Origin of the sequence: Sphingobium jiangsuense, assembly GCF_014196495.1 — a bacterium.
GTDB classification, from domain to species: Bacteria; Pseudomonadota; Alphaproteobacteria; order Sphingomonadales; family Sphingomonadaceae; genus Sphingobium; species Sphingobium jiangsuense.
In genome coordinates this window covers 55423-169584 of sequence record NZ_JACIDT010000008.1, presented here as the reverse complement: position 1 = coordinate 169584, position 114162 = coordinate 55423, and the positions used below count along the sequence as shown (strand labels likewise).

101 protein-coding genes (2 of these 101 cut by a window edge) are annotated in these 114162 nt (G+C 66.6%); 51 read left to right on the top strand and 50 right to left on the bottom strand.

What is annotated here, in order from left to right; all coding sequences use genetic code 11:
• Positions 1–2124 carry the 5' portion of a TonB-dependent receptor gene (locus tag GGR43_RS12725; RefSeq protein WP_188072344.1) on the bottom strand. It extends 168 nt beyond the left edge of the window, so only the first 2124 of its 2292 coding nucleotides appear in the window; it begins with the start codon at positions 2122–2124; its stop codon lies beyond the left edge, outside the window.
• Between the two features lie 225 nt (positions 2125–2349).
• On the opposite strand from GGR43_RS12725, the gene GGR43_RS12720 reads away from it, so the two are divergent.
• Entirely contained in the window at positions 2350–3030 is a 681-nt protein-coding gene (locus GGR43_RS12720; protein ID WP_188072343.1) for a TetR/AcrR family transcriptional regulator, read from the top strand.
• Between the two features lie 168 nt (positions 3031–3198).
• On the opposite strand, the gene GGR43_RS12715 is transcribed toward GGR43_RS12720, so the two are convergent.
• The 3 genes from GGR43_RS12715 to GGR43_RS12705 all read right to left on the bottom strand — a co-directional run bounded on the left by GGR43_RS12715 (position 3199) and on the right by GGR43_RS12705 (position 7191).
• Positions 3199–4824 (bottom strand): GMC family oxidoreductase, encoded by a 1626-nt coding sequence (locus GGR43_RS12715; protein WP_188072342.1) that lies wholly within the window; start codon positions 4822–4824, stop codon positions 3199–3201.
• Between the two features lie 108 nt (positions 4825–4932).
• Positions 4933–6093, bottom strand: coding sequence for an acyl-CoA dehydrogenase family protein (locus tag GGR43_RS12710; protein ID WP_188072341.1), 1161 nt, complete (start codon positions 6091–6093; stop codon positions 4933–4935).
• A 42-nt stretch (positions 6094–6135) separates the two neighbouring features.
• Positions 6136–7191, bottom strand: a complete 1056-nt coding sequence (locus GGR43_RS12705; RefSeq protein ID WP_284276727.1) for a phosphotransferase family protein — start codon at positions 7189–7191, stop codon at positions 6136–6138.
• A gap of 258 nt (positions 7192–7449) precedes the next feature.
• Between GGR43_RS12705 and GGR43_RS12700 the strand changes: the two genes are divergently transcribed.
• Positions 7450–9741, top strand: a complete 2292-nt coding sequence (locus tag GGR43_RS12700; protein ID WP_188072340.1) for a TonB-dependent receptor — start codon at positions 7450–7452, stop codon at positions 9739–9741.
• Positions 9742–9963: 222 nt separating this feature from the next.
• Here the strand turns inward: GGR43_RS12700 and GGR43_RS12695 are convergent, their stop codons facing one another.
• On the bottom strand, positions 9964–12330 hold the full coding sequence (locus GGR43_RS12695; RefSeq protein WP_188072339.1) for an arylsulfatase: 2367 nt from the start codon (positions 12328–12330) through the stop codon (positions 9964–9966).
• A gap of 75 nt (positions 12331–12405) precedes the next feature.
• Entirely contained in the window at positions 12406–14907 is a 2502-nt protein-coding gene (locus GGR43_RS12690; RefSeq protein ID WP_188072338.1) for a TonB-dependent receptor, read from the bottom strand.
• Positions 14908–15135: 228 nt separating this feature from the next.
• Between GGR43_RS12690 and GGR43_RS12685 the strand changes: the two genes are divergently transcribed.
• Together GGR43_RS12685 and GGR43_RS12680 are read left to right on the top strand one after the other, a co-directional pair.
• Positions 15136–15855 (top strand): TetR/AcrR family transcriptional regulator, encoded by a 720-nt coding sequence (locus GGR43_RS12685; RefSeq protein WP_188072337.1) that lies wholly within the window; start codon positions 15136–15138, stop codon positions 15853–15855.
• A 71-nt stretch (positions 15856–15926) separates the two neighbouring features.
• Positions 15927–17084 (top strand): MFS transporter, encoded by a 1158-nt coding sequence (locus GGR43_RS12680; RefSeq protein WP_188072336.1) that lies wholly within the window; start codon positions 15927–15929, stop codon positions 17082–17084.
• A 314-nt stretch (positions 17085–17398) separates the two neighbouring features.
• On the opposite strand, the gene GGR43_RS12675 is transcribed toward GGR43_RS12680, so the two are convergent.
• Together GGR43_RS12675 and GGR43_RS12670 are read right to left on the bottom strand one after the other, a co-directional pair.
• Entirely contained in the window at positions 17399–18811 is a 1413-nt protein-coding gene (locus GGR43_RS12675; RefSeq protein ID WP_188072335.1) for an aromatic ring-hydroxylating oxygenase subunit alpha, read from the bottom strand.
• Between the two features lie 94 nt (positions 18812–18905).
• A complete protein-coding gene (locus tag GGR43_RS12670) occupies positions 18906–19673 on the bottom strand; it encodes an SDR family NAD(P)-dependent oxidoreductase (RefSeq protein WP_425502219.1) in 768 nt (255 codons plus the stop codon).
• Positions 19674–19873: 200 nt separating this feature from the next.
• On the opposite strand from GGR43_RS12670, the gene GGR43_RS12665 reads away from it, so the two are divergent.
• The gene (locus GGR43_RS12665) at positions 19874–21052 is read left to right on the top strand and encodes an aromatic ring-hydroxylating oxygenase subunit alpha (protein WP_188072334.1); all 1179 of its coding nucleotides are present in this window, start codon (positions 19874–19876) and stop codon (positions 21050–21052) included.
• Positions 21053–21297: 245 nt separating this feature from the next.
• Here GGR43_RS12665 and GGR43_RS23885 read toward each other — a convergent pair whose 3' ends face one another.
• Both GGR43_RS23885 and GGR43_RS12655 read right to left on the bottom strand, forming a co-directional pair.
• Positions 21298–22329 (bottom strand): NADP-dependent oxidoreductase, encoded by a 1032-nt coding sequence (locus GGR43_RS23885; RefSeq protein WP_188072333.1) that lies wholly within the window; start codon positions 22327–22329, stop codon positions 21298–21300.
• A 112-nt stretch (positions 22330–22441) separates the two neighbouring features.
• Positions 22442–23221, bottom strand: a complete 780-nt coding sequence (locus GGR43_RS12655) for an SDR family oxidoreductase (protein WP_188072332.1) — start codon at positions 23219–23221, stop codon at positions 22442–22444.
• A 165-nt stretch (positions 23222–23386) separates the two neighbouring features.
• Here GGR43_RS12655 and GGR43_RS12650 point away from each other — a divergent pair, with 165 nt between their 5' ends.
• The gene (locus tag GGR43_RS12650; RefSeq protein WP_188072331.1) at positions 23387–24727 is read left to right on the top strand and encodes an aromatic ring-hydroxylating oxygenase subunit alpha; all 1341 of its coding nucleotides are present in this window, start codon (positions 23387–23389) and stop codon (positions 24725–24727) included.
• A gap of 215 nt (positions 24728–24942) precedes the next feature.
• Here GGR43_RS12650 and GGR43_RS12645 read toward each other — a convergent pair whose 3' ends face one another.
• From GGR43_RS12645 to GGR43_RS12635, 3 genes are all read right to left on the bottom strand, one after another.
• A complete protein-coding gene (locus GGR43_RS12645; protein WP_188072330.1) occupies positions 24943–25722 on the bottom strand; it encodes an SDR family NAD(P)-dependent oxidoreductase in 780 nt (259 codons plus the stop codon).
• A 23-nt stretch (positions 25723–25745) separates the two neighbouring features.
• The gene (locus tag GGR43_RS12640; protein WP_188072329.1) at positions 25746–26156 is read right to left on the bottom strand and encodes a nuclear transport factor 2 family protein; all 411 of its coding nucleotides are present in this window, start codon (positions 26154–26156) and stop codon (positions 25746–25748) included.
• A gap of 66 nt (positions 26157–26222) precedes the next feature.
• Positions 26223–28706, bottom strand: coding sequence for a TonB-dependent receptor (locus GGR43_RS12635; RefSeq protein WP_188072328.1), 2484 nt, complete (start codon positions 28704–28706; stop codon positions 26223–26225).
• A 213-nt stretch (positions 28707–28919) separates the two neighbouring features.
• Between GGR43_RS12635 and GGR43_RS12630 the strand changes: the two genes are divergently transcribed.
• Positions 28920–29723 carry an SDR family NAD(P)-dependent oxidoreductase gene (locus GGR43_RS12630; protein WP_188072409.1) on the top strand — a complete coding sequence of 268 codons (804 nt, stop codon included), beginning with the start codon at positions 28920–28922 and terminating at the stop codon, positions 29721–29723.
• A gap of 173 nt (positions 29724–29896) precedes the next feature.
• Complete coding sequence (locus GGR43_RS12625; protein ID WP_188072327.1) at positions 29897–30679, top strand: SDR family NAD(P)-dependent oxidoreductase; 783 nt, start codon at positions 29897–29899, stop codon at positions 30677–30679.
• A 300-nt stretch (positions 30680–30979) separates the two neighbouring features.
• On the opposite strand, the gene GGR43_RS12620 is transcribed toward GGR43_RS12625, so the two are convergent.
• The 3 genes from GGR43_RS12620 to GGR43_RS12610 form a co-directional block, all read right to left on the bottom strand.
• Complete coding sequence (locus tag GGR43_RS12620) at positions 30980–31273, bottom strand: putative quinol monooxygenase (RefSeq protein WP_188072326.1); 294 nt, start codon at positions 31271–31273, stop codon at positions 30980–30982.
• Positions 31274–31327: 54 nt separating this feature from the next.
• Complete coding sequence (locus GGR43_RS12615) at positions 31328–31756, bottom strand: nuclear transport factor 2 family protein (protein ID WP_284276716.1); 429 nt, start codon at positions 31754–31756, stop codon at positions 31328–31330.
• An 87-nt stretch (positions 31757–31843) separates the two neighbouring features.
• Positions 31844–33376 (bottom strand): fatty acid--CoA ligase, encoded by a 1533-nt coding sequence (locus tag GGR43_RS12610; protein WP_188072324.1) that lies wholly within the window; start codon positions 33374–33376, stop codon positions 31844–31846.
• A 212-nt stretch (positions 33377–33588) separates the two neighbouring features.
• Here GGR43_RS12610 and GGR43_RS12605 point away from each other — a divergent pair, with 212 nt between their 5' ends.
• Together GGR43_RS12605 and GGR43_RS12600 are read left to right on the top strand one after the other, a co-directional pair.
• On the top strand, positions 33589–34350 hold the full coding sequence (locus GGR43_RS12605; RefSeq protein ID WP_188072323.1) for an SDR family NAD(P)-dependent oxidoreductase: 762 nt from the start codon (positions 33589–33591) through the stop codon (positions 34348–34350).
• 37 nt (positions 34351–34387) lie between these two features.
• Positions 34388–35146, top strand: coding sequence for a ThuA domain-containing protein (locus tag GGR43_RS12600; protein ID WP_188072322.1), 759 nt, complete (start codon positions 34388–34390; stop codon positions 35144–35146).
• Positions 35147–35398: 252 nt separating this feature from the next.
• Here the strand turns inward: GGR43_RS12600 and GGR43_RS12595 are convergent, their stop codons facing one another.
• Genes GGR43_RS12595 through GGR43_RS12585 form a run of 3 tightly spaced genes read right to left on the bottom strand, consistent with a single transcriptional unit; the run spans position 35399 to position 37279 of the window.
• Positions 35399–35764 (bottom strand): Rieske (2Fe-2S) protein, encoded by a 366-nt coding sequence (locus tag GGR43_RS12595; protein ID WP_188072321.1) that lies wholly within the window; start codon positions 35762–35764, stop codon positions 35399–35401.
• Positions 35765–35813: 49 nt separating this feature from the next.
• Complete coding sequence (locus GGR43_RS12590; RefSeq protein WP_188072320.1) at positions 35814–36158, bottom strand: EthD domain-containing protein; 345 nt, start codon at positions 36156–36158, stop codon at positions 35814–35816.
• Positions 36159–36175: 17 nt separating this feature from the next.
• Entirely contained in the window at positions 36176–37279 is a 1104-nt protein-coding gene (locus tag GGR43_RS12585; protein ID WP_188072319.1) for an acyl-CoA dehydrogenase family protein, read from the bottom strand.
• A 205-nt stretch (positions 37280–37484) separates the two neighbouring features.
• On the opposite strand from GGR43_RS12585, the gene GGR43_RS12580 reads away from it, so the two are divergent.
• The 8 genes from GGR43_RS12580 to GGR43_RS12545 all read left to right on the top strand — a co-directional run bounded on the left by GGR43_RS12580 (position 37485) and on the right by GGR43_RS12545 (position 45674).
• Positions 37485–38372, top strand: a complete 888-nt coding sequence (locus tag GGR43_RS12580; RefSeq protein ID WP_188072318.1) for a helix-turn-helix transcriptional regulator — start codon at positions 37485–37487, stop codon at positions 38370–38372.
• A 395-nt stretch (positions 38373–38767) separates the two neighbouring features.
• On the top strand, positions 38768–39178 hold the full coding sequence (locus tag GGR43_RS12575; protein WP_188072317.1) for a Zn-ribbon domain-containing OB-fold protein: 411 nt from the start codon (positions 38768–38770) through the stop codon (positions 39176–39178).
• 4 nt (positions 39179–39182) lie between these two features.
• Entirely contained in the window at positions 39183–40328 is a 1146-nt protein-coding gene (locus GGR43_RS12570; RefSeq protein ID WP_188072316.1) for a thiolase family protein, read from the top strand.
• A 1-nt stretch (position 40329) separates the two neighbouring features.
• A complete protein-coding gene (locus tag GGR43_RS12565; RefSeq protein WP_188072315.1) occupies positions 40330–41538 on the top strand; it encodes an acyl-CoA dehydrogenase family protein in 1209 nt (402 codons plus the stop codon).
• 32 nt (positions 41539–41570) lie between these two features.
• Positions 41571–42533, top strand: coding sequence for a thiamine pyrophosphate-dependent dehydrogenase E1 component subunit alpha (locus tag GGR43_RS12560; protein WP_188072314.1), 963 nt, complete (start codon positions 41571–41573; stop codon positions 42531–42533).
• 18 nt (positions 42534–42551) lie between these two features.
• Positions 42552–43568 carry an alpha-ketoacid dehydrogenase subunit beta gene (locus tag GGR43_RS12555; RefSeq protein ID WP_188072313.1) on the top strand — a complete coding sequence of 339 codons (1017 nt, stop codon included), beginning with the start codon at positions 42552–42554 and terminating at the stop codon, positions 43566–43568.
• Between the two features lie 5 nt (positions 43569–43573).
• Positions 43574–45034: a 2-oxo acid dehydrogenase subunit E2 gene (locus GGR43_RS12550; RefSeq protein WP_188072312.1), complete on the top strand. Its 1461-nt coding sequence runs from the start codon at positions 43574–43576 to the stop codon at positions 45032–45034.
• Between the two features lie 4 nt (positions 45035–45038).
• The gene (locus GGR43_RS12545; protein ID WP_188072311.1) at positions 45039–45674 is read left to right on the top strand and encodes an EthD domain-containing protein; all 636 of its coding nucleotides are present in this window, start codon (positions 45039–45041) and stop codon (positions 45672–45674) included.
• Between the two features lie 345 nt (positions 45675–46019).
• Here GGR43_RS12545 and GGR43_RS12540 read toward each other — a convergent pair whose 3' ends face one another.
• The 5 genes from GGR43_RS12540 to GGR43_RS12520 form a co-directional block, all read right to left on the bottom strand.
• Positions 46020–46865, bottom strand: a complete 846-nt coding sequence (locus tag GGR43_RS12540; RefSeq protein WP_188072310.1) for a sugar phosphate isomerase/epimerase family protein — start codon at positions 46863–46865, stop codon at positions 46020–46022.
• The gene (locus GGR43_RS12535) at positions 46862–47701 is read right to left on the bottom strand and encodes an SDR family NAD(P)-dependent oxidoreductase (protein ID WP_246343716.1); all 840 of its coding nucleotides are present in this window, start codon (positions 47699–47701) and stop codon (positions 46862–46864) included. The genes GGR43_RS12540 and GGR43_RS12535 overlap by 4 nt, the downstream gene beginning before the upstream one ends.
• On the bottom strand, positions 47698–48486 hold the full coding sequence (locus tag GGR43_RS12530) for an SDR family NAD(P)-dependent oxidoreductase (protein ID WP_188072309.1): 789 nt from the start codon (positions 48484–48486) through the stop codon (positions 47698–47700). Before GGR43_RS12530 ends, GGR43_RS12535 begins: the two co-directional genes overlap by 4 nt.
• Entirely contained in the window at positions 48483–48890 is a 408-nt protein-coding gene (locus GGR43_RS12525; protein WP_188072308.1) for a nuclear transport factor 2 family protein, read from the bottom strand. The genes GGR43_RS12530 and GGR43_RS12525 overlap by 4 nt, the downstream gene beginning before the upstream one ends.
• Before the next feature lie 80 nt (positions 48891–48970).
• The gene (locus GGR43_RS12520) at positions 48971–49666 is read right to left on the bottom strand and encodes a TetR/AcrR family transcriptional regulator (RefSeq protein WP_188072307.1); all 696 of its coding nucleotides are present in this window, start codon (positions 49664–49666) and stop codon (positions 48971–48973) included.
• 121 nt (positions 49667–49787) lie between these two features.
• On the opposite strand from GGR43_RS12520, the gene GGR43_RS12515 reads away from it, so the two are divergent.
• The 8 genes from GGR43_RS12515 (at position 49788) to GGR43_RS12480 (ending at position 58537) form a co-directional block, all read left to right on the top strand.
• Complete coding sequence (locus tag GGR43_RS12515) at positions 49788–51101, top strand: aromatic ring-hydroxylating oxygenase subunit alpha (protein WP_188072306.1); 1314 nt, start codon at positions 49788–49790, stop codon at positions 51099–51101.
• Between the two features lie 193 nt (positions 51102–51294).
• Positions 51295–53028 carry an FAD-dependent oxidoreductase gene (locus tag GGR43_RS12510; protein WP_188072305.1) on the top strand — a complete coding sequence of 578 codons (1734 nt, stop codon included), beginning with the start codon at positions 51295–51297 and terminating at the stop codon, positions 53026–53028.
• Positions 53028–53468, top strand: coding sequence for a hypothetical protein (locus GGR43_RS12505; RefSeq protein WP_188072304.1), 441 nt, complete (start codon positions 53028–53030; stop codon positions 53466–53468). Before GGR43_RS12510 ends, GGR43_RS12505 begins: the two co-directional genes overlap by 1 nt.
• On the top strand, positions 53465–54241 hold the full coding sequence (locus GGR43_RS12500) for an SDR family NAD(P)-dependent oxidoreductase (RefSeq protein ID WP_188072303.1): 777 nt from the start codon (positions 53465–53467) through the stop codon (positions 54239–54241). The genes GGR43_RS12505 and GGR43_RS12500 overlap by 4 nt, the downstream gene beginning before the upstream one ends.
• Positions 54242–54362: 121 nt before the next feature.
• On the top strand, positions 54363–55838 hold the full coding sequence (locus tag GGR43_RS12495; RefSeq protein WP_188072302.1) for an FAD-binding protein: 1476 nt from the start codon (positions 54363–54365) through the stop codon (positions 55836–55838).
• Positions 55839–55841: 3 nt separating this feature from the next.
• Complete coding sequence (locus GGR43_RS12490) at positions 55842–56939, top strand: nuclear transport factor 2 family protein (protein ID WP_188072301.1); 1098 nt, start codon at positions 55842–55844, stop codon at positions 56937–56939.
• A 34-nt stretch (positions 56940–56973) separates the two neighbouring features.
• On the top strand, positions 56974–57510 hold the full coding sequence (locus tag GGR43_RS12485; protein ID WP_188072300.1) for a nuclear transport factor 2 family protein: 537 nt from the start codon (positions 56974–56976) through the stop codon (positions 57508–57510).
• A gap of 4 nt (positions 57511–57514) precedes the next feature.
• A complete protein-coding gene (locus GGR43_RS12480; protein WP_188072299.1) occupies positions 57515–58537 on the top strand; it encodes an NADP-dependent oxidoreductase in 1023 nt (340 codons plus the stop codon).
• A 23-nt stretch (positions 58538–58560) separates the two neighbouring features.
• Here the strand turns inward: GGR43_RS12480 and GGR43_RS12475 are convergent, their stop codons facing one another.
• Positions 58561–59706, bottom strand: a complete 1146-nt coding sequence (locus tag GGR43_RS12475) for an LLM class flavin-dependent oxidoreductase (protein WP_188072298.1) — start codon at positions 59704–59706, stop codon at positions 58561–58563.
• 228 nt (positions 59707–59934) lie between these two features.
• Between GGR43_RS12475 and GGR43_RS12470 the strand changes: the two genes are divergently transcribed.
• The 8 genes from GGR43_RS12470 to pcaD all read left to right on the top strand — a co-directional run bounded on the left by GGR43_RS12470 (position 59935) and on the right by pcaD (position 66453).
• Entirely contained in the window at positions 59935–60582 is a 648-nt protein-coding gene (locus GGR43_RS12470) for an FABP family protein (protein WP_223177431.1), read from the top strand.
• Between the two features lie 123 nt (positions 60583–60705).
• Positions 60706–61863, top strand: coding sequence for a muconate cycloisomerase family protein (locus GGR43_RS12465; RefSeq protein ID WP_188072297.1), 1158 nt, complete (start codon positions 60706–60708; stop codon positions 61861–61863).
• Positions 61864–61866: 3 nt separating this feature from the next.
• A complete protein-coding gene (gene catC, locus GGR43_RS12460; RefSeq protein WP_188072296.1) occupies positions 61867–62157 on the top strand; it encodes a muconolactone Delta-isomerase in 291 nt (96 codons plus the stop codon).
• A gap of 31 nt (positions 62158–62188) precedes the next feature.
• Positions 62189–63079 carry a dioxygenase family protein gene (locus tag GGR43_RS12455; protein ID WP_188072295.1) on the top strand — a complete coding sequence of 297 codons (891 nt, stop codon included), beginning with the start codon at positions 62189–62191 and terminating at the stop codon, positions 63077–63079.
• A 20-nt stretch (positions 63080–63099) separates the two neighbouring features.
• Positions 63100–63810, top strand: a complete 711-nt coding sequence (locus tag GGR43_RS12450; RefSeq protein WP_188072294.1) for a CoA transferase subunit A — start codon at positions 63100–63102, stop codon at positions 63808–63810.
• Positions 63807–64469: a 3-oxoacid CoA-transferase subunit B gene (locus GGR43_RS12445; protein ID WP_188072293.1), complete on the top strand. Its 663-nt coding sequence runs from the start codon at positions 63807–63809 to the stop codon at positions 64467–64469. Before GGR43_RS12450 ends, GGR43_RS12445 begins: the two co-directional genes overlap by 4 nt.
• The gene (pcaF, locus tag GGR43_RS12440; protein WP_188072292.1) at positions 64466–65665 is read left to right on the top strand and encodes a 3-oxoadipyl-CoA thiolase; all 1200 of its coding nucleotides are present in this window, start codon (positions 64466–64468) and stop codon (positions 65663–65665) included. Before GGR43_RS12445 ends, pcaF (GGR43_RS12440) begins: the two co-directional genes overlap by 4 nt.
• The gene (gene pcaD / locus GGR43_RS12435) at positions 65665–66453 is read left to right on the top strand and encodes a 3-oxoadipate enol-lactonase (RefSeq protein ID WP_188072291.1); all 789 of its coding nucleotides are present in this window, start codon (positions 65665–65667) and stop codon (positions 66451–66453) included. Before pcaF (GGR43_RS12440) ends, pcaD begins: the two co-directional genes overlap by 1 nt.
• 1 nt (position 66454) lies before the next feature.
• Here pcaD and GGR43_RS12430 read toward each other — a convergent pair whose 3' ends face one another.
• From GGR43_RS12430 to GGR43_RS12415, 4 genes are all read right to left on the bottom strand, one after another.
• Complete coding sequence (locus GGR43_RS12430) at positions 66455–66808, bottom strand: hypothetical protein (protein ID WP_188072290.1); 354 nt, start codon at positions 66806–66808, stop codon at positions 66455–66457.
• Positions 66805–68043, bottom strand: a complete 1239-nt coding sequence (locus GGR43_RS12425) for an aromatic ring-hydroxylating oxygenase subunit alpha (RefSeq protein WP_188072289.1) — start codon at positions 68041–68043, stop codon at positions 66805–66807. Before GGR43_RS12425 ends, GGR43_RS12430 begins: the two co-directional genes overlap by 4 nt.
• Positions 68044–68084: 41 nt before the next feature.
• Positions 68085–68570, bottom strand: a complete 486-nt coding sequence (locus tag GGR43_RS12420) for a nuclear transport factor 2 family protein (protein WP_188072288.1) — start codon at positions 68568–68570, stop codon at positions 68085–68087.
• A 63-nt stretch (positions 68571–68633) separates the two neighbouring features.
• On the bottom strand, positions 68634–71042 hold the full coding sequence (locus GGR43_RS12415; RefSeq protein ID WP_246343713.1) for a TonB-dependent receptor: 2409 nt from the start codon (positions 71040–71042) through the stop codon (positions 68634–68636).
• A gap of 361 nt (positions 71043–71403) precedes the next feature.
• Here GGR43_RS12415 and GGR43_RS12410 point away from each other — a divergent pair, with 361 nt between their 5' ends.
• From GGR43_RS12410 to GGR43_RS12395, 4 genes are read left to right on the top strand one after another with little or no spacing between them, the layout of a single operon-like run.
• Positions 71404–72600, top strand: a complete 1197-nt coding sequence (locus tag GGR43_RS12410; protein WP_188072286.1) for an aromatic ring-hydroxylating oxygenase subunit alpha — start codon at positions 71404–71406, stop codon at positions 72598–72600.
• 14 nt (positions 72601–72614) lie between these two features.
• A complete protein-coding gene (locus tag GGR43_RS12405) occupies positions 72615–72989 on the top strand; it encodes a hypothetical protein (RefSeq protein WP_188072285.1) in 375 nt (124 codons plus the stop codon).
• Between the two features lie 20 nt (positions 72990–73009).
• On the top strand, positions 73010–73501 hold the full coding sequence (locus GGR43_RS12400; protein ID WP_188072284.1) for a nuclear transport factor 2 family protein: 492 nt from the start codon (positions 73010–73012) through the stop codon (positions 73499–73501).
• Complete coding sequence (locus GGR43_RS12395) at positions 73501–73803, top strand: non-heme iron oxygenase ferredoxin subunit (RefSeq protein ID WP_246343712.1); 303 nt, start codon at positions 73501–73503, stop codon at positions 73801–73803. The genes GGR43_RS12400 and GGR43_RS12395 overlap by 1 nt, the downstream gene beginning before the upstream one ends.
• Positions 73804–74047: 244 nt before the next feature.
• Here GGR43_RS12395 and GGR43_RS12390 read toward each other — a convergent pair whose 3' ends face one another.
• Positions 74048–75076: an AraC family transcriptional regulator gene (locus GGR43_RS12390; RefSeq protein ID WP_188072282.1), complete on the bottom strand. Its 1029-nt coding sequence runs from the start codon at positions 75074–75076 to the stop codon at positions 74048–74050.
• Between the two features lie 29 nt (positions 75077–75105).
• Positions 75106–75834, bottom strand: coding sequence for an aspartate/glutamate racemase family protein (locus GGR43_RS12385; protein WP_188072281.1), 729 nt, complete (start codon positions 75832–75834; stop codon positions 75106–75108).
• Between the two features lie 353 nt (positions 75835–76187).
• Here GGR43_RS12385 and GGR43_RS12380 point away from each other — a divergent pair, with 353 nt between their 5' ends.
• Positions 76188–77423, top strand: a complete 1236-nt coding sequence (locus GGR43_RS12380; protein ID WP_188072280.1) for an NAD(P)/FAD-dependent oxidoreductase — start codon at positions 76188–76190, stop codon at positions 77421–77423.
• On the opposite strand, the gene GGR43_RS12375 is transcribed toward GGR43_RS12380, so the two are convergent.
• The 4 genes from GGR43_RS12375 to GGR43_RS12360 form a co-directional block, all read right to left on the bottom strand.
• Positions 77416–78336, bottom strand: a complete 921-nt coding sequence (locus GGR43_RS12375; RefSeq protein ID WP_188072279.1) for a LysR family transcriptional regulator — start codon at positions 78334–78336, stop codon at positions 77416–77418. The genes GGR43_RS12380 and GGR43_RS12375 overlap by 8 nt on opposite strands.
• A 47-nt stretch (positions 78337–78383) precedes the next feature.
• Complete coding sequence (locus GGR43_RS12370; RefSeq protein ID WP_246343711.1) at positions 78384–79421, bottom strand: AraC family transcriptional regulator; 1038 nt, start codon at positions 79419–79421, stop codon at positions 78384–78386.
• Between the two features lie 146 nt (positions 79422–79567).
• The gene (locus tag GGR43_RS12365; RefSeq protein WP_284277054.1) at positions 79568–80374 is read right to left on the bottom strand and encodes an SDR family oxidoreductase; all 807 of its coding nucleotides are present in this window, start codon (positions 80372–80374) and stop codon (positions 79568–79570) included.
• Positions 80362–82779: a TonB-dependent receptor gene (locus GGR43_RS12360; RefSeq protein ID WP_188072277.1), complete on the bottom strand. Its 2418-nt coding sequence runs from the start codon at positions 82777–82779 to the stop codon at positions 80362–80364. Before GGR43_RS12360 ends, GGR43_RS12365 begins: the two co-directional genes overlap by 13 nt.
• A gap of 289 nt (positions 82780–83068) precedes the next feature.
• On the opposite strand from GGR43_RS12360, the gene GGR43_RS12355 reads away from it, so the two are divergent.
• Positions 83069–84601 (top strand): flavin-containing monooxygenase, encoded by a 1533-nt coding sequence (locus tag GGR43_RS12355; RefSeq protein WP_284277057.1) that lies wholly within the window; start codon positions 83069–83071, stop codon positions 84599–84601.
• 119 nt (positions 84602–84720) lie between these two features.
• Here the strand turns inward: GGR43_RS12355 and GGR43_RS12350 are convergent, their stop codons facing one another.
• From GGR43_RS12350 to paaG, 3 genes are all read right to left on the bottom strand, one after another.
• Positions 84721–86034 carry an acetamidase/formamidase family protein gene (locus tag GGR43_RS12350; RefSeq protein WP_188072275.1) on the bottom strand — a complete coding sequence of 438 codons (1314 nt, stop codon included), beginning with the start codon at positions 86032–86034 and terminating at the stop codon, positions 84721–84723.
• Between the two features lie 189 nt (positions 86035–86223).
• Positions 86224–88251, bottom strand: a complete 2028-nt coding sequence (gene paaZ / locus GGR43_RS12345; RefSeq protein WP_188072274.1) for a phenylacetic acid degradation bifunctional protein PaaZ — start codon at positions 88249–88251, stop codon at positions 86224–86226.
• A 31-nt stretch (positions 88252–88282) separates the two neighbouring features.
• Positions 88283–89074, bottom strand: a complete 792-nt coding sequence (gene paaG, locus GGR43_RS12340; RefSeq protein ID WP_188072273.1) for a 2-(1,2-epoxy-1,2-dihydrophenyl)acetyl-CoA isomerase PaaG — start codon at positions 89072–89074, stop codon at positions 88283–88285.
• 83 nt (positions 89075–89157) lie between these two features.
• Between paaG and GGR43_RS12335 the strand changes: the two genes are divergently transcribed.
• The 9 genes from GGR43_RS12335 (at position 89158) to GGR43_RS12295 (ending at position 96862) form a co-directional block, all read left to right on the top strand.
• The gene (locus tag GGR43_RS12335) at positions 89158–90627 is read left to right on the top strand and encodes a 3-hydroxyacyl-CoA dehydrogenase NAD-binding domain-containing protein (protein ID WP_188072272.1); all 1470 of its coding nucleotides are present in this window, start codon (positions 89158–89160) and stop codon (positions 90625–90627) included.
• Positions 90624–91082, top strand: coding sequence for a hydroxyphenylacetyl-CoA thioesterase PaaI (paaI, locus tag GGR43_RS12330; RefSeq protein ID WP_188072405.1), 459 nt, complete (start codon positions 90624–90626; stop codon positions 91080–91082). Before GGR43_RS12335 ends, paaI begins: the two co-directional genes overlap by 4 nt.
• Complete coding sequence (gene pcaF / locus GGR43_RS12325; RefSeq protein ID WP_188072271.1) at positions 91075–92274, top strand: 3-oxoadipyl-CoA thiolase; 1200 nt, start codon at positions 91075–91077, stop codon at positions 92272–92274. The genes paaI and pcaF (GGR43_RS12325) overlap by 8 nt, the downstream gene beginning before the upstream one ends.
• 89 nt (positions 92275–92363) lie before the next feature.
• Complete coding sequence (gene paaA, locus GGR43_RS12320; RefSeq protein ID WP_188072270.1) at positions 92364–93362, top strand: 1,2-phenylacetyl-CoA epoxidase subunit PaaA; 999 nt, start codon at positions 92364–92366, stop codon at positions 93360–93362.
• Positions 93363–93382: 20 nt separating this feature from the next.
• The gene (gene paaB, locus GGR43_RS12315; RefSeq protein ID WP_188072269.1) at positions 93383–93667 is read left to right on the top strand and encodes a 1,2-phenylacetyl-CoA epoxidase subunit PaaB; all 285 of its coding nucleotides are present in this window, start codon (positions 93383–93385) and stop codon (positions 93665–93667) included.
• A gap of 8 nt (positions 93668–93675) precedes the next feature.
• On the top strand, positions 93676–94428 hold the full coding sequence (gene paaC, locus GGR43_RS12310; RefSeq protein ID WP_188072268.1) for a 1,2-phenylacetyl-CoA epoxidase subunit PaaC: 753 nt from the start codon (positions 93676–93678) through the stop codon (positions 94426–94428).
• Between the two features lie 13 nt (positions 94429–94441).
• Positions 94442–94951, top strand: coding sequence for a 1,2-phenylacetyl-CoA epoxidase subunit PaaD (gene paaD, locus GGR43_RS12305; RefSeq protein WP_188072267.1), 510 nt, complete (start codon positions 94442–94444; stop codon positions 94949–94951).
• A gap of 47 nt (positions 94952–94998) precedes the next feature.
• Positions 94999–96075, top strand: a complete 1077-nt coding sequence (gene paaE, locus GGR43_RS12300; protein WP_188072266.1) for a 1,2-phenylacetyl-CoA epoxidase subunit PaaE — start codon at positions 94999–95001, stop codon at positions 96073–96075.
• The gene (locus GGR43_RS12295) at positions 96068–96862 is read left to right on the top strand and encodes an enoyl-CoA hydratase-related protein (protein WP_188072265.1); all 795 of its coding nucleotides are present in this window, start codon (positions 96068–96070) and stop codon (positions 96860–96862) included. The genes paaE and GGR43_RS12295 overlap by 8 nt, the downstream gene beginning before the upstream one ends.
• A gap of 1 nt (position 96863) precedes the next feature.
• On the opposite strand, the gene GGR43_RS12290 is transcribed toward GGR43_RS12295, so the two are convergent.
• The 9 genes from GGR43_RS12290 to glpD all read right to left on the bottom strand — a co-directional run bounded on the left by GGR43_RS12290 (position 96864) and on the right by glpD (position 107747).
• Positions 96864–97454 (bottom strand): TetR/AcrR family transcriptional regulator, encoded by a 591-nt coding sequence (locus GGR43_RS12290; protein WP_188072264.1) that lies wholly within the window; start codon positions 97452–97454, stop codon positions 96864–96866.
• 181 nt (positions 97455–97635) lie between these two features.
• Positions 97636–97938, bottom strand: coding sequence for an EthD family reductase (locus GGR43_RS12285; protein ID WP_188072263.1), 303 nt, complete (start codon positions 97936–97938; stop codon positions 97636–97638).
• 7 nt (positions 97939–97945) lie between these two features.
• Positions 97946–99154, bottom strand: a complete 1209-nt coding sequence (locus tag GGR43_RS12280) for a dihydrolipoamide acetyltransferase family protein (RefSeq protein WP_188072262.1) — start codon at positions 99152–99154, stop codon at positions 97946–97948.
• An 11-nt stretch (positions 99155–99165) separates the two neighbouring features.
• Positions 99166–101244 carry an alpha-ketoacid dehydrogenase subunit alpha/beta gene (locus tag GGR43_RS12275; protein ID WP_188072261.1) on the bottom strand — a complete coding sequence of 693 codons (2079 nt, stop codon included), beginning with the start codon at positions 101242–101244 and terminating at the stop codon, positions 99166–99168.
• Between the two features lie 68 nt (positions 101245–101312).
• The gene (locus tag GGR43_RS12270; protein WP_246343710.1) at positions 101313–102242 is read right to left on the bottom strand and encodes an SMP-30/gluconolactonase/LRE family protein; all 930 of its coding nucleotides are present in this window, start codon (positions 102240–102242) and stop codon (positions 101313–101315) included.
• A 78-nt stretch (positions 102243–102320) separates the two neighbouring features.
• Positions 102321–103820, bottom strand: a complete 1500-nt coding sequence (locus GGR43_RS12265; RefSeq protein WP_188072260.1) for an aldehyde dehydrogenase family protein — start codon at positions 103818–103820, stop codon at positions 102321–102323.
• Between the two features lie 45 nt (positions 103821–103865).
• A complete protein-coding gene (locus GGR43_RS12260) occupies positions 103866–105536 on the bottom strand; it encodes a carboxylesterase/lipase family protein (protein WP_188072259.1) in 1671 nt (556 codons plus the stop codon).
• 139 nt (positions 105537–105675) lie between these two features.
• Positions 105676–106050 carry a nuclear transport factor 2 family protein gene (locus GGR43_RS12255; RefSeq protein WP_188072258.1) on the bottom strand — a complete coding sequence of 125 codons (375 nt, stop codon included), beginning with the start codon at positions 106048–106050 and terminating at the stop codon, positions 105676–105678.
• Positions 106051–106223: 173 nt separating this feature from the next.
• The gene (glpD, locus tag GGR43_RS12250; RefSeq protein ID WP_188072257.1) at positions 106224–107747 is read right to left on the bottom strand and encodes a glycerol-3-phosphate dehydrogenase; all 1524 of its coding nucleotides are present in this window, start codon (positions 107745–107747) and stop codon (positions 106224–106226) included.
• Between the two features lie 179 nt (positions 107748–107926).
• On the opposite strand from glpD, the gene GGR43_RS12245 reads away from it, so the two are divergent.
• Positions 107927–108769: an MIP/aquaporin family protein gene (locus tag GGR43_RS12245; RefSeq protein ID WP_188072256.1), complete on the top strand. Its 843-nt coding sequence runs from the start codon at positions 107927–107929 to the stop codon at positions 108767–108769.
• A 114-nt stretch (positions 108770–108883) separates the two neighbouring features.
• The gene (gene glpK, locus GGR43_RS12240; RefSeq protein ID WP_188072255.1) at positions 108884–110404 is read left to right on the top strand and encodes a glycerol kinase GlpK; all 1521 of its coding nucleotides are present in this window, start codon (positions 108884–108886) and stop codon (positions 110402–110404) included.
• Between the two features lie 158 nt (positions 110405–110562).
• Here the strand turns inward: glpK and GGR43_RS12235 are convergent, their stop codons facing one another.
• The 3 genes in view from GGR43_RS12235 to GGR43_RS12225 are tightly spaced (at most 45 nt apart) and all read right to left on the bottom strand, a layout consistent with a single transcriptional unit that may run on beyond the window.
• Positions 110563–112893, bottom strand: a complete 2331-nt coding sequence (locus tag GGR43_RS12235; protein ID WP_284277060.1) for a TonB-dependent receptor — start codon at positions 112891–112893, stop codon at positions 110563–110565.
• 45 nt (positions 112894–112938) lie between these two features.
• A complete protein-coding gene (locus tag GGR43_RS12230) occupies positions 112939–114111 on the bottom strand; it encodes an alpha-hydroxy acid oxidase (protein WP_188072254.1) in 1173 nt (390 codons plus the stop codon).
• Between the two features lie 36 nt (positions 114112–114147).
• Positions 114148–114162, bottom strand: partial view of an alpha/beta fold hydrolase gene (locus GGR43_RS12225; RefSeq protein WP_246343709.1) — the 3' portion only. 933 nt of this gene lie beyond the right edge of the window; 15 of the gene's 948 nt are visible here — the last part of the coding sequence; the start codon falls outside the window, past its right edge; it ends in the stop codon at positions 114148–114150.

Below are 114162 nucleotides of genomic sequence, written 5' to 3'. Positions count from 1 at the left end.
GGTGTCGACCAGATAGGTCGGCTGGACGGTCGAGCGCGGCGTGTTCAGGATCGCGGTATAATATTTCTTCGCCGTGTAGCGCCAGCTGACGTCGAATATCGCGCGCGACCCGTCGCCCATTTCCATGTCGTAATTGGCGCCCAGCGACGTCGCCCATTTGGGCGCGTTCTGAAGCGGCTTGCCCTTCAGGTCGTGAATGGCCAGCGACACCGGGTCGAAATAGAAGAATTCCTTATATTTGGTGTCGAGATAGCCGAGCGAACCCCTGAGCGTCAGGCCGGTCGCCGGCATTGCGGTCAGTTCCAGCTCGAAGCCCTTGATTTCCGACTTGGCGGCGTTGAGGATGCGGTTGCCCTGCACCTGCGTATCCGGGTCGTAATAGATCTGCGCGACCTGCATATTGCGGTAATTGGTGTAGAAGGCTGCGAAATTGGCGCGCAGGCGCCGGTCGAACAGATCGAGCTTCATGCCGGCTTCGAAGGTGTCGACCTTTTCCGGGTTGAACGGCTCGTTGCCGTCCTCCAGCACGCCGATGCGCCCGGTGAAGCCGCCCGATTTGAAGCCGCGCGCCCAGCTGGCGTAGAGCAGCTTGTTGGTGTCGACCTGATAATCGAGGCCCAGCTTCCAGCCGACATTGTTCCAGCTGCGCTTGCCGCCGGTGTCGATCTGGTGGACGGTCGCGGGGTCGTTGAGGCCGCCGTCCCAGCCCGGCGCGGTCAGCGCGGGCAGGTTCATCGCATTGTCGAGCGTGGCGCGTGCGTCGATCTTGTCATGGGTGTAGCGGATGCCCGCCTGGAAGGTCAGCTTGTCGGTCAGTCTGGTATAGCTCTGCGCGAAGGCGGAGAAGGATTCGGTGTCCTGATCCTGCGTGTTGAACTGGGCAAGACCGGGCAGTGCGAAGTCGAGATGATACATCTGATAGTGATCATAATGCGTCTTCATGTAGAAGCCGCCGAGGATCATGTTGAAGCGGTCGCCGATATCGATGTTCGTGCGCAGCTCCTGGCTGAACTGCCAGGCTTCGGTGCGGCGGCGGGTCGCGTTGTTGGTCTTCGACGTGCCGTCCTGATCGGTATATTCGAACAGCTTGAACTTCTTGTATCCGCTGATCGAGGTGATGTCGCCGAGCGGCGTATTCTTCGCCTCGACCGTCAGCACGGTGAAATAGGTGTCCATATCCGACTGGTCGGGCACTTCGTTATTGCCGGAATAATATTTCTTCGGCGCGACGCAGCGCTCGCCCGGCACCGCGCAGGGCGAGGCGTACATCGGCAGCACCGCGCCGTTCCAGAAGGTTCCGGCGGGCACATGATTGGCCTCGCCCGCCTGGCCGCCGTTGATGACGATCGGCGCGCCGTTGCGGGCGGCGACATATTCGCCCTGCAGGGTGATGCTGAGGTCCGGCGTGGGCGTCGCATGAAGAATGCCGCGCACGGCATCGATATTCTTGCTGCCCATGTCCTCGCCGTTCCAGATATTCGTGGTCCAGCCGTTGCGCTCGGTATGGATGCCCGCGACCTTCAGCGAGAGTTTGTCGGTGACGATCGGCATCTCGATCGAGCCGGACGCGTCGAACCGGCCCCAATTGCCGACATTGACCTTCGCATAGCCGCCGAATTCGCCGGTCGGCCGCGCGGTCGCGACATTGACCACGCCGCCGGTGGTGTTGGCGCCGAACAGCGTGCCCTGCGGCCCGCGCAGGATTTCGACGCGCTCCACGTCATACATGTCGAGCAGCGCGCCCATGCTGAAGAATTGCGGCACGCCGTCGACGACGATCGACACGGTGTTGCCCGCATAGGGATCGGGCTCGATCACGCCGATGCCGCGAATGGTGAACACCGCCGTATTGGGCGCGTTGGAGAAGTTTTCGATCTGGGCGTTGGGGACGGAGCCTTGCAGCGCCTGAAGCGTCGTCACCTGCATCGAACCGAGCGTCTGGGCGCTGACCGCCGACACCGCGATCGGCACGTCCTGAAGGTTCTGCGCCCTTTTCTGCGCGGTCACGACGATGTCCTGAATGCCGCCCGCAGGCGCATCGGCCGCTGCATCCTGCGCATGGGCCGGCAGGGCGGCCGCCATCGCGGCGGCGCTACAGAACGACAGGAAACGATATTTGTCCATATATACCCCTCTTCCGTTTATGGTTTTCGATCTTCTTTGAAATTCCAAAGACTTGCCTGTGCCGCGCCAGATCCTGACAATCCGCTCTGTTCCGACGGGCGCGCACTATAACGGGAAATCCTTCCTGTTTTTCTACGGAAGGCGGCCCGCGGGAAAAACTGACATTTTGCATAGGAGGCGCGGCGGCATTGACAGAAGGGCCCGATCCGCCCGAGATGCGGGGCGATGGACCAGATGAGAGAAAGGCTGCTGAACCGGATTCGCCCGGCCAGCATCGCGGCGGAGGATGCGGGCTGGCAGCAGCGCAAGAGCAGCCAGACCCGGCAGAAGCTGTTCGAGGCGGCGATCGATTGCCTGGTGGAAATCGGCTATTCGGGCCTGTCCATCCCGGCCATCTGCACCCGATCGGGCGTGTCGCGCGGCGCGCTGCACCATCATTTCGCGGAGAAGATCCAGCTCGTCGCGGCGCTGACCGAATATCTGTTCTACAAGCGGATGGGCCGCTTCATCACCGATTATTTCGACATCATGGACAAGGACAGCGATTTCGTTACCACGGCGACCCAGCTGCACTGGGAAAGCCTTCAGGATCGCGAATATACCGCCTATTTCGAGATCGCGATCGCCGCGCGGACGGACAAGGCGCTGGCGGAATTCTTCTTCCCCATCGCCAAGCGGTTCGACCAGATCTGGCTCAACGAGATGGTGCAGCATTTCCCGCAGTGGAAGAGCAATCTGGCAAAGCTGCAACTGGTCAGCGATTTCGCGATGTCCGCCCATATGGGCCTGCTGCTGAACCGCGACGCCTTTTCCGAAGAGCGCATGGAGCAGGTGCAGGCGCTGATCATCCGCACGGTGGATGCCGTCTATCAGGAGGTGCGGGGGACCGGAGAGGATGGGGCGTGAGGCCCCGTTTTGCGATCTAATCTGACACAATAGAACCGTTCGCCCCAGAGCTTGTCGACCCGCAGGGCGGGCGAAGCCCAACGGCTGTACTTCCTTCTTGCCTCTCAAAGAAAAGGACAGGGCTTCGACAGGCTCAGCCCGAACGGGGGGTGACAGTTCCCCAATCCCTCACCCCGCCAATACTATATCCGCCGCGCGCCAGCCCAGCGCCATGGCGGGTGCGTTGGTGTTGCCGGTGATCAGTCCCGGCATCGCCGAGCAATCGGCGACGCGCAGCCCGCCGACGCCCCGGACGCGCAGCGCCGGGTCGAGCACGCTCTCCCCTTCCCGACCCATGCGGCAGGTGCCGACGCCGTGCAGGCCGCTGGTCGACAGCTGGCGGAAATTATCGAGGATCGCCTCGTCGCTCTGCACCGCCGCGCCGGGCAGCAGCTCCTCGCCGATATCCTCCGCGATCGCCGGTTGCCGGACATAGTCGCGCATCGCCCGGATCGAGGCGATGGCGCCGCGCCGGTCCTCCTCCGTCGCCAGCCAGTTGGGGAGAATCGCGACGCCGTCCCCCGCCTCCGGCCCGCGCGCGTCGATGCTGCCCTCGCTGGTCTGGCGCAGCAGCGTGCCGGAAGCGGTCATGCCCGGCCGCTTGTCGATATTGCCGAGCGGCACCGGTTCGTTGCTGTCGCCCAGCGCGAACATATAGCCGCTGAGATACAGCTGGAAATCGGTGCGCGGCCCCTGCACGCCGGTGCTGAGGAAGGCGCCGACCTCGAACGGCCCGGTCGCCATCGGCCCGTCATGCCGCAGATAATAGCGCGCCACCGCCTTCAGCAGGCCGGGGCCGTAATAATGTTGGCCGATGCCGACATCGCGCTTCAGCCGGAACGGCATGGAGTAGGAGAGATGTTCCAGCATGTGCCGCCCGACATGCGGATTGTGATGCCGCACCGCGATGCCCGCCGCCTTCAGCGCCTCGCCGTCGCCGATGCCGGAGCGTTGCAGCAGCGCCGGGCTTTCCAGCGTCCCGGCGCAGACGATCACCTCGCCCGCACAGGCGATGCTGAGGCGGCCCAGCACCGCGCTGGTCAGATCGACGCCGGTCGCGCGTCCTTCGGACAGCAGGATGCGGTTCGCCATGGTATCGGTCAGCAGGTGGAAGTTGGACCGCGCGCGGGCGCGGCTCAGGAACACTTTCGCGCCGCTTTCCCGCCGCCCGTTGCGGATATTGTGGCAATAATAGCCGACCCGCCCGCCGACCACGCTGTTGAGGTCGTCGGTGCGGACGAGGCCCATCTGCTCGCCCGCCGCGATCAGCCGCTCGGCCAGCGGATAGCGCCAGGTCTCCGCCGTGATGTGCACCGGCCCGCCGGTGCCGCGCAGTTCACTGCCGCCCAGATCATGATCCTCCAGCGCGCGCCAGGCCGCGATCATCGCGTCGGCGCCCCAGCCGGTCGCGCCCGCCGCCTCCCAATCGGCATAATCCTGGGGTTCGCCCCGGCTCCAGATCATGCCGTTGATCGCGGAGGAGCCGCCCAGCCCCTTGCCCCGGATCCACACCTCTTTCGCCTCATTGCCGGGATGGCGCGGCTGGCTCACCACATAGGGCCAGATATAGCGCGGGTCGGACACCACCCTGGCGATACCCTTGGGCATGGAGATCAGCGCGCTGTTGTTCGGCCCGCCCGCCTCGACCAGCAGCACCTGATGCCGCCCGTCGGCGGAGAGGCGGTCGGCCAGCACGCAACCGGCCGAACCCGCCCCGATGATGATATAGTCGAACCGTTCCGGCAGCGCGGCCATGGCGTTCCTCTCCCCTTCCCTTTTCCGTTGTCGGGCGGGGATGTTCCGGCAGGACCGGCCATCTGCCTACTGGCAGTTACGCCAGTCCCCGACGTGCGCGCGGGTGGCTCACGCGTGCTTGTGGTCGCGCTTGATCTTCTTGGCGAGGCTCCATTTGTGCACTTCGGTCGGGCCGTCATAGATGCGGAAGGCACGTACCTCGCGGAAGATCTGCTCGACGATGGTGTCCTGCGTGACGCCGGTGCCGCCCATCACCTGCACGCATTTGTCGGCGATGCGCATCAGCGCCTCCGACACCGCGACCTTCGCCATCGAGCTTTCCACCGTGCCGAGAGAGCCGGTGTCGAGCACCGAGGCCGCCCAGTCGATCATCAGCTCGCATTGCCGGATGTCGATCATGTTCTCGGCCAGCATGAAGCCGACGCCCTCATGATCGACCAGCGGCTTGCCGAAGGCCATGCGCTTGCAGGCATAGGCCGACGCGATCTCCTGCGCGCGGATGCAGCCGCCCAGCCAGCGCATGCAGTGCGAGAGGCGCGCGGGGCTGAGGCGCACCTGCGCATATTTGAAGCCCTCGCCGCTCGCGCCGAGCATCTGGCTGGCGGGCACGCGCAAATTGTCGATGCGGACGACCGCATGGCCGCCGGGCATGGAGCTGTCGATGGTGTCGAGCACCCGCTCGATGCGGATCGCCGGATCGGGCAGGTCGACGAGGAACATGCAGGCGCCGTCGTCGCTCTTCGCCATGACGATGCCGACCTTCGCGCCTTCCGCGCCGGTGATGAACGCCTTGCGGCCGTTGATCACCCAGTGATTGCCGTCCTGCCGGCACACCGTCTTCATCATCGACGGGTCCGACCCCGCGCCGCCGTCCTCGGCCGGTTCGGTCATGAAGAAGGCGGAGCGCGCGCGCCCTTCGACCAGGGGCTTGAGGAACTGCGCCTTCTGCTCCTCGTTGGCGACATGGCCCAGCAGATACATATTGCCTTCGTCCGGGGCCATGGTGTTGCAGGCGAGCGGCCCCAGCGGGGAGAGGCCGGAGCGGATGAGCACGGTCGCCGTCTCGCGCTGGGTCAGGTGGCTGCCGTCGGGCAGGATATGCGGCGTCAGCACGCCCGCCGCCCGCGCCTTTTCGCGCATTTCCATCACCATCTCGTCGCTCGGTCCGTGAAAGCCGCAGCGCGGGTCCTTCTCATAGGGGATGACGGTTTCGCGGACGAAGGCTTCCACCTTGTCGGCAATCGCCTGCGCGCGGTCGGTGCTGAACATCGTATTTCCTCTCGATTGTGCGAAAAAGCGCGGGGGGCGGGGTCAGCCCTGCGCGGTGCGGCGGCCGATGGCGGCGAGTTCGGGCAGCGTGTCGACCAGCGACTGCGCCTCCGGCGAGGCCGCCGTGCCGCGCGCGATCCGCCCCTTGATGCCGTGGATGATCGCGGCGAAGCGGAACATGTTGAAGGCGAGGTAGAAGGACAGGTTCGCGATGCCGTCCCGCCCGGTGCGGCGGCAATAGGCGGCCACATAGTCCTCCTGCGGCGGGATGGAGAGCGCGGCGAGGTCCGCGCCCTTGAAGCCGCCGATGATGTGCGGGGGCAGATGGTACATCATCAGATGATAGGTGAAATCGGCGAGCGGATGGCCGAGCGTCGACAGCTCCCAGTCCAGCACCGCGAGGATGCGCGGCTCGGTCGGGTGCCAGATCATGTTGTCGGCGCGGAAATCGCCATGGACGATGCTGGTCTCGTCGCCTTCCGGTATATGCGCCTCCAGCCAGCCGGAGAGCCAGTCCATGTCGTCGAGCCGCCCGGCGTCGACATCCTCGCGATACTGGCGCGACCAGCGGGAAATCTGCCGCGCGAAATAATTGCCGGGCTTGCCGTAGTCGCCAAGGCCGATCGCCTGATAGTCCACGCCGTGCAATTGCGCGATCGCCGCGTTCATCGCGTCGAAATAGGCCGGGCGCTCCTGCGCCGTCAGCGCGGGCAGGGTCGAATCCCAGAAGATGCGCCCGTCCACCATGTCCATCACATAGAAGGGCGTGCCGATGACCCCGGCATCCTCGCACAGCCCATGGACCGGCGCGACCGGGAAGCCCGCCCGCCCCAGCGCGGAGAGCACGCGATATTCGCGCTCCACCGCATGCGCGCCCGGCAGCAGCTTGCCCGGCGGCTTGCGGCGCAGCACATAGGATCGGGCGGGCGTCACCAGCTTGTAGGTGGGGTTGGACTGGCCGCCCTTGAACTGCTCCACCTCGACCGGCCCTGTGAAACCCGGCACCTGCGCGCGCATCCATGCCTCCAGCGCGGCGACATCGAAGCCCTGCCCCGCCCGGACGGCTCCCGTCCCGCCGAAATTGCTCTGGCGATCCACGCCCCCGGTCCTCCACCTTTCCGATCCTGTACCTGCCGATCCATGCACGGCTCCTGTCCTCCTGTCGCCTGTGTTTTGTTTCAGGTAAAAGGAAAACAGCACGCGCCCGCCGCCAAGTATCGCGCCCTACCTCCTGAAAATCACAGTTCGCAATTCCCTTTGGATTTAGCATGAAAAGGGCTGCGATTAGTGCAGCCATACATAAGGCGGGGACCGGCCACGGGCCGAAAAACGCCAAACAAAGGGAGAGGTGAGGTTATGTCCAAGGCCATTGTCACGAGGCCGGTGCTGCTGGCACTGGGAAGCGCGCTGCTCTGGGCCGCGCCCGCCCATGCGCAGGAAGCCGCCGAGGAGCCGTCGATCGGCGTCGCCGACATCATCGTTTCCGCCCGTCGCCGCTCGGAACGGCTGCAGGACACCCCGGTCGCCGTCACCGCCATCTCCCCCTCGCAGCTGGAAGGCGCGGCGGCGCTGACCATCGGCGATCTTCAGGGCGCGTCGCCCAACGTCATCATCACCAGCGGCGGCACCGGCGCGGCGGCGGCCAATATCTCGATTCGCGGCATCGCCTTCGCCGATATCGAGAAATCCTTCGACCCGGCGGTCGGCGTCAATATCGACGGCGTCTATATCGGCACCTCCACCGGGCAGATGCTGGACTTTTTCGACATCGAATCGATCGAGGTGCTGCGCGGCCCGCAGGGCACGCTGTTCGGCCGCAACACCATCGCGGGCGTGATCAACGTGAAGCGCACCCGCCCGACCGGCGAATGGGGCGGCAAGTTCGAGGCCAGCATCGGCAATTACGACCAGATCAGCGCCAAGGGCGTGCTCAACGCGCCGATCGCGCCCGATCTGCTCGCCGCCAAGCTGTTCTACATGCACACCGACGGCAGCGGCTATTATCGCGACCTCACCCGCCCCGGCAAGCATCGCGGCGGCACCAATAACGAGAATTTCGGCGCCAGCCTGCTGTTCACCCCGTCGGCCAGCTTCGACGCGCTCGTCACCTTCGACCGGCAGGTGCAGGATTTCGACCCGGTGCTGGGCCCGCTGACTGCACCGAACGATTTCTTCGCCGCCTTTCTGCCGCCCGCGCTGGTCAACCAGGATGTGCGCGAGGGCGTCTATAATGTGATCGCGGGCCAGGATCTCTACGGCAAATACCGATCCTCCGGCATTACCGGAGAGATGAACTGGCGTCTCGACGGCGCGACGCTGACCTCCGTCACCGCCTATCGCGAGAGCAAGGACGACATTCTTCAGGATTATTCGACCGCGGGCCTCTACCTCGCCAATCGCGATCAGAAATATTGGCAGTTCAGCCAGGAACTGCGCGCGTCGGGCGACCTGTTCAGCGGCTTCGACTATGTGGTCGGCCTCTATTATTTCAAGAGCCGCTATCATCTCGACCAGTATACCGCCGTTTTCGGCGCCGCGCCGACCCATCAGGACACGACCGGCTGGTCGGAATCCTATGCCGGCTTCGTCGATTTCAACTGGGAGATTTTCGACAAGGTGCGCCTGTCGGGCGGCGGGCGCTGGACGCATGACGAAAAGCAGCTGGCGACCGCCTTCACCGATCCGGGCAACAGCGCCGCCAACTTCACCGGCGCGCGCAACAGCAAGACGTGGAAGAAGTTCACGCCCAAGATCGGCGTCGACTATCGCCCCGGCAGCGACCTGATGGTCTATGCCAGCTGGTCGCGCGGCTATCGCTCCGGCGGGTTCAACGGACGCGGGCTGACGCCCTATTCCTCCGCCCTGCCCTATGACCCGGAAACGGTCGATGCCTATGAAGTCGGCTTCAAGAGCGAATTCCTCGACCGCCGGGCGAGCTTCAACGTCGCCGCCTTCTATTCGGACTATAGCGACATCCAGCAGACCAGCACCGTCTCCGTGCCGGGCGTCGCGCTGCCGCAGACGGTGGTGATCAACGCGGCCGCGGCGAAGATCAAGGGGCTGGAGGCCGACCTGACGCTGCGCCTTGTCGAAGGGCTGACGCTGCGCGGGTCGATGGGCTATACCAACAGCAAGTTCAAGGGCTTCCTCGTCGCCCAGCCGGTTACGACCACCACCGGCGCGATCACGCGCACCTTCGATTTCTCGGGTGTCGACATGATCTACGCGCCGAAGATCACCGCGTCGGTCAACGCCGAATATGCCGCGCCGCTCAATATGGGCCGCTTCGACGGCACGCTGAAGTTCAATGTCGGCTATCGCTATCTCTCGCCCTACGACCAGCAGGTGTCGGCGGACCCGGCGATCTACCCGACCGCGATCACCGCGCCCGCGGGTGCCGTCGTCACCGTGCCGCGCAACGACCCGCGCCTGCGGTCCGACGCGCAGAACCTGATGGACGCCAGCGTCTCGCTGATCTTCAACATCAACGACCGGGCGAAATATCGCGTGACCGGCTTCGTGCGCAACCTGCTGGACGATCGGGGCACGCAGACGGCGTTCACCGCCTCGGCCTTCCCGGTCTACTGGGGCTTCGCCACCGCCCGCGAACCGCGCGTCTACGGCGTGCAGCTGGGCTTCGAATTCTGATGGAAGCGGCGGCGCCGGGGCGATGCTTCCGGCGCCGTGGCTTGGAAAATACCTTGCAAAAAGGCGAGGTGGGAAGAGGACGTCAAGCCCTCCCCTTCAGGGGAGGGGTTGGGGGTGGGGTCTATCCACAAAATCCAGCGTTTGTATCCAGCGGCGCCACCCCACCCCTCGGTCCCCTCCCCTGAAGGGGAGGGGAGGATAAGGATATGACCACCCCCCTTTTCATTTGATCGTCACCCGCACTTCCTTCAGCGTGCCGGTGAAGGCGCTGGCGGCGCTGGCATAATCCGGGCTGACCGGGGTGATCCGGTCGATGCCGATATCCAGCCCCTCGGTGTGCGACATCCAGCCCGCCACGGTCTGCGCGATGCGTCCTTGCGCGACCGCCTTGCCGTCGACGCGGAGCGTCAGCGTGCCGCCGGTGCGGAGCGCCTGCGCGTCGGCCTGGAACTCGGCGGACAGCAGATGCGCGCCCGGCGGCAGCGGCGTGTCCGCGGCGATGGAATATTGATCCGTCCCCACCGCATTATAATGGAACACCGGCCGCCCGTCCTTCAGATAGAAGCTGTAGCCGCCATAGCGCCCGCCCTGCGCGATCATCACGCCGCTCGCGCCGGGCGAGGACAGCGCGACATCGGCCTCGATCGTGAAGCTGCGCCCGATCGTGTGCGGCGCGGCATCCTCGTTGATCGTCCCGATCCCGGCCGGATAGACGAAATGCGTCCGCTCCCGTCCCAGCGAGGGCCGCCCTTCGGTGCCCTGGCTGTAATCGTGGATCGGCAGGATGTTGCTCCGCGCCGCCTCGGCCCAGAACAGATCCTGCATCTCCTTCAGCTTGGCCGGGTTGGACCTGGCGAGATCGCGCGCGGTGGCGAAATCCCTGTCGAGGTGGAACAGGCTCCATACCCGGTCCTCCGGTCCCATCGTCGCCTTGCGGTCCTCGCCCACGCCCACTTCCCATGCCGTGCGCTTGGGCAGCGTGCCGGCGACCCAGCCGTCCTTGTAGATGCCGAAATTCTCCATCATCTCGAACACCTGCTGGCGGCGCGCGGACGGCGCGTCGGGCCTGTCGAAGCTGTAGGTCAGGCTGATGCCGTCGATCGGCTGCTGCCTCACCCCGCCCAGCGTTTCCGGCGGCGTCACCCCGGCGGCTTCCAGCACCGTCGGCATGATGTCGCTGACATGCGCATATTGCGAGCGCAGCCCGCCCTTGTCGGTGATGCGCTTGGGCCAGGACAGCACCATGCCGTTGCGCACGCCGCCCGCCTGAGAGGCGACCTGCTTCCACCACGGGAAAGGCGCGTTCATCGCCCAGCCCCAGGCGGCGGGGAAATGATTGTAGAGCGCCGGGCCGCCGATCTCGTCGATGCGCCCCGCCAGTTCCGCGAAATTCTCCTTGCGGCCGGTGATGGCGGACTGCTCATAGGCGAGGCCGTCCAGCCCCCCTTCGGCGCTGGCGCCGTTGTCGCCCTCGATATAGATGATCAGCGTGTTGTCGAACTGGCCGCTCTGCCGGATCGCGTCGATCAGGCGGCCGGTCTGGTGATCGGAATAGGCGACCGTCGCCGCGAACGCCTCCATCAGCCGCGCATAGACCTTCTTCTGCTCCGCCGTCAGCGACGCCCATGCCGGAAGCGAGGCGGGGCGCGGCGTCAACTGGGCATCGGCCGGGATCACGCCCAGCCGCTTCTGCCGGGCGAAGCTTTCCTCGCGCAATTTGTCCCAGCCCTGATCGAACTTGCCGCGGAACCGCTCCAGCCACTCCTTCGGCGCATGATGCGGCGTGTGCGACAGGCCCGGCGCATAATAGATGAAGAAGGGCTTGTCCGGCGCGGCGGCCTTTTGCGTGCGCATCCAGTTGATCGCGCGGTCGGCCATGTCCTTTTCGAAGAAATAGCCGGGGTCGCCGTGCGGCGGCTCGACTGGCACGGTGTTCTCGACGATCGCGGGCGCCCACATCGACGTGTCGGCCGACAGGAAGCCGTAGAAATATTCGAAGCCCAGCCCGGTGGGCCAGCGGTCGAAGGGACCTGCGGGGCTCATTTCCCAGTCCGGGGTCAGGTGGCTCTTGCCGAACATCGCGGTGTTGTAGCCGTTTTCCTTGAGGATTCCGGCCATGGTGCCTGCGGATTTGGGGATGACCGTGGTATATCCGTCATAGCCGCTGGGCAGGTTGGTGACGTTGCCCATGTTCACATTATGCGGCATCCGCCCGGTCAGCAGCGACGCGCGGGTGGGCGAGCAGAGCGCGGTGGTGTTGAAGCGGTTGTAGCGCAGCCCCTGCTTCGACAGCGCGTCGAAGGTCGGCGTGGCGATCGGCCCGCCGAAGGTGCTGGTCGCGCCGAAGCCGACATCGTCGGTCAGGATCACGAGCACATTGGGTGCGCCCCTGGGCGCGGCCGGATTGGACGGCCAGACCGGCGCATGGGTTTCCGCGACGCTGCGGCCGACCTTTCCGGCGAGAGGATCGCTGCCCGCCCCCTGCGCAAGGGCGAGGGCGGGCGCGGCAAGCAGGCCGCACAGTGCGGTGAAGCCGGCCAGATAAGCCTTCAGGTCTTGCGCGCGCCTGGGCTGCGGGATGTGCGACATGTCGGGAACTCCGGAGAATCTGGGAAAAAACGGGCCGGACGGTCCCGAAGGAACCGCCCGGCCGAGGCGAGGTATTCAGTAGCGGAAGGTCGCCTGCACCTGCACGGTGCGCGGCTGCGAGGCGAAGCCGATCTGGTCGGCGATCGTGCCGCTGAGCGTGCCCGTGCCCCCGCCGGTATTGGGCGCGTCGGTCCCGCCGGTGGCGTACCAGCGGTTGGTCAGGTTCTTGCCGATGACCGCCAGCTCCCAGCGCTCGTCCTCGCTGGAGAGGCGCAGCGACGCGTCGAGGCTGACATATCGGTGCTGCCGCGTATACGGGTTGCCGAAGGCGCTGGCGAGATAGGAGGCGCTGTAGCGGCCATCGGCCGACAGGCCGAGCGTCCAGCCCGCCGATATCGGGGTTTCGTAATTGACGCCCAGCGATGCGGTCCATTCCGGCGCGTTGGCGGTCGGGCTGCCCTTCAGATTCTGCCGGTTCGCCGCCGCGTCGGTGGCGGGGTTGAACGGGCGGGCGGTGCCGTTCGCGCTGCCGTCGTCGACATAGACGAGGTTGCAGCCACGGTCGCGGGTCTGGCCGGCATAGCAGGGCGCGCCGATCGCATCGCCATAGCGCGCCCGGTTATAGTTGAGCGTGCCATGGATATCGAGGCCGTCGATCGACCGGGGCGCATATTCGAATTCCAGCTCCACGCCCCTGGTCCGCGCCGATCCGGCGTTGATCGTGGTGAAGGCGAAGGTGTCCGACCGGAAGAAATCGAGCTGAAGGTTGGAATATTTATAGCTGTAGGCGATGACGTTGAAGCGCAGCTGGCGATCGAACAGCATCGTCTTGACGCCGACCTCGAACCCCTTCGCCTTTTCGGGATCGAATTCGAAATCGGCGAGGCCCGCGCTGGGGCTGAGGATGCCCGAGTTCGAGAAGCCGCCGGATTTGTAGGCCGTCTTGTACGCGCCATAGAGGGTGATGTCGCGCACGGGCTTGAAGCTGATCGTCGCTTCGGGCGACCAGTTGTCGAAGCTCAGGTTCGAATCGATCCTCGTATTGGGCAGGAAAATGCCCTGCGCGACGCGGATCGGATGCGAATAGGGCTGAAGGAAATAGCTGTCCTTGGTTTCATGCGTATAGCGCACGCCGCCGGTAAGCTCGATCCGGTCCGACGGATTGACGATGACCTGACCGAAAGCGGCGATGGTTTCGCCCTTGGTCTGGCTGTCCTTGCTGTTGGCGAGATAGCGCTGCCAGCTTTGCGGCGCGCCGCTGTTCTCCAGCCCGCCCGAGGCGGTCCAGGCGAGATAGTCGCGTTTGGTCTTCTGATAATAGCCGCCCAGCATCGCGTTGACCGGGCCGTCATAGCTGGTCAGCGCGCGCAGCTCCTCCGAAAAGGCGTGATAGGTCGACCATTCGGTCGCGAACACGCCCGGCGCGCCTGCCCGCGACACGCTGTCGCCGTCGAACTGGAAGATGTTGCGGTTCCAGTTGTAATTGGTGACGGAGGACAGCGAGAGGGCATCGAGCTGCCAGTTCAGGTTCGCGTTGACCGCCCAGCTGCGATAGGAATTGCCGGTCTGGCCGCTGGCGTTGGCATAGGGCACCGATGCGGCGATGGCGGCGGGAAAGCGATTGGCCGAGGACCGGAAGCTGCGCCCGCAGGCAATGGCCGGATTGCCCGCCGACGCGCCGGTCGGGCAATAATAGAGCACCGAGGCGGCGGACGGGTTGTCGATTTCGTTGGTGCCGAAATTGGCCTTGACTGTCGCGGTGAAATCGCTCGTCGGCTCCCACTTCACCGTGCCGCGGACATAGAATTCCTTGCCGCGGTCGTCCCCCGCCGGGCCGGAGACATGGTTGGTCGGCGTCACCACCTGCGCGGTGGAGATGCGGTCGGACGTCGGATAGATCTGGTCGGTGCCGATCTGGTCGAAATAGCCGCGCCCCATCTTGCTCGCCCGCATCGCGAGGCGGACGCCGAGCGTGTCGCTGACCGGGGTGGACAGGATCGCCTCCCCCACCATCTGCTGCGCCTTGAACTCGTACCCGGCGCGGGCGATCACCTCCAGCCGGTCGCCGGGATCGGCGGTGGTGATGGACACCACGCCCGCCGTCGCGTTCTTGCCGAAGAACAGCGCCTGCGGTCCCTTCAATATTTCGAGCCGGCCGAGATCGAAAAAGCCCTCGTTGATCGTGCGGCCCTGGCCATAATAGGCGCCGTCGACGATCACCGCGACCGACTGCTCGAGGCCGATCGACGTGGTGTTGGAACCGATGCCGCGCAGCACCAGCGTCGCGCCCGATCCCGAAGGGGAACGCCCGATCACGAAGGACGGCGTCTGGGCGGCCACGCGCTCCAGATTGCTGAGGTCGTAGTTCAGGATTTTCTCGGCGGAGATTGCCGTCACCGCGACCGGCACGTCCTGCGTGGTTTCCGCGCGCTTGCGGGCGGTCACGACGACATCCTGAATCCCGCCCGTGTCGGCGGCCTGCTCCTGCGCGAGGACATCCCCGGCACAGGTCGCGCTCGCCAGCAGCGCGGCGGTCAGCAGCTTCAGATTCCGTCCTTTTCGGTGCACAGCACTCATATCCCCTCCCTGTTTCTTGTTCGCCGCGACTCACGCGTCCGGGATATCTCCAACAAACCCTATCCGAATGAATAACGCACCTGACTTTTTATATAGCCTATAAACTTGCGATAATATTCCCGAAAATCCGATTTTTTCCAGAAAACCGCCGATATATCTAACTCATATGAGTTATATGAAGCATAACATTATTGACTGATTAACGCATATGTTTTAACGATCATGGCCATGGATGACATGGCTTCGGCGTCGGATGGCGCGGGTGAACGGCTCGAAAATCCCGCTGCGGACAGCCCCACGGACAGCAAGGTGCAACTGATCCTCGCGGGCGAGCGCCTGTTCGCGCGGCGCGGCATGGAGGGGGCTTCGCTGCGTGAGATCGCGGTGGCCGCCGGGCACGGCAACAACAATGCGGTGCGCTATCATTTCGGCTCGAAAGAGGGGCTGGTTCAGGCGATCTTCCTTCATCGCGTCGCGCAACTGGAACCGTTGCGCCACCGGCTGATCGGCCGAGTGGACGAGCGGAAGCTGACCGGCGACGTCCGCTCGCTGATGGAGGTCATCGTGCTGCCCTATCTGACGCTGCGCGACAGCGAGGGCCGCTTCTCCTACCCGTCCTTCCTGCTGCAATATCTGCTGCATTACCGGCCCAAGGGCATGATGCATGCGGCGGACGATGCCTCGGCGGTCTCGCCCAGCCTGCACCGGACGATGGACCTGCTGCGCAGGCGGCTCTTCTATCTGGCGCCCGAAGCGGTGGAACGGCGCATCATGGTCGCGACCTCGACCTTCCTTGCGGTGCTGATCAATACCGAGAACCTGCTGCTCCAGCCGGACCGGAACGAGTTCCGCTCGATCATCGACGACACGCTCTGCCAGATGGTCGCCTCGCTCACCGCTCCGGCAAGCCGCGTGGCGGATTTCATCGACGACAGCTTTACCGGCTGAGATCGGCCCGGAACCATGATAGGCTGACGACCGCCCGGAAAAAGGGCGGGAACGGCTCAGGAGGGGGAAGCATGCGGGCGCAACGGGCGGCAGGTGCCCATAAGACGGCGCAGCGGATCGCGCTGATCCTGCTCGCCGCAAGCGCCGGGTCGATGCCGTCGCTGCAACCGCTCATCGTCGGCAGCCTGCTCGATGCAGGCCATGTCAGCCTGCACCAATTGGGCCATGTCGCCGCGATCGAGGCGCTGAGCATGGCGGCGGCGGTGCTGCTCGCCCCGTCCCTGCCGCTGCTGCGCGACTTCGGACGGACCGCTGCCATGGCGCTGCTGGTCATGATCGCCGCCAATGTCGCGACCGGCTTCAGCCATGGCGGGGCGGTCATCGCCTGCCGCGCCGTCGCGGGCCTCGGCGAGGGGCTGCTGCTGTGGATTTTCGTCGGCGCCATCACCCGCGAGCCGGACCCCGGCCGCATCTTCGCCGTCTATGTCACGGTCCTCGCCGCATGGGGTTTTCTCCTCTCCTCGCTGATCTCGCACTGGCTGGCGCCGGCGCTCGGCCCGCGCGGCCCCTATCTAGCTTTCGCCGCGATCAATATCGCGTTGCTGCCCTTCTGCCGCTTCGTCCCGGCCCCGGCCCCGCCCTTGCCCTCGCCCTCGCCGCCGGACGGCCCGCGCGGCGCGCTGCCGCCGGCCGGTCTTGTGGGCCTTGGCGGCGTCGCGCTGTTCCTGTGCGGAATCATGGCCTTCTGGTCCTATGCCGTGCCGCTGATCCGGGAAACGACGAGCACCGGCCTGGCGATGGAGACGGTCGTGCCGTTCGTGATCGGTGTGCACATCCTCGGCGGTCTGGTCGCGGCGCTGACGAGCCGGTTCCCCCCGGTGCTCGCCTGCACGCTCGGCCCGCTGGCGCTGACGCTGTGCATGGCCGCCGTCGTGCTGGTGGACTCGCTTGCCGTCCAATATCTCGCGCTGCTGCTGTTTTCCTTCCTGTGGATGTTCGTGCCGCCGTTCCAGTTGCCCCTGCTGCTGGCGATCGATCCCACCGCGCGCGCCGCCGCCTCCATCGCCGGCGGCCATCTGATCGGCCTTGCCGCAGGGCCCTTTCTCGCCTCGCTGGCGGTGACGCGGGCAAGCGCGCAGGGCGTATTGATCGTGGCGGCGGCCTGCCTCATCGCCGCCGCGTCGATGCCGCTGCTGGCGCTGGCGCTGGCCCGCCGTCGCCCTTTTTGAAGGGTGACGTAAAAACGCAGACAGATTCGAGTGGACAGCGGCTTTCGGCCAGAAGCGGACAAATCCTCCCCGGTACGGGGAGGCGGACCGCCCACAGGGCGGTGGAGGGGCACCATCCATCAAGCGTAACGTCCAGCGGCCTGTGCCCCTCCACCATGCTCCGCATGGTCCCCCTCCCCCAAGGGGGAGGAGTGGCGGTTAACCACCCAAACCCGGTTTTCAAGACCTCCGTTTGCAAGGGATATCATCGCCAAAAAGAAAGGCCGGGAACATCGCCCCGGCCCTTCCCTTATCCCGTCACCGGGCCGCTCGCCTCAGAGCTTGCCCTCGACGAATTTGGCCAGCGTGTTCTGGAACTGGCGGATCTGGATTTCCTGATAATTGGCCAGCTCCACACGGTCGTTCATCGTCGCCTTCAGGCCCGTCTGCACATAGGGCAGATTCTCCATGTCCTGCTCGAACACATCGCCCAATATGCCCAGTTCCGGCGCCTCGGTCCATTTCTGGTCCAGGCCGAGGAGCTTCATCTCCGGCGCCCTCGGCCGTTCCTGCCCCGGCGGCACGCGGGTGAGGATGCGGACTTCCATCAGGCAATGGTCGACATCGTGCCAGGGGCGCCAGCGATAGACGATATTGGGCTGGAACCCGGCCCAGGGGCTGAAGTTCGGGAACACATTGTAGAGGATCGCGTCCATCATCTCCGCATCTGAGGCGAAGCTGACGTCATGGCCGAACATCCGCGTCGTCGTTTCCCGCAGCGACGCGCCCAGCGCCGCGCGCGCGGTCATGCCCTCCGGCACCTTCACGTTGAAGCCGCCCGCGTCCTGATCCTCGTAATTGTCGGACGAACGGCCGTTATATTTGACGAACTCGTCGACGATCCACTGCTGCGGCCTGCCCTTGGGGTCGAGATGCGGCGACATGGTGCCGAACGGCGTCACCGTCATGTTCACATAGTCGCCATAGATGTTGTAGAGCGAATTGGCGTCGCCGGTGAACGGCAGCAGCTGCGGATGGGTGACGACGGTGTGCCAGCTTTCCATGAAAGCCTCCATCACCACCTTCCAGTTGGCGGGCACCACCTTGCCGACCCACAGGGCGGTCGCGCATTCCTCATGCTTCCAGCGCTGGAAATGCTCCGGCATCGGCGCGAGATAGTCTTCGAGGCTCGGCCCCTCGGCCGCCTCGCGCAGGAAGATATAGCCGCCCCAGCGCCCGACGCTGATCTCCGGCAGCTTCATCGCCTCGTCGCTGAGGTGCGAGAAGTCCCAGCGGCAGGGTATCTGCTTGAGCGTGCCGTCATTGTTCCAGGTGAAGCCGTGGAACGGGCATTGCAGCTCGCCGGTCCAGCCGTCCCCGGTCTTGAGCTTGCGCCCGCGATGCAGGCAGACATTGGCGAAGGCGCGGACGGAGCCGTCCTCCTGCCGGATGACGATGAAGGATCTGCCGACATTCTCATAGACGATATAGTCGCCCGGTTCGGGCAGTTCCTCCTCGCGCGCGGCGAATTGCCAGACGCGCGGCCACATCTTCTGCCTTTCCAGCTCGAAAAAGGCCGGGTCGGTGTAGCGGCTCGCCGGAATCGGCGCGGAGCCGAGATTTTCATATTCGTCGGTATAGAGGAACTCCGGCACCGGGTTGGTGTCGGCCAGCGCCAGATCGCGCACCGATTCGCCGGGGCAGCGCGCCAGCGGCGCTCCCTTTATGCGAGGATCGCTCTCAGCCATTCAATCTTCTCCCAATCTCCTGTGACGTCATGGGCGTCTTTCCGCAACCGGATGCGCAGCCCTGCATCTTTGTTGAACGGTTGTTCAACCTTTTTTACTGCGCAACCATTCCTCCGTCCACGGTGAATTCGGCCCCCGTAATATATTTTGCATCGTCGGAGGCGAGGAAGGCGACCATCGCGCCGATATCCTCCGGCTCGCCCATGCGGCCCATCGGCACGGCGGCGGTGATCTGGTCGAACACTTCCTTGTTGTCCGCGATCGCCACCTTCTGCATGTCGGTCCAGATCATGCCGGGGTGGACGGTGTTGACGCGGATATTCTCCTTCGCGGTTTCCAGCGCGACGCTCTTGGAAAAGAGGCGCACGCCGCCCTTGCTGGCGGCATAGGCGGCGGTGCCTTCGACGCCGACGAGGCCCGCGACCGACGACATGTTGACGATCGATCCGCCGCCGCCCTGCCGGCGCATCTGGTCGACGCCCGCCTTGGTGCCGAGGTAGACGCTGTCGAGGTTGACGCTGATCTGCCGGTCCCAGTCGGCCTTGGTCATCGCGCTCATCGGCCGCAGCACGGCGATGCCCGCATTGTTGACGAGGATGTCGAGCCGCCCATAGGCGCCGACCACCGCCTCGATGACCGCGGCCCAGCCCGCTTCGTCGGTCACGTCCTGCGCCATCGCGCTCGCCTGATGGCCCTCGCGGCGCAAGTCCTCCGCGCGGGCGGCGACGGCGTCTGCGTCCAGGTCGGTGAGGAAGAGGCTGGCCCCCTGCCGCGCCATCAGCCGCGCCGCCGCGAAGCCGAGCCCGCCCGCCGACGCCGCGCCCGTCACCAGCGCGGTCTTGCCCCGAAGGTCGATCATCATAGGCCGCAATCCTCTCCTGCTTTCGCCTTTTGCCGAATTTCGGGGAATAAGGAGGCAAAAGGCGCGCGGGTGCAACTAGCGCTAGTCAGAGTGCAGCCCCGCGCGCGATGCGGTATCTATGATAGTCGGGTGACTCGAACCCGATGGTTCGCGCGCGCAAGACGAGGCCGAAGAGGCCCGCCAAGGATTGAGAGGTCAAGATGGGCTATCAGGATACTATCGGCCGCGAGGCCGGCAAGATGCTCGAATATGTGGAAACCGGCACGACGGACAGCGCCGAAACCACGCTGGAGGTCCCCGCCACCGCCTATACCGACCCCGCCTATTTCGAGCGGGAGAAGGCGGAGATCTTCATGAAGCTGCCCCTGCTGGCCGCGCTGAGCGCCGAGATTCCCAATCCGGGCGATTACAAGGCGATGGAATTGCTGGGCAAGCCGCTGCTGATCACGCGCAAGCCGGACGGCACGGTCGCGGCGATGCTGAACGTGTGCACCCATCGCGGCATGATCCTGAAGCCGGAGGGTCATGGCAATGCCCGGCGCTTTTCCTGCCCCTATCATGCGTGGACCTTCGGCAATGACGGCAAGCTTCTGGGCGTGGCCGACCCGCAGAAATTCGGGCCGATCTGCAAGGAGGAGCGCAACCTCACCGCGCTGCCGGTGGCGGAGGCGGGCGGCATCATCTGGGTGTGCCTGACGCCGGGGCGGGAATTCGACATCCGCAAGCATCTGGGCGGCATGCTCGACGATCTCGAATTTTACGGCCTCGACAAATGGCATTATTGCGGCACCCGGCGCATCTACGGCCCCAATTGGAAGATCGCCTATGACGGCTATCTGGAGGGCTATCATTTCGCCGCCGCGCACCCGACCACCATCCATCCGCGCAGCTTCAGCAACATCATGCACTTCACCGCCTTCGGCCCGCACATGCGCGTCGGCTATCCGCAGACGCGGATCAAGGAGGCGCTGGGCGCGCTTCCCCCCGACAAATGGGGCGAGCATGAGAATGACGGCTATGATTTCGTGCGCACCATCTTCCCCAATGTCAGCATCTTCTTCGCGCCGGAAATCACGCAGGTCGCGCAGCTGATCCCCGGCGACACGCCGGACAGCAACGTCACCAACCTGATGTTCATCCGCCGCGATCCCCCGCGCGACGCCGAGGACGCCGCCGCGATCGAGGGCATGATGGACTGGCTGCGCGACGTGGTGAACGAGGAGGATTACGGCGTCGGCCTGCAAGTGCAGAAGGGGCTGGCATCGGGCGCGCTCCAATCGGTGATCTTCGGCAGGAACGAGCGCGGCAACCATTATTTCCACAATTATGTGGACTATCTGCTCCGCGCCGATCCCGATGAGGAACCGCCGGTGCTGTAAGCGGGATCGGGCCGCGCCGTGCGGAAAAGGGGAGCTGCGAGGCTCCCCTTTTTCGTGAGCGGTCAGCCATTCCTCCCCCTTGGGGGAGGGGGACCATGCGAAGCATGGTGGAGGGGTACAGGCCGCCGGACGTGACGCTCGATCAACCGGGCATTGCGCTTGACCGATGGTGCCCCTCCACCACCCTGCGGGCGGTCCCCCTCCCCGTACCGGGGAGGATCAGGCTATAATCGCAACCGGTCCGCTCAAAGCGTCGTCACGCCCTCGTTCAGCCGCACGATGGTCTTGCCGGTGGTCTTGCCCGACATCAGGTTGATGAAGGCGGACGGAGTGTTTTCTATGCCGGTCGTCACATTTTCCAGCGCGATGAGGTCGCCCGCCTTGATCCACGCCGCCAGCTGCGATTCCGCTTCCTCCAGCATGTCGAGATGCTCATAGGCGAGGAAGCCGCGCATGGTGATGCGGTGGACCAGCACCTGCCAGAGGTTGAGGATCGGCACGGGCTGGTCGTGGTTGTTATAGTTGGCCATCATGCCGCACACGACGATACGGCCGAAATCCCGCATATTGGGCAGCATGGTATCGAGGACGGTGCCGCCGACATTGTCGAAATAGACGTCCGCGCCATCCGGACAGGCCGCCTTGATCGCGGCCCCCAGATCCGCTTCCGCGCGATAGTTGACCGCCGCGTCGAGGCCGAAGGTGCCCGTCACCAGATCGGCCTTGTCCTGCCCGCCGACGATGCCGACCGTGCGGCATCCGCTCAGCCGCGCGATCTGGCCGCCGACGCTGCCGACCGCGCCCGCCGCCGCGCTCATCACCACCGTCTCGCCCGCCTTCATCTCGCCGATGCGCTTCAGGCCGACATAGGCGGTGATGCCCGACCAGCCGAGCGCGCCCATATAGGCGGTCAGCGGCACCGACGGGTCGACATGGACATTCTCGATCGCGAAATTATTCGGGTTGAGGATCGAATATTCCTCCCAGCCGACGAAGCCGCGGCCGTAATCGCCTTCCTTGAACGCCGGGTTGCGCGAGCGGACGACACGGCCCAGCACCATGGTCGGGATGAGGCCGCCGATCGGCACGGCGGGCAGATAGCTGTCGTCCCGGTCGTCCAACATGCCGCGCACGGCGGGATCGATGGCGAAGACCTGATTTTCCAGCAGCACCTCGCCCTCTTGCAGCTCCCGCACCGGGCTTTCGGCCAGGCGGAAATTTTCGGGCGCCGGCACGCCATCGGGCCGGGAAGCGAGAACGATCTGACGATTGAGCACCTGTCTCTCCCTATTTCTGGTTCCGCCCCTTATGTCATCATTGAAAAAAGAGGCGCACTGGCGGAAAAGCCAGCACGCCCCATTTTCGTCGCCATCGGGTGGACCAGAGCGCTCAGCGCGGCGCCATGCGCAGCGCGCCGTCGAGGCGCACCGACGCCCCGTTCATATAGCTGTTGCGGATGAGGAACAGCGCCGTTTCCGCATATTCCGAAGGCTTGCCCAGCCGCTTCGGGAAGGGCACCGTCGCACCGAGCGAATCCTGCACATTCTGCGGCAGGCCCAGCAGCATCGGCGTGCCCAAAATGCCGGGCAGGATGACGTTGCAGCGTATCCCCTCGCCCATCAGGTCGCGGGCGATCGGCAGGGTCATGCCCTTCACCCCGGCCTTGGAGGCGGCATAGGCGGCCTGGCCGATCTGCCCGTCCTCCGCCGCGACCGAGGCGGTGTTGATGATGACGCCGCGCTCGCCATCCTCCAGCGGATCGAGCGTCAGCATGCCCGCCGCCGATTTGGCGGTGCAGGCGAAGGTGCCGATCAGGTTGATGGTCACCGTGCGCGCGAAGGCGGCGATGCGGTGCGCGGTCGGCGCGCCCGTTTCCCGGTCGCGGCTGGCGGTCTTTTCCCCGGTGGCGATGCCGGCGCAGTTGACCAGCACCCGCTCCTGCCCATGGACCGCGCGCGCCCTGGCGAAGCCCGCGTCGAGCGATGCCTCGTCGGTGACGTCGACCGCGCAGAAGGCGCCGCCGATCGCCGCCGCCACCGCTTCCCCGCGTTCGGCGTTGAGGTCGAAGATCGCGACCTTTGCCCCTGCCGCCGCGAGCGCGCGCGCGGTCGCTTCCCCCAGTCCCGATGCGCCACCGGTGACGATGGCGGCCACGCCGCTTACATCCATTGTGCTTCCTTTCCGACAACAGCCCTATGGGGCACGCTACTGCCACAGACCTTGGGCCCCATCGTCCTCTCCCAAATGATAGTTCTCCGCCCGTGCGCCCGCGCGGTAGCATGGCGGGTAAGGATAAGGACTCGCCCCTGGGGCGACTATATGAGGAGACGCGCCATGGGGCACCCGACCCCGCATCCACTCACCATCGACGGGCGCGACCCGTCCTGCCTGCGCGGCGACCCGATCACCGGCGACCGCTACACCTCCCGCGAGTTCATGCGGAAGGAATGGGACCATATGTGGACCCGCATCTGGCATGTCGCGGGCCGCACCGCCGAGCTGGAGGAGCCGGGCGATTATGTCGTCCACGATTTCATGCACGAATCGGTCATCTGCATCCGGCAGGAGGACGGATCGATCCGCGCCTTCTACAATAACTGCCAGCATCGCGGCATGCGCCTCACTGAAAGCAGCGCCAGCACCGACGCCTTCACCTGCCCCTATCATGGCTGGAAATGGGGCAAGGACGGCGCGCTGCTGTTCGCGCAGGATGCGGAGATCGACTTTCCGCAGGGCAACCCCTGCGGCAAGCTGCGCCTGAAGGAACTGCGCTGCGACATATGGGGCGGCTTCGTCTGGTATACGATGGACGAGAACGCGCCGCCGCTGCTCGACTATCTCTCCCCGATCCCGGAACTCTATCGCAACTATCCGATGGATACGGCGGTGCGCGTGTTCTGGATGAAGATCAACCTCAACACCAACTGGAAGTTCGCGACCGACAATTTCTCGGAAAGCTATCACACCCGCACCGCCCATCCACAGGTGCCGCCGTGGATCGATCAGGATGTCGACACCGCCCGGCATGAAGTGTTCCCCAATGGCCATGGCCGCACGGTGCAGCCGATGCGCCCGTCGCTCAGCGACCGGCTGCCCGAAGGCGTGCCGCATCCGTTCGACTATATATTGCGCCAGTGGGACATCGATCCCGACGCCTATCCCGATTATGAGACCAAGGCGATGCAGGGCTGGCTCGACCTCAAGGCGGCGAAGCGGCGGCTGTGGAAGGAGCGAGGCTATGTCCATTACGAGCATATGGACGACGAGCAGATCACCGACAGCCCGCATACGGTGATCTTCCCCAATGTCACCATATCCTTCCTGCCGGACAATCTCGTCTTTTTCCGCACCGAGCCGCATGCCGACGACCCCAATAAATGCACCTTCGACCTGTGGTGCATGGCCTTTCCAGTGGAAGGACAGACGGTGGTGGAATCCATCATGGCCGGGCCGCAGCCGCTGCGCGAGGCGGAATTGCAGATACGCGATTTCGACGATGGCCGGGGCGTGCCGGAAATAGAGGGGCAGATCGTCTATCAGGACATGATGCTGGCCGAGGGCATGCAGCGCGGCATGCATTCGCGCGGCTATGCCGACGCCTATCTCTCCGCACAGGAAACGCGCGTCCGCTTCTTCCACGAGGTGCTGAACGATTATATCGAGGGGCGGCGCTGAGAGCGGCGCTGCCTTTCTTTATGGGGCGGGAAGTGAGAATGTCCTTCCCCCCGTTCGCCCTGAGCTTGTCAAAGGGCTGCTTTTCTCTTGGGGAAAGAAGAAGGACAGGGCTTCGACAGGCTCAGCCCGAACGGTTCCTTGATGCCTGAAATTGGCCGAAAACAGTGATCCGATTGTCCGGGGAGAGGCCCTGCACCAGCCTCTCCCCGAACGGTTCAAACCCCGGTCATGCCGGCGGTCGAAGCCCCGTCGATCGCATATTCCGCGCCGGAGATGAACGCCGCGTCGTCCGAGCCGAGAAAGGCGACAAGCGCCGCGATCTCGTCCACCGTGCCCATCCGGCCCATCGGCGACATCGAGCAATAGGCGGCGCGCGCGGCTTCGGGCGCGCCCGATTTCTCGATGATCGCGGTGATCATCTCCGTTTCCACCACGCCGGGCAGGATCGCGTTGCAGCGGATCGGCAGCTTTTCCGTCGCGCAATGGATCGCGATGGATTTCGCCATCGCCAGCACCGCCGCCTTGGTGACGGAATAGGCCATGTAATTGCCCATCACCTTGTGCGCGGACATCGAGGAATTGAGGATGATCGACCCGCCCGGCCCGCCGGGATTGGCGCGCATCAGCTTCACCGCCGTTTTCGCGGTCAGCATCACGCCGGTCTGGTTGACGGCGATGATCGCGTTCCAGTTCTCGACTGAGATCGATTCGACGCTGCCGTCGCCCGCCTCCGTCCCGGCATTGGCGAAGGCGATGTCGAGGCGGCCGAACTCGGCGGAGACGATCGCGGCCAGCGCGTCCCAGTCGCCCTCGTCCTGCACCCGCGCCCTGACGAAGCGCGCGCCGGTTTCCTCGCAGAGGGAGCGCGCGGCCTCCTCCTTCGACCCGGTGAACACCACCCGCGCCCCGTCCCGCGCCAGGCGGCGCACGGCCGCCCGCCCGATGCCCGACGTGCCGCCGGTGACCAGCGCTACCTTGCCCGAAAGATCAGCCATAGTCCTCAACCCTGTCCTCTATCCTAGAGCGTGCCCGTCGCCCGCGCGATCTCGACGGTATCGAAATAATAGGGCGTGATCCCGCAGAATTTGTCGCCGCGCAGGTGGAACACCTCGCACAGCGGCATGGCGAGCCGCTGGCCGTTGTGGCGCGAGGTCGCATGGATGGTCAGCAGCACGATGACGGTATTCTCGGCAATGCAGATATCGCTGGTTTCGAGCGAGGCATCGTCCCAGAAGGCGAACACCTTGGTATAGAGTTCCCGCAACGCGCCCTTGCCTTTATATTCCCCGGCATAGGGCAGGCTGTCGGCCTCAATGATGCGGAAATCGTCGGTCATCTGGGCCTCCACCTCGTCCCAGCGCCCTTCCGCCGTCAGCCGGTAGAGATTTTCGACCCTTGCCTTGATCGCGGCATAACGTTCGGCATCCATCGTGCATTTCTCCTGATGACCGGGGCGGCGGCGTGACCGGCCGCCGCTCCGAAAAGGCTGGTTATGTCAGAACTGGGTCGAGAGTTGCAGCATCACCGTGCGCGGCAGCGCGCCGAAGCCGAGCTGGTCGGCATGGACGCCCGTCGGCGTGCCGGTGCCGCTGCCGGTGCTCGGCCCATCGACCCCGCCGTTGATATATTGGCGGTTGGTCAGGTTCTTGCCGATCAGCGCGACCTGCCAGCGGTCGTCCTCGGCCCCCACGCGGATGCCCGCGTCCAGCGTCGCATAGGCGCTCTGGTGCGAATAGGGGTTGCCGAAGCCGGAGACGAGATAGGAGTCGCTGTAGCGGACATCGGCGTTCACCCCGACCTTGAGGCCGTTGCCGAGCGCGGTGTCGTAGGACACGCCGAACGCCCCGGTCCAGTCGGGCGCGACCGACAGCGGCTTGCCGCCCAGATCCTGCCGCGTATAGGCGCCGATCGCGCTGTTGAACGCCAGGTTGCACCCTTGCGCCGGGGTCTGCCCGGCATAGCAGGGCGCGAGCGGGAAGCTAGTATAGCGGGCGCGGGTATAGTTGAGCGAGCCGTGGATGTTGAGGCCCGGCACCGCATGTGGCGCGAACTCGAACTCCACCTCGACGCCCTTGGTGCGCGCATCGGCGGTCAGCGTCTGGAAGGCGAAGATCGGCGAGTTGAAGAAGTCGACCTGCAAATCCTTGTACGCATAGGAATAGACGCCGAGGTTCAGGCGCAGCTGGCGGTCGGCCAGCGTGGTCTTGATGCCGCCTTCGAAGCCGCGCGCCTTTTCCGGATCGAAGGTGAGGTCGCTCAGCGGATCGGCCGAGAGCGCCGAATCGATGCCGCCATTGGAAAAGCCGCCCGACTTGTACGCCGTCTTGTACGCGCCGTAGACGAGGATATCCTCGACCGGCTTCCACGTCAGCGACACTTCCGGCGACCAGTTGTTGAAGCTCTGCTTCGCCTCGATCCGGCGGCCTTCGACGAAAATGCCCTGGAAGGCGGCGTTGACATAGGGCTGGCTGAAGAAGCTGTCCTTGGTCTCATGGGTATAGCGCACGCCCGCCGCCAGCTCGACGGTCGGCACGACCTTCCACGTCACCTGCCCGAAACCGGCGATCGTCTCGCCATCGGTGATGGACGCCTTGGTCGAGGCGACATAGCGGTTGGCCCCCGCCGCCGGATTGTCCGGCCCGGCGACGATGCCGCCGGCCATCGGCACCGCCGCGAAGGTCACGAACTGGTCGAACTTGCGCTTGGTCTTCTGGTAGAGCACGCCCGCCATCAGGTTGATCGGGCTGTCGAACTGGGTCAGCACGCGGAATTCGTTCGAAAAGGCGTGCCAGCTGCTGTTCTCGGTCGCGAAGGTGCCGACGTCGCTCGACTGGAAATCGCAGGCGCAGGCCCAGCGGTTGTTGTTCCAGTTGTAATTGGTGACGTTGGTGACGCTGAGGTCGTCGAGATCATAGACCAGCGTGTTGGTCGCCTGCCAGGATTTGTAGCGGTTGTAGAGCGCGCCGTTCTTGCCCGCGAACGGGAAGGTCGCGGCGATGTCGGCCGGGAAGTTGTTCTGGTGCGAGGTGAAGCCGTTGCCGCAGGCGATGCTGCCGTTGAGCGAGCTGACGCCATTGGCGCACTCGTACATCACATAATTCCACGAACTGTTGTTCGTCTTGCTGTAGTCGCCGGAAACCTTCAGCGTGTTGGTGATGCCCTCGCCGCCGTCCCATTTCAGCGTCAGGCGGCCGAGCAGCTCCTTCTCGCCCGGCTGCTCGTCGGCGGCGGGCAAGGCGGTGTGCTGCGTCGCGGTCGCGAAGTCGGCGGTGGTGTAATAATTGCGCGCGGGCGAATCGTTGCGATAATAGCCGCCCCACATCTTCGACCCGCGCACCGCGAGGCGGACGCCCAGCGTGTCGGACAGCGGCAGCGAGCCGATCAGCTCCACCTGCGCCTGCTCCGACTTGAATTCATAGCTGACGCGGCCCTTATATTCCGGCGTGTCGCCCGGATCGGCGGTGGTCAGCGAGATCACGCCGGCGGTCGCGTTCTTGCCGAAGAACAGCGCCTGCGGACCTTTCAATATTTCCACCCGCGCCAGATCGAAAAAGCCCTCGTTGATGATGCGGCCCTGCCCGTAATAGACGCCGTCGACCACCACGGCGACCGACTGCTCGATGCCGATCGAGGTGGAGGAGGAGCCGATGCCGCGCATCGTCAGCTGCGCGCCCGAGCCGTTGGACGAGCGGCCGACATTGAGGTTGGGCGTGCGCGCGGCGACCTTTTCGATCGAGGTCAGATCCTGCCGCTGGATCAGCGCCTCGGACAGGGCGGTGACGGCGACCGGAATATTCTGCACGCTTTCCGCCCGCTTGCGCGCGGTCACGACGATGTCCTCCAGGCCGCCCTGCGTCACGGCCTCGGCGGCGGGCTGGGGCTGGTTGTCCTGCGCATGGGCCGGCTGCGCCAGCGCGACCGACAGGCTCGCGGCGCTCGCCGCCGCGCACAGAAGCCGTTTATCGAAGGGCCTTTTCATATCCTCACCTCATTGCCTGTTCTGTTTTCACGGGGCGCCACGATGGCCGGGGCAGACCGCTGCCCGCCCCCGATCCCGACGCAACCAAAATGCGCCTTCCGGCGAAAATCCGAACCTGTAAAAAGCAGCAGGTGATGCCGGATCGCCGCAGGCCGAATAGTCGGCGCGGAAATCGCCCCGCCACAGGGCGCGATCATCGGGATGAGGATCATTATGTCGACCAGACTGAAAGGGCGGGTTGCGCTGGTTTCCGGCGCCTTGAGGGGCATTGGCAGGGCGATAGCGGAGTGCCTCGCCGCCGACGGCGCGACGGTGATCGTCACCGATCTGGACGCGGAGGACAGCCCCGACGCGACGGCTGCCCTAGCGGAAATCACAGGGTCGGCCTATATCCGGCTCGACGCCACCGAGGAGAGCGCCTGGCAGGCCGCGCGCGACCGGGTGGAGCGCGACCATGGCCGACTCGACATCCTGGTCAACAATGTCGGCGCGGACCTGACCGGCAAGGTGCAGGATCTGGAGCTGGCGGCGTGGCGCAGGCTGATGGCGCTGAACCTCGACAGCGTGTTCCTCGGCACCAAGACCTTCCAGCCGCTGCTGGCGCGCACCGGCGCGGGCACGCCCTATGGGTCCAGCATCGTCAACATCAGCTCGATCATGGGGCTGGTCGGCATGGGCGAGGTGTCGGCCTATAATGCGTCCAAGGGGGCGGTGCGGCTGTTCACCAAGTCCAACGCGCTGGAATTCGCCGATGCGGGCGTGCCGATCCGCGTCAACAGCGTGCATCCCGGTTTCGTCGAAACCCCGCTGCTGTGGCAGGGCATGGAACGCTGGGCGCAGCGCGACGGCACGCTGACCGCGCAGCAGCTGGTCGATGCGATGGCGCAGAGCACGCCGGTCAAGCGGCTCGCCCAGCCGGTCGAGATCGGCAAGGTCGTCGCCTTCCTCGCCAGCGACGACGCCAGCTACATGACCGGCAGCGAGGTGGTTGTCGACGGCGGCTGGACGGCAAGATAGGACGGGCGGAGGTTCAGCCCATGCGGGCCTGCGAACCGCGATATCCTGCGCTTCGGTGCTCACGGACCTTGAAGTCCGCTGCGCTCCGATGCTCGGATATCACGCTTCTCGGCTCCACCTGAACTGAACCTCCACCCGTCCTGGTCCTTCAAGATATGGGAGAGAAACAGGATATGAGCATATTCGATCTGACCGGCGCCGTCGCGCTGGTGACGGGCGCGCAGGGCGGCATCGGGTCCGCCACGGTGCGGGCGCTGGCGCAGGCCGGGGCGCGCGTTATCGCCACCGACATGGCGGACGAGGCGCAGGTGGCGGGCGCGGACGGCTATCGCCGGCTCGACGTGACCGACGAGGCGGCATGGGCCGATCTCGCCGCCCATATCGACGACCGTTATGGCAGGCTCGACATAGTGGTGAACAATGCGGGCATTTCCGTCACCAACAGCATCGCGGGCACGCCGCTGGCCGAGTTCCGCAAATGCTTCGCGATCAACGTCGAGGGCGTGTTCCTCGGCACGAAAGCGATGGAGCCGCTGCTCGCGCGCAGCGGCGCGGACCGGCAGGGCGGCTCCTCGATCGTCAACCTGTCCTCGGTCGGGGGCCTGCGCGGCGCGCCGTTCATGTCGGCCTATTGCGCCAGCAAGGGCGCGGTGAAGCTGTTCACCAAGTCCACCGCGCTCGAATATGCGGCGCTGAAGCTGCCGATCCGCGCGAACAGCGTGCATCCGGGCGGCATCGACACCAATATGATGGACACCATCTATGCCCGCTATGTCGAAACCGGCCTGTTCGCGGACGAGGCAACGGCGCGCGCGACCGTGTCGGCGGGTCATGCGATAGGGCGCATGGGCACGGCGGACGAGATCGCGGGCGGCATCGTCTATCTCTGCTCCCCGGCGGCGAGCTTCGTCACCGGGTCGGAACTGGTGATCGACGGCGGCATGACAGCGAAATGACCGCAAAGAACCCGGCCGTTCCGACGACCGGGTTCTCTTCCCGCCCTATGGAGAGAATGCGGGCGGGAAAGCGGGCAAGGGGGTGTTTCTATTCTGGTGATCCAGAGATAGGCTGAGTCAGCCTCCCCACCTCCGTTCACCCTGAGCTTGTCGACCCGAAGGGCGGGCGAAGCCCAACGGCTGTCCTTCTTTTCAGCGTTGGAGAAAGAAGAAGGACAGGGCTTCGACAGGCTCAGCCCGAACGGATTTCTTGTTTCTGGAAATGGCTGTCGACACATCCTGTCCGCCAGCGCCACACCCCTACATCTTCCGCGTGCTGCTCACCTGATGGATGTTGACGTCGTTGCGGAACTTGCCCTCGAAATCGGAGAGCAGCTTCGCGATCGCGGGCAGCGAGAGGTGCCGGTTGAGCGCCTCCTCGCTCTCCCACGCCTCGGCGGCGAGGATCACGCCGTTTTCCGGGTCTTCCTCCGCCATGTGATAGAAGATGCAGCCTTCCTCCGCGCGCGACGGCTCCACCAGCTCGCGCAGCCGCGCGATCAGCGCGGGGTAGGTTTCCCTGTCGGTGAAGATCTGGCCGGTGATGACGATCATATATGTCCGTTCCTTGTGAATGCGGGAAAGCGCGGGCGGTGGCAGGCGGGCCGGTCAGGTCTGGTGGATGATCTGGAACACGCGGGTCTGGAAGAACCATTTGCCGTCGCGCTTCACCAGCCTGTCGTTGTAGCAGGCGCGGGCGCGCTTGTCCTTGCCGGTGCCCGGCTCCTCATAGACTTCCGAGAAATAGGCGCGCGCTTCGGCCGTGTCACCGTCGACGCGGATCAGGCCGGGGCTGACGATGAAGCTGAGCTTGGGATAATGCGGCATCGCGCTCGCCCACAGATCGACCACCGCCTGCTTGCCGGACACCACGCCGAGTTCGGGATAGTGCGACAGGTCCCAATGGCTGTCCTCGACCCAGAGCGAGGCCCACAATTCCTTGTCGTTGCGGTTCACCGCATCGGCATAGGTTTCCAGCAATTCGCGGATGGCGAGCCTGTCCTCGATCGGGCCTGAATAATTGGCGGTCAATGCCACTCTCCTCGCTGTTTCTGTCTCTGATTAAGGATGCTACTGCGCCCCGCCGGGCGGCGAACCTGCCGAAAAGCGCAGGTGGGCCGCATGTCAGCCATAGTCCTCGCGCAGCAGGCGGCGCAGCACCTTGCCGGAGGGATTGCGCGGCAGGTCGGCGCGGAAATCCACCGTTTTGGGCGCCTTGTAGGCGGCGATCCGCTCCCGCGCCCAGGCGATCAGCGCGGCCGGATCGGGGCTGGCCCCTGCTGCCGGCACGACGATCGCCTTCACCGCCTCGCCCCATTTCGGGTCCGGCACGCCGATCACCGCGACGTCGGCGACATCGGGATGGCTGTAGAGCGCGTTCTCGACCTCGGCGGGGTAGACATTCTCGCCGCCGGTGATGATCATGTCCTTGATCCGGTCGGCGAGGTAGAGATAGCCGTCCGCGTCCATCCAGCCCGCATCACCGGTGCGCAGCCAGCCTTCGGCGTCGACCGTTTCCGCCGTCGCCTCGGGCCGGTCGAAATAGCCGATCATATTGGCCTGCGACGCGACGACGATCTCGCCCACTTCTCCGGCGGGCAGGTCCCGCCCTTCCGCATCGACGATGCGAACCCTGACGCCCGGCAGCGGGATGCCGATGCCGCGCATGCGCGGGCTGCCTTCCGGGTCGTGATCTTCCGGCGGCAGGCCGACGATGGTGCCCGCCGTCTCGGTCATCCCGTACATCTGCGCGAAGCCGCAGCCGATCACCGCGATCGCCTGGCGCAGCAGGTCGAGCGGGATCGCCGAGCCGCCGTAGCAGATGGTCTTGAGGAAGCTGAAATCCGTCTCCGCCGCCGCCGGATGATCGCACAATATGCGCAGCGCCGTGGGCACCAGCATGATCTTGGTGATATGATGGGCGACCAGCAGGTCGAGCACGCGTTCCGGGTCGAACTCCCGCACGACGATGCCCCTGGCGCCATGCTGGAGCGTCCACACCCCCCAGCCCGATCCGCTGATGTGGAACACCGGCATGGCGATCAGCGACACGTCCTCGGCGCTCCACCGGTACCATTCGGGCAGTTCTTCGGCCGGAACCGACGCGCGCACGCCCAGCAGGCTGCGGTTGGAAAGCATCGCCCCCTTGGGGTTGCCGGTGGTGCCGGAGGTGTAGAGCTGAAGCACCGCCCCGTCGTAGCCGGCATCGCGATGCGGGTCGGCATCCGGCTGCGCGTCGCGCCACGGGGTAAAGACGGGATGATCCCCCGCCGGATCGGTGACGAGGATCAGCGCGTCGATGCCCGTCACCCGGTCGAGGAACTCCGGCTCGCACAGGATCACGCGCGGGCGGCAGTCGTTCAGGATATAGGCGACCTCCGGCGGGGCGAGGCGCCAGTTGACCGGCACCGTCACCAGCCCCGCCTTCACCGCGCCGATCCAATATTCGAAATAGATATCCCGGTTCTTGCCGAGATAGGCGACGCGATCGCCCGGCCGGCACCCGGCCGCGATCAGCGCATTGGCGACGCGGCTGGCGTTGCGGTCGAACGCGCCATAGCCGGTTTCCCGCCCCTCGAAGATGAGGGCGATCGCGTCGGGCCGGGTGCGGGCATGGTCGCGAATACGTTCCGCAAGGCCGTTCGTGCTGCTTTCCACCTGTTCCTCTCTCCGTCCCCTGATCGATACAAGTTGACCGATATAAACCGATAAAAGGGGGTCATAGCTCAATGCCCGGCCCTTGTGGCCTGTCGATACTATTAAGGCGCGTCCGCCCCCTATCGCGCCACTGACGGAATCGCCAGTGCAGCGCGCGGGCAATGTGGGTACATAGTGGCGCGGAACAGACGCTTCGGGAAAGGACGCCGCTCATGGATATTGGATTGAAGGGCCGCAAGGCCATTTTGGCCGGGGCCAATGCGGGCATCGGCCGTCAGGTGGCGAAGGTGCTCGCCGCCGAAGGATGCGACGTCGCGCTGTGCGGCCGCACGCAGTCCAAGGTCGATGCCGTCGTGGCGGAGGTCGAGGCGCTGGGCGCGCGCGGCCTCGGCGCGTCGGTCGACGTGACCGACGCCGAGGCCTTCCCCCGCTGGGTCGAGCAGGCGGCAGAGCGACTGGGCGGCGCGGACATCTTCATTCCCTTCGTTTCGGTGAACCCCGGCGTCGACAGCCCGGAAGGCTGGACCACGGTGTTCAACGGCGACATATTGCCGCTGGTGCGGGGCATCCATGCCGCGCTGCCCTTCCTCGAAAAATCGGACGCGGGCGCGATCATCACCATTTCCTCGACCGGCGCGCTGGAGGAGTTCATGGGGCCGCAGCCCTATAATGCGCTCAAGGCCGCGATCATCAACTACAGCGCCGCGCTGGCGCAGAAATATGCGCCGCAGGGGCTGCGCGTGAACTGCATCTCGCCCGGCCCGGTATTCACCGAGGACGGCCCCTGGGCCTATATCAAGGAAAATATGCGGGAATTCCACGATTCCATCCTGCAACAGATCCCGATGGGCCGCATGGGCACCGGCGAGGAGCTGGCCCGCGCCATCGCCTTCATCGCCTCGCCCGCCTGCCGCTACATGACCGGCGCCAATGTGCTGATCGACGGCGGCATCACCAAGGGCGTGCAATATTGACCGTCCGGCGGCGGAGGAAGCAAGGAGAGGCAAGGCGATGACGGAAGAACGCCCCGCGCGCATCAATTGCGTGCTGATCGTCGGCGGTCTGTATCATGACATGGACTTCGCCCGGCTGGAGCTGCTGAAGCTGCTGGCCGAGGACCAGCGCGTCCGCACCCGCGTGTTCGAGGATTACGGCAACGCCGAGGCGATCAGGGAAGCCGATTTCCTCATCACCTATACCTGCGACGTGGTGCCGCCGCTCGCCACGCAGGAAATGCTGCGCCAGTGGGTGCGCGACGGCGGGCGCTGGTATGCGCTGCACGGCACCAATTCGGTGCTGCGCCTGTTCGACAACGGCCTCTACGGCAGCCCGCGCTGGGCGCCGCTGATGATGGAGACGCTGGGCAGCCAGTTCATCGCCCATCCGCCGATCGCGCCCTACAGGGTCGAGGTGGCGGATGCCGACCACCCGCTGACGCGCGGGATCGAGCCGTTCGAGACGACGGACGAGCTCTATCTGATGGAACGGCACGGCGACCTGCATGTGCTGCTCGACACCGAGTTCGAGGGCGAGGCCACCGGATTCGACGAGGACCAGTGGGCGCATGCGCGCCACCCGGTGATGTACATCAAGGCACAGGGCGAGGGCGCAGTGCTCTACAACACGCTGGGTCATTGCCGCGGGCATTACGACATGCAGCCCTGGCTCGACTGGTGGCCGACCGTGGACCGTTGCGCCTGGGATCTGCCGGTGTTCCACGACCTGCTGCGCCGGGGGATCGGGTGGTGCAAGGAGGGCAAGCGGAGCTGAGCGGCCTCTCCGGTACGTCACCCCGGCGCAGGCTGGGGTCGGTGGCCATGTCGCGCAACGCCTCCCGAGATGCCAGCCTGCGCTGGCATGACGGAGAGGGAATAAGGAAACCGTTCGGGCTGAGCTTGTCGAAGCCCTGTCCTTCTTCTTTTTCCGACGCCGAAGAAAAGTGCGGCCGTTGGGCTTCGCCCGCCCTTCGGGTCGACAGGCTCAGCCCGAACGGAGGCGGGAAATTCGCTTTCTATCCCTCCATCACCCCAGCGGCTTGACCGGCAGATGCTCCGCCCCCGGCGCCTCGTCGGGCACCGCCACCTCGATCCAGCCATCCTCGGTTTCGCGGCATTCGAATTTCTTCAGTGGCTTGTAATTGGCCCCGCCGATGCATTCGCCGGTATCCAGCCTGAAGCGCGCGCCGTGCAGCGGGCACATCACCGCGCCGCGCCGCACCCGTCCGCCCGGCGCGAATTCGGCCGCCGCATGGGTGCAGCGGTTGATGATCGCGTAGATCGTGCCCTCGTCGCGGCAGAGGAACAGCGGCCAGCCGTTGACGATGAAAGGCAGCATCGCCTTTTCCTCGACCTCGGCGGCCTCGATAACGCGATGAAAATTTTCCGACATTGATCCTCTTGTTCCCGTTCCTGATGTGCCGACGATCGTTCCCGCGCCGTCAGTTCATGACCGACGCTACTTCGGACACGGTGAAAGTCAAAGTCGCCGCGCGATCGAACAGCCGCTCCTCATCCTCCGCGATCTCGGCCGCGGCCTCCGGCTCGGCCAGCCGCCGCATCAGCGCCTCGAACCGCGCTCGGTCGGGCAGCCAGATCTCCATGATCACGTCATGGCCCGGCTCTCCCCCGCCCGGCAGCGGCTCGACATAGCGGCGGACATAATGATCGGCAAACCCCGTGAGATATTTTTCGCCGATCAGGCGGTGGCGGCTTTCATAATGATCGCGGAACGCCTCCCGCGTCATGCCGGGGCGCCGTTTCAGCAACGTTATCAGCTTGAACATGCGCCCTTTCCGATCCGTCAGGCCGTCAGCGCGACATAGCTGTCGATTTCCGCCTCGGCGTCGCCCAGCAGGTTCGCCAGCGCCACGACGCGCTTGAACGCCTGCCCGACCAGCAGCTCGTCGGTGACGCCGATGCCGCCGTGCAGCTGCACCGCTTCCTCGCCCACATGCATCGCGCTTTCGGAGATATAGGCCTTGGCGGCGCTGATCGCCGCGCGGCGCGCGCCTGCCTCCTCCCCTTCCGCGCCGGCGGCGCGATAGAGTTGCGAGCGGCTCAGCTCCAGCCGCGCATAGCAATCGGCCATGCGGTGCTGCAGCACCTGGAAGGAGCCGAGCGGCTGGCCGAACTGCTTGCGCATCTTGAGATAGTCGAGCGTCTGGTGGAACATCGTCTCCATCAGGCCCAGCAATTCCGCGCAGATGCCGAGCCGCGCCTGCGCCAGCACCCGGTCGAGCGCCTCCTGCCCACCTGTCATCGCCTGCGCGGGCACGGCGGCGAAATCGATGTCGCTCGCCGCCATGCCGTCGACCATGCGATAGTCGCGCCGCACGATCCCCGGCGCGCTGCCGTCGACCAGATAGAGGCCGGGCGCGCCATCCGCGCCGCCACGGGCGAGGACGATCACATGATCGGCGAAGCCGCCGCCCAGCACCATCTGCTTGGCGCCGCTGATGCGGAACGCCCCTCCGTCCGGCTCGGCCCGCGTCGCCGGATGGGCAAGGCCGAAGCGGCTCTGATGCTCGAACAGCGCGAGCGCCGCGAATTGCGTGCCCGCGACGATGCCGGGCAGCAGCGCCTCCTTCTGCGCCTCCGTCGCGGCCGCGTTCACCGCCCCCGCGCCGAGCAGGATCGAGGCCAGCAGCGGCTCCACCCCGACGAAGCGGCCGAACGCCTCCATCACGGTGATGATATCGGTATCCGATCCGCCGAAGCCGCCCGCCTCCACCGGCAGCGCGAAGGCGAGCAATCCGGTTTCCGCCATCATCGTCCAGCTGGCGGCGGTAAAGCCGCGCGGTTCGCGCAGATAGGCAAGCCGCTTGACCGGATCATAATGGTCCGCGCCGAATCTGGCGACCAGATCCCGCAGCATCGCCTGCTCTTCATTTACATCGAAATCCAAACCATCTTCCTCTGGAATCGATGGCGTCCGCATCGGGCCGCCGGTATTTTCAACGGAAGGCGGTTATGCCCCCGGTTCCGGCCGCCAGTTGACTGCTTTTTCCGCTAGTTCATCGCCATTCGTCGCATCCGGCCCCGGCCTCACCTAGCGTTTCCGATAGGTTTTGATGCTTGCCGCTCACCCTGCTCGGGCATAGGATGCGGTCATGGAGAGAACAGGTGACACGCTCGCCGCTTGCAAGGCCGGAATCGGTGAAAAAATCATAGAATCCGATATTCGTGCGGGCAGGCAGATACCAATCAGCATCCGGTCGGCGGCCGATATAAGGCCCGCTGCGGAGGCCCTGAGGGACATTGCCAGGGAACTGGGCAATTTCCGCGTGGCCGCGTGCGCGAACATCGCGTCGAAAACGCCGATGCGGGATGCGGAGGGAGAGATTCTCGCCAGTTCCATCTTCGGCTGGCCCGGTTCCAAGGACCAGTGGTGGAAGAAGCCGCTGCTCGCGCTCAGCTCCCCCCTCACCTTCGCCTGCCGGTACGAGAACGAACCTTTCTGGGCCAATTCGGCCGGCATCTACACTCGCGCGCCCAATCCGCTGCTCGATCAGATCGACCTGTCGCTGTTCGATGACGAGGTGAACGCGAAGGCGGTCATCGTCGTGCCCGTTCACATGGCCTTCGGCCAGATCGCGGCCGTCAGCTTTTCGCCGATGAACGATTGCCGCGACAATCTGGCCAAGGAGTTCGAGGCCTATAGCGACCAGCTGGAATATCATTCCCGCCGATTCGTGAACGGCTATACCCGCGTCACCAGCCAGCGCCCGTGGATTCCGAAGAATTGCCGCCTGTCCAAGCGCGAGGTGGAGTGCCTGCGCTGGGCGGCGGTCGGCAAGACCGACGTGGAAATCGCGCTGATCCTGAGCCGCAGCTGCGCCACCGTGCGCTTCCACATCCATAATGCGGCGATCAAGCTGGAGGCGGTCAACCGCAGCCAGGCCGTATTCAAGGCGACGCAGCTCGGCTATCTCGGCAATGTCGCCGCGACCACCGCCGCGCCGCCGCCCGAAAGCGAAATGCCCTCGGCCGCCCGATAGGCGCGGTTAGTCCGATCAACGGCTCCAGAGCCGGCCGGGGCGACTCGGCCGGCTTGTTTTTGGGGGGTGCGACCGGCGTTGCGGAAGGGCGGATTTTGGAAAGCGGACATAGCACTACATCCGTTCGCCCTGAGCTTGTCGAAGGGCTGCTTTTCTCTTCTCCGCCGCGCAAAGAAGAAGGACAGGGCTTCGACAGGCTCAGCCCGAACGGTTCTGGTGTCTGATGCCCAAATCCGAAACTGATTCTGATGGCCGCACCTGGCTACACCCGCTTCGCTCTCGCGTCCCGCCGCAAAATTCCGCCCGTCATCCCCTTACCTATGCTTTCTTACAGAAGAATTCGCCGCCCCGCTTTCCCATAGTGACGATCGAAGCATTGACGCGAAGAGGTCAGGATGATGGACGGCATAGCGATTGCGGAAGGGATATTCCGCGCAACGCCCCAGCCCACGCTGATAGGCGGGCGGGACCGGGCGAGCGGACGGGTGGTCTTTCCCTGCCCGGCCGACCCGGATCGCTGGGAGCCGGTGGACCTGCCCCGGCGCGGCACGCTGTGGTCGTGGACGGTGCAGCGGTTCCGGCCCAAATCCCCGCCCTATGCCGGGCCGGAGGCGTTCGAGCCGTTCGCGCTCGGCTATGTCGAACTGCCCGGCGCGGTCATCGTGGAAAGCCGCCTCGCCGGCATAGACGATTTCGGCCAGTTGCGCATCGGCATGGAGATGGAGCTGCGCCTCGTCCCCTTCGCGCGGAACGCACAGGGCGAGGACATCCTGATCTACGCGTTCGCGCCGATGCGGGAGGTCTGATTCGATGCAGGACGTTTTCATCATCGGCATCGGCATCCACCCCTTCGGCCGCACCGACGCGCTTTCCGGCCTGCAACAGGGCGCCTATGCGACGCGCCAGGCGCTCGCGGACGCAGGGCTGGACTGGCGGGATATGCAGTTCGGTTTCGGCGGCTCCGACGCGGCGGGCAATGCCGACAGCATCGTCAACGAGCTGGGCCTGACCGGCCTGCCCTTCATCAATGTGAAAAATGGCTGCGCGACGGGCGGATCGGCGCTGATCGGCGCGTGGCAGGCGATCGCGTCGGGCCAATATGATGTCGGCGTCGCCATCGGCTTCGACAAGCATCCGCGCGGCGCGTTCAACGCGCTGCCCGCCGAATATGGCCTGCCCGACTGGTATGGCGAGGCAGGCTTCATGGTGACGACGCAGTTTTTCGCGATCAAGCTGCAACGCTATATGGCGCTGCACGGCATCACCCCGGCGACGCTGGGCCGCGTGGCGGAAAAGTCGTTCCGCAACGCCGTCCATGCCGATCATGCATGGCGGCGGTCGCCGGTCGATCTCGACACCATCCTCAACAGCCAGATGATCAGCGACCCGCTGACCAAATATATGTTCTGCTCGCCCGCCGAGGGCGGCGTCGCGCTGATCCTCGCCAGCGCGAAGAAGGCGCGGGAGCTGGGCCGGGACCGGGTGCGGATCAAGTCCGCCGTGGTGCGCACCCGACCGCCCGGCTCGTTCGAGGTGTTCGCCCCCAGCATCGACATAGAGCGCGGCGGCGCACCGACGCTGCTCGCCAGCAAGGCGGCATTCGAAATGGCGGGCATCGGCCCGGAGGATATCGACCTTGCCCAGTTGCAGGACACCGAATCGGGCGCGGAGGTCATGCACATGGCCGAGAACGGCTTCTGCAAGGATGGCGAGCAGGAGGAATGGCTCGCCAATGGCTGGACCGATATCGACGGCAGGCTGCCGGTGAACACCGATGGCGGCTGCATCGCCTGCGGCGAGCCGATCGGCGCCTCCGGCCTGCGCCAGGTTTATGAAAACGCGCTGCAACTGCGTGGGCTGGGCGGCGGGCGGCAGGTGCCGGGCGATCCGCGCACGGCCTATTCCCATGTCTACGGCGCGCCGGGCATTTCCGGCGTCACGATTTTGGAACGATAAGATGGATCTCGACTTCTCCCCCGAGGATACGGCTTTCCGCAAGGAAGTGCGCCATTTCCTCGACGAAAACCTGCCGGAGCATCTGCGCGAGGGCGCGCGCGCGACGCCCGGCGTGTTCGTGGAGCCGGATATCGGCAGCGAATGGCAGGCGATCCTCCACCGCAAGGGCTGGCTCGCCTATAACTGGCCGGTCGAGTGCGGCGGCACCGGCTGGACGCCGATCCAGCGCTATATCTTCGAAAAGGAATGCGCGCTGGCCGATGCGCCCAGCCTGCCGGTGCTCAGCCTCAAGCTGCTCGGCCCGGTCATCTGCCGCTTCGGCACGGCGGAGCAGAAGGCGCATATATTGCCGCGCATCCTCGACGGCACCGATTTCTGGTGCCAGGGCTTTTCCGAGCCGGGCAGCGGCTCCGACCTCGCCAGCCTCAAGACCCGCGCGGAACGGCAGGGCGACCATTATGTGATCAACGGCCAGAAGATCTGGACCACCCACGCCCATCATGCGAACCGCATCTTCTGCCTCGTCAAGACGAGCCAGAGCGAGAAGCCGCAGCGTTCGATCAGCTTCCTGCTGGTCGACATGGACCAGCCCGGCATCGAGGTGCGGCCGATCATCGGCCTTGCGGGCGACCATGAAGTGAACGAGGTCTATCTCGACGACGTAAGGACGCCGGTGGACCATCTGGTCGGCGAGGAAGGACAGGGCTGGACCATCGCCAAGTTCCTGCTGGAAAATGAGCGCGGCGGTGCCTGCCATGCGCCCAAGCTGCTGTCCGACCTTTCCCGCATCCGCGCGGCGGCGAAGGGCGAGCCGGATGGGCGCGGCGGCTGCATGGCCGACGACCGCACCTTCATGGCCCGCCTCGCGCGGATCGAGCTGGAGGCGCAGGCGCTGGAGATGACCGAGCTGCGCGTGCTCGCGGAAATGGCCAAGGGCCTGCCGCCCGGCCCGCAGACCTCGCTGTCGAAGATGGTCGCTTCCACCTTGCGCCAGCAGGTCGACGCGCTCGCCATGCATCTTTACGGCCATGCGGGCCTCGCGCTCGAAACGCGGCGGCCGCTTTACGGCGATGACGCGCCGCAGCCGCTCTACGGCAAGGAGGCGCAACTGGCCGCGCCGCGCTATCTCAATTCGCGCGCCTGGACGATTTTCGGCGGGACCAACGAAATCCAGCGCACTATCATCGCCAAAACGGTTCTGGGGCTTTGAACCGCCCGACCGGTACGAGAGGAGAATAAGGGATGCAGCTCAGCAGGGAAGCGCTCCTGAAGGCATATCGCCAGATGAAGACCATCAGATTGTTCGAGGAACGCCTGCATGACGAGATCGCGCTGGGCGAGATCGCGGGTTTCACCCATCTCTATGCCGGGCAGGAAGCGTGCGCCGTGGGCGTGTGCGAGCATCTGGGGCCGAAGGATTATATCATCTCCACCCATCGCGGCCATGGCCATTGCATCGCCAAGGGCTGCGATGTCATCGACATGATGAAGGAAATCTACGGTTCGCGCGACGGGCTGTGCAAGGGCAAGGGCGGTTCGATGCACATCGCCGACGTCAATGTCGGCATGCTGGGCGCGAACGGCATCGTCGGCGCGGGCGCGCCGATCGCGGTGGGCGCGGGGATCACCGCGAAGAGCAACGGCACCGTCTCCATCGCCTTTTCCGGCGACGGCGCCTGCAACCAGGGCACCACCTTCGAGGCGATGAACATGGCGGTGGTGCTGAAGTTGCCGGTGATCTTCGTGTTCGAGAACAACCATTATTCCGAGCATACCGGCGAAGCCTATGCAGTCGGCGCCGAGAGCATGACCGCCCGCGCCGCCGCCTTCGGCATGAAGGCGATCAAGGCGGACGGCATCGACTTCTTCTCCGTCTACGACGCGATGCGGGAACTGATCGACCATTGCAAGGCGGGCAACGGCCCGGCCTCGATCGAGCTGGATTGCGAACGCTTCTACGGCCATTTCGAGGGCGACCCGCAACGCTATCGCGGCAAGGGAGAGCTGGAGCGCATCCGCGAGGAGCGCGACGCGATCAGGACGTTCCGCCAGAAGGTGACGGAGGCGAAGCTGCTCGACCATGGCGATCTCGACGCGGTGGACGCGGAGGTCGCCGCGCTGATCGACCGGGCGGTGGCGGAATCCAAGGCCGCGACCCGGCCCACCGCCGCCGATGTCACGCAAGACGTCTACATCAGCTACTGACGCAGGGGATCACAGAACATGGCAAGCAAAATGATCCGCGATGTCATTCGCGACACCATCGACGCGGAAATGGCCCGCGACGACAGCCTCATCATGCTGGGCGAGGATATCGTCGGTGGCAACGGCGCACCCGGCGGGCCGGAGGCGATCGGCGGCATCTGGGGCACGTCGGGGGGCCTGTGGGCGAAATACGGCCCGGACCGGGTGATCGACACGCCCATTTCCGAAAGTGCGATCATCGGCGCGGCGGCGGGCGCGGCGCTGACCGGCAAGCGCGCCATAGCGGAGATCATGTTCGCCGACTTCATCGGCGTGTGCATGGACCAGATCTGGAACCAGGTCGCCAAGTTCCGCTACATGTTCGGCGGCAAGTCGCGTTGCCCGATCACCATCCGCATGCCCTATGGCGCGGGCTACAACGCCGCGCCGCAGCATAGCCAGGTCATCCATCAGTTCGTCACCGCGATGCCGGGGCTGAAGGTCGTGATGCCGACCACGCCCGCCGACACCAAGGGCCTGCTCGCCCAGTCGATCCGCGACGACGACCCGGTGATTTTCCTGGAGCACAAGGCGCTCTACGCGGTGAAGGGCGAGGTGCCGGACGAGGATTATGTGATCCCCTTCGGCCATGCGCGGCAGGTGACACAGGGCGACGACATCACCATCCTCGCCACCGGCATGATGGTGGGCTTTGCCGAAAAGGCAGCCGCCGACCTCGCGCAGGACGGCATCGGCTGCGACCTGCTCGACCTGCGCACCACCAGCCCGCTGGACGAAGAGGCGATCCTCGACAGCGTCGAGCGCACCGGCCGCCTGCTGATTGTCGACGAGGCCCCGCCGCGCTGCTCGCTGGCGACGGATTTGTCCGCGCTGGTCGCGGGCAAGGCGTTCTCCTCGCTGAAGGCGCCGATCGAGATGGTCACGCCGCCGCACAGCCCGGTGCCCTTCGCGCGGGAGCTGGAATCGGCCTATCTGCCCTCGCCCGAAAAGATCGTCGCGGCGGCGGTGCGGCTTATGTCCTACAGGAAGGTGTGAGCGCCATGGCGGAATTGCGCGCATTTGCCATGCCCAAATGGGGCATAGAGATGACCGAGGGGGTCGTCGCCGAATGGCTGGTCGAGGAAGGCAAGCCGTTCAAGAAGGGCGACCTCATCGCGCTCATCGAAACCGACAAGATCACCAATGAGGTCGAGGCCGAGGCGGACGGCATGTTCGCGCGGCTGATCGCGGAAAAGGGCGGCACCTATCAGGTCGGCGATCTGATCGCGGTGCTGACCGGTCCGGACGCCAAACCGGGCGCGGACGAGGTGGACGCATTCATCGCCGCCTTCGCCCCCGCCAGCGCCACCGGCGTCGCGGCCAGGGCGAGCACGCCCGCCCCGGCATCCGAGGTGAAGGCGGTGGCTCCCGCTGCTCCGGCTCCAGCCCCGGTGAAAAAGGCGATCACCATCCCCGCCGACGCCGATATCAGCCCCGCCGCACGCGCCTTTGCCGAGGAGCAGGGCGTCGATATCGCCGGGCTGGCAGGCTCCGGCCCCAAGGGACGGATCACCCTTCAGGACGTGCAGCAGGCGAGCCTGCCCCCGGCCAGCATCGGCGGCGGCGCGCCGGTCGATCTGACGCCGGTGGGCAACGGCCTCGGCGATGTGTTCGCCAGCCCACTGGCGAAGCGCCTTGCGGTGCAGCATGGCGTCGATCTTTCCGGCATCACCGGCACCGGGCCAAAGGGCCGCATCTGCAAGGCCGATGTGTTGGCGAAGGTCGCCCCGGCGGCGGCCCCCGTCCCCGCCGCACCGCCGGAATTCGCCCGTCCGGCCGATGGCAGCGCGGAAATCGTCCGCATGTCGCCGATGCGCAAGGCGATAGCCAAGGCATTGAGCCACAGCAAATCGACCATCCCGCATTTCTACCTGCGGTCGAAGGTGCGGATCGACGCGATCCTCGGCCTGCGCGCGCAGGCCAAGGCGGCGACCGGAGAGGCGCCCAGCATCAACGATTATATCGTGCGCGCCTGCGCGCTGGCGCTGATGCGGCATCGCGATGTCAATGTGCAGGTGCATGGCGACGAGATCCACCGCTTCACCGGGGCCGATATCGCGGTGGCGGTGGCGACCGACAAGGGCCTCATCACGCCCATCGTCAAGGGCGCGGATCGCCTCTCGGTCGCCGCCATCTCGCGCGAGGTGAAGGCGCTGGCGGACAAGGCGCGCACCGGCAAGCTCCAGCCGGAGGAATTTCAGGGCGGCAGCTTCTCGGTCAGCAATCTGGGCATGTATGGCATCGACCAGTTCGACGCGATCATCAACCCGCCGCAGGGCGCGATCCTCGCGGTCGGCGCGGGCTCGCGCCAGCCGATCGAGATCGGCAACGCGCTGGCCTTCGCCACCATCGTCGAACTGTCGCTGTCCTGCGACCATCGCGCGATCGACGGCGCGGTCGGGGCGGACTTCATGCGCACGCTCAAGGGCCTGATCGAAGACCCGGCGCTGCTGACGGGATAAGGCGATGGCGCAAGAAATCCAGCTGCATCTCCACCTGCAACCGGGCGCGTCGCCCGATGCGGTGGAGCAGGCGCTCGCCGACCGGCTCCGCGGCGCGGCATGGGCGATGCGCCGCCTGCCCGACGACGCATTGCCGGCGCTTTCGCGCGCGAGCGGGCCGGACCTGGCGCTGCCCGACCTCATCGTCTCTCTGGGGGAGGAGGACGTCGCGCCGCTGCTGGCCGCGCTCGCGCCTTATGTCCTTGTCGAGCGATCCTCGCTGGCGGCGGCCGAGCGGCATGTCGTGCTGGAAGGGCGCGACCGCATCCGGCTGTTCTTCGGCCTGCGCCGCCTGCCCGCGCTGACGCTGGCGGAATTCCATCGCTATTGGCTGCATCATCACGCCGATTATGGCCGCCGGATGATCCCGCCCTACAGCTATCACCAGCTGCATGCGGACCCGGCGCGGGCGGCGGCGCTGGCCGGGACGGCGGGCCTGCCCGCCTCCACGCTCGACGGCATCGTCGAGGTCGATTTTCCCGATGTCGACGCGCTGATCCGCCAGCTCACCCGCCCCGATGTAGCGCAGGACGCGCTGGAGGACGAACGCCGCTTCATCGATCACGACCGGTCGATGATCTGGGCCTATCGGGTGCTTTAGGGCAGGTGCATCGGGGTGGTTGGCTACCGTCACCCCAGCGCAGGCTGGGGTCGCAGGCCATGTCGCGTATCGTCTCCACAGATGCCAGCCTGCGCTGGCATGACGGGAAGGAAAGGTGAGAACGGCCCTCTTCTCCGTTCGGGCTGTTGAGCGAGGCACTCGCCTCGCTTCAATGTCGAAGCCCTGTCCTTCTTGAAGGGGGAAGTACAGCCGTTGGGCTTCCGCCCGCCCTTCGGGTCGACAAGCCGGTCCTGAGCCTGTCGCAGGGCTCAGGGCGAACGGAGGTGAGGCAGGGTATCCGTGATAGGTTCACAAACGACATCAGGCCGGGCAGAAACCCCGTCCCTACCCCCGCCCCACCAGCGCGCTTTCGCGGTGCAGCCATCCCCGGCTGATCCGCATCAGCTCGGCGGCGCGTTGGCGCAGGTCGGGGAAATTGTCGCGCAGCGCCTGCGACCGCTCCTCGATCGCGATGGGCAGGCCCGGCGGCAGCAGCGCGTAGAGCGGCCCCAGCGGCAGGCCGCCCGCGCCCATCGGCAACCGGCCGTCGATCGCCTCTTCCAATATCGCCTGCATATCCTCCGGATCGGCGCCGGGGTCGGGCGCGTCGCACAGCTGCACATAGCTGAGCCACGCATCGGGCAGCTCCGCCACCTCGGCCAGCGTGCCGCCCGACCGCCGCCAGTGCAGCGCGTCGATCAGCAGGCCCATCGCCGGATGGTCGATCTCGCGCAGGACCGCGCTCGCCTGCGCCAGCGTGCGCACCTCGGTGAACAGGCCGAATTCCAGATTGATGCGGATGTCGCCGCCCGCCCGTTCGGCCAGCCTTGCCAGCTTGTCGCGGGTCGCCCCGCTGTCGGGGTCGCTGCTGACGCACAGCACGTTGCGCGCGCCCAGCTCCATGCCGATATCGACGATCCGGTCATGCTGCGGATCGGGCGGGCCGGGCTTCAGCCATACCACCTCGACATCGATCAGCGGCAGGCCGGTCGCCCGCATCGCCGCCTTCACCTCGCGCATGGTGCGGTCGGTCCAGTCGGCAGGCTCCACCCACATGCCGCCATAGTCGAACCCGGCCGAGGCGGCGCTTTCCACCAGCTCCACCGGGCAGGCTTCCGGCATGATGCCCGAAGCCATGCAGAGCGGATTGGGCAGCGGCGGATTGGGCAGGGGCTGGCGCGCGCCGTTCATTGCCCCGTGCCCGCCGCCATCGCCGCCGCGACGGACGCCTCGATATCCGCCTTGCCGGGGTTGCCGCGCAGCGTCAGGCCGCCGTTCACCTGCAGATTCTCGCCGGTCATGAAGCATTCGTCGCTGGCAAGGAACACGCACCCCGCCGCGATATCCGCCGAGGTGCCGTAGCGGCCGAGCGGATAGCCCTTTTTGAACGCCTCCATCAGCCCCGGCACCGCCTGCGCTTCGGCGGTCATCGGCGTTTCGGTGACGCCGGGCGAGATGCTGTTGGCGCGGATGCCGAGATGGCCGAATTCATTGGCGACGGTGCGGATCATATGATCGGTCCCCGCCTTGGTCGCCATATAGGCGGCATGGTCGTGGAACATGATCGTCGCGGTGGCGGAGCTGATCTGGATGATCGACCCGCCGCCCCGCCGCTCCATCACCGGGATCAGCGCCTGCACGAACTGGAACGGCCCGCGCAGTTGCAGCGCGTACATGCGGTCCAGTTCCTCGTCGGTGGTTTCGAGGAACGGCTTGAGCAGCCCCCAGCCGGTCGCGTTGACCGCGATGTCGAGGCCGCCCAGCGCGTCCGCCGCGCCCTGCACCATCGCCTCGATGCTGTCGCGCCGGGTGAAATCGCAGTCCAGCGCGACGCCGCCAAGCTCGTCGGCCAGCGCCTGCAACACCTCCTTGTTGCGCCCGGCGACGGCGACGCGCGCGCCCTCTGCGGCGAAGCGGCGGGCGATCACCTGCCCCATATTGCCGACACCCGCCGCGCCGACGACCAGCGCCGTCTTGCCCGCGAGGCGGCCCGCCGCCCCTCCGCCCGTCATCGCCGCGCCACTCATGCGTATTCGCTCGCGAGCGGCACGCGGCGCAGCGCCTGCCCGGCGGTGACGTCGATGCGCTGGCCGGTGACGAACGCCTCGTCGCTCGCCAGCCAGAGCGCGACCTCGGCGATATCCTCGACCGTGGGGAAGCGGCCCAGCGGCATCTCCTTCAGGAAGGCGCGGCGCACCGCCTCCATCCCGAAATAGGCTTCGGTCATCGCGCTGCGGGTGAAGCCGGGCGCGATGCTGTTGACGCGGATGCCCTTCTCGCCCAGCTCGTTCGCGGCGACCCTGACGACCACATCGGCGCCGCCCTTGGCCCCGGCATAGGCGCTGTGCCCCGGCGCCTGCGCCAGCACGGTGAGCGAGGAGGCGGTGACGATCGAGCCGCCCTGCGCCATCGCCCGCGCCATATGCTTGATGAACAGCGTCGCGCCGACGAAATGCACGTCCGAGGATCGGCGCAACTCGTCCGCCGTCACGTCGAGGATCGGGGATTGCACCTCTATCCCGGCATAGTTGATCGCGGCGTCGAGACGGCCGAAGCGGTCGAGCGCGGCCTGCGCCAGCGCGGCGAGATCCTCCTCGCTGGTGATATCGCAGGCGACGGCCACCGCGCCCAGCCGGTCGGCGAGCGCCTGCGTCGCTTCCTTGCGGCGGGCGGCGATGACGACGTTCGCGCCCTCGGCCAGAAAGCGCCGCGCGGTGGCGAAGCCCATGCTCCGCTCGTCCGATGCGCCCACTATGATCGCGGTCTTGCCCGCGAGGCGTCCCTGTTTCCGTGCCGCTTCCGTGCTGGTCATGAACTATGGTCTTCCGATTTCAGGATGGAGAAGGTGCGGCTGGAAAAGCGCCAGACGCCGTTGCGTTTGCGATAGCGATCGACGTAGCAGCCCCAGACGCGCAGATGGCGCCCGTCCGCGGTTTCCGCCACCTCGCTGGTATAGGAGCGCCCCTGCGCCTCATCGCCTTCGACCAGGACCTGCCCTTGCGTCGCGTGCATGACGACGAACGGGAAATCCGCCATCGCCGCCGTCCACGCCGCGACGATCGCCTCGCGCCCGCGCACCGGCTCCGGGTCGAACAGCCGCCACTCCGCTTCCTCGTCCCATGAGGACGCCCACAGCGCGGCGTCGCGCTGGTTCACGCCGTCGACATAGCATGCCAGTGCCGCATTGATGCCCGCCAGATCCTCGGCATGGCGCATAGCCTGCTCCTCATTTCTCTTATGAGAAGCAAGACTATCAAAGCCGGGCGGGCGGCCAACTCGACTTTATGTTAGGGCGTTCAATCCGGCCCCGCGCCCAGACCGAGAAAACCGCCGGAGACGAAATCGACCATCTGCTCGACCATTGCGTCGAGGTCGCTGGAATGGAAGCGGCCGCCCGACTGGCGGTCGAGCATCCCGCTTTCCGCGAGGATATGGGTGATCATCGCCTGATAGAAGAAGAAGCACCAATAGACCTTGCCCTCCTCCATATCCGGGTGGAGGTCTTTCAGCGCGGCGATGTAGGATTGCACCAGATCGTCGAAATGCTGGCCGAAGGGGACGGTGTAGTCCTCCTGCTGCGGCGCGTTGGCGATCTGCGCCATCAGCCGGATATAATGCTTCCACCCCGGCCCGCCGCGCATCGTCCGCTCGACGATGGGCAGGATGAAGGCGCGGATGATCGCCTTGCGCCGCTCGGTGCGGCTGCCCTGCACGGTCAGCGCCTGATCGAGCGCCTCGGCGAGGCAGCGCACATGCTCGTCGGCGCGGCGGTCGACCACCGCGCGGAACAGCGCTTCCTTCGACCCGAAATGATAATGGGTGAGCGCGACCTGCACCTTGGCCGCGCCGGCGATGTCGCGCAGCGAGACGCCGTAGAAGCCGCGCAGCGAAAAGAGCGACTCGGCCGCGTCCAATATCTTCGCCGCCGTTTCCGGGGCGCGGCGCCGGTCGATGCGCGGAGGTGCGGGCAGGGATGCTTCGGCACCTGTCATTTCCGCTAGGTTTTCAGCTTTTCCGGCCATCCAGCCCCTATGCCCAAGGAATTGACAAGCCGCAACCCGTCGGAATATATTTAGTCGATCGTTCAACTATATAAAATCTGGAGAGCGCGCCATGACCGTCGAAACCCTGCTTGGCCGTCAGGTCGGAGATTATGATCCCCCCGTCCGCGGCGACCCGATCACCGGAGAACGCTATTACAGCCGGCGCTGGGCGCAGGCCGAATGGGATCATGTGTGGACGAAGGTCTGGCATATCGGCGGCATGGTCGCCGACCTGGAGGAGCCGGGCGATTTCCTGACCCATAATCTGGGCCGCGAGTCGGTGGTGATGCTGAAGCAGGAGGACGGCTCCGTCCGCGCCTTCTACAATGCGTGCAAGCATCGCGGCTATCGCCTCGCCTGGACCGAGGTGGGCGGCTCGCCCTTCCTCACCTGCGCCTATCATGGCTGGCGCTATGCGCCCGACGGCACGCTCATCCACGCGCAGGATCCGGACGACTTCCCCGGCGGCAATCCCTGCGGCAGGACGAAGCTGGAGGAAATCCCCTGCGCCGTCTGGGGCGGCTTCGTCTGGTTCACCATGGATCGCGACGCCGCGTCGCTGGCGGACTGGCTCGGCCCGGTCGGCAGGCAGATGGAGCAATGGGGCATGGACAGGATGACGCGCGTGATGGCGCTGAAATCCGACGTGCCCTGCAACTGGAAGATCATCCGCGACAATTTCAACGAATCCTATCACCTGCCGACGCTGCACCCGCAGATCGCCAATGTGATCGACGATTCGCTGGAGGACACGATCTTCGAAATCTATCCCGACGGGCATAACCGCATGATCATGCGCGGGCTGAAGCCTTCGGGGCGCTACGACACCGCCGACATCCTCGAAATGCCGCTGGCGCAGGCGCTGGAATATTGGGAGCTGGACCCGAAGGATTTCGAGGGCCGCGCGAGCCAGACCCGCGCCGCGATCATCGCGAAGAAGCGCGAGCTGGGCCGGGCCAGGGGCTATCCCCATTATGACGGCATGGGCGACAGCGAGATTGTCGACTTCCACCATTATACGCTGTTCCCCAACCTGACCTTCACCATGTGGCCGGACGGGGTGCAGTTGCTGCGGTCCGAACCGCATCCGACCGACCCCGAACGCTGCATCTTCGACCACTGGTTCATGGCGCACCGCATCGGCGACAGCGACGTGGTGATCGGGCCGATGGGGCCGACCCCGTTCGAGGCGGTCGAGCGCGAGACGGTGATCTTCGGCACTAGGTCGCTGGGCGACGTCGCCGATCAGGATCTCAGCGTCGCCATCGGCCAGCAGGAGGGGCTGCATTCGCGCGGCTATACCGGCGGCCTGCTCGCCAATCAGGAAAAGCGCGTGCAGGCGTTTCACGAGCGGCTGAACGACATGTGCGGCATCCACGACTGAGGCCGCGCGCCTCGCCTGAACAGCCGCACCGACAGGGAAATACAGGGCGGGCGGGGGCCGATCCGGCGCGATCGGCCACCGCCCGCCATTTATATCAGAAGTGATAGCTTGCCTGCCGCAAGCCTGGCCGGGCAGGTTCGGGGCCGGGCAGGTTCGGGCAAACCGCACAGGCATGGAATGGGAGGAAGGATCGATGGAGAATAAGGGTCTTGGCAGGCGTCAGTTGCTCGCGGGCGCGGGCGTGGTGGCCGCCGCGGCGGTGACGGGCGCGTGCAGCCGCACCTCGACCGGCGGCGCGGCGGACGGCGCGTGGGACCGCGAAGCCGATCTCGTCTGCGTCGGCAGCGGCGCGGCGGCCAGCTCCGCCGCCGTGACGGCCTCGGCGGCGGGCGCGAGCGCCATCGTCCTTGAGAAGATGCCGATCCTCGGCGGCACCACCGCCAAATCGGGCGGCGTCTGCTGGATCTTCAACCATTTCATCCTGCGCGAACAGGGCATAGCCGATCCCAAGGCGGACGCGCTCAAATATATGGTCCGCTACGGCTATCCGCGCCATTACGACCCGGCCAGCCCGACCCTCGGCCTCGACGAGCGCCGCTACAAGGTGGCGGAGGCCTTTTACGACCATGGCGCGGCGGCGGTCGATCATCTGCGCGAGATCGGCGCCGTCCAGTTCAAGCAGTTCCGCCTGTTCCAGGTGGACCGCCCCGCCCCCGACTATGCCGACCATCTGCCGGAGAACAAGGTGCCGACCGGCCGCGCGCTCGAACCGGCGGTGGGGTCCGGCTCCTCGGAGGGCGGCGGCAGCCTCGCCACCCAGCTCCACGCCTTCCTCAAGCAGAAGAACATCCCGGTGATGACCGACACGAAGGTCACACGCATCCTCCGGAATGAGGAAGGCCGCGTGATCGGGGTGGAGGCGGAGCAGGGCGGCAAGACCCTGCGCATCAAGGCGAACAAGGGCGTCGTCTTCGGCACCGGCGGCTATTCGCACAATGTCGAGCTGTGCAACACGCACCAGCCCTATGTCTACGGTTCCTGCTCGCTGCCCGGATCGACCGGCGACTTCATCCCGCTGGCGCAGGAAGCGGGCGCGATGATGGGTGACCTCAGCCTCGCCTGGCGCAGTCAGGTCGTGCTGGGCGAGGCGCTCGCCAATCGCGGCGTGGGCCTGGGCGCCTTCGTGCTGCCGGGGGATTCGATGATCCTCGTCAACAAATATGGCAAGCGCATCGTCAACGAGAAGCGCGACTATAACGACCGCACGCAGGCGCATTTCCCCTATGATCCCGCGCATGAGGAATATCCCAACCATCTGATGTTCATGCTGTTCGACGAACGCTCGATCGACGCGTTCGGCGGGGCCTTCCCGTTCCCGGTCAAGAAGAGCGAGCAGCCGCATCTGCTGGAAGGCGCGAGCTGGGACGAGCTGTTCGGCAAGATCGCCGCGCAGATCAAGGGCTGGGAAGGCCGGACCGGCGGCGTCCGCCTCGCCCCCGATTTCGCGGCCAATGCGAAGGCGACCATCGCGAAGTTCAACGATTATGCGAAAGCGGGGGTCGATCCCGAATTCGACCGCGGCAAATATCTCTACGACCGCGAATGGCACCTGCTGTTCTCGGCCCGGCGCGAGGGTACGAAATTCCCGCCCAATCCCTATCCCAACACCGTCATGCACCCCTTTGCCGAGAGCGGCCCCTATTATTGCGTCGTCCTCGCCCCCGGCACGCTGGACACGGCGGGCGGGCCGCAGATCAACGAGCATGCGCAGGTCGTCTCCGCGCGGGGCGAGCCGATCCCCGGCCTTTATGCCGCCGGCAACTGCGTCGCGTCCCCGACCGGGCAGGCCTATCTGGGCGCGGGCGGCACCATCGGTCCGGCGGTCACCTTCGGCTATATCGCCGCCAACCATGCGGTGAAATCCTGATGCGGCTGACCGTTTCGGTACTGATGATGATGACCGCCTTCGCGCTGGCTGCCTGTTCGGGGCAGCCGCCGAAGGACAAGGACGGCGGCGGGGAGCAATCTTCCGCCCCCGAAGAGCCTTCCCTGTTCGCCAGCGAGATCGCGCCGATATTGCAGAGCAGCTGCGCCACCTGCCACCTGACCGGGCAGGAGGCGGGCAATATGTCGCTGGTGCCGGGCAAGGCGATCGCCAGCCTCGTCAATGTGAAATCCACCGAAGTCGCCACGCTGACCCGCGTGATTCCCGGCGACCCGGACAACAGCTATCTGATCATGAAGCTGGAAGGAACGCAGGACCAGCATGGCGGCATCGGCGCGCGCATGCCGTTCGGCGCGCCGCCGCTGACGCAGGACAAGATCGACACATTCCGCAAATGGATCGCGCAAGGAGCAAAGCCATGAACGCCGATCAGGTCAGCCTCGCGGGCAAGGTCGCCATCGTCACCGGCGCAGGGATGGGCATGGGCGCGGCGACCGCCCGCCTGCTCGCCGCGCGCGGGGCGAAGGTTGTCGTCTCCGACATCAACGGGGACGCCGCGACGGCGACCCGCGACCGGATCCGCGCCGAGGGCGGCACCGCCGAAACCGTGCTGTGCGACGTCGCGCAAGAGGATCAGGTCGAGGCGCTGGTCGCCGCCACGGTGGCGGCGTTCGGCAGGCTGGACTGCGCGGTCAACAATGCGGCGATCACCCCCGACACGCTGCCCATTGCCGAAGCCGACATGGCGATATTCGACAAGGTGCTGAACGTCGATCTGCGTTCCGTCATGCTGTGCATGAAATATGAGATCCGCCAGATGCTGGCGCAGGGCTCGCCGGGGTCGATCGTCAATGTCGGATCGGTCAGCTCGGTGCGGCCGCAGCCCCATAACGCCGCCTATGTCGCGGCCAAGCATGGCGTCATCGGCCTGACCAAGACCGGCAGCCTCGAATATGCGCCCAGGGGCATCCGCGTGAACGCGGTGCTGCCCGGCGCGATCGACACGCCGATGCTGCGCGGCGCGCTCGACGCCACCGGCTTCACCGAGGAGCAGTTCGCCCCGGCGCTCAGCCTGTTCGGCCGCTTCGGCAAGCCGGAGGAAGTGGCGGAGGCGAGCGCATGGCTGTGCTCCGACGCGGCCAGCTATGTGACCGGCCACAGCCTCGCGGTCGAGGGCGGCTATCTGACGCGCTGAGACGCGGTCGCAGGGCATAGGGGCGCGCCCTCTCATTATTGCCAGTGTTCGCGAACGCCCGAACCGGGTCAACTGTCCGCGCATCGATACGCGCCAGCAGGGCGGCAAAGGAAAGAGGATCATGAGCAAGACCGTGCCGCTGGGCGATATCGCCGCTTTCGACGACGAGGCCGACGTGATCGTCATCGGCTATGGCATCGCCGGGGCCTGTGCGGCGCTGGAGGCGCGGCGGTCGGGCGGCGACGTGCTGGTGATCGAGCGCGCGAGCGCGGGCGGCGGGTCGAGCGCGCTGTCCTCCGGCCTCTTCTATTTCGGCGGCGGCACGGCGGTGCAGCAGGCGGCGGGCTATGACGACAGCGCCGAGAATATGTACCGCTTCATGGTCGCCTCGATGGGGATGGAGCAGGCAAACCACATCCGCCGCTATTGCGACGACAATGTCGCGCATTTCGACTGGATGGAGGCTCAGGGCGTCCCGTTCGAGCGCAGCTATTATCCCGACAAGGCGGTGTTCATCCTCTCGACCGAGGGGCTGATGAGCACCGGCAACGAGAAGGTCTGGCCGTTCCGCGACATCGCCACGCCGGTGCCGCGCGGGCATCAGGTGCAGATGGCGGGCGAAAGCCCCGGCGCGGGCGCGATGACGCCGCTGCTCGCCCGCTGCGAGGAGGAAGGCGTGCGCGCCAGCCATGACAGCATCGCGACCGCGCTGATCGTCGATGAGGCAGGCGGCGCCGCGGGCGTCGCCATCCGCCAGACCGGGCAGGACAGATATTATCGCGCCCGGCGCGGCGTCGTCATCGCGACCGGCGGCTTCGGCGTGAACAAGGAGATGCTCGCCCGATATTTCCCCGGCCTGCCCGACACCGCCGAGCCGCTCGGCACGCCCTATACCGACGGGTCGGGCATTTTGCTGGGCACGGCGGCGGGCGCGGCGACCTCCGGCATGGACGGGATGATCGCCACCGCCTCCATCTACCCGCCGGGCCAGCTGATCAAGGGCATCATCGTCAACACGCTCGGCCAGCGCTTCGTCGCCGAGGACAGCTATCATGGCCGCACCGCCTCCTTCATCATGGAGCAGCCGGGCCAGCGGGCCTTTCTGATCGTCGATGCGGATATCTTCGCCTACCCGGAAATCACCACCGCCCATCATGAGCTGATCGACGGGTTCGAGACGGTGGAGGAAATGGAAGCCCGGCTGGAATTGCCCTCCGGGTCGCTGGCGCGGACGATGGCGAGCTATAACCGCCACGCCGCCCAGGGGCGCGATCCCCTGTTCAACAAGCATCCCGACTGGCTGAAGCCGCTGGACAAGGGGCCGTGGGCGGCGTTCGACATCTCGTTCAACCGCTCCAACTATCTCTACATCACGCTGGGCGGGCTCAAGATCACCTCCGACGCGCAGGTGCTGGACGGCAAGGGCGCGGTCATCCCCGGCCTTTATGCGGCGGGCGCGTGCACCGCGCATATCCCCCGCTGCGGCAAAAGCTATGCGAGCGGGATGAGCCTCGGCCCCGGCTCCTATTTCGGGCGCGTCGCCGGGCGCGTGGCGATGGGCAACAGCGCCCCGCTCTCCGGCGCGGCGGGAGCCTGAGCGATGGACCAGCAGACCGCCACCGCCCTTGCCGAAGTCGCCGCCGTTCAGGCGATCCGCAAGCTGCTCGCCCAGCATGGGCGCGGGGTCGATCGCGCCGATGCGGGGACGATCGCCCAATGCTATCATGGCGATGCCGGGGTCGACTACGGCTTCTTCACCGGCCCCGCCTCGGAACTGGCGGCGATCCTCGCCACAGCGCAGAGCGGCGGGCCGATCACCCTGCACCGCGCCGCGCACAGCTGGATCCGGCAGACCGGCGAGGACGAGGCGCTGGGCGAAACCTATGTCACCGCCTATGCCGCGGCGCCCGCCGACGACGGCTCCCCGCGCCAAAGGCTGATCTGCGGGCGCTATCTCGACCGCTTCACCCGGCGCGAGGGCGTGTGGAAGATCGCCCATCGCCGCTATGTGCTCGACGTGCCGCTGAGCCATGAGGGCAGCTTCGCGCCGCCGCCGCTCGGAGAGTTCGCCCATCATTTCCCGACCGGCGGCCATGGCCGCGCCGACCCCGGCATGGCGCTGCTCGCCAGCGCCTGCGCCGCCGCCTTTTCCTCCCGCAAGGAAGCCCCCGCCATGAACGCCCCCTCCCCCGACCTGATCGACCGGACCATCTCCACCCAGCAGCTCGCGACGCTGACCGCCGCCTATTGCCGGGGCGTCGACCGCACTGACGAGGCGCTGCTCAAATCCCTGTTCCATGAGGACAGCGTGGTGACGAGCGGCGCGTTCAACGGCAATGGGCAGGCGTTCGCGGTGGAGATCTGCAAGATCGTGCGCGACAGTTTCGAACAGGCCTTCCACTCGACCGCCAACCAGTGGTTCGAGATAGACGGCGACGAGGCGATCGGCGAATCCTACGCCGTGGCCGCCGTCACGATCGGCGGCGAAGGCGATGCCCGGACAGGCGTGCTGACCGGCGGCCGCTATATCGACCGCTTCTCGCGCCGCGATGGCGTGTGGAAATTCGCCGAGCGCCATTTCGTCTGCGACTGGACGCTGCAACAGCCCGTCGCCGGGGACGAGGACGGCCTCGTCGCCGCCCTGCCGCTGCGCGGGCAACAGGGGCCGGACGATCCGGTCTACCGCTTCTGGAAATGACCGGGCGGCAAGCAACAAGGAACAGGAGAGCGTGATGGACATGGAAAGGGAAGTGCGCGATCTCGTCGCGCGGCGGGACATCACCAGGGCGATCCACGCCTATATGCGCGGGCAGGACCGGCTCGACCACGGGTTGCAGTTGTCCTCCTTCCACGCCGACGCCGATGTGGATTGCGGGCTGTTGCGCGGCGATGCCCGCGCCTATACCGATTTCGCGCAGGGCTTCCTCGCCAATCTGGAAGGGAGCCAGCATATCCTCGGCCAGATCGACCTCGATGTCGATGCGGACGGCGGCACCGCGACGGGCGAGGTCTATTTCTTCGCCTGGCACCGGCTGGTCGAGGAAGGCGAGCCTTACGACCTGCTGATGGCGGGCCGCTATATCGACGAATATAGCCATCGCGACGGGCGCTGGGCGATCCAGCGGCGGCGCGAGCTGATCGACTGGGCGCGCAAGGACCCCGCGAGCGACGGCATATTGCAGGATATGCCGCTGATCCACCTGTCCGGCCGGTCCGGCGCGGATTTCAGCCAGACGCGCGACTGGGCGTCGGGCACTTCGGGGAGATAGGATCATGACCGATACACCGACTACAGGCCGCCGTTTCGTTCTGGCCGCCCGTCCCGACGGCCTGCCCAAGGAAAGCGATTTCCGGTTGGAGGAGGTCGCCATCGGCGCCCCCGGTCCGGGGCAGATCCTGACGCGCAACCATTATGTGTCGCTCGATCCGGCGATCCGGGGCTGGCTCGACGACAGGCCGAGCTATCTGCCGCCCGTCGCGCTCGGCGACGCGGTGCGCGCCTCGACCGTGGGCACCGTGATCGCCAGCGGGGTGGACCGCTTCAAGCCCGGCGACTGGGTGATGGGCCTCAACGCGATCGAGGAATACAGCCTCGTCACGCCCAACGCCTATATGCACCCGATCGACGTGTCGCAGGTGCCCTCGCCGACACTCTACCTTTCCGCCATGGGCGCGGTGGGCCTGACCGCCTGGTTCGGCGTCAGCGAGGTGATGCAGCCGCAGGCGGGGCAGACGCTGCTGGTGAGCGGCGCCGCGGGCGCGGTCGGCTCCTGCGTCGGCCAGTTGGCGAAGCTGCGCGGCACGCGGGTGGTCGGCATCGCGGGCGGGGCGGACAAGTGCCGCAAGCTGATCGACCATTTCGGCTTCGACGCGGCGATCGACTATCGCGGCAAGGATGTGGAGGCGCTTTCCGCCGATATCGCCGCCGCCTGTCCGGAAGGGATCGATCTGGTTTACGAGAATGTCGGCGGCATCTGCCTCGACGCGACGCTGCTCCACATCAACCATTATGCGCGGATCATCCTGTGCGGGCTGATCTCCGAATATAATGGCGAGTCCTATGGCGCGCGCAACATCTGGCAGCTGATCGTCAAGACGGCGACGATGCGCGGCTATCTGGTGAGCGAGTTCGTCGATCGCTTCCCGGAGGGCAGCAAGGCCATCGCCGCGCTGATCGCCGAGGGCAAGCTGCGCTTCGACGAGCATGTGGAAAAGGGCATCGACAACGCCTATCCGGCGTTCATGCGGCTGTTCGACGGCAGCAACCGGGGCAAGATGATCCTCGACCTGAGCTGACGGGCGGCGGCGCCCTCGATCCGCTAGCCGACCTGCTCTATCACCAGCTCTTCCTCATGGCTGCCGGCGCGCAGGCCGCGCGCTTCGAGGATGGGGAGCACCTCGTCGCGGAAATAGGGGAATTCGCGCGCATAGTCGACGAAGGACAGCGTCGTGCCGCTGAACCCCGCTTCCCGGATCGCGCAGATGCCGTCGGCGACCTGCTCCGGCGTGCCCACCAGCGGGTAGCCGCCATGGCCGACCGCGAAGCGATCGCGGATCAGCGTGAGCAGGTCGTGCGGGAAGGATTGTGCATGCGCGAATTGCAGCTCGATCACCCGGTCGAGCGTCTTTATGTCGCGATGCTCGAAGCCGAAATAGTGGACATAGTCCTCCGCCTCCTTCGTCGTCGGACGGCAGACGACATGGGAGAAGGTGAGCAGATCGACCGACCGCCCCCGGCTCTCCGCCAGCGCCTTCAGCTCCGCCGTTTCCTCCGCCGAGCGCCTGAGGTCGATCGCGGGGGTGAAGAGGAAATCCGCGTTCCTGACCGCGAAGTCCCTTCCCTCCTTCGATCCCGCCGCGTTGATGACCGGCGGCAGGCCGTCATAGGGCAGCGGGTCGGCATGCACGTCCTTCAGCTTGAAGAAGCGGCCGTCGAAATCGAAGCGCTCCTTTGACGACCATAGCCGCCGAACGATCTCGAACCATTCCTCCGCATAGGCGTAGCGCACATCGTGCCCGTCCGGCAGGTCCAGCCCCAGCGCCGCCATTTCCGGGGCGTTCCACCCGGCGACGATGTTGAGGCCGGAGCGGCCATGGCCGATCTGGTCGATCGTCGCGAGCTGCTTGGCCGCCACCACCGGGTTGAACGCCATCACATGCACGGTCGACACCACGCTGATCCGCCGGGTCGCGGCGAGCAGTCCCGCCGCCCATGTCAGGGTTTCGAGCACATGGCCCTGGAAATTGCTGTCGCCCGCATTGGCATAGCCGATCCAGCGCGCCACCGGCAGCATGAAGTCGATGCCCGCATCGTCCAGCATGCGGGCGAGCGCCAGATTATTGTCCCAGCTCGCGTCCCAGCGTTCCGGCACATTGGTGATCGACATGCCGCTGGAGCAGTTGGACGAGAAAGTGCCGAGCTTGAACTGATTCTTCCTGTGAAGCGGATGCATGTTTCTGGCCATTGGAACCCCTTCCCCACGCGATGTTGCCCGCAAGGTGACGGGTCGGGGGCCGGGAAGCTATCCGAATCGCGCTTGCATTAGCCGCTCACCGCATCGCCATTTCATCGCGGGAAAACCATCATTGCAGCCGGATCACTTTTCCCGTGCCACCCTGACGGCGATGGTGCAATCTGGCGCCCATGCCATGGCAGGCGGGCTTTGCGCTGGCCGGGCACAGAGGAGGACCTGATGGAAATACCCGCCGACATCTTCACGGAACCCGATGCCAGCCCGGACACGCTCGCCAATCTGGGGCCGCTGCGGCGTCTCGCCGGGATATGGGAGGGGCACCGGGGCGTCGACCTCAACCCCAAGGCCGATGGTCCTGAACGGCGCGAATATTACGAGCGAATCGAGATGCAGCCGATCGACGCGCAGACCAACGGACCGCAGCTCTTTTACGGCCTGCGCTACCATGTCCACATCAATACCACCGAAGAGCAGATCGCCTTTCACGACCAGCTGGGCTACTGGCTCTGGGAGCCCGCCACCGGTCTCGTCCTCCAGACCCTTGCGATCCCGCGAGGACAGATCGCGATCGCCGCCGGGCATGCGGAACCGGACGCCACGAAGCTGACGCTCAGGGCCGAACGCGGGCAGACCGAATACGGCATCTGCTCGACGACCTTCCTGGAACTGGCTTTTCGGACCGATTCCTACCGGATCGAAGTCGATTTCAACGCCGACGGTTCCTGGACCTATGTGTCCGAAACGAGCCTGATGGTGCGCGGCCGCACCGCGCCGTTCCTGCATCGCGACACGAACACATTGACGAAGATCGCCGAACCCGATCCGAACCCATGGGCACGGATCGCCGCGCAGGCGCATAAGCCATAGCCGGCTCCGCGCGAGGGGCCTGATTGCCTTTCATACCCAAGAGGTATGAAATCGGACCCACTCAATCTTTCCGCTCGTCGCGCCGCGAGAGTATCCGCTGGCGTAGGAGAGATGAGGTGCGCGATGGTTGAAATTGAACGGATCGAAGCTTTTCTTGTCGATCTTCCGACAATCCGGTCGCATGTTCTGGCGATGGCGACGATGCACAGCCAGACGCTGTGCCTCGTCCGCCTATATTGCTCTGACGGTATCGTCGGTATCGGCGAGGCGACCACCATCGGCGGGCTTTCCTATGGTCCGGAAAGCCCGGAAGGCATCAAGCTCGCCATCGACACCTATTTCGCGCCGCTGCTGGCGGGATGCGACGCGACCCGCCCGGCCGGGGCGATGGCGCGGCTGGCCGCCCATATCGCCGGCAACCATTTCGCGAAGAGCGCGATCGAGACGGCGCTGCTCGACGCGCAGGGCCAGCGGGTCGGCCTGCCGGTGAGCGAGCTTGTCGGCGGCCGGGTGCGCGACCGCCTGCCGGTGCTCTGGACGCTGGCGAGCGGCAACACCGCGCTCGACATAGAGGAGGCCGAAGCGATGATCGAGCGCGGCCGCCACAATGCGTTCAAGCTGAAGATCGGCAAGCGCCGCCTCCACGAGGATGTCGCCCATGTCGCCGCGATCAAGCGGGCGCTGGGCGATCGGGCGTCGGTGCGCGTCGACGTCAACATGGCGTGGGACGAAACCACCGCGATCCGCGGCATCGAGATGCTGGCCGATATCGGGTGCGATCTGGTCGAGCAGCCGATATCGCGCCACAACCGGGCTGGCATGGCGCGCCTGTCGGCCCGCGCGCGCATTCCGGTGATGGCGGACGAGGCGCTGAACGGACCGGAAAGCGCCTATGATCTGGCGGTGCACGCCGCCGCCCATGTGTTCGCGGTGAAGATCGAGCAATCGGGCGGATTGTCCGCCGCCCGGCAGGTGCAGGCGATCGCGGACGCCGCCGGGATCGGCCTTTACGGCGGCACGATGCTGGAGGCGGGCGTCGGCACCGTCGCCTCGGCCCATCTGTTCGCGACCTTCGCCGCCCTGCCCTTCGGCACCGAACTCTTCGGCCCGCTGCTGCTGACCGAGGAGATATTGGCGACGCCTCTTCATTACAGCGATTTTTCGCTGGAGGTTCCCACGGCGCCGGGGCTGGGCGTCGCGCTGGACGAGGACCGCGTCGCCTTCCTGCGCCGGGACGCGGCGCGCGCCACCCTCTCCCTTCCCTCAGCACAGACGGCCTGACCCATGCTTTTCAAGGTAGAAATGGATGTGAACGTGCCGCCGGATGTCGATCCGGCGCGATTCGAGCAGCTGAAGGCGGCGGAGAAGGCGCGCTTTCAGGAATTGCAGCGCGCCGGGACATGGCGCCATATCTGGCGCGTCGTCGGCCGGTACAGCAATGTCAGCATCTTCGACGTCGCCGACAATGGCGAGCTGCACGACCTGTTGACCGGCCTGCCGCTCTATCCCTTCATGGACATCCGCGTGACGGCGCTCTGCCGCCATCCGTCGTCGATCCATGAAGATGATCGCTGAAATGTTCCATATTGTTTCATGGAGAGGTGAAATGACTGAGGATTTCGTACAAACGCCGGAAGTGCAGGCGCTGCTGGACCGGGCGAGCGGGGTCGAGAGCGACGCGGGCGACGCGCGGCTCAAGGCGATCACCCGCGATCTGGTCGAGGCGATCATGAAGGCGATCGTCAAGCATGACGTCAGCGAGAGCGAATTCTGGGCCGCGATCAAATATTTTCAGGACAGCGGCGATGAATTCGGGCTGATCGTCCCCGGCGTCGGCCTTGAGCACTTCATGGATCTGGTGATGGACGCGCGCGATGCCGAGGCCGGGCGCAGCGGCGGCACGCCGCGCACGATCGAAGGGCCGCTCTATGTCGCGGGCGCGCCGCTGGTCGAGGGCGAGGCCAATCTGACCGACGACGCGGACGACACCGACACGCTCTATATGAACGGGCGCGTCGCCGGTCCCGACGGCGAGCCGGTGGAAGGCGCGATCCTGCATGTGTGGCACGCCAATTCGAAGGGCTTCTATTCCCATTTCGACCCGACCGGCACGCAATCGCCGTTCAACAACCGCCGCCGCATCAGGATCGGGCCGGACGGGCGCTATGCCTTTCATTCGCGCATGCCGAGCGGCTACAGCGTGCCCCCCGGCGGCCCGACCGACCGTTTCATGAAGGCGCTGGGCCGCCATGGCAATCGTCCGGCCCATGTGCATTTCTTCGTCGAGGCGCCCGGCTATCGCACGCTGACCACGCAGATCAATTTCGGCGACGATCCCTTCGCCGGAGACGATTTCGCCTTCGCCACCCGCGAGGGGCTGCTGCCGGTTCCCAACCGTCAGGGCGACAGCGCCTATATCGCGTTCGATTTCGAGTTGCAGCGGGCGGAAGTCTCGGACGAGGAGCATTTCTCGGCGCGCGTGCGGGCCGAGGCATAGGAGTGGGCGGCGGGTTCGGCATGCAGAAGATATATCCCACCCCTTTCGCCGCGCTGGACGGCCTGCTGTTCGACGGGATGACGATCATGTCGGGCGGCTTCGGTCTTTCGGGCAATCCGGAAAGCCTGATCCCGGAGATCCGCGCATCGGGGGTGACGGGCCTCACCGTCATCTCCAACAATGCGGGGGCGGACGGCTTCGGCCTGTGGATGCTGCTGGAAAGCAGGCAGGTCCAGAAGATGATCGCCTCCTATGTGGGCGAGAACAGGCTGTTCGAGAGCCAGTATCTTTCCGGCGAGCTGGAGCTGGAACTGAACCCGCAGGGCACGCTGGCCGAGCGCATCCGCGCAGGCGGCGCGGGCATCCCGGCCTTCTATACGAAAACCGGCGTCGGCACCCTGGTCGCGGAGGGCAAGCCGGTGGAGCGCTTCGAGGGCGAGGAGTATGTGCGCGAGACCTGGCTGCGCGCCGACCTCTCCATCATCAAGGCATGGCGGGCGGACCCGGCGGGGAATCTGATGTTCCGCAAGACCGCGCGCAACTTCAACCCGGTCATGGCGACGGCAGGCAAGATGACGGTGGCCGAGGTCGAGGAGATCGTGCCCGCAGGCGCGTTCGACCCCGACTGCATCCACACCCCCGGCATCTATGTCGACCGCATCGTCCTTTCCACCATCAACGAGAAGCGGATCGAGAAGCTGACCACCCGGCCCAGGGAGACGCAGCCATGAGCTGGACCCGCGACCAGATGGCCGCCCGCGCCGCGCAGCAACTGCGCGACGGATATTATGTCAACCTCGGCATCGGCATTCCGACGCTGGTCGCCAACCATGTGCCGCCGGGCATCACCGTCACGCTGCAAAGCGAGAACGGCATGCTCGGCATCGGCCCCTTCCCCTATGAGGGCGAGGCGGACCCGGACCTGATCAACGCGGGCAAGCAGACCGTGACCGCGCTGCCGACCTCCAGCTTCTTCTCCTCGGCGGACAGCTTCGCGATGATCCGGGGCGGGCATATCGACATGGCGGTGCTGGGCGCGATGGAGGTGGCGATGAATGGCGACCTCGCCAACTGGACCATCCCCGGCAAGATGGTGAAGGGCATGGGCGGCGCGATGGATCTGGTCGCGGGCGTCAGGCGCATCGTCGTGGTGATGGAGCATGTGGCGAAGGACGGCGCGCCCAAGATCGTGGAGCGCTGCGCGCTGCCGCTGACCGGCCGAGGCGTCGTGGACCTGATCGTCACCGACCTTGCGGTGATCGCGGTGGATCGCAAGGGCGGCGGCGGCCTCGCCCTGCTCGAAACCGCGCCGGGGGTGAGCGTGGACGAGGTGGTGGCGAAAACGGCCGCGCCGCTCGACATCAGCGCGGCGAAGGTGGCTGCGGCATGAACGAGGCGTTCCTGTGCGATGCCGTGCGCACGCCGATCGGCCGCTATGGCGGGGCGCTGGCCGCCGTGCGGGCGGACGATCTGGCCGCGATCCCGATCCGCGCGCTGGTCGAGCGTGGCGGCATCGACCCGGCCGCGATCGACGACGTGATCCTCGGCTGCGCCAATCAGGCGGGCGAGGACAATCGCAATGTCGCGCGCATGGGCGCGCTGCTCGCGGGGCTGCCCGACAGCGTGGGCGGCGTGACCGTCAACCGCCTGTGCGCTTCGGGCCTCGATGCGGTGGGGACGGCGGCGCGGGCGATCCGCGCGGGTGAGGCCGACCTGCTGATCGCCGGCGGGGTCGAGAGCATGAGCCGCGCGCCCTTCGTGCTGGCCAAGGCGGAGAGCGCCTGGTCGCGCAGTGCCGCGCTCCATGACACCACCATCGGCTGGCGCTTCGTCAATCCGGCGATGCAGCCGCTCTACGGCACCGACTCGATGCCGGAGACGGGCGAGAATGTCGCGGCCGACTTCGCCATATCGCGCGAGGATCAGGACGCATTCGCGCTGCGCAGCCAGCAGCGGGCGGTGGCGGCGCAGGCGGCGGGATTCTTCGCGCGGGAGATCGTGCCGGTGGCGGTCCCCCACCGCAAGGGCGAGAGCATCGTCGACACCGACGAGCATCCCCGGCCCGACACCAGCCTCGATATGCTGGCGAGGCTCAAGCCCGTGGTCCGCCCCGGCGGTACGGTGACGGCGGGCAATGCGTCGGGCGTCAATGACGGCGCTGCGGCGATGATCCTCGCCAGCGAGGCGGCGGTCGCGCGCCACGGCCTCACCCCCCGCGCGCGCCTTCTCGGCATGGCGAGCGCGGGGGTGCCGCCGCGCATCATGGGCATCGGCCCGGTGCCCGCGACGCAAAAGCTGCTGGCGCGGCTGGGCCTGACGCTCGACCGTTTCGATGCGATCGAACTGAACGAGGCGTTCGCCGCGCAGGGCCTTGCGGTGTTGCGCGGGCTGGGGCTGGCCGATGACGATGCGCGGGTCAACCCCAATGGCGGCGCGATCGCGCTCGGCCACCCGCTCGGCATGTCCGGCGCACGCCTCGCCATGACGCTGGTGCACCAGCTGGAAAGGAGCGGTGGCCGCCTCGGCCTCGCCACTCTCTGCGTCGGTGTCGGACAGGGTCTTGCCCTTGCGGTGGAGCGGATGTGATGGAGACGCAGTATATCACCACCGGCGACGGTTGCCGCATCGCCTGCCGCTTCGACGGGCCGAAGGACGCGCCGCTGCTGCTGCTCTCCAACTCGCTCGGCACCGACAGCGGCATGTGGGAACCGCAGATGGCGGCGTGGGCACGGGCTTTTCGCGTGCTGCGCTACGACCAGCGCGGCCATGGCGCGTCGGATGCGCCCGCCGGGGCCTATTCGATGGACCGGCTGGGGCGCGACGCGGTGGAGCTGCTCGACGCGCTGGGCATAGGGCGCGCGCATTTTTGCGGCCTGTCGCTGGGCGGGATGGTCGGGCAATGGCTCGCCGTCCATGCGCCGGAGCGGATAGACCGCCTCGTCCTCGCCAACACCTCGGCCCATATGGGGCCGCCTTCCGCCTGGCAGGGGCGGATCGAGGGCGTGCTGCGGGATGGCATGGCGCCGCTGGCCGAAGCCTCGATCGCGCGCTGGTTCACGCCGGATTTCCCGGCCCTCGCCCCCCAGGCGGTGGAGCCGATCCGCGCGATGCTGCTCGCCACCGATCCGGCGGGTTATGCCGGATGCTGCGCCGCGATCCGCGACATGGACCAGCGCCGCACCGTCGCGCTGATCGACAGGCCGACGCTGGTGATCGGCGGCGCGCTCGACCCCGCCACCCCGCCGCCGCACAGCGAGGCGCTGGCGCAGGGTATCGAGGGGGCGGCCTTGCTGATGCTTGACGCCGCGCATCTTTCCAATGTCGAACGGCCCGACGCCTTCGCGCGGGCCGTCCTCGATTTCCTCACCACCTGACTTACAGCGCTTCATCGCCATGGTCGGCAACGAAGCGCCGCGCGTCGAAGCTGAACGGCACTTCGCTGCTGCCGCCATAAAGCTCATGATGCGGCGCGGCCTCGGCATAGGCGCAGGCCAGCATCAGCGCATTGCGCTGCGCCGGGTCCTCCGGCCGGGGCGGACAATCGCGCAGATAGGTCAGCAGCGCGTCGAGGCGCGGCAGCAGCGCGTCGTGGAACGCGGCGAACTCCCCCGCCGTCGCGGCATGGCGCACCGCGTTGCGCTCATTCTCCGTGGGCCGCGCCCAGCGGGCGGCCAGCGGCGCCAGATCGGCGAAGGCGGCGGGCAGGAGGGTGGGATCGGTACTCGTCATTGCTTGTCTCCGGCCAGATAGCTGTTGAGGGTAAGGGCGGCGTGGCGGATCAGGAATTCCTGATCCATCAGCTGCATGTCGTCGATCGCGCCCGACATGATGCCGGTGAAGGTATCCTCCATCGTCGCCGTGTCCTCCAGCCAGGCGTTGCGGTGCAGCGCGTTGACATGGACCTGCGCCGCATATTCCGCGGCATTGGCGGCCGGGCGGAAATAATTGATCCCCTCCCACAAGGTGGTGCCGTGATCGAGCGGCCAGAACTGGTGGGTGAAATAGGACAGGCCCGGATAGCCGCAGCCCGAGGCGAGATGGATGAGCAGGTTGGGGAAGATGTTCGGCAGCTCGAACTGGAAGTCGCCCCGGCGCTTCGGGTTGATGTCGGCGGGCAGCAGGTCGGGGCGTGGCGCGTGGCTGTCGCTGCCGTGCAGGACGCCCGCGAATATCCCCGTCGACGGCGCCGTATCCATGCCCGCGCCATAGATGGTCGAGGACGCATGCGGGCCGATCAGCTTGAAGTCGCTATGCTCTATGCCGCGAAAGCCCGGCAGCGATCCGGCATGGATGGTCGGCACGTGATAGCCTTCGGAAAAGGCGTAGAGCGCGACCTTCCAGTTGCATTTGAGCACCGTCGAATAGCGGAAGGCGGTGGTCGATTCCCGATAGGGATAGCCGCCGAACAGCGTCGCGAAATCGCCCAGATAGTCCCGCAGCGATTGTGCCGGTTCGGGATCGAAATTGACGAAGACGAAGCCTTCCCATTCGTCGCAGGCGATTTCGCGCAGGCCCAGGCACGCCTTGTCGAGATGCCCGAACGCATCCTCCATCGGCACGGATTTGAGCGCGCCGTCGGTGCCGAACACCCAGCCATGGAAGCGGCAGGTGACGACATTCGCCCGCGCCCGGCCGAAACTTTCGAAGCCCTTGCTGGGCACCACCTTGTTGCCGCGATGGGTGCAGACATTGTGATAGGCGCGGATGCGCCCGTCCTTCGCCCGCACGATCAGGATCGAGGTGTCGGCGACGGGCAGTTCCTTGACCTTGTAATCGCCGGGATCGGGAAGCTCCCACGCGGTCGCGACCTTCAGCCACACCTTCCTGAAGATGCGTTCCTTTTCCAGCTCATAGATAGCGGGGTCGCGGATCGCGCCGACCGGGATCGGGTCGACGCCCAGCTCCTCGCGGATTTGCGGCACGGAGCGCCGGATATGATCGAGGGTTGCGATAGTTTCCTGCATAACTGTCCACTCCAGATAGGGTGGGAGGGCGCGCGGGACGGTCAGGCCTGATCCAGTGCATCAGGCTTGTCGTGCCAGCCCTCCGGATAATGGGAAATAAGCTCTGCGTTGAGGCGCAGTTGGCTGAACCGCCAGCGGTCCGCCCCGGCCACCGCCCGCGCGGTGTAGCTGCCGCCGATCCAGTAGGCGCGCCCGCTCGCCGCCGTCGCCGCTTCCCACAGCATGAACGACAGCGAGGCCTGCGCGCCATCGGCGGAAAGGTCGATGCGGGGCGAGACCAGATAGTGCAGCGTCCAGCGGAAGCCGCTTTCGGCATTGCCCGCCACCCCCTGCGCGATCCCGTCGGCGCCGCGCAGGACGCCATAGCCGTCGATCTCGAAAACCGCGTCGGCGGTGAACAGGCCGCGCAGCGCTTGCGCCGAAGGGCCGCCGTCGAAGGCATGGCCCAGATCGGCGATCAGCCTTGCGATGTCCCGCTCCGCCTCCAGGCGGGCGAGGCGCGTTTCGAGGTCGGCGCTCTGGCTCATGGCGGTTTCATCCTCTTCCTGTGGGCGGGCGGACCGATGGCGGACCGCCCGCCTCTTCTTCGGTCAGAACTTGTATCCGGCGCTCAGATACCATTCGCGCGGGCGGCCATAGACGCCCTCGATCAGCCCGCCGAACGAGTCGGCATAGCCGGAGCCGAGATAGACTTCCTTGGTCAGGTTCTTGACGCCCAGGCTGACCGACCAGCGCGCATTCGCATCCGCATAGCCGATCGATGCGTTGACGAGGTGATAGCCGTCCTGCACCAGTTCCGGCGTGTTGATCGCGTCGTTATAGACGCGCGAGCGGTAGGACCAGTCGACGCGCGGCGTCAGCCTGCCCGCCTCGCCCAGATCGAAGGCATAGGAAGCCGCCGCGCTCAGCGTCCATTTCGGCGCGTTTTGCAGATGCGTCGAGGTGGTGACGCCCGCATTGAGCGCGCGAATGTCCACATTGCGATATTTGGCGTGGAGATAGCCCAGCCCCGCCTCGATCCGCAGCGCGTCGGTCGGTTGCAGCTGCATCTCCAGCTCGACGCCCTTGATCCGCGCCTTGGCGGCGTTCTGGATGATCGGCGCGAAGCCCAGCGTCGGGTCGTTCACCGTGATTTGCAGATTGTCGTAATTGTTGAGGAACACCGCGCCGTTCAGCCGCAGGCGGCGGTCGAACAGGTCGGTCTTCATCCCCGCCTCGAAGGTTTCGCTGGTTTCCGGCTTGAACGACGGAATGAAGGCGAAGGGCGGGAAAACGCGCTGGGTGAAACCGCCGCCCTTGAAGCCCTTGGAATAGGACAGATAGGTCAGCACCTCCGGGCTCCAGCGATAGGACAGGCTGGCCATCGGCGTCCAGGCGCGATCCTTGATCGTGGAACGCTGGCCGAGCGGGCCCATCAGCGGATCGCCGTCCTGCAACCCGGAACCGTCGGGATTGAACGGCTCGCCGGTCAGGAAGCCGGCCTCGACCACATATTGATTGGCGTTGTCGAAGGTTTTCTTGTCCTCCGTCCAGCGGATGCCCGCCGTCAGGTTGAGGCCGGTCGCTATCTCATAGGTGGCCTGGCCGAAGGCGGCGAAGCTCTCGCCGTCCAGCACCGCGCCGCTCATGAACACGGCGTCGACGATATTGACGAGATCGCGGTGATTGCCGCTCTCGCTGGAATAATAGGCGCCGATCAACCAGTTGAGCCGCTTGTCGAGCGCCTCCCCGCCCAGCTGCAATTCCTGGCTGAACTGGTCCTGCTTCCAGTCGCTGTTGGTCTGGACGATCGAGGCCGGGCTGTGATCGGAATCGCGCGTCCAGAAGCCGGTGACCTTGCGATAGGCGGTGATCGACTTGAACGTCGCCGCGTCCGACACCTTCCATTCCACTATGCCCGACACGCCCCAGATGTTGAGGTCCGACGCGGACTGATAGCGGCGGCGGCTGTTGGCGTTGAACGGGGCCGAAATGGTGGTGAAGGTGCCGCCATGGCGGTAGGGGGCGAGCGCCCACTGGCTGTTGTAGCAGCGCTGGTCGCTCAGCCGCGCGGGGTTGGCGAGGTCGGTGCAGATCGACGCCGCGCCCGAATAGACCGCGTTCCACACGGCGGCGGCGGGCGCGTTCTCGTTCGCGGCCAGCAGCACGTTGGGCGCCGATTCCTCCCGCGCGCGGGTGCCGTCCACCGCCAGGTCGATCGTCACGTCGCTCGACGGTTCGAGGCGCAGCGCGAAGCGGCCCGCCAGCTGGTTGGTGTCGCCCAGATCGGGCGCGCCGGGGACGACGCCTTTCACATAGCCGTCGCGGTGGTGATAAAAGCCGGAGAAGCTGGTGTAGACGCCCTCGGCCAGCGGCAGGTCGATCGACGCCTTGACCTGCGCCCGGTCATAGCTGCCGGTGGTGAGGTCGAGGCTGCCCGCCAGCACGTCGCCGGGCTTCTTCGTCGTCACGCTGACCGCGCCGCCGATGGTGTTGCGGCCGAACAGCGTGCCCTGCGGCCCGCGCAGCACCTCGATCCGCTCCACGTTCAGCACGTCGAGCACATTGCCGACGCCGCGCGAGATATAGACGCCGTCGAGATACAGCCCGACGCCGGGGTCGGCGGACAGCTGATAGTCGTTCTGGCCGATGCCGCGGATGAAGATGGCCGCCGTCGCGTTGCTCGCCGACACCGGGACGGAGCTGTTGAACTTCACATTCGGCGTGAAGTCGCCGATCTGCGTCACATTGTCGAGGCCGCGCGCCGCGATGCTGTCGCCCGACACGGCGGAAATGGCGATCGGCGTGTCCTGCAACGATTCCTGACGCCGCCGGGCGGTGACGACGATATCCGCGATGCCGCCGCCGCTTTCCGCCCGCGCCGCCGCTTCCTGCGCGGTCGCGACCGGGGCGGCGGCGAACAGGCTTGCGGCGGATGCGCCGGCCAGCAGGGCGGGACGCCATATCCCGGCCCTGTCGCCGCCCTTTCCGCTCATGGTCGTGCTTTCGATAGTTCCCATATGCTATCCCCCTTCTCATTTGGCTTGATGCTCGTCTGGCATGCCGCCGGCCGATGCCTTCATGGGCACGGACTCACTTCCCAGGGCGGTTTGCCATCGCGTACAAGAGACGTCAGAAGGCCCTTCCCGACTATCCTGATCCCGCTGCGACCATCCCCTCGCTGCTATCGACTGTGCGAAAAATGCAGCGGGCGAAAGCGGGGCGGCCGGGGCGTGCGCTCCTTTCCTGCACATGCAGGCTAACGCCAACGGGCGCGGGCTAGCCGGAAGAGGCCGCGCCGCCCCAATATCCCTTCATTGGAATTCGACGGGCGGCACCCGCCCCCGATCGACACCGTTGGACCGAATGAAGGAGTGGGTCATGTCCGAAACCGTGCATCGCTGGATGGAGCAATATCCGGAGCTTGGCTCCGGGCCGATCTCCACCGAGCCCTATATCTCGCCCGAATGGTATGAGCGGGAGAAGGAGAAGATCTTCCGCAAGGTGTGGCTGTGCGTGGGGCGCGAGAACGAACTGCCCAGGGCGGGCGACTATAAGGTGAAGCGCATCGCGGCGGCGGACACCTCCGTCATCCTGGTGCGCGGCAAGGACGGCAAGGTCCGCGCCTTCCACAATGCCTGCGCCCATCGCGGCAATACGGTCATCAGCGAAACCGGCGAGGAAACCTTCGGCCGCAGCAAGGCCGCGATCATGACCTGCCGCTTCCACGGCTGGGTCTACGACGCGGAAGGCGCGCTGAAGCAGGTGCCGAGCGAGCAGCGCTTCTACGACTGTTTCCAGAAGGAGAAGAATGGCCTGACGCCGGTTCATCTCGACACATGGGAGGGCTTTCTGTTCATCAACGTCGCGGAAAAGCCGGAAACCGGCCTGCTCGACTATCTGGGCGACTATGCCACCCATTTCGCGGGCTTCCCGTTCCACGAGCTGGATTACGGCTTCACCTATTACACCTATCTCGACTGCAACTGGAAGGTCGCGCATGACGCCTTTGCCGAGGCCTATCATGTCGACACCATCCATGCCGGGTCCTTCCCCAATGTGTTCTCCACCGGCCTTCAGAATGTGAAGCTGATGGGGCCGCACCGCAGCTGCGCGGTGTGCCTGACGCTCAACGCCAAGCCCACGCCGGTCGCGGGCATCGCCAACCGGCTGGCGGGCGCGTCGCTGGTGTCGGTGCGCGCGGAATCGATGCTGCCGCCGACGATCAACCCGGACAAGCGCGAGGATTTCGCCTTCGAACTGAGCGTGCTGTTCCCCAACACGCTGCTGCACATTTCCGAAGGCATCTGGTTCACGCATCAATTCTGGCCGATCGCCCACAACAAGACGCTGTGGGAAGGCCGCTATTATGTGAAGGCGCCGGAAAGCCATTCGCAGCGCTGGGCGATCGAGCATGCGATGACGCTGCAACGCAATGCCTGGCTGGAGGACACCGCGACGATGGAGGACACCCAGCGCGCGATGCAGTCGCGGGCGAAGCTGGAGCAGCATCTTCAGGACGACGAGATCCTCATCCGCCATGGCGCGGTGGTGGTCGACCGGTTCGTCAACGCGTGAAAGGGACAGACATTATGACTGGCATCAGCTTGCCGAACGACTTCGCGGACCTAACCCCCTTCCTCGGCTGGGCGCTGCCGACCGCCGACCAGCGCTACAACCGCCGCCGCACCGCGAGCCGGGAGGAGTTGCGGGCGTTCTACGACGCGATGCTGCCGCGCATCGAGGCGATATTGACGCTGGTGGACGGCTATCCGCTCGGCGCCCTGCCGGAGGAACTGCGCCCGCTTTACTGGCTCGCCCTCTCGCTGGCCGAGGTCGCGCCGCATATCGAGCTGTACGGCGGCGCGCCGGGCGTGCCCTATGCGTTCGAGGAGACGCGCTTCGTCGCCGTGCACGGCAATCAGGACACGGCGCTGGGCCTGCCGCCCGCGGCGGCGGCGGCCTGAGCGCGGGCGGGCAGCGGGCCATGTCGCTGGAGCACAGGCTGGCGGTGCTGGAGGCGCGGGCGGCGATCACCGATCTGGTGGCGCGCTATGCGCTGGGGGCGGACCGCCGCAACGATCCCGCGATCATGGGCCCGTTGTTCGCCGCCGACGCCAGCTGGTCGTGCGACGGCTTCGCCACGCTCGGCGGACGGGAGGCGATCGCGGCGGGGCTTGCCGCGATCGCCGCCGATACGGTGCTGTGGTCGATCCATTTCATGGTCGCGCCGGTCATCACGCTGGCGGACGACGCGCGCGGCGGCACCTGTCAATGGTATCTGTGGGAACTCTGCACGATGCGGGCGGACGGGGGGCAGGCCGGCGGCGGCGCGCAGGATCAATGGCTGGGCGGCTGGTACGACGGCACCGTCACACTTACGGAGGAAGGATGGAGATTTCAGACAGTGGTGCTCGATATCCGGGCGCAGGGGGAGATAGCGCCCCCGCTCTTCTTCAAGAAGGCGGGAGGGCGTTGATGGAGCGTCTTTGCGCGTCCGCCGACGTTCCCGAAGGCGAAGTGCGACAGGTCGATCTGGGCGACGGACGGGTGCTCGCCGTCTACCGGGTGGAGGGCGAGGTCTACGCCACCGACGATCTGTGCTCGCACGGCGACGCCTCGCTCGCGGATGGAGAGATAAAGGACGGGAAGATCGTCTGCCCCTATCATATGGGCTCCTTCTGCATCCGCACCGGGGAGCCGACCGGCGCGCCCTGCTCCATCCCGATCCGCACCTACAGGCTGGTCGAGCGGGACGGCGAGATCATGCTCGTCGCCTGACCGGCGCCATACCGACACCCCTTGGCCCGCCGAGCGATTGGCGGGCTTTTTTTGGCTATATCCCCTGCAACAGGTTCGGATAAACGACCGCTTTCGGCCTCAGGAAAAACAGGGCTTCGACAAGCTCAGTCCGAACGGTGGGAGTGCTCATCCCTTGCTCGTCTTGCCAGCGCAGGCTGGCCTCTCAGGCGTCGGCGCGCGACATGGCGCGCGACCCGGCCTGCGCCGGGGCGGCGGAAACGCCTCACATCGCCCGCAGCGTCTCCGAAGGCCGCTCGCCATAGCGCTCATAATAATCGCGGGCGAATTTGCTGAGGTGGGTGAAGCCGCAGGCCAGCGCGACGGTCGTTACCGATACGCCGTTTTCCGTGCCGCTCTTCAGCATCGAGCGCGCCATGGCGAGGCGATGGTTCTTGAGATAGCCCATCGGCGTCGTGTCGCGGAAACGGCGGAAGCCCGCGTGCAGCGAGCGGGCGCTGACCCCCGATATCTCGACCATCTCGGCCAGGGTTATCGGCTCTTCGGCGTGACTGCGCACATATTCCTCGACCCGCCGCACATAGAAGGGCGCGGGGCCGGAAACCGATCCGTTGAACAGGTCGCTGTGATTGTGCGGCACCGCGACCAGCAGCAGCCGCTTGAGCGTATCCTCGATCGAGCCGCAGGTGCGCGGATGGCTGTAGCCCGGCAGGCCCATGTCCATGTCGTCGCAGATCGTGCGGACCATATGCGCGAAGGAGGCCGCCGCGCCTTCCAGCCGGATCGGCCGGGGCGAGAAATGCAGCTCACCGGGGCGGAAGCCCAGCTCCTGGATCAGCACCGCCTCCAGATCGCTCTTGGGGATCTTCACCGTGAAATGCTTGTAGCCCGCGTCGAAGGTCTGGCGCGTGCGCGCGTTGGAGCCCAGCACGCACATCTGCCCCTGTTCCAGCGTGAAGGTCTCGCCGTTCTGGCTCACCTCCGCCCGGCCGGCGAGCGAGAATTGCACGAGATAGAGCTGCTCCACCGGCGGAATGGCGACGACCACGCGGCCATAGGGATTGCCGTAATCGGTGGCGTTGAACGTCAGCGAGCGCAGCGGCGTCTGGTTGTGGCGAAAGGTGATCGGCGGCACTCCGCCCTCCACCCGCAGGTCGTGGTCGCACAGCATCGCGCTCATATGCGCATGCACTTCGTCGAGATCGGTGCTCTGCAATTTGGAATAGGCGGAAAGCGGCAGCGCCGCGCCGCTCCACGCCCCTTTATCGGGAATGCGCCATGCTCCCTCGTCCATATCGTCGTCTCCTCATGTCTCGCACGGTCTTATGCCGCTTTTTCCTGAAATATGCCGTCGCTCGGCCCTCTGGGGGCGGGCCAGGCGCGCTTGCTGTGGGCCAGCCCCAGATCGAGCAGCGCTTCGCAGGTCTTGAACGCGACGAGGCCGGGATTGAGCACCGGCACGTCGAGCCTTTCCTGGAGGAAGCGGTGCGACTGGTGCATGGTGGTGGACCCCAGCACCAGCACGTCGGCGCCGTCGCTTTCCACCGCCTGCCGCGCGGCCTCCAGCAATTTGGGGAACACCATGTCCTCCTTGCCCGACAGCAGCTCGCTGGTATCCGGCGCCACGTCGATCGAGCGGATCGAGGCGAGGCGATGCGACAGACCGGTTTCGCCCAGCACCTTGTCGTAGAGCCAGTTCCACCGGTCCCACATGCTGAGGATGGAAAAGCGCCGCCCCAGCTGGCTGGCGAGATGATAGGTCGGCGCGGCCGTGCCGATGACGGGGATGGAAAGCCGCGAGCGCAGGGCGGCGACCCCGGAATCGCTCATCGAATTGACGCAGACGGCGGCGAAGCCCTCCGCCTCGGCCTGCATCCCGGCGTCGAGGCAGAAGGCATCGGCGATCGTGCCTTCACAGGGGGAATCGAGCGCGCTGCCGCCGCGCGCGGCGCAGCAGAATTCGATCGAGATGTCCGGCCGCGACAGATGCGCCGGAAATTGCGCGGCAAAACCGTCCAGCGCTTCGGGCGGGACCGGTACAGGGACGATCATTTTGATCCGTCTGGTCAATCCTATGCTCCACAGGCATGATTGCGTTGCTATGTGAATTCCCTGCCGCAGACTCAAAGATGCTCCGGCATTATCAATATTTGCAGCTTTCCATCAATTCCAGTCAAATACCGATTGGCATGGCATTCATACCCGTAAAATATACTAAGGCGTCCGGCGGGGACGAAACGGCGACTTTGAGGATCCCTCTCAATTTCGCCTTTTCGATCCAGCCGCTGCGCCCACGGGCTAGATCGCCCGGCCGTTCCCCGCGACAATCGCGATGGTCGTCGGGCCGCCGGTTCCTCCGGTCCCGCCGCCGGAGAGATATCGTCTGATCGGGAATGAAGGACTCCATGACAGAGCATTTCGACGTCGCCATCATCGGGGCGAGCCATGCGGGCGCCCATGCCGCGATTACCCTGCGAGAGCGTGGTTTCACCGGATCGGTGCTGCTGATCGGCGAGGAACCGGTGCTGCCCTATGACCGGCCGTCGCTGTCCAAGGCCTATATGCTGGGGTCGATCAGCATAGAGCGCATCCTGTTGCGCGACGCCGATTACTGGGCGGAGCACGGGATCGACCTGCTGCTCGACACGCCCGCGGCGCATCTCGACCCGGCGGCTGCGACGGTGCGGCTCGGCGACGGGCGGACGATCGGCTATGGCCGGTGCATCCTCGCCACCGGCGGCCATGTGCGCACCCTGGCCTGTCCCGGCGCGGACCTGCCCGGCATCCATATGGTGCGCTCCCTCGTCGATGTGGACGCGATCCGCGCCGCGCTGAAGCCGGGAATGCGGGCGGCGATCGTCGGCGCGGGCTATGTCGGGCTGGAGGCGGCGGCGGTGCTGCGGGAACTGGGGCACGAGGTCGTCGTCGTCGAGACGCAGGACCGGGTGCTCGCCCGCGTGACCGGCCCTGTCCTTTCCGCCTTCGTGGAGCGCAAGCACCGCGCCCATGGCGTCGATTTCCGCTTCGGCCGGCATGTCGCCGCGATAGAGGGCGACGGGCGGGCCGAGCATGTGCTGCTTTCGTCGGGCGAGCGGCTGGCCGCCGATATCGTGATCGTCGGCATCGGCATCGCGCCGCGCACCGAGCTGGCCGAAGCGGCGGGCCTCGCTTGCGACGGCGGGGTGCTGGTCGACCAGTGCGGCCGCACTTCCGATCCGGCGATCTTCGCGATCGGCGACTGCGCGCGCCACCCCAACAGCTATGCGGGCGGGCTGTGGCGGCTGGAATCGGTGCAGCACGCCACCGCCTCGGCCGAGGTCGCCGCCGACGCGATCATGGGCAACCCCCGCAACTATGACGCGCTGCCGACCTTCTGGTCCGATCAATATGACATGCGCATCCAGTCGGCGGGCATCCTGCGCGGCGCGTGCGAGGCGCTCGTCCGGGGCGATCCGGACAGCGGCGCCTTCTCGATCTTCTATCTGAAGGACGGCGCGGTGGTGGCGCTGGATGCGGTCAACAGCCCCAGGGATTTCATGGGCGGCCGCGCGCTGGTGCAGGAGCGGCTGCGCGTGCCGCCGGAGTTGCTGGCCGACACCGCCGTGCCGGTCCGCCAGATCGTGAAGCAGCTGGTCAGCTGACCGCTTCAACGCCCGGCTCCCGGTCGGTCTGGTAGACGGTGCGGCTGATCTCCACCATGCACTGCAATTCGGCCGAGCTGTCGGTGGCGCGATGGCTGAGGATGATCGGGGATATCGCGTCCTCGGCGGCGATCGGGCGAAAGACGAGGTCGGGCCGGTCCATGATCTGCGCCGAGGCCGGGACGATGGAAACGCCCGCCCCCGCCGCGACCATGCCCAGCGCCGCCTGCAATTCCCGCACCTCCTGCCGGTGGTCGAGCGTCAGGCCATGGTCCTCGAACAACGACAGCACCTGATCGGCATAGCTGGGGCGGAAGGGGCGCGGATAGAGGATGACCGGCTCGGCCGCCAGCTGACCCAGCGAGAGCGGCGCGCTCTGGTCGGCGAGCGCGTGGTCGGCGGGCAGCGCGGCGACCAGCGCCTCCTTGGTCAGTACGATGCGGCGCAGCCCTTCGTCATTGACGCGCAGCCGGCCGAAGCCGACATCGATGCGCCCCTCGCGCAGTGCGGCGGCCTGTTCGGACGACCCCATCTCGATCAGCGAAATGGCGATGCCCCCGCCCATATGGGCGCGGAACTCGCGGATCACCTGCGGCAGCCTGCCGCACAGGATGGAGCCGACGAAGCCGATCAGATAATGGCGCGTCCCCGCCTTGAAATGGCGCGACATGGTGCCGCGCACCTGATCGAAGCTGGCCAGCGCCTGCACCGCATTCTGGTAGAGCAGCCGCCCGGCATCGGTCAGGCGCAGCGGACGGGACGTGCGGTCGAACAGTTCGGCGCCGATTTCCAGCTCCAGCTCCCTGATCTGGCGGCTGAGCGGCGGCTGGGAGATGTTGAGCTGCTCGGCGGCGCGGGAGAAGTTGCGTTCCTGCGCCACCGCGACGAAATAGCGCAAATGCCTCAGTTCCATGGTGCCGTTCCGATTGAATGATGCGGTCGTCCGCTCCGCATGGCGGTTCAGCGGCCCGCACGCAAGGTTTCGGACGGCAGTTCGCCATAGGCCTGCCGATATTGCCCGGCAAAGCGCCCGAACTGGTAGAAGCCCCATCGGCAGGCGATGCTGGTCACCGTCTCGCCGTCGCGCGCGGCCAGCAGATCCTGCCGCACCCGGTCGAGCCGAACCGAACGCAGATAGGCCATGGGCGAGCAGCCGCGAAAGCGGCGGAAACCGTCGAACAGCGCGCGGGCGCTGACCCCGCTCGCTTCCACCAGCTCCTCCAATGTGATCGGGCGGCCGATATGGTCGGCGATGAACCGCTCCACCCGCCGGACATGCTGGGGCGCGATCCGGCTGGCCTGCGGGCGCAACTGCTCGAAATAATTGCTGGCCTGCGTTTCCAGCAGCTTGACGATCAGCAGCGTTTCCAGCTGCGCGATGCTCGCCTGCGCGCCGCGCCCGCCCTGGTCGGAAAGCTCCGTGATCAGCATCGCGACATAGCGCCACCAGGAAACGGCGCCGCGCGCCGCATCCATTTCCGGCGCGAAGCGGAGCGGCTCGCGCAGCCCGGCGCCGGTCATCAGCGAGACATGGCGGTCGAGCGCCGCGGAATTGATCTGCACGACGATCTGCGAACAGTCCGCCGACCACAGCATATTGTCCAGCTCCACCGTGCTGGCGACGACGGCGCGGGCGGGGTCGCATTGGATCCGGCAGCGGCCCAGCCCGATATCCGCCGTGCCGCGCAGCGGCAGCATCAGCAGCAAGAAATCCTGGTCCTCCACCCCGGAAATCTGCACCTCCGTGCCATAGGTCATGGTGCCGACGCCGATCTGCGACAGGCGCTTGTGGTTGAGCCATGCGCCCAGCCTGCCCGCCCTGTTGCCGATGGAGAGGCGATGGGGGCAATAGGTGCGGGAAATATGGTCGCGCGTCTGGTCGAGATCGCTGGACTGGAAAATGCGATGATCGTCCATCAGCGGCGGCCCGAACGGGATCGGCCCGTCCTGCGCCGCGATCATGCTCGTGCTCGTGCCCGCCGCATAGTCGAACTGCATCTCGCCTCCGAATCCGTTTCGATCGAAAACCTCCAGCCTGTCGGCGAACGATGTTCCTTCCGCCGCCCGCAAGTCAACGGGGCGTTTGCCCCATCCCCCTCTTTGTTTCCCGGACGGGCCAGAGCATGCGCTCCGGTGCCAGTCGTTCAGCCGGCCAGCGCGGCGATGGCGTCGTCCCGCTGTTCCGGCCCCAGCGCCAGATAGCCGCCGTCGACCGGCAATTCCGCGCCCATGACGAAGGACGCCGCGTCCGAGCAGAGGAACAGCACCGCGCGCGCCACTTCCTCCGCGTCCGCGATGCGCCCGGCCATGTGGAAAGGCGCGGCGGCGCGGTCCGCCTTCGCCCTGTCGCCGCCGCTCACCATGCCGATCACGTTCGACCAGGTCCATGCGGGCGCGACCGCATTGACCCGCACGCCATGGCGCGCGAATTCCAGCGCCTGGGATCGCGTCAGCTGCGCGACCGCCGCCTTCGCCGCCGGATAGACGAACCGCCCCGCCTGCGCGCGATGGGCGCTGATGCTGGAGAAGTTGACGATCGCCCCCTTGCGCGCGATCAGATGCGGCGCGGCCCTCTGCGCGAAGATCGCCGCGCCGACGACCGCGATGTCGAGCGCGCGCAGCCAATCCGCCCGCGCCGTTTCCAGCCCGTTGTCGAGATAGGAGGTGGTGACGTTGACCAGATAGTCGATGCCGCCGAAACGCTCCGCCGCCGCCGCAATGCAGGCGTCGATATCGGCATCCACGGTGACGTCGGTGGGCAGGAACAGCGCCCGATCGCCCAATTCCCGCACCGCCAGCGCGCCGCCTTCCGCATCGATATCGGCGATGACGACGTTCGCCCCGGCGGCGGCGAAGGCCGCGGCGATGGCGCGCCCGATCAGGGTCGCGCCGCCCGCGAGGATCGCCGTGCGCCCGGCGAACTCCCCCGCCGCCACGGTCACAGCTTCCACCGGACGGACAGGCTCCATTCGCGCGGCCGCGCGAACATCTGCTCGTAAAGGCCGAAGGAGCTGCCATAGATGCCGGTCAGGCTGTATTTCTTGTCGGCGATGTTGGTGACGCCGAAGACCATGCTGAGCGCCCGGCCGGGGAAATCGTAGGTCAGGTTCGCGTTGAACAGGCTGTAGGCGGGCTGGTAAAGTTCCGGCGAGTTGAGCGCGTCCATATACATGCCCGAGCGGTAGGACCAGTCGCCGCGCGCGGTCAGCTCGCCGTCGCCCAGCGCGACGCTCCTGGCGAGCGAGGCGCTGATCGTCCATTTGGAGATGCGCTCGAACCGTGAATCGAGGCGGATTTCGGTCGCCGCCGGGTCGATCCGCGTGAATTCGGGATCGAGATAGCCGAGGCTGCCTTCCAGGAACCAGCCGCCGCCCGGCGACAGCCGCGCCTCCAGCTCCGCCCCCCGGATCTCCGCCGCCGCCGCGTTCTTCGTCACCGGCGCGATGCCGGTGAACACCTGCACCTGAAGATTGTCATATCTGGTGTAGAAAGCCGCTCCGTTGAGCGTCAGCCTGCGGCCGAACAGGCTGGATTTGAAGCCCAGCTCATAGGCGGTCGCCTTTTCCGACGAGAATTGCGGCGTCGCGGCCAGCGGCGGAAAGACGCGCTGGACGAAGCCGCCGCTCTTGAACCCTTGCGAGAAGGAGCCGTAGAGCATCACGTCCGGCGTCACGTGCCAGGCGAGGTTCGCCATCGGCGTGAACGCGTCCTCGCTCTGCCTCACCCGCACGAAGGGCAATACGCGGATCTGCGGCGTATTCGGGCTGGCCGCGATCAGCGCGCCGCCGGTCTTGTCGACGAGGATTTCCTGATCGGGCAGGAACGACTTGCGGTCGTCGGTATAGCGCAGCCCCAGCGTCAGGTCGACGCCCGGCACGAAGGTCCATGTCGCCTGAGCGAAAGCGGCATAGCTCTTGGTCTGGAACCGTCCGCCGGACCGGAAGGTCACGGGCGTGAAATCCAGATTGTTGATGTTGTTGCCCTTCTCGTCGAAGTAATAGAGGCCGACAACATAGTTGAGGCTGTCATCCAGCCCGGTACCTAGCAATTGCAGTTCCTGACTGAACTGGCGTTGCTTCAGATAATCCTGCAAATGCAATATGGTGAGCGAGCTGTGGTCGCCGTCGCGGGCATAGTCGCCGTCGATCCTGCGCCAGGCGGTGATGGACTTGAGCTGCACCGGCCCCAGATCCCAGTCGATCGTGCCCTGCGCGCCCCAGATATCGTTCTTCGAATATTGCGGGGCGGTGCCCGCATCGGCCTTGTCCCCGACGAGGAAGCGGTCGGAGAAGCAGGCCGCGCCGTTGCTCGCCTGCGGATCATAGGGGCTGAAGCCGATGCAGGGCTGGCCGCCCAGAAAGGCCGCGAAATAATTGTTGAGCAGCGTGAAATTGTCGACCGGCGCGTCGAAGGGCGGGTTCAGCACATAGAAACCGGGCGTCGCCGGGCTGCCCGGCGGCAGGATCGGCAGGTTGCCGGGGTTGAAGATCGCCGAGCCGTAATTGGTCCCGGTCAGCACCAGCGCCGGGCCGTTGGAACGGTCGCGCGTGCCCTCCACCGCCAGATTGACCTCCAGCGCCGGACTGGCCTGCCAGCGCAGATCGATCCGCCCGGTCAGCGTGTCGACATTGCCGAGCCTGCGCCCGTCCGCCAGATGCGCGACATAGCCGTTGCGGCGGAAGCTGGCGGCGGAAACCTTGGCGAACAGCGTGTCGGTCAGCGGGATATTGGCCGAGACTTTCGCGTCGATCCGTTCATAGCGGCCGACGGTCAGCTGCCCGTTCATTCCCAGCCGGTCGTCGGGCTTGCGCGTGGTGATGCTGAGCGCGCCGCCGATGGTGTTGCGGCCGAACAGCGTGCCCTGCGGCCCGCGCAATATCTCTACCCGCTCCACATCGACCAGATCGAGCAGCGCGCCCACCGAGCGGGCGACATAGACGCCGTCGACATAGACGCCCACGCCCGGCTCGGTGGTGGGCAGGAACTCCTTCTGGCCGATGCCGCGAATATAGATCGCCGCCGACGATCCCGCGCCGCCGAAGCTGGGATTGTTCTGGAAGGTCATGTTGGGCGTGATCGTCGCGATGCCGTCCACCTTCTCTATGCCGCGCGCGGCGATCGCGTCCCCGCTGAAGGCGGAGATGGCGACCGGAATGTCCTGCGCCTTCTCCTCCCGCTTGCGCGCGGTCACGACGATATCGCCGCCCATCGCCCCGGCGCGGGAGGCTTCTTCTCTCTCCGGCACCGCGTCCGGGCGCTCGTCCTGCGCCCGCGCGGTCGTTCCGGCGGCGGCCATCGCGGTCAGCAGCAGCGCCATCGCGGTGCCGGTGCGGCGGCAGGAATAATTGTGTCTCATGAAAAGCTCCCCAATTCTGTCCTCGGCCTCCCGCCTGTTTTCCAGCGGTGGGGCATGCCGAACTGTCGGATGGCGGGGCGTCCGGCGATATTCATTGAGCGCAGACAATATGCCGATATTGCGGATTTATCCGCCGGGGGCCTGCGGGCGCCCGCGCCGCCCGCCCCGCATTGCGGACGAATCCTGCGGTCCGCGAACAGGCTCGGCAATTCCCGCATAGGCCACGCCCGCCCGGCCGCTCTACTTTTCCGGCATCTGGATTGGGGAGGAGATGCGAGTGGTGGAACGCGTGGCAATCATAGGCGCGGGGATTTCCGGTCTGTGCACGGCGAAATTGCTGATGACGCTGGGCTATGATGTGGAGGTGTTCGACAAGGAGGCCGAGGTCGGCGGCGTCTGGGCGGCCTCGCGGCGCTACCCCGGTCTGGCGACGCAGAATCCGAAGGACACCTACGCCTTTTCCGATTTTCCGATGCCCGCCGACTATCCCGAATGGCCGAGCGGCAGCCAGATGCAGGCCTATCTGCGCGCCTATGCCGACCATTTCGGCGTGACGCGCGCGCTGTCGCTCTCAACCGGGGTGCTGCGCGCCGAACCGAAGGCGGACGGCAGCGGCTGGACGCTCGTGACGCAGCCGGTGGGGCAGCCCGATGCCGCGCCCGCCGCGCGCGCGTTCGACTGGCTGATCGTCTGCAACGGCATCTTCTCCATCCCCTCGGTGCCCGATTATCCGGGGATCGACGCGTTCCGCGCGGCGGGCGGCGCGGTGCTGCACACCAGCGAGTTCACCCGGCTGGAGGATGCGCGCGGCAAGCGGGTGGTCGTCATCGGCTACGGCAAATCCTCCTGCGACGTCGCCAATGCGACGGTGGGCGTTTCCGCCCATACGACGGTGCTGGCCCGCCATCTGATCTGGAAGATCCCGAAGCGGATCGGCGATGCCGTCAACTTCAAGCATCTGTTCCTGACCCGCATGGGCGAGGCGCTGTTTCCCTATATCGAGCTGCGCGGGGTCGAGCGTTTCCTGCATGGTCCGGGGCGCTTCCTGCGCAACGGGATGCTCGCTCTGGTGCAGGGCATCATCTCGCGACAGCTCAGGCTCGGCCGCATCGGCCTGGAGCCGAAAACGCCGCTGGAGACCATCGCGAAAAGCACGGTCAGCCTCGTCAGCGACGGCTTCTATCAGAAGATCGAGGACGGGCGGATGACGCTGATGGAGGATGAGATCGCCGCGCTGGAACCGGGACGCATCCTGATGAAGCGGGGGGAAAGCCTGCCCGCCGACATCATCGTTTGCGGCACGGGCTGGCGCCAGCGGGCGGACTTCCTGCCGGATGCTGTCCTTGCGAAGGTGACCGACCGCGAGGGCAATTTCCGCCTCTACCGCTCGACCCTGCCGGTGGGTGTGCCCCGGCTGCTCTTCAACGGTTATAATTCCTCCTTCTTCAGCCAGCTGAGCGCCGAGGTCGGCTCCTTCTGGATCGCGGAGCATATGGCCGGGCGGATCGCATTGCCCGATGAGAGCGTCCAGAACCGGTGGATCGACCGGCGGCTGGGGTGGATGGACCGGCGCACCGGCGGCAAGCATTGCAAGGGCACCAACATCGTCCCCTTCTCGCTGCACCATATCGACGAGATATTGCGCGATATCGACCTGTCCCTGCCCGCCTCCACCCGCCTGATCCAGTGGCTGCGCGCGGTGGACGCCCGCCAGTTCGCGCCCCTGCCCGAAAAGCTGATCGCGCGGCGGCGGGGGGACAAGAGGGATCTTGGCCTTAGCCGTCACCCTGAACTTGTTTCAGGGTCCATTTCGCCGGATTGACCGACAGCCTGTGGCAGCCGACCATCCAAAATCACAACAAAAAGGGGCCGCGATAAAAACGGCCCCTTTCCTTATGCCATCGAAAGCAGGAGGCCGCCGTCCGGCCTTCTCCCCTCCCCCTACGCCCCCGCCAAGGTCCCATATTGCTCCGCGACCAGATGGGCGATGCCCATTTTGTCGATGATGGCGCGGGGGCACATGAAGGTGACGCGGACCACGCCCGGCAGGCGGCTGATCTCGATCGATCCGGCGATCGTCGCCCGGTTCAATATCTCGTCATAGGGCAGGCCGGTGATCTTCGCGGCGCGGTCCAGCCCGTTCTTCGTCGCGTCGTTCAGCGTCGGGCCGGAGCCGATGAAGGTGATCGGCGCATTGTCCTCGATCTCCGTCTGGCCATAGCGTCCGGCCAGCGCCTCGACCGCCGCCCTTTCCGCCCGGTTGAGCGGCTGCGCCAGCGGCGGCAGGTCGTCGGGGCGCTGCAACAGGATCGGCCCGTCGAGCGCCAGCCCCTTGATCACCTCGACCTCCAGTTCCACCAGCCCGGCCACGTCCGTCGCATGGCCCGCAATCTCGCCATTGCCCTGCTGGGCATGCATGTCGCCCATATAGATGCCCGCGCCCGGCACCTTCACCGGGCAGATGAGGATCGCGCCTTCCCGCACCGAATTGGTGTCCATATGCCCGTCGGTCTTGTGCGCCTCCAGCTCCTCCTGCGTCATCGCATAGCCGTGCGGCGCGCCGATCAGGTAGGAGCCGAAGTCGCCCGCATTGTGGGAATCGGGCAGGTCGCGCGAGGGGCTGGTGCCGATGTTGCCGAGAAAGGGCCGCATCCGCGCGGCAAGGCCGGAAATGTCCGCGCGGGCGAGCGACAGGATCGAATGCTGCGCGGAAAGATCGGGCAGCGCCGCCAGTTCCTGCGCCTTGCCCGCGATCCTGTCGGCGATCTCCTGCCCCACGGTCAGCGAAACGCCGTTGTCCCGGTCCAGCACGATGACATAGCCGTTGGAAAAGCGGAAGGCGCTGACCTCCGCGCCGCATTTGTCGCAGCGCACCGCCTCGTCGCCGATGCCCTCGATATGGCTCGGCGGGCTGATCGTGCCGCAGCTGTCGCAGTGCTTGGCGACGAAGGGATCGCCGCTATAGCGCCCGTCCACGAAGGTCATCACGCCCGACGAGGTGGCGAGCGACGTCACCTGCACCTTCTTCAGCCGGATCGCCACCGCATCGCCGACTTCGGCGCCTTCGACCATCACCGGCCGGGTGACTTCATGGCCGCCCTGGAATTTGGGCGTGATCATCGGCCCCCAGCAGCCGGGCGGCGTGCCGGTGCGGATGGTGCCGCCGTTCCGCACGGTTCCGGCCGGTTCGATGCCGGGGCCGACAATGCCTCCGCTATAGTCCGCTACCTGAACTACTGGCATCGCTTCAGACATGATCGGTTCCTCATATTCGGTGGGATTTGCCGATCAGCCTAGGAAGCGGCCGGATACCGATAAAGGCCTTTGCGGGTGCGGCGCGGGCTTTGACGCATTACGCTGCGGTGCCGGGAGAATGGATGCGGCGACGGGATATTCCGCCGCCGCCCCCACGGCCCCCGCGCCCTGCGCGGAGGGAGGCGACGCCTATATCGCGTTCATGGTCAGAAGGTCGTAGGTCGCCACCAGTTCATCGGAGGAATCGGTTACCCGTATCGCCCAGCGGACCTCCCCATAGTCCTCGGTGCGCCGCGCCTTGCTCTGCACCGTCAGCGCGACCTGGATCGCCTCGCCCGGCGATACCGGCTTGACGAACCGCAGGCCCTCCAGCCCGTAATTGGCCAGCACCGGGCCGGGGGCCGGGTCCACGAACAGCCCGGCGGCGAAGGACAGGATGAGATAGCCATGGGCGACGCGGCCGGGGAAGAAGGGATTGGCGGCCGCCGCTTCCTCGTCCATATGCGCGTAGAAGGTATCGCCGGTGAAATGGGCGAAATGCTCGATATCCTCCAGCGTGATCGTGCGGGGCGGGGTGCGCAGCGTATAGCCGATCTCCAGCTCGCCGAAGCGCATGCGGAACGGATGGACCGCCCCTTCGGGCTGCGGCGCGCCCGGCAGCCATTTGCCGACGACCGCCGACAGGGTTCGCGGCGATCCCTGAAGGGCGCTGCGCTGCATATAATGCTTCACGCCGCGCACGCCGCCCATCTCCTCGCCGCCGCCCGCGCGGCCGGGGCCGCCGTGGATCAGCATCGGCAGCGGCGATCCGTGGCCGGTGGATTCCCGCGCGCAATCGCGATCGATCAGCACGATGCGGCCATGCCAGGCCGCCGCGCCCAGCACGAACTCCCGCGCGATGGCGGGGTCATGGGTGAACAGCGACAGCGCGAGCGAGCCCTTGCCGCGATTGGCGAGCGCGATCGCATCGGCGACATCCCTGTAGGGCATCAAGGTCGAAACCGGGCCGAACGCCTCCACATCGTGCACGAGGCGCGCCGACCAGGGGTCGTCCTTGCGGAACAGCAGCGGGGAGAGGAAGGCCCCCTGCTCCGCCGCGACGCCCACCGTTTCCACCTTCTCGATATCGCCGAACACCAGCCGCGCCTCGCCGGCGAGCTGCCGCGCCTTTTCGCGCACATCGTCCAGCTGCCGCAGGGAGGCCAGCGCGCCCATGGTGACGCCCTCGGCGGCAGGATCGCCGACGACCACCTTCGCGAGGCGTGCGCGGATCGCCTGCTCCACCGCATCGATATGCGCGGCGGGGACGAGCGCGCGGCGGATGGCGGTGCATTTCTGCCCCGCCTTTACGGTCATCTCCCGCACGACTTCCTTGACGAACAGGTCGAATTCCTCGCTGCCGGGCGCCGCATCGGGGCCGAGCACCGATGCGTTGAGCGAATCCTGCTCCGCGACGAAGCGGACCGATTCCCGCATCACCACCGGATGGTTCTTGAGCGTCGCGGCCGTCGCCGCCGAGCCGGTGAAGGACACCACGTCCTGACAGGTCAGATGGTCGAACAGATCGCCGACGCTGCCGGCCACGAGCTGCAACGCGCCTTCGGGCAGCAGCCCGCTCTCGATCATGATGCGCACGCAGGCTTCGGCCAGCTGCGCGCCCTGCGTCGCCGGCTTCACGATGGCGGGCACGCCCGCGATCAGCGTCGGGCCGAGCTTTTCCAGCATGCCCCAGACGGGGAAATTGAACGCGTTGATATGCACCGCCGCGCCCTGAAGCGAGGTATAGACATGCTGGCCGATGAAGCTGCCCTTGCGCCCGATCGGTTCGAAATCGCCTTCGGTCACTATATGGCCGTCGGGCAGCTCGCGCCGCGCCTTCGACGAGGTGACGAACAGCGTGCCCGCGCCGCCCTCTATATCGATCCAGCTGTCGTTCCGCGTCGCGCCGGTGGCGGTGGAAAGCGCGTAAAGCTCTTCCTTGCGCTCCATGATCGCGGTGGCCAGCCCCTTCACCATGAAGGCACGCTCGTGAAAGTTCATCCGGCGCAGATTGGGGCCGCCGATCTGCCGGGCATGGTCCAGCATCGCGCCGAAATCCAGCCCTTCGGTGCCGGTACGCGCGACGACCTCGCCAGTGACGGCGGATCGGATGTCGCTGAGGCCGCCTTGCGCCTCGAACCATTGGTCCCTGGCATAGCTCTTGAGTGTAAGGGTCACGGGAAATCCTTTGGATATAGGGGTTTGCGGTTCATTTGCCGGTGAAGCGGGGCTGACGCTTTTCCAGAAAGGCGGCGACGCCCTCGCGATAATCGGCGCTATTGCCCAGCTCGCGCATCAGGTCGCGCTCGATCCGCAGTTCATCCTCCAGCGGCTGGAGCAGCGCTGCGCGGATGGCGTGCTTGGTCGCGGCCAGCCCGCGCGTCGGCCCGTCCGCCAGCTTGCGGGCCAGCGCCATGCTTTCCGCCTCCAGCGCGTCGTCATCGACGCATTTCCAGATCAGCCCCCAGGCCTCGGCCTTTTCCGCCGCCAGAGGCTCGGCGGTCAGCGCCAGCCCCAGCGCGCGGGCCTGCCCGACGAGGCGCGGCAGCGCCCAGGTGCCGCCGGTGTCCGGGATCAGCCCGATATTGGCGAAGGACTGGATGAATTTCGCGCTCCGCGCGGCCAGCACGATGTCGCAGGCCAGCGCGACATTGGCCCCCGCCCCCGCCGCGACCCCGTTGACGGCGCAGATGACGGGCTTGTCGCGCAGCGCCAGGCGCTTCACCAGCGGCGCCCAATATTTCTCGACCGTATCGCCCAGATCCACCGGCTTTTCCCCCGGCGCGACGGCCCGGTCGGCGAGATCCTGCCCGGCGCAAAAGCCGCGCCCGGCGCCCGTCAGCAGGATCGCGCGCACCGACGCGTCGCCGTCGGCCGCATCGAGCGCCGTCGCCAGTTCCTCATGCATGTGCGCGGTGAAGCTGTTCAGGCGGTCGGGCCTGTTCAGCACGAGACGGCAAACGCCCCCGTCGCGCTCGAAGCGAATCGTTTCGAATTCCATGAAAGCCCATCTCCTCTTTATTAATAGACTGCCCGGTCGGTCTTTTATTGGCAAGGGGGAATTTTGCCTCTAAGGATTCGCCCATGAGCATTGACAGAGATTCGACGGTCGCCGTGATCGGCGCGGGCGCCATGGGCAGCGGCATCGCGCAGGTCGCGGCGCTATCCGGGCATCGGGCGATCCTTATCGACGCCAGCGAGGCAGCGCTCGACCGCAGCCGGGCGGGCATCATGGCGGCGCTGGACAAGCTGGCGCAGCGCGGCCGCCTCGGCGCGGGCGAGCGCGACGCGGCCCTCCGCCGCCTGCGGTGGAGCACCGCGCTGGAGGACGCCGGACCCGCCGCGCTGACGATCGAGGCGATCGTCGAGGACATGCAGGCGAAGCGGCAGCTGTTCGCCCGGCTGGAGGGGGTTGTCGGCGCTGATGCCGTCCTTGCGTCCAACACCTCTTCCCTGCCGATCGCGGGCCTTTCCGCCGGTCTTGCCCGCCCGGATCGCTTCCTCGGCCTGCATTTCTTCAACCCGGTGCCCGCGATGAAGCTGGTCGAGGTCATCGCGGGGCCGGATACCGCCCCGTCCCTCGCCGCCCGCCTGTCCGGCCTGATGGAGGATTGGGGCAAGGTGCCCGTGCGCGTCCGCGACGTTCCCGGCTTCATCGTGAACCGCGTCGCCCGGCCCTATTATGCCGAGGGCTTTCTGGCGCTGGCCGAAGGGATCGCGCCGCAGGCCGTCGACCATGCGCTGGAGGCGGCGGGAAGCTTCCGCATGGGCCCGCTCGCGTTGACCGACATGATCGGCCATGACGTCAACCATGCGGTGGCCCGGTCCGTATATGATGCCTATGCGGGCGAGACCCGCTTCCGTCCCCAGCCCGCGCAGCGCGCGCTGGTCGATGCGGGGAAGCTGGGGCGCAAGAGCGGGGCTGGCGTCTACGACCATCGCGTCGCCCTGCCCGCGCCGGATTTTATCGCGCCCGGCGAAGAGGTGGGACCGGTCGCCGTCGCGGCCGATCATCGCGGCATTCTTCCCCTCGTCTCGGCGGTGCGCGATGCCGGAATGGAGCTTGCCGAGGCCCGCGACCTGCCCGTCGACAGCCTGCGGATCGGCGCCGCGACGCTGGCGCCGGGCGACGGCCGCCCGCTCTCGTCCCGTCCCGATGTCGCCATCCTTCTCGACCATGTGCGCGATTTCGCGGCCGCGCCGACATGGGTCGTCACCACGCGCGGCGAAGCGGATGCGGCGCTGGCGGCGGCTTTCGCGGCAAGGCTGGGCAAGCGGCTGATCGCCATCCCCGACCGGCCCGGCCAGATTGTGCTGCGGACGCTCGCCCAGCTCGCCAATGCGGCGGCCGACGCGGTGACGGATGCAGTGGCGGAGGCGGACGGCATCGATGCGGCGATGCGGTTCGGGGCCAACCATCCCGAAGGGCCGCTGGCCTGGGCGCGGCGCATCGGCCCCGCGCGGCTGGCCGGGATATTGCGGAATATCGCCGACGCGACCGGCGACCCCCTCTACGCCCCCTCCCCCTTGTTCGGGCAAGGCCAATGGCAATGAAGACGCCCGATCCCGACAGCCTCGCCCGGCGGATCGCCGATCATATGCTGGCGAGCGAGGGCACCGGCCCCGCATGGGGCATCAGGATCGAGGAGGCGCGGGTCGGCTATGCGCGGATCGGCATGACGTTGCGCGCGGACATGGCCAACGGCCACGGCACCGCGCATGGCGGCATGCTGTTCGCGCTCGCGGATACGGCGTTCGCCTATGCCTGCAATTCGCGCAACCGGACCTCGGTGGCCGCGAGCGCCTCGATCCTCTTCCTCGCCCCGGCCCGCGTCGGCGACACGATCATCGCCGAAGCGCGGGAAGAGGCCTCCGCCGGGCGCAGCGGCGCCTATTCCGTCCTCATCCACAAGGCGGACGGCACCGCCATCGCCCAGTTTCAGGGGCAATCGCGCATCATTGGCGGGCCCATCATCGATATCGACACTCAGGAGAATGAAAATGGCTGAAGCCTTTATCTGCGACGGCGTCCGCACGGCGATCGGCCGCTATGGCGGTGCGCTGGCGGCGGTGCGCGCCGACGATCTGGGCGCGGTTCCCCTGCGCGCGCTGAAGGACCGCAACCCCGCGATCGTCGGCCATATCGACGATATCCTGATGGGCTGCGCCAATCAGGCGGGCGAGGACAACCGCAATGTCGCGCGCATGGCCGCTTTGCTGGCCGGGCTGGGCGAAAGCGCGCCCGGCACGACGATCAACCGGCTGTGCGGGTCGGGCATGGACGCCATCGCCTATGCCGGGCGCGCGATCAAGGCGGGCGAGGCGGATCTGATCATCGCCGGCGGGGTCGAGAGCATGAGCCGGGCGCCCTTCGTCATGCCCAAGGCGGAAAGCGCCTTTTCGCGCAGCAACGCCGTCTATGACACGACCATCGGCTGGCGATTCGTCAACAGCCTGCTGAAGAGCGAATTCGGCATCGATTCGATGCCGGAAACCGCCGAGAATGTGGCGCAGGATTTCGGGATCGGCCGCGAGGATCAGGACCGGTTCGCCGCCCGCAGCCAGCAGCGCGCCGCCGCCGCGCAGGCCGGCGGCCGTTTCGCCGCCGAGATCGTGCCGGTGACGATCCCGCAGCGGAAGGGCGATCCGCTCGTCGTCGATCGCGACGAGCATCCGCGCGAGACGACGGCGGAAGCACTGGCGAAGCTGAAGCCGATCGTCCGGCCTGACGGCACGATCACCGCGGGCAATGCCAGCGGCGTCAATGACGGCGCGGCGGCGGTCATCGTCGCCGGCAGGGACGCGGTGGAGACATATGGGCTGACGCCCCGCGCGCGGATATTGGGCGCGGCGGTCGCGGGCGTGCCGCCGCGCATCATGGGCATCGGCCCCGCCCCGGCCAGCCGCGCGCTGCTGGAACGGCTGGGGCTGGGCATCGGCGACATGGACGTGATCGAGTTGAACGAGGCCTTTGCGAGCCAGGGCCTGGCGGTGCTGCGCCAGCTCGGCCTGCCCGATGATGCCGCGCATGTGAACCCCAATGGCGGCGCGATCGCGCTGGGCCATCCGCTCGGCATGTCGGGCACGCGGCTGGTGTTGACCGCCGCCGAGGAGCTGATCCGATCCGGCGCGCGCAGGGCGCTGTGCACCATGTGCATCGGCGTCGGCCAGGGCATCGCGCTGGCGATCGAGCGGGTTTGACCGAAGCCCCTCGCCTCCTCCGCACGGCCGGAAAAATTAGTTGACCGACCGTTCGTTTAATTGTATCCATGCCTTCAGGGAGTGAAGCCATGTACACCACCGAGCTGGACAAGACCGCCGGAAGCGCCGCCGCCCCGGCGGCCGTCGAGGACCCCGCGCTGCTCGCCGCCTTCGAGGCGCGCGTCGCCAATGACGAGTTCATCGAGCCGAAGGACTGGATGCCGGAAGCCTATCGCCGCACCCTGACGCGGCAGATCAGCCAGCATGCGCACAGCGAGATCGTCGGCATGCTGCCCGAAGGCAATTGGCTGACCCGCGCGCCGAGCCTGAAGCGCAAGGCGATCCTGCTCGCCAAGATACAGGATGAGGGCGGCCACGGCCTCTACCTCTATTGCGCCGCCGAGACGCTGGGCACCAGCCGGGAGCAGATGATCGAGGCGCTGCACGCGGGCAAGGCCAAGTACAGCACCATCTTCAACTATCCGACGCTCAACTGGGCGGATATCGGCGCGATCGGCTGGCTGGTCGACGGCGCCGCGATCATGAACCAGGTGCCGCTGCAACGCACCAGCTACGGCCCCTATGCGCGCGCCATGGTGCGCGTCTGCAAGGAGGAGAGCTTCCACCAGCGCCAGGGCTACGACCTGCTGCTGGAAATGATGAAGGGCACGCCGGAGCAGCGGGCGATGGTGCAGGACGCGATGAACCGCTGGTGGTGGCCCAGCCTGATGATGTTCGGCCCGCCCGACGACAATTCGCCCAACAGCGCGCAGTCGATCCGCTGGCGCATCAAGCGCGAGACCAATGACGAGCTTCGCCAGAAATTCGTCGACGCGACCGTGCCGCAGGCGGAACTGCTTGGCATCACCGTGCCGGACCCGGACCTCCAATGGAACGAGGAGCGCGGCCATTATGATTTCGGCGCGATCGACTGGAACGAATTCTACGCCGTGGTTCGCGGCGAGGGGCCGGTCGCGCGGGAACGGATGAAGGCGCGCCGCGCCGCGTGGGACGAAGGCGCATGGGTCCGCGAGGCGGCCGCCGCGTGGGAGGCCAGGCAGGCCGCCCGCCGCGCCGCCGCCGCGTGACAGCACAAGAAGGAATGCAGATGAGCAAGGATTGGCCTTTGTGGGAAGTGTTCGTCCGCGCGCGCGGCGGGCTGGAGCATCGCCATGCGGGATCGGTGCACGCCCCCGACGCGGAACTGGCGCTGCGCCATGCGCGCGACACCTATACCCGCCGCATGGAAGGCGTCAGCCTGTGGGTGGTGCGGTCCGCCGATATCGTCGCCTCCGACCCGGATCAGGCGGGCGAGCTGTTCGAACCGGCGGCGAGCAAGGTCTACCGGCATCCGACCTTCTACGACCTGCCCGACGCCGTGAAGCATATGTGAGCGGGGACATGAACGACCTTCTTTTCCAATATCTGCTGCGGCTGGGCGACGACAGCCTGATTCTCGGCCAGCGGCTGTGCGAATGGTGCGGCCATGCGCCGACCATCGAGGTCGACCTCAGCCTGTCCAACCTCGCGCTCGACCTGATCGGTCAGGCGACGCTGTTCCTGGGCTATGCCGGCGAAGTCGAGAGCGGGGGCCGCGATGCCGACGCGCTGGCCTTCCACCGCGATGCGGAGGATTTCCGCAACTGCCTGCTGGTGGAGCAGCCCAATGGCGATTTCGCCCGGACCATGGCGCGCCAGTTCCTGTTTTCCAGCTATCAGCTCGCACTGCTGGACCGGCTCTGTTCCTCGGCCGATGGCCGGATAGCGGAGATCGCGGCCAAGGCGGTGAAGGAGGTGCGCTATCATGCGGACCTCGCCGCCGACTGGGTGGTCCGCCTCGGCGACGGCACGGCGGAAAGCCGAGGCCGCATGATCGAGGGGCTGGACGATTGCTGGCGGTTCCTCGACGATCTGTTCGCCATGGACGATGGCGAGCGGGCGCTGGCGGCGGCGGGCATAGCGGCGGACAAGGCGGCGCTGCGCCCGCTCGTGCAGGGCCGGGTCGAGCAGGTGCTGCGGCAGGCCACGCTTTCCATGCCGGGCCTGCCCTGGCAGGTCACCGGCGGACGCACCGGCCGCCACAGCGAGCATCTGTCGCGGCTGCTCGCCGAAATGCAGGTGCTGCCGCGCGCCCATCCGGGTGCCCGCTGGTAGGCGACATCAGGCCATGGATATCGCCCCAGCCATCGATCGACAGCTCGCCGGGCGCATAGCCGCCGTGCTCGACACCGTTCCGGATCCCGAAATCCCGGTCGTCTCGGTCACGGAGCTGGGCATAGTGCGCGGCATCGTCGCGGATGAAGGAAGCGGCGCGGTGACCGTCCGCATCACGCCGACCTATACCGGCTGCCCGGCCACGCAGGTGATCGAACGATCGGTGCGCGAGGCGCTGGACGCCGCGGGCTTTCGCGAGGTGGCGCTGGAAACGGTGCTGTCCCCGCCGTGGAGCACCGACATGATCGATGAGGCGGGCCGCGAGAAGCTGCGCGCCTATGGCATCGCCCCGCCGCCCAAAGGCGCGGCCGCCCGGTCGCTGCGGGGGCGGGATGTCGTGGAATGCCCCCGCTGCGGCTCCGCCGATACCGTCGAGGTCAGCCGTTTCGGGTCCACCCCCTGCAAGGCGCTCTGGCGGTGCAGGAACTGCGCGGAACCGTTCGACCGGTTCAAATGCCACTGACGGGCGCGCTCCCGCCCCGTCATGAAACAAGGAAATCGAGAAAGACCATGTCCACCGGTTTTCATTCCCTCCAGATCGCCGAGGTCCGGCGCGAGATCGCCGATGCGGTGTCGCTGCGCTTCGCCGTTCCCGATGCGCTGGCGGAGGCCTATCGCTTCGCGCCCGGCCAGCATCTGACGCTGCGCGCGGAGATCGGCGGCGAGGAGGTGCGCCGCACCTATTCGATCTGCGCGGCGCCCCATGAAGGCGAGCTGCGCGTCGCGATCAAGCAGGTCCCCAACGGCGTGTTTTCCGGCTGGGCGAACAGCTGGATCGCCGCCGGGCAGTTCATCGACGTGATGCCCCCGCATGGCAGCTTCACCTGGTCGTTCGACCCCGCGCAGGCGCGTACCTATGCCGGGTTCGCCGGCGGATCGGGGATCACGCCGGTCCTGTCGCTGATGAAGACGGCGCTGGCGGTGGAGCCGGAAAGCCGCTTCATCCTGTTCTACGGCAATCGCGCCACGTCCGGCATCATGTTTCTGGAAGAGATCGCCGCGCTGAAGGACAGGTTCATGGGGCGCCTGCAAATCCACCATTTCCTCGAAGAGGAGGAAGGCGATTTCGAGCTGCTTAACGGCCGTCTGGACAGCGACAAGATCGCGGCCCTGTTGGGAACGCTGGTCGATCCGGCGGAGATCGACGCGGCCTTCGTCTGCGGCCCCGGCCCGATGATGGACGCGGTGGAGGCCGGGCTGACCGGCGCGGGCGTGCCGCACGAGCGCATATTGATCGAGCGCTTCACCGTCGGCGCGATGAGCGAGGCCCAGCTGGCCGCCGCGCGCGAACTGGAGCGCAAGGCCGAGGGCAAGCCGGTGCGGATCGCCATCGACGGCCGCCGCCGCACCATAGCCTTCGATTCCGCCAAGGGATCGATCCTCGAAAACGCCCGCGCGGCCGGGCTGCCCGCGCCCTTCGCCTGCAAGGCGGGCGTCTGCGCCACCTGCCGGGCCAAGGTCGTGCGCGGGGAAGTGACGATGATCCAGAATTACGGCCTGTCCGCCGAGGAGGTCGCGCGGGGCTATATCCTCACCTGTCAGGCCGTGCCGCTGTCCGACGAGGTGGAACTGGATTTCGATGCCTGAGCAGTCGTCCGTGCAGACCTCCGTGCTACTGCGGGAAACGCCTGCGGACGGCGTGCTTCTCCTCCGCCTCAACCGGCCGGAGCGGCGCAACGCGCTGGCGACGCCGCTGCTGCGGGACATTGCCGACGCGCTGTCGCGGGCGGAGGGGGACGAGGCCGTCCGCTGCGTCGTCCTGACCGGCACCGACAGGCTGTTCGCGGCGGGCGCGGATATCGACGAACTGGCGTCGGGCAGTCCGGACGATCCGGTGGATTCGCCGCGTTTCTGGGCATGGGCAGCGATCCGCGCCTTTCCCAAGCCGCTGATCGCGGCGGTGGAAGGATGGTGCCTGGGCGCCGGGGCCGAACTGATGATGTGCGCCGACATCGTGGTGGCGGGCGCCGGCGCGAGGATCGGCCAGCCGGAAACCGGCCTCGGCATCATCCCCGGCGCGGGCGGCACCGTGACGCTGCCACGCCTCGTCGGCCGCGCGCGCGCGATGAAGATGGTGCTGACCGGCCAGCCGCTCTCCGCTGCCGAGGCGCAGGGCGCGGGATTGATCGCCGATGTGGTGGAACAGGGCCGGGCGCTGGACGCCGCGCTGACGCTGGCGGGCGGCATTGCGGCCCGGCCGCCGCTGGCGTTGCGGGCGGCCAAGGCCAGCATTCGCGATGTCGCGCTGCTGGACGAAGCCGCCCATTTGCGGGCGGAGCGGGAGCGCTTCATCGCCCTGCTCGGCAGCGCGGACAAGGCGGAAGGCATTGCCGCCTTTCGGGAAAAGCGTCCGCCGGTCTGGCGCGGGCGATAATTTACCGCCCCACCGGGCGCAGCACCATTTCCAGCGCCATTTCGGCAATCTCTCCGGGCTTGACCGCGCCTGCGGGGTCATACCAGTTGCCGGTCCAGTTGATCATGCCGAACAGCAGCATGGTCCGCGCGCGCGCCCTGCCCTTGTCGCCCGCGAGCGACGGGTCGGCCTCGACCAGCAGCTTCTGCACCGCATCGACCAGCCGCCGTTGTCTGGCGACGATGCTTGTCCGCTTGTCGTCCGGCAGATTGTCCAGTTCGTTAAGCAGCACCTTCTGGCGCGAGGCCGCCCCCACATAATGTTCCATGAACAGGTGGAGCAGGCGGCGCAGGCGCTCATCCGCGCCGCCGGGGCCGCTCTCCACGCTTTCGACATCCTCGACCAGCCGGTCGATATGCGATGCCATCACTGCGTAGAGCACGTCCTCCTTCGACGGATAATAATGATAGAGCAGGGATTTGGAGGTGTTGCAGGCCCGCGCGATGTCGGACACCGACGCCCCCAGAAAGCCCCGCTGCGCGAACAGTTCCGCGGCGCGCTCCACTATGGCTTCGCGCCGTTCTTCATAATCCGCCGCCTGAGTACGCGCCATCGTGCCTTTCCATTCCCAACCGCGAACCGAAGGCGGCATGACCGGCCGCCTGCCCCATCGCGTCCCACGGCGTTCGGTAGCCGTTCCTTGCCAATCGGCGAGGGCCAACCGGCGAGGCGTTCGCTCTAACAGCAATGAGGCAAGCGTCAACCGTCCGGAACGGGATGGAGCGGCGTCCCGCTCATTCCTCTTCGGCGAAGAGGATGGTGACACGGCCCTTCGCGAAATTCATCAGGTCCTTCCCACAGGCGCGATTTTCCTCCGACCGCATCGCGGCATCGAAGCCGGCGCGGTCGGCGAAGTGCAGCTCGGCGATCAGGAACAGGTCGGTTTCGCCCATCGGGGAGCCCTCGACCCTGTTCACCACCAGCCTTTGCAGGCCGGGCACCTTCCGCACCAGCGGCGTGTGGACCTGCCGGTAATGGTCGAGGAATGCCGCTTCATCCTCCGGCCTGCTGTAAAGGGCGATCAGTTTCGTGGTCATGATGCGGTTATCCTTGCGGCCAGTTTTCGATGGTTTCCACGAAGCGGCCCAGCCATGCATTGGTCTGGTGGCCGTCGAGCACGCGATGGTCGATCGTCAGCGAGACATAGCATAGCGGGCGGATCTGGATGGCGTCCACGCCGTCCACTTCCTTCACGACCACGCGCTTTTCCAGCTTGCCCACGCCCAATATCGCCGATTGCGGCTGGTTGATGATGACGGGCGACGCGATGAGCGAGCCCGACACGCCATGGTTGGAGATGGTGAAGGTCCCGCCGCGCACATCGGCCGGGCCGAGCGCATTGCCGCGCGCCCGCGCGGTGAGGTCGGTCAGGCGCGACGCGATGCCGAGCAGCGAGAGATCCTGCACGCGCGGGACGACCGGGACGACGAGGCCCTTGTCGCCCAATGCCGTGCCGATGCCGATGTTGATATCCTCGAAAACCTCCAGCCGGTCGTCGTGCCAGCGGCTGTTGACGGTGGGCGCGGCGCGCATCGCGGCGGCGCTGGCCGCGACGATATAGGCGGTGAAGGTCAGCTTCGCCCCATCCCGCTCGAAAGCCGCCTTGTGCGTGTCGCGGTGCGCGATGATCGCCGAGAAGTCGCATTCGAACACCGCCGTCACATGCGGCGCGGCCGTCACCGAATCGAGCATGTTCCGCGCGATCGCGAGGCGCATCCGGTCGTGGGGAATGACGGTGCGCTGGCCGGGCGCGGAAGGGACGGGCGGCGGCGCTGTGGAGGGGGCCGGTGCGGATGGAGCCCCTTGGGCGGCCGCCCGGTCGACATCGGCGCGCGTGATCCTGCCGCCCCTTCCGGTTCCGGCGATGGTGGCCGGATCGATGCCGTATTCCTTGATCGCGCGCCGGACGGACGGGGAAAGGCCGGTTACCGGTGCAGCGGGCGTCGCTTTTGGCGGCGCCTCGTCAACCGGGGCGGCGGCGGTTTGCGGCTCCTCTTCCACCCTTTCCTCCTCCCCGGCGAGGCGGAGCCTGCCGAGCAACGCCCCCGGCGCGGCCTCCGCATCGGTATCGAGGAGGATTTCCGCGAGCACGCCGCCGGCCGGCGCCGGAACCTCCTGCGTCACCTTGTCGGTTTCCAGTTCGACCAGCGGATCGTTTTCCTCCACCCGCTGGCCGATGCCGACCAGCCAGTTGCGGACGATGGCCCTGGTCCCTTCCTGTTCGGCGGGAACGACGATGTCGATGCTGTTCATGTCCCGTTTCCTCAAAAGCCGGTCAGTTCGTCGATCTTCGCGCGGATGCGCTCGACCGAAGGCACCGCCCGGTCGAGCAGCACCGGATTGTGCGGGCTGGGTATGTCCGGCATGGTCAGGCGCGCGACCGGCGCGTCGAGATCCATGAAGGCTTCGTCGGCGACGACCGCCGCGATTTCCGCGCCGAAACCCGCCGTCCGCAAATCCTCGTGCACGATCAGGCAGCGCCTCGTCCGGCGCACCGAGTCCAGCACGGCCTCCCTGTCCCACGGCATCAGCGTGCGCAGGTCGATGACATCGGCGGAAACGCCGTCCGCCGCTTCCTCGCAGCGCGGCACCATCGCCCCCCAGGTGACGATCGTGATGTCCCCGCCCCGCCGCGTGAATTTCGCCCGGCCGAAGGGCAACACATAGTCGTCGCCCGGCCAGGGGCGGCGCGCCCATGCGAGATCGAGCAGGTTGCGATGCTCGAAGAAGATCACCGGATCGTTGCCGCGCAGTGCCCCGCGCAGCAGGCCCACGGCATCTTCGGCATTGGAAGGCACCGCGACCTTCCAGCCCGGATTGTGGATGAAGGCGACCTCGTTGGTCTGGCTGTGCCACGGGTCGCCGCATTTGAAGAAGCCGCCGGGAATGCGCACGACCATCGGCGCGGCGAAGCGGTTGTGGGTGCGCCAGCGCATCGTGCCGCAATCGTTGATCTGCTCGGTCGCCGGTTCGGCATATTTGCGGAACTGGATTTCCGGCACCGGCATCAGCCCGGCCAGCGCCATCCCCACCGCGCGGCCGATAATGCCTTCTTCCGACAGCGAGGTGTCGAACACCCTTTGCTTGCCGTATTTCTCCTGCAACCCCAGCGTCACCGCATGGACGCCGCCCTTGGGGCCGATATCCTCGCCGAACAGCACGACCCGCTCGTTGATCGCCAGCTCCTGATCGAGCGTGCGGCGGATGGCGGTGACCATGTTGATCCGCTGGCCCTCCGGCTTCGGTTTCCCGGTGGCGGGCGGCGGCGCATAGCCATGGTTGTGCATGCCGCCCTCGGTCTGCATCTCGCCTTCGAAAAAGACATGGCGCATCACGTCTTCGGGCCGCGAAACGCCGCGCGCCTCGGCGGCTTCGCGGGCCGTTTCCGCCTCGGCCTCCGCCGCCGCCGCGATGCCCTGCCATTCCGCCTCGCTCATCAGCGCAGGGACCAGATAGTCCCGCAGGCGGGGCAGCGGATCGCGCGCCCATTCGGCCGCGACCACCTCTTCCGGCTTATAGGTCTGCGTGTCCTGAAAGCTGTGGCCTTGCAGGCGCGGAACGGTCAGCCGCAGCATCGCGGGCGCGCGGTTCGCGCGGACATGCTCGACGGCCCGATCGACGAGGCGGGCCGCCTCGGCCGGGTCGGCGCCGTCGCCGGAGAAGATCGTCAGCCCTTCCCAGCTTTCCAGATTCTTCGCGATATCGCCGCCCGGCGTCTGGCAGGTCGAGGGGACCGAAATGCCGAACCCGTTATCCTCTATGTAGAACAGCATCGGCAGCTTTTGCGTGGTGGCGATCGTCAGCGCCGCCCAGAAGCCGTTGGACGCGACCGAGCCGTCGCCGCCCAGCACCACCGCGATGGCCCTGTCATAGGCGGGGTCGCCAATCACGGCGCGATGATATTCGATCGCCTGCGCCCAGCCCGCCGTCGGCGTATATTGCGCCCCCACGCCGCCGCACATCGGCAGGGCCGATGCGCCATCGGGGTTGGGATAGTTGAACACCACGCCGATATCCCGGCCATCGGAATAGCCCCCCGCCCTGCCCATGGCGGAACCCAGCGCATCGGCCACATCGACCCCCAGCGCCAGCAGCAGCGGCCGGGACCGGTAATAGCCGCAGGCCGCATCCTTCGGGTCGCCGAGGCGGCAGCCGAGCAGGATCTGGGCCATATCGTGCCCCCGCGCCGAAAACTGGTAGAGCACCTTTTTTTCAGGGACGAGCCGCGTCTCTTCCATATGGTCCAGCGCCCGCGACAGGTGGAGCAGACGGGCGATCCGGCGCCAGTCCACATCCGGCAACGGAGAGTTGCGCAGGGTCTTTCCCAGGGCGTCCGCAGTCATCTTCCTTCATCCTTCATCATCGCGCCGAAGCGCATCGCATCTTCCGCCACGCCGCCGGTCCGGCGGCCTCAGCCCGGAAATGGCGCGGAGGGCATGCCGCGCACGCCCGGCCTGCCGAGGAACAGCCCGCCTGCCCGTTCGGCCCGCACCGCCGCCTCGGCCATGGGCGGGGGAAAGCCGATCGCCGCGATCATCTGCGGCGGCAGCGGGACGCTGCCCGAGGTGACGAGCAGCGCGGAATGATCCTCCCCGCCAAAGGCGCAACTGGTGGCGAAGGGCGCATCGATCCGCATCCGGGCGAGCAGCCCGCCTTCCGGCGAATAGCGGCGGACCTCGGACGTCAGCGGAACGGCGACCCAGATCGCGCCCTCGGCATCGACGCACAGGCCGTCGGGCCAGCCCTCCCCGACATCGAAATGGACGACCGTGCGCCTGCCCCCCAATGCGCCGGTCGCGTCGTCGAAGTCGAAGGCGTCGATCCGCGCGGTGGGGGAATCGGCCAGATAGAAAATTCCGCCGTCCGGGCTCCACCCCATGCCGTTGCCGATGGTGAGGCCATCGACCATGCGGTCCACGCGGCCCGCGGCATCGACGCGATAGAGGGCGGCCCCGCCGACCGGGAGGGCCGCCGCCACCGTGCCCGCCCAGACGCGCCCCTGCGGATCGCATTTGGCCTCGTTGATCCGGGTCGTCGCCGGATTCGCGTCGAGCGTTGCAAGGACGCGTTCGCCGCCGTCCGCGTCCAGCAGCGTGAAGGCCAGTCCCTCGGCCAGCAGCAGGCCGCCCGCCCGCCGGGGAAGGACCGCCGCCACCGGCCGGTCGCGGCGGATGGTCTGCCGCACCTTCCCGTCGACGCCGATCTCGATCACGTCTCCGACGACATTGTCGACGCACCAGAAGCTGCCCCGCGCGGCGTCCCATATCGGCGCCTCGGCGATGGCCGCCTTCCAGTCGAGCAGCAATTCGGTTTCATGGGTCGCGAATAAGGTCATGGTCATGCCCGATGATCCGGCGCCCGCCGGGGCCGGATGGTGAAGGAAACAGGAAGGCGGCGGGAAAGCGGCGGCTTGCCCCCCTCAATGGGCGATGCAGACCGACTTGATGTCGGTATAGGCGTTCAGCCATTCCGTGCCGAAATCCCGGCCGATGCCGGATTGCTTCATGCCCCCGAACGGCATGTTCGGATCGATGAAGTTGTGCGCGTTGACCCACACCGTGCCCGCTTCGAGCTGGCGCGTCAGCGTCATCGCGGCGCTGAGGTCGGACGTCCAGACGCTGGCGGTCAGCCCCATCTCGGTGTCGTTGGCGCGCGCGACGGCTTCCTGCCTGTCCGCGACCTTCGCCACGTTGAGGAGGGGACCGAACACTTCCTCGCGCACTAGCGCGACGTCGTCCCCGGCCTCCAGCACCAGTGCGGGGCCGGCATAATAGCCGCCGTCCGCCGGAACCGGCGCGCCGCCGATGACGGTCGCCCCCTTGGCGCGCGCATCGTCGAGATAGCGGTTGACCTTCTCCAGATGGACGGCGGACACCAGCGGATTGACCTGCGCGTCGGGATCCAGGCCGGGGCCGACCGGCATGGACCGGATCGCGGCCTCCAGCGCGGCGACCAGCCGGTCATGCGCGGCCGCCTCGACATAGAGGCGGGATGCCGCCGCGCAGACCTGCCCCTGGTTGAAGAAGGCCCCCATCATCAGCCCGGCGACGGTGCCGTCCATATCGGCGTCCGCCAGCACGATGGCGGGGTTCTTGCCGCCCAGTTCCAGCGACGCGGGCACCATGGCGTCCATCGCGCAATGGCCGATCGCCTTGCCGGTGGCGGTCGATCCGGTGAAGCTGATCTTGTTCACCAGCCGATGGCGGACCAGCGCGCCGCCCGCCCCGCCGCCCCGCCCGGTGACGACGTTGAACACCCCGGCCGGAACCCCGGCCTCGATCGCCAGCTCCGCCAGCCAGAGCGCGGAAAGGGGTGTGAATTCCGAAGGCTTGAGCACGATCGAGCACCCCGCCGCCAGCGCCGGGGCGATCTTCCAGATCGCGATGAGCATCGGGAAATTCCACGGCGCGATGGCGGCGACCACGCCGATCGGCTCGCGGCGGGTATAGGCCGTCCAGTGGTCCGGCCCCGGCGGCAGGGAAAGCTCCAGCGACTGGCCGGTGATCTTGGTCGTAAGCCCGGCGGCGTAGCGTAGCCATTCGGACGAGGCCCCGCTGGCGAACAGGCGCGCCAGGTGGATGGATTTGCCCTGCTCCAGCGATTCCAGCTGCGCCAGCGCCTCGGCATTCTGCTCGATCAGCCCGGAAAAGCGATAGAGGATCCTCTCCCGGTCGGCGGGCCTCATATTGCGCCAGCGCCCGTCGCGAAAGGCGGCGCTGGCGGACCGGACCGCCCGGTCCACATCCTCGTCCAGCGCGTCCACCATATGCGCGATCGGCCGGCCCGACGACGGATCGTAGACGGGCAGCATATCCCGCCCCGCCGGGGACAGCCGCTCCCCGTCGATGAAGATCGCGGGATCGCGTTCCAGAAAGTCGCTGGTTTTCGCTTCGATTGTGAAAGGGCCGCTATACGCCATGCCGATCTCTTTCCGTTGTTTTCGCCGCAGCGCGGGCAATGGGATTCAGGCCGCCGCGTCGGCGGGCGGCGGGCGATGGCCGCCATTGGTGTCGAACCATGGCAGGTCCGCCAATATCCGCCGTTCCGCGGCCCGGAGGTTCCCGCGGACGGCGGGCGGCGCATCCAGCGCCAGCGTCCGGCGCGCGGGCGCGAAATAGAGCGGCCATTCGATCTGGGAGGACCGGGGCTGCCCCTCCGCCGCGAAACTCGTCCAAAGCTCCCTCATCAGGCCGGACAGGGCGACGGACTCCGCATTGGCGGGCACCATGCTGGGCACCGCCTCCATCGTGCCGAAGACGAGCGGAACCGACAGGCTGTGCGGCGCGCCGAACCTGCCCCCCGCGACCGGCGTCGGCCATTCGAGGCTATAGACCCAGGTGCGCGCGCCCGCCTGCCGCGCCCGCGCCTCCGCCGCGTGGATCGCCGAGCGGATGATCAGGAACTGGCTCATCACGGCGAAGAAGATGTCGGAGGGCGAATATTCCGGATAGAGCGCGCGATAGCCCGAAACGATCCCGGCGGGGTCGATCGAGAACATCTTTTGCAGGGTTCGTGGCAGGCTTTCCCAATCCAGCGCGAACATGGCGGGCGAGCCGACCAGATTGCGCGCCTCGTCGCGGCTGGTGCCGATGATCAGCGGAATATGGGCGCTGATATCCGGCGCGCCATCGGCGAAGGGATGCGTCGGCAGGCTGCCGCCGATCACCGGCATGAACTGCCGCGCCACCGCCGGCCCCAGCGCGTTCACGCTTGCCAGCAATTTTGCGGTCGGCAGGGCGGCGAGCGCTTCGACGTCGCCGGGACGGATGCCCGCATGATCCAGCACCGCATCGGCCGCCTTTCGCGCGGCCTCCCGCTCCTCGCCCCATATCAGCACGCCGCTCTGGCAGATGGCGCGGGCGAACAGCCCCACCGCCTCCGGCATGGCGAGCAGCGTGCTTACCTTCGCCCCGCCGCCCGATTCCCCGAACACCGTCACCCGGTCGGGATCGCCGCCGAAATTGCGGATGTTCGCGCGAATCCATTTCAGCGCATCGACGATGTCGAGCATGCCGACATTGCCGGAATCCGCATAGGACGCGTCGAAATGATCGAGCGACAGAAAGCCGAACACGCCGAGCCTGTGATTGAGCGTCACGACCACCACGTCGTTGGACGCCGCCAGCAGGCGCCCGTCGGTCGCGTTGCTGCCGCCCGATCCTTCGCGAAAGCCGCCGCCGTGGATCCAGACCAGCACAGGCCGCTGCGCCTCCGGCCGCGCGGAGGGCGTCCAGATGTTGAGGCGCAGGCAATCCTCGCCCTGCGCGGCGGGCGATGTGAAGGAGGCCCACAAATCCGGCTCGACCGCCGGCAGGCCGATCTGCGGATCGCGATTGGCGAGCTGGGGCGCGCTTTCGCCATAGGCGTGGAAATCGCGGATGCCCCGCCAGCGTTCGGGCGGGCGCGATCTTCTGAACCGCCCCGCCCCTCCGGTGGCCGCGCCATAGCGCAGGCCCTTGAAAACCGAGACGCCGCCATCGCCATAGCCGCGGGCCAGCCCTTCGGAGGTCCGGACGACGGGATGCCCGGTCCCCTGCCCTGCGCCGATGGGTTTCCCGGCCCCGGCCCAGCTGTTGCCCGCGCCGAGCCCCCCAAGGCCCAGAGCCGAAGCGAAGAGGAATTCCCGTCGATGCATCCGACCACTCCCGTTCAACAGGGGCGAGCCTATGCGGCGCGCCTCCCGGAGTCAAGTTTACTTACTGATTATTTAGTTAGATCGATGGACGCGCATGACGCCCGCGCCGTGCGCCCGTCCTGCGGGGATGTTCCGCATATCAGGCGACCAGGCGGAAGGCCTTGCTGCTGATCTTCCATGCGTCGCCGAACTTCACGAAGGTCAGTATGTCCTCGAAATCATGCCCCGCCCAGTTGACGACCTCGGCCACCACGACCGCGATGCCGCCGGACAGGTAGAAGGATTTCACGCTGGCGCCGATCCCGGTCGAGGGTTCGGAGGAATCGACGAAGGAAAACAGCATCTCGATCGGCCCGGCGAACTTGTCCGGCCCCAGAAAGCCGCAGATCGCGGCCTCCTCGGCAAAGGCGGGCCGCATAAGGGCGCTGTTCGCCTCGCGCGGTCCCTTCAGATAGCAGGAGAGGACCTGCCCGATCGCGTCGGCGTCGGCATTCTTCTCTGGCATGTCGATCATCGCTGTTCCTTTCGAAAATCCCGCGAGCGCGCCGGAAAGAAGCCTCTCAGGCCCCTTCGGCAGGCGTCCGGTCGTCCATCTATTTAATGAACGTTTATTTAATTCAGGGCAAAATGCAACCCCTGTCGTGCGGCCATCACCTTCCGGTGCGCTGAACCGGCCGAAACCGGCTTTCAGCCAGCCTCCTTCCAGCGCCGGGCCAGATAGGCGTCGAGGCGCGCTTTGCCTTCCTCCGGCATATGCAGGCCGAGTCTGGTGCGGCGGAACAGGATGTCCTCCGCCGTGCGCGCCCATTCGCGATCGACGAGATAATCGACCTCGACGGCGTGGAGGCCCTGCCCGAAATGCTCGCCCATCGCATCGGGCGCGCGGGCCGTGCCGAGCATGTCCAGCGTCCGGGTGCCATAGGTTCTGACATAGCGGCGCAGCACCTCTTCGGGCAGGCCGGGACAGGCCGCGATCAGCGCGGTAAGGAGCCTGTCCCTGCTGCCGCCTTCCAGATCGCCGCCGGGAAGGGGGCTCCCCCCGGTCCACGGCGCGCCCATCGGCAGCCAGGCCGCCAATTTGCCGAGCGCTTCTTCCGCCAGCCGCCGGTAGGTGGTTATCTTGCCGCCGAATATGCTCAGGATCGGCGCGCGTTCGGCATCGCCGTCCACCTCCAGCACATAGTCGCGCGTTATCGCCGATGCGTCGGCCGCGTGATCGTCATAGAGCGCCCTGATGCCCGCATAGCTCCACACCACGGCGTCGGCTTCGGGCGCGGCGGTGAAATAGCGGCGGATCGTGGCGAGAAGATAGTCGGTTTCCGCCGCGCTGATTCGCGCCGGTCCCAGTGGCTCGCTCCATAGTTCCTCGGTCGTTCCGACCAGCGTGAACCTGTCCTCATAGGGGATGGCGAACACCACGCGGCCATCCGGATTCTGGAGCAGAAAGCAATGTTTCCCCTCGTAAAGGCGCGGAACGACGATATGGCTGCCCTTGACGAGGCGGATGGTCGAGATGAAGCGGGTTCCTTCGATATGGGTCAGCAGCTCGGCGGTCCACGGCCCCGCCGCATTGACCAGCGTGCGCGCGCGGACCCGCATCTTCCGCCCGTCCCGGTCGAGCAGCGCGGCCCAGCCTGCGCCGTCGCGCGATGCCGAGACCAGCCGGGTTCGCGTCGTCACCGTGGCCCTGTGCTCATGCGCGTCGAGGGCGTTGAGGATGACGAGCCTGCTGTCGTCCACGCGGCAGTCCGAATAGAGGAAGCCCCGGCTCGCCACCCCTGCCCGCAGCCCGTTGCCGTAGGGCGGCCCCTTCAGGCTGACGGCGCGGGAGCGGGCGAGCCTTCCCCGCCTGCCGAGATGGTCGTAGAGGAACAGCCCCAGCCGGATCATCCACCCCGGCCTCATCCCCGCGACCCTGGGCAGCAGGAAGTTCATCGGCTCGATGATATGGGGCGCGATCGCGAGCAGGCGCTCGCGCTCGATCAGCGCTTCGCGCACGAGCCGGAATTCGCCATGTTCCAGATAGCGCAGGCCGCCATGGATCAGCTTCGTGCTGGCGGAGGAGGTGTGGCTGGCGAGATCGTCCTTTTCCACCAGCAGCACGGACAGGCCGCGCCCGGCGGCGTCCCGCGCGATGCCGGCGCCGTTGATCCCGCCCCCGACGATCAGCAGATCGAATTCCCGGCCTTCCACATCTTCCGGCTTGCGCATTGCTTTCCCCCGGCGCCGCAGAATCGGCGCACCTTTGTAATTTCTACTAAACGATTATTAGAATCCGGATTTACAATCAATTGGCCGTGTGCTCTTTCCTAACCGCATCGACCGGCCCGGCACAACGGGCGAGCCGCGATTCCCGATCGCGGCATTCATGCGACGAAAGTGGATCGAGGATGGAAAAGCCTGACAATCTGGTTGGCGAGCTGATTTCGGAATGCATCGCCGTCTGCATCATCATCACCCTCGGCAATTCGGCGGCGGCCATGTATTTCCTCTACGACCCCAGCCCCTATCAGCAGGCCTATTGGGGCCTGTGCGCGACCTGGGGCATCGCCGTGACGCTCGCGATCTACGTCACCGGATCGGTATCCGGCACGCACGCCAATCCGGCGGTCACGCTGGCGCTCGTCCTGTTCCGCTCCTTCCCGCCGCGCAAGGCGCCGCTCTACATCGTCGCGCAGGTGGTCGGGGCCTGCATCGGCGCGGCGCTGGTCTACCAGATGTTCCAGCCGGTGATCGACGCCTTCAACGCCGCCCACGGCCTGACCCGCGAAGGCGGCGGCGCGGCCGGGGTATTCTTCACCCATCCGGGCGAAAACATCACGCCGGGCCGGGCGTTCGTCAACGAGATCATCCTGACGGCCATTCTGGTGCTGGGCATTTTCGCCATCACGGACGAATATAACACCGTCGCGCCGATGGCGAATTCGAGCGCGCTGATCATCGGGCTGCTGGTCACCACCATCGGCGGCGCGGCGGGCTATCTCGAAGGATGGCCGATCAACCCGGCGCGCGATTTCGGCCCGCGGCTGTTCTGCTATTTCGCGGGCTGGGGCCCGGCGGCTTTCCCCGCGCCGATGAACTATTGGTGGGTGCCGGTCGCAGCGCCGCTGATCGGCGGCGCGATCGGCGGCGCGCTGTACCGGTATCTTGTCTGGAATTTCCTGCCCTTGCGCCGCAACGGCGCGGCGCGGGGACGGAGCGGTCCCCCCTCGCCCCCCGGCGGCCTCGGCTGACCGCATGACGGACGCCCCTTGCGCTTCGCGGGCGGGACCTTCAGACCGGAGGTGCCGCCATGCCGGGCGCGGGCCTTTTCTTCCAACCCCTCTGGCGCCGGAGAAGTGAGAGAGATGAACAAGGCACGGCATATTCTGGCCATCGATCAGGGCACCACCTCGACACGCTGCATGGTCTTCGACGCGCAGGCGCGGCCGCTATCGGTGGCGCAGCGCGAATTTCCGCAGCATTATCCGAAGTCCGGATGGGTCGAGCATGATGCGGAGGATATCTGGCGCGATGTCCTGCACACCGCGAGGGAGGCCGTGGATCGGGCCGGGCTCGACGCTTCGGCGATAGCGGCCATCGGCATCGCCAACCAGCGCGAAACCGTCATTGTGTGGGATCGCGCGGACGGAAAGCCCGTCTACCGCGCGATCGTGTGGCAGGACCGGCGCACCTCGGAACAATGCGTGCGGCTGAGGGCCGATGGGGCCGAGGAGGAGGTGAGGGAACGGACCGGCCTGCTGCTCGACCCCTATTTTTCCGCGACCAAGCTTGCGTGGATTCTCGACACGGTGGAGGGCGCGCGGGAGAAGGCCGAACAGGGGCGGCTCGCCTTCGGCACGATAGACAGCTTTCTGCTGTGGAGGCTGACGGGCGGAGCGGTCCATGCCACCGACATCACCAATGCCGCGCGCACCCTGCTCTACAATATCCGCGACCAGCGCTGGGACGAGGATCTGCTGAAGCTCTTCCGCATCCCCGCCGCGCTGCTGCCGGAGGTGCAGGACAATAACCATCTGTTCGGATATACCGACAAGAGCCTGTTCGGCCTGCCGATCCCGATCGCGGGCATGGCGGGCGACCAGCAGGCGGCGCTGATCGGCCAGGGATGCTTCGCCCCCCGGTCCGCGAAATGCACCTATGGCACCGGCGGCTTCCTGCTGATGAACACCGGCGCGGACTGTCACATCTCCGCGAACCGCCTGCTCACAACGCCCGCCTACCGGCTGGACGGCCGGATCCATTATGCGCTGGAGGGGTCGATATTCGTGGCGGGCGCGGCCGTCAAATGGCTGCGGGACGGCCTTTCCGTCATATCGACGGCGGCCGACACCGGGGCCATGGCGGCCGGGTTGAGCGACAATCACGGGGTCTATATGGTCCCGGCCTTCGTGGGCCTCGGCGCGCCGCGCTGGGATGCGGAGGCGCGCGGCGTCATTTGCGGCCTGACGCTGGACACCACGGCGGCCCATCTGGCCCGCGCCGCGCTCGAAGCGGTCGCCTATCAGACATTGGACCTCGTTTCGACCATGGCGTCGGACGGCGCGGAGTTTCCGGCGCTGCTGCGCGTGGACGGGGGCATGGCGAATAACGACTGGCTCTGCCAGTTTCTGGCCGACATGCTGCAAGTCGCGGTGGAACGCCCGGCCAATCTCGAAACGACGGTGCGGGGCGCCGCGTTTCTGGCGGGCCTTACCACCGGCCTGTGGGAGGACCTCCCCGCCCTGTCGAAACTTACGGCGGAAAGCCGGCTCTTCCACCCGCAAATGGAAGCCGCCCATCGCGATCGCCTGATCGACGGATGGCAGGACGCGCAGCGGCGCACATCCAGCATTCCCGGCAGCATTCCCGGCAGCATTCCCGGCTGAACCACGGTCCTGCTGCGGCGGCCCGGCCCTTGCCTTGCAAGGTATGCCGGGCTTCTTGCCGCACCCATGCCATGGCAAAACGGGCCGCAAGCGGTGGCCCTGGCCTCCTCTTGCGAGCCGTTCCGGCTATGCCGTCCGCCCGGATGACGGTGCGGACGTCAGAAGTCGAAGCGCAGTTGCGCCGCGATGCTCCATGGCTCTTCCGTGCCGATGATGTAGGAACCACCGCTGCCTGCGTGGAAGTTCATGATCCGCCGGTCGGTCAGATTCTTGCCGATCACGGAGAAATCCCATCCTTGCGCGGGGTTGGAGACGGAGACGGTCGCGCCCAGCTTGACGAAGCCATCCTGCCACAGCATCGGGTCGTTGTTCGGCGAAATATTGTAGCGGGTGGTGAAATAGGCCTCCGGCCGCAGTTTCAGCCGCAGGTCCTGGCCGACCTCGACCAGATATTCGATGTTGAAGCTGCCGCTGAACTTGGGCGCATATCTTCCCCTCTTGCCCGACAGGTCGATCACCCGGTTGCCCAGTGCGATATCGGTCGGCGAACCGCCCGCGTCCTTGAAGTCGGTGAATTTGGAATCGAGATAGGTGACGCTGAGATTGGCGGACAGCGCGCTCGAAACCCGCAGCGACGTGTCGGCCTCGATCCCCTGCGAACGGGCGCCCTTGGCGTTCTTGACGATCGGGAAGATGCCGCCCTGCACCCCGCCGTCGCCGATCGCCGACTGCTGAAGCCCCTCGAAATCGCTGCGGAAGGCGGCGATGTTGAAGGTCAGCCGGCGGTTGAGCCATTGGGTCTTCAGGCCGATCTCGTAGGAATCCACATATTCCGGCCCGAAGCTGAGCGTATTGGGCAGGCCGGTATGCTCCAGCCCGTTATAGCCCCCCGCCTTGAAGCCGTTCACATATTTGGCATAGCCCCTGACTTCGGGCGTGAAATCATATCCCACGATCACCGACGGGCTGAAATGCTCGTCCGAACGCCGGTGCGCGCGATAACCGGCCACGCCCAGGCCGAGTTGCGCGCCGATGGCCGAACCGATCGGCGCGACGGCGTCGGGGAACGGGATGATCGGGCCGAACGGCTCGGTCGCCGTGCCGAAATACTGGTTGATGCCGAAGCGCTTGTCCACCCATGACTGGCGCCCGGCCAGCGTGATGTCGAGCTTGTCGGTCGGCCGCAGCACGACGCTGGCGAACACGCCGAAGATATTGGCGGTCTGGCGGAAATCGTCCGCCTGGCCGAAGGGAAGATAAGGCGCCAGGTCCGGGGCGAGGCCCGGCAGCATGGACGTGAACATGTTGTAGTTCGCGTAGATCTGGCCGCGCAGCTTGTCCCGCTCATAATAGGCGCCGAACATATAATCGAAGCTGTTGTCGCCGTTCGACGCCACGCGCAGTTCCTGACTGAACTGGCTGAAGCGTTCGGGCACGGTGAAGTTCGCCAGATAGGGGCTGGCCGCATCGACATCGAGCCGCAGATTATATTTATGATGATAATAGCCGGTGACCGAGGTGATGGTGAACGGCCCCGTATCATAGTTGATCGTCGAAATCAGCGATTGCGCGTCGAAATCGATCCCCTGATCGGGATCCTGCTTGCGGACATAGTTTTCGCTCGTGTCGTCCCCGGCGGCGATGGCCCCCGCGCATCCGAAGCTGCGCGACGGGAAGATCGGCGGCGGCGGGCAGCTCACCAGCTTGGAGGCAAGACCGCCCCGCTGGCGGCTGTGTTCCGCATGCGCCTTCAGGTTCACGGTGAGCGCGTCGGTCGGTTCCCATTGCAGGGTGATGCGGCCCGCATAGTTGCGGACGCGCGGAATACGGATATCCGTGCTCTTGTCGAGCAGCCAGCCGTCGCCGCGCTGCACCATGCCCGCCACGCGGATGCCCAGCGTATCGCTGACCGGCCCGCCGACGGCTCCTTCGACCGTCGCATTGTCGAAGTTGAAATTATAGAGGCCCCGGACATAGCCTTCCCATTTGTCGCCCGGATTGGCGGTCGTGATGTTGAACACGCCCGCGATCGAGTTGTTGCCGAAATAGACGCTCTGCGGCCCTTTCAGCACCTCCACCCGTTCCAGATCGAGGAAGGAGGACTGGGTGGAGCGGGACCGCCCCCGATAGATGCCGTCGACGAAGGTGGCGACGGACTGTTCGAACAGCGGGTTGTTGTCGCCCGACCCCACGCCGCGGATGAACATCATGTTGGCGGGCCCGGCCTGCGAGACATAGACGGCGGGGACGTTCTGCGTCGCATCCTGAATGGACGCCACGCCCTGTTCCTGAAGCGCGAGGCCCGACACCACGGTGGCCGACACCGGCACGTCCTGCAACGACTGGGTCCGCTTCTGCGCGGTGACGACGATCTCATTGCCGTCCAGGGCGTCCGCTTCCCGCGCCCCGGCCGAAGAGCCGATAGCCGCACCGGTCAGCACGACCGCCAGGGACGCGCCGTACAGGAAATCGATTTTCTTCTTGTTCACCAAAGTCCTCCCTTTTCTTAAACCTAAACTCGATATTGAAAACAGTCAGTCCTGCCGGATCCTGATGATGTCCGGGCTCGCTTCCTCCAGGCTGCGCAGGCCGACCAGAGCCATGGCCATGTCCAGCTCCGTGCGGAAAATGCCCAGCGCATGGTCGACGCCCGCCTGCCCCGCGACCGAGAGGCCGTAGAGCGTGGCGCGCCCGACCTGCACGGCGCTGGCCCCCAATGCGACGGCCTTCACAATGTCCGTGCCGGTGCGGACGCCGCTGTCGAGCAGCAGGGCGATCCTTCCCTGCGCCGCCGCCGCGAATTCCGGCAGCAGGTCCAGCGTGGACACCGCCCCGTCCAGCTGGCGGCCGCCATGATTGGAGATGACGATGCCGTCATATCCCGCCTCCACCGCCGGTTTCACCTGCGCGGGGTCGAGCAGGCCCTTGACGATCAGCGTGCCGTCCCATCGATCGCGCAGCCATTTGAGATCGTCCCACCCGATCGCGGGGTTGATCTGGGAGCGGACGAATTCCGACACGGTGGCCCAGCTGCGCCCCTGCTCCATCGGCATGAGGCCCGGACGCGGCGCCCCGTGGGGCAGCGCCCGCAGCATCCAGTCCGGGTGGCGCAGCACGTCCAGCACCTTGCCCGCCGTCCAGCTATAGGGAACGGTGAAGCCGTTGCGGATGTCGCGGACCCGGCGGCCCGGCAGCGCGGTGTCGACCGTCACCTCCAGCGTATCGAACCCCAGCGCCTTCGCATCGCGGATCAGGTCGAGCGTCACCTGCTTGTCATGGGCGATGTAGACCTGCAACCATGCTTTGCCCTCCGCCGCGCGGGCAATGTCCGGCAACGGGGAATTGGCGCCGTTGCTGACGACGAACGGAATGCCCGCCTTCGCCGCTCCCCCGGCGAGCGCGAGGTCCCCCCTCGGCCAGAAGGCGGAGGCATAGCCGGTCGGCCCGATGATGAGCGGCATCGCCAGCGGCTTGCCGAACAATGTGGTGGCCATCGATCGCCCGCTGACGTCGACCGGCGCGCGCGACAGCAGCCTGTGCCGTTCGAAGGCGGCGCGGTTCTGTCGCATCGTGCTTTCCGACTGCGCGCCGCCGTCGGCATAGTCGAACACCATGCGCGGCAATGTCCGGCGGGCCGCTGCGCGGAGATCCTCGATGGAATGCGCCTTTTTCAGGCGGGCGCGCCCTATGCTGGAGAGAAACCCCATTTTCTTTTCCCTGCACTATGAAAGGGGTGGCCGGGCCTAGCGGCCACCCTC

What these genes read in the sequence shown, in the direction of transcription:
- GGR43_RS12480 (WP_188072299.1), top strand. Translation starts at nt 57,515, where the DNA reads ATGACCGATACACCGACTACAGGCCGCCGTTTCGTTCTGGCCGCCCGT.
- GGR43_RS12620 (WP_188072326.1), bottom strand. Translation starts at nt 31,273, where the DNA reads ATGATCGTCATCACCGGCCAGATCTTCACCGACAGGGAAACCTACCCC.
- GGR43_RS12520 (WP_188072307.1), bottom strand. Translation starts at nt 49,666, where the DNA reads ATGACAGGTGCCGAAGCATCCCTGCCCGCACCTCCGCGCATCGACCGG.
- GGR43_RS12675 (WP_188072335.1), bottom strand. Translation starts at nt 18,811, where the DNA reads ATGGCTGAGAGCGATCCTCGCATAAAGGGAGCGCCGCTGGCGCGCTGC.
- GGR43_RS12510 (WP_188072305.1), top strand. Translation starts at nt 51,295, where the DNA reads ATGGAGAATAAGGGTCTTGGCAGGCGTCAGTTGCTCGCGGGCGCGGGC.
- GGR43_RS12395 (WP_246343712.1), top strand. Translation starts at nt 73,501, where the DNA reads ATGGAGCGTCTTTGCGCGTCCGCCGACGTTCCCGAAGGCGAAGTGCGA.
- GGR43_RS12230 (WP_188072254.1), bottom strand. Translation starts at nt 114,111, where the DNA reads ATGGGGTTTCTCTCCAGCATAGGGCGCGCCCGCCTGAAAAAGGCGCAT.
- GGR43_RS12465 (WP_188072297.1), top strand. Translation starts at nt 60,706, where the DNA reads ATGGTTGAAATTGAACGGATCGAAGCTTTTCTTGTCGATCTTCCGACA.
- GGR43_RS12270 (WP_246343710.1), bottom strand. Translation starts at nt 102,242, where the DNA reads ATGACCATGACCTTATTCGCGACCCATGAAACCGAATTGCTGCTCGAC.
- GGR43_RS12350 (WP_188072275.1), bottom strand. Translation starts at nt 86,034, where the DNA reads ATGTCTGAAGCGATGCCAGTAGTTCAGGTAGCGGACTATAGCGGAGGC.
- GGR43_RS12490 (WP_188072301.1), top strand. Translation starts at nt 55,842, where the DNA reads ATGGACCAGCAGACCGCCACCGCCCTTGCCGAAGTCGCCGCCGTTCAG.
- GGR43_RS12495 (WP_188072302.1), top strand. Translation starts at nt 54,363, where the DNA reads ATGAGCAAGACCGTGCCGCTGGGCGATATCGCCGCTTTCGACGACGAG.
- paaE (WP_188072266.1), top strand. Translation starts at nt 94,999, where the DNA reads ATGTCCACCGGTTTTCATTCCCTCCAGATCGCCGAGGTCCGGCGCGAG.
- GGR43_RS12715 (WP_188072342.1), bottom strand. Translation starts at nt 4,824, where the DNA reads ATGGCCGCGCTGCCGGAACGGTTCGACTATATCATCATCGGGGCGGGT.
- GGR43_RS12545 (WP_188072311.1), top strand. Translation starts at nt 45,039, where the DNA reads ATGGCGCAAGAAATCCAGCTGCATCTCCACCTGCAACCGGGCGCGTCG.
- GGR43_RS12445 (WP_188072293.1), top strand. Translation starts at nt 63,807, where the DNA reads ATGAGCTGGACCCGCGACCAGATGGCCGCCCGCGCCGCGCAGCAACTG.
- pcaF (WP_188072271.1), top strand. Translation starts at nt 91,075, where the DNA reads ATGGCTGAAGCCTTTATCTGCGACGGCGTCCGCACGGCGATCGGCCGC.
- paaI (WP_188072405.1), top strand. Translation starts at nt 90,624, where the DNA reads ATGAAGACGCCCGATCCCGACAGCCTCGCCCGGCGGATCGCCGATCAT.
- GGR43_RS12485 (WP_188072300.1), top strand. Translation starts at nt 56,974, where the DNA reads ATGGACATGGAAAGGGAAGTGCGCGATCTCGTCGCGCGGCGGGACATC.
- paaB (WP_188072269.1), top strand. Translation starts at nt 93,383, where the DNA reads ATGAGCAAGGATTGGCCTTTGTGGGAAGTGTTCGTCCGCGCGCGCGGC.
- GGR43_RS12425 (WP_188072289.1), bottom strand. Translation starts at nt 68,043, where the DNA reads ATGCAGGAAACTATCGCAACCCTCGATCATATCCGGCGCTCCGTGCCG.
- GGR43_RS12280 (WP_188072262.1), bottom strand. Translation starts at nt 99,154, where the DNA reads ATGAACAGCATCGACATCGTCGTTCCCGCCGAACAGGAAGGGACCAGG.
- GGR43_RS12680 (WP_188072336.1), top strand. Translation starts at nt 15,927, where the DNA reads ATGCGGGCGCAACGGGCGGCAGGTGCCCATAAGACGGCGCAGCGGATC.
- GGR43_RS12595 (WP_188072321.1), bottom strand. Translation starts at nt 35,764, where the DNA reads ATGTCGGAAAATTTTCATCGCGTTATCGAGGCCGCCGAGGTCGAGGAA.
- GGR43_RS12255 (WP_188072258.1), bottom strand. Translation starts at nt 106,050, where the DNA reads ATGATCGACATGCCAGAGAAGAATGCCGACGCCGACGCGATCGGGCAG.
- GGR43_RS12530 (WP_188072309.1), bottom strand. Translation starts at nt 48,486, where the DNA reads ATGACCAGCACGGAAGCGGCACGGAAACAGGGACGCCTCGCGGGCAAG.
- GGR43_RS12600 (WP_188072322.1), top strand. Translation starts at nt 34,388, where the DNA reads ATGACGGAAGAACGCCCCGCGCGCATCAATTGCGTGCTGATCGTCGGC.
- paaC (WP_188072268.1), top strand. Translation starts at nt 93,676, where the DNA reads ATGAACGACCTTCTTTTCCAATATCTGCTGCGGCTGGGCGACGACAGC.
- pcaF (WP_188072292.1), top strand. Translation starts at nt 64,466, where the DNA reads ATGAACGAGGCGTTCCTGTGCGATGCCGTGCGCACGCCGATCGGCCGC.
- paaA (WP_188072270.1), top strand. Translation starts at nt 92,364, where the DNA reads ATGTACACCACCGAGCTGGACAAGACCGCCGGAAGCGCCGCCGCCCCG.
- GGR43_RS12645 (WP_188072330.1), bottom strand. Translation starts at nt 25,722, where the DNA reads ATGGCTGATCTTTCGGGCAAGGTAGCGCTGGTCACCGGCGGCACGTCG.
- GGR43_RS12540 (WP_188072310.1), bottom strand. Translation starts at nt 46,865, where the DNA reads ATGAACGGCGCGCGCCAGCCCCTGCCCAATCCGCCGCTGCCCAATCCG.
- GGR43_RS12390 (WP_188072282.1), bottom strand. Translation starts at nt 75,076, where the DNA reads ATGGACGAGGGAGCATGGCGCATTCCCGATAAAGGGGCGTGGAGCGGC.
- GGR43_RS12555 (WP_188072313.1), top strand. Translation starts at nt 42,552, where the DNA reads ATGGCAAGCAAAATGATCCGCGATGTCATTCGCGACACCATCGACGCG.
- GGR43_RS12695 (WP_188072339.1), bottom strand. Translation starts at nt 12,330, where the DNA reads ATGTCGCACATCCCGCAGCCCAGGCGCGCGCAAGACCTGAAGGCTTAT.
- GGR43_RS12505 (WP_188072304.1), top strand. Translation starts at nt 53,028, where the DNA reads ATGCGGCTGACCGTTTCGGTACTGATGATGATGACCGCCTTCGCGCTG.
- GGR43_RS12275 (WP_188072261.1), bottom strand. Translation starts at nt 101,244, where the DNA reads ATGACTGCGGACGCCCTGGGAAAGACCCTGCGCAACTCTCCGTTGCCG.
- GGR43_RS12245 (WP_188072256.1), top strand. Translation starts at nt 107,927, where the DNA reads ATGGAAAAGCCTGACAATCTGGTTGGCGAGCTGATTTCGGAATGCATC.
- glpD (WP_188072257.1), bottom strand. Translation starts at nt 107,747, where the DNA reads ATGCGCAAGCCGGAAGATGTGGAAGGCCGGGAATTCGATCTGCTGATC.
- GGR43_RS12685 (WP_188072337.1), top strand. Translation starts at nt 15,136, where the DNA reads ATGGATGACATGGCTTCGGCGTCGGATGGCGCGGGTGAACGGCTCGAA.
- GGR43_RS12360 (WP_188072277.1), bottom strand. Translation starts at nt 82,779, where the DNA reads ATGAGACACAATTATTCCTGCCGCCGCACCGGCACCGCGATGGCGCTG.
- GGR43_RS12450 (WP_188072294.1), top strand. Translation starts at nt 63,100, where the DNA reads ATGCAGAAGATATATCCCACCCCTTTCGCCGCGCTGGACGGCCTGCTG.
- GGR43_RS12700 (WP_188072340.1), top strand. Translation starts at nt 7,450, where the DNA reads ATGTCCAAGGCCATTGTCACGAGGCCGGTGCTGCTGGCACTGGGAAGC.
- GGR43_RS12265 (WP_188072260.1), bottom strand. Translation starts at nt 103,820, where the DNA reads ATGGCGTATAGCGGCCCTTTCACAATCGAAGCGAAAACCAGCGACTTT.
- GGR43_RS12570 (WP_188072316.1), top strand. Translation starts at nt 39,183, where the DNA reads ATGCAGGACGTTTTCATCATCGGCATCGGCATCCACCCCTTCGGCCGC.
- GGR43_RS12590 (WP_188072320.1), bottom strand. Translation starts at nt 36,158, where the DNA reads ATGTTCAAGCTGATAACGTTGCTGAAACGGCGCCCCGGCATGACGCGG.
- paaG (WP_188072273.1), bottom strand. Translation starts at nt 89,074, where the DNA reads ATGGAATTCGAAACGATTCGCTTCGAGCGCGACGGGGGCGTTTGCCGT.
- GGR43_RS12385 (WP_188072281.1), bottom strand. Translation starts at nt 75,834, where the DNA reads ATGATCGTCCCTGTACCGGTCCCGCCCGAAGCGCTGGACGGTTTTGCC.
- GGR43_RS12500 (WP_188072303.1), top strand. Translation starts at nt 53,465, where the DNA reads ATGAACGCCGATCAGGTCAGCCTCGCGGGCAAGGTCGCCATCGTCACC.
- catC (WP_188072296.1), top strand. Translation starts at nt 61,867, where the DNA reads ATGCTTTTCAAGGTAGAAATGGATGTGAACGTGCCGCCGGATGTCGAT.
- GGR43_RS12410 (WP_188072286.1), top strand. Translation starts at nt 71,404, where the DNA reads ATGTCCGAAACCGTGCATCGCTGGATGGAGCAATATCCGGAGCTTGGC.
- GGR43_RS12710 (WP_188072341.1), bottom strand. Translation starts at nt 6,093, where the DNA reads ATGTTCAGCACCGACCGCGCGCAGGCGATTGCCGACAAGGTGGAAGCC.
- GGR43_RS12400 (WP_188072284.1), top strand. Translation starts at nt 73,010, where the DNA reads ATGTCGCTGGAGCACAGGCTGGCGGTGCTGGAGGCGCGGGCGGCGATC.
- GGR43_RS12565 (WP_188072315.1), top strand. Translation starts at nt 40,330, where the DNA reads ATGGATCTCGACTTCTCCCCCGAGGATACGGCTTTCCGCAAGGAAGTG.
- GGR43_RS12455 (WP_188072295.1), top strand. Translation starts at nt 62,189, where the DNA reads ATGACTGAGGATTTCGTACAAACGCCGGAAGTGCAGGCGCTGCTGGAC.
- GGR43_RS12635 (WP_188072328.1), bottom strand. Translation starts at nt 28,706, where the DNA reads ATGAAAAGGCCCTTCGATAAACGGCTTCTGTGCGCGGCGGCGAGCGCC.
- GGR43_RS12550 (WP_188072312.1), top strand. Translation starts at nt 43,574, where the DNA reads ATGGCGGAATTGCGCGCATTTGCCATGCCCAAATGGGGCATAGAGATG.
- GGR43_RS12290 (WP_188072264.1), bottom strand. Translation starts at nt 97,454, where the DNA reads ATGGCGCGTACTCAGGCGGCGGATTATGAAGAACGGCGCGAAGCCATA.
- paaD (WP_188072267.1), top strand. Translation starts at nt 94,442, where the DNA reads ATGGATATCGCCCCAGCCATCGATCGACAGCTCGCCGGGCGCATAGCC.
- GGR43_RS12420 (WP_188072288.1), bottom strand. Translation starts at nt 68,570, where the DNA reads ATGAGCCAGAGCGCCGACCTCGAAACGCGCCTCGCCCGCCTGGAGGCG.
- GGR43_RS12375 (WP_188072279.1), bottom strand. Translation starts at nt 78,336, where the DNA reads ATGGAACTGAGGCATTTGCGCTATTTCGTCGCGGTGGCGCAGGAACGC.
- GGR43_RS12625 (WP_188072327.1), top strand. Translation starts at nt 29,897, where the DNA reads ATGAGCATATTCGATCTGACCGGCGCCGTCGCGCTGGTGACGGGCGCG.
- GGR43_RS12260 (WP_188072259.1), bottom strand. Translation starts at nt 105,536, where the DNA reads ATGCATCGACGGGAATTCCTCTTCGCTTCGGCTCTGGGCCTTGGGGGG.
- GGR43_RS12665 (WP_188072334.1), top strand. Translation starts at nt 19,874, where the DNA reads ATGGGCTATCAGGATACTATCGGCCGCGAGGCCGGCAAGATGCTCGAA.
- GGR43_RS12380 (WP_188072280.1), top strand. Translation starts at nt 76,188, where the DNA reads ATGACAGAGCATTTCGACGTCGCCATCATCGGGGCGAGCCATGCGGGC.
- GGR43_RS12640 (WP_188072329.1), bottom strand. Translation starts at nt 26,156, where the DNA reads ATGGATGCCGAACGTTATGCCGCGATCAAGGCAAGGGTCGAAAATCTC.
- glpK (WP_188072255.1), top strand. Translation starts at nt 108,884, where the DNA reads ATGAACAAGGCACGGCATATTCTGGCCATCGATCAGGGCACCACCTCG.
- GGR43_RS12560 (WP_188072314.1), top strand. Translation starts at nt 41,571, where the DNA reads ATGCAGCTCAGCAGGGAAGCGCTCCTGAAGGCATATCGCCAGATGAAG.
- GGR43_RS12335 (WP_188072272.1), top strand. Translation starts at nt 89,158, where the DNA reads ATGAGCATTGACAGAGATTCGACGGTCGCCGTGATCGGCGCGGGCGCC.
- GGR43_RS12470 (WP_223177431.1), top strand. Translation starts at nt 59,935, where the DNA reads ATGGAAATACCCGCCGACATCTTCACGGAACCCGATGCCAGCCCGGAC.
- GGR43_RS12670 (WP_425502219.1), bottom strand. Translation starts at nt 19,673, where the DNA reads ATGATGATCGACCTTCGGGGCAAGACCGCGCTGGTGACGGGCGCGGCG.
- GGR43_RS12650 (WP_188072331.1), top strand. Translation starts at nt 23,387, where the DNA reads ATGGGGCACCCGACCCCGCATCCACTCACCATCGACGGGCGCGACCCG.
- GGR43_RS12430 (WP_188072290.1), bottom strand. Translation starts at nt 66,808, where the DNA reads ATGACGAGTACCGATCCCACCCTCCTGCCCGCCGCCTTCGCCGATCTG.
- GGR43_RS12405 (WP_188072285.1), top strand. Translation starts at nt 72,615, where the DNA reads ATGACTGGCATCAGCTTGCCGAACGACTTCGCGGACCTAACCCCCTTC.
- GGR43_RS12295 (WP_188072265.1), top strand. Translation starts at nt 96,068, where the DNA reads ATGCCTGAGCAGTCGTCCGTGCAGACCTCCGTGCTACTGCGGGAAACG.
- GGR43_RS12515 (WP_188072306.1), top strand. Translation starts at nt 49,788, where the DNA reads ATGACCGTCGAAACCCTGCTTGGCCGTCAGGTCGGAGATTATGATCCC.
- GGR43_RS12285 (WP_188072263.1), bottom strand. Translation starts at nt 97,938, where the DNA reads ATGACCACGAAACTGATCGCCCTTTACAGCAGGCCGGAGGATGAAGCG.
- pcaD (WP_188072291.1), top strand. Translation starts at nt 65,665, where the DNA reads ATGGAGACGCAGTATATCACCACCGGCGACGGTTGCCGCATCGCCTGC.
- GGR43_RS12580 (WP_188072318.1), top strand. Translation starts at nt 37,485, where the DNA reads ATGGAGAGAACAGGTGACACGCTCGCCGCTTGCAAGGCCGGAATCGGT.
- GGR43_RS12690 (WP_188072338.1), bottom strand. Translation starts at nt 14,907, where the DNA reads ATGAGTGCTGTGCACCGAAAAGGACGGAATCTGAAGCTGCTGACCGCC.
- GGR43_RS12605 (WP_188072323.1), top strand. Translation starts at nt 33,589, where the DNA reads ATGGATATTGGATTGAAGGGCCGCAAGGCCATTTTGGCCGGGGCCAAT.
- GGR43_RS12630 (WP_188072409.1), top strand. Translation starts at nt 28,920, where the DNA reads ATGTCGACCAGACTGAAAGGGCGGGTTGCGCTGGTTTCCGGCGCCTTG.
- GGR43_RS12535 (WP_246343716.1), bottom strand. Translation starts at nt 47,701, where the DNA reads ATGAGTGGCGCGGCGATGACGGGCGGAGGGGCGGCGGGCCGCCTCGCG.
- GGR43_RS12525 (WP_188072308.1), bottom strand. Translation starts at nt 48,890, where the DNA reads ATGCGCCATGCCGAGGATCTGGCGGGCATCAATGCGGCACTGGCATGC.
- GGR43_RS12575 (WP_188072317.1), top strand. Translation starts at nt 38,768, where the DNA reads ATGATGGACGGCATAGCGATTGCGGAAGGGATATTCCGCGCAACGCCC.
- GGR43_RS12370 (WP_246343711.1), bottom strand. Translation starts at nt 79,421, where the DNA reads ATGCAGTTCGACTATGCGGCGGGCACGAGCACGAGCATGATCGCGGCG.
- GGR43_RS12475 (WP_188072298.1), bottom strand. Translation starts at nt 59,706, where the DNA reads ATGGCCAGAAACATGCATCCGCTTCACAGGAAGAATCAGTTCAAGCTC.
- GGR43_RS12655 (WP_188072332.1), bottom strand. Translation starts at nt 23,221, where the DNA reads ATGGATGTAAGCGGCGTGGCCGCCATCGTCACCGGTGGCGCATCGGGA.
- GGR43_RS12720 (WP_188072343.1), top strand. Translation starts at nt 2,350, where the DNA reads ATGGACCAGATGAGAGAAAGGCTGCTGAACCGGATTCGCCCGGCCAGC.
- GGR43_RS12415 (WP_246343713.1), bottom strand. Translation starts at nt 71,042, where the DNA reads ATGGGAACTATCGAAAGCACGACCATGAGCGGAAAGGGCGGCGACAGG.